Here is a 115,343-nt window from a genome sequence, read left to right on the forward strand (position 1 = left end):
TTTCAAGTCATGATAATCTACCAAAGGGAGGTAATCCGTTTCTTCATCCAAATAAAGCAACTGTTGAGGGATAGAAGAAAATATATTGACGCCGATGTTCACTTTAGCATACACCCAGCCTGGAACTAAAATAAGGTCGTAATATCCATAGATTTTGTCAACTGGAAAATATTTTTCGTGTTGGGTGCAAAAATGTACATTATTATTGTCAAGTATACAAATCCGCAAATCATGCCCTTTTGTAATAAAACTGTTTAACTCTTTAAAACTACCATCTCATACATGATTCAATTCCTCTAATGTCCGGCGAAATTGGTTGAGAAACTCTTCATGTTCCTTATACATTTCGACTTCTTCATGTTCTGCGCGCTTTTCTTTGATTTTTGTTTCTAATGCTCCTAAGTCGATAATATTGCTCGGCTGAACCAATGATACATCTAGGGCCAACTTGCGGAACATCTTCTCGAATTCTTGCTGGCTGATTCTAATATCAAAGTTCTTTTTTATTTGCTGGCGCAGTTCTTCGTTTTTATATTCTCCTGCTGATTCATATAGTTGGATGAGGATGGCTTTGTAGGGTGTTTTGAAGGTATCGATGCAGTGCATAATTCGCTCAACAAATGGCAAGTGATGGCCCACCTGATAAAAATACTCATAGACATCATGACCTAAAAGCATTTGGCTGGCAAAATAATCTGCTTTTCTCTCAGAAAGATCAAATTCTGTTGAAATTATGTGGGACGAACTTTCTTCAATCCCTTTGATTAAGTGGTAGATTTCATGCCAACAGATAAAATACTGATACACCCTCGGTTGTGCCGTGTTAATGACAAACACTTTCTTACCATTAGGCAATTCCCGGATGGCGCCACCCCAATTTTCGTCAGGTATAGGAACTTGAATAAGATAGTGTTCTTTTAGTATTTGCAGGGCCTGCTTTTCAGGTGAAAGGATGCGGATTTTTTTATATCTTGTCTCCACAACCGTAATAAGTCGTTCAATTTCCTCTTTGATTTCTTTGTTCAGCTTGACCGTCTGATCCAGATTTTCACTAGTAATTCGCATCATTTTCCCATGCCTTTCGTTTATAGATAGATGGCGGCAATATCTAATAAGTCATCAAGATCGTTTAAAATCTTTTGAATATGTTCCGGCCTGTTTTCTTCCTGTAAACGATCAGAATATTGCATAGCCGGTCTCTGCCATGATTCAGGAATGATCACAGGAGGATGCAGAAAGTAATCCTCAGGCAAATTGAAAGCTGCCGTAATTTTTTTTAGATGGGTTTCAAATGTAACTGGGCTTGAAATTTCCCCGGCAAGAATTAAATTTAATGTTGGACGAGAAATGTTTGTTAACTTAGAAAAAGATGATTTTGAAAATCCTTTTAACCTAATAAAAGTGGCAATATTCTCGCCAATTTTCTTACGATGTTGAAAGAAGTTCATTTTTCCTCCCTCCTTGTGCCGCAGTATCAACTTGTTTCAAAATATACTTGCTGTTAATAATTATACCCTAAATATCTTTTTTGCAAAAATAAATTTTACAATTTGTAAAAAAATCAATGCTACTTTAAAATAAAGGACGTTTATGTTCACCTTAACTAATTTTGGTAAAAACCACTTCAAAACATGTCATAAAAACAAAAACAGAAGCCAATACAGCTTCTGTCATTAAACTTCGAGGAGACAGGCATTTGACCAGTGTACTACTTCAGCTCATCATATTTTTTCTTTGAACCAAACGCTTTTTCAATCGGATACTTTTTTTCATTTTTCTCCATTTTATTGATGATTGCTTCTTCTAAATCAATGCCTAATTCATGTGACAATAAAAGTGCGTAAATAACAACATCAGCTAGTTCATCCTTAATATTTTCAAAATTAGCTTGAACTGCTTCTTCGCTTGTTTTCCATTGGAAATTTTCCAGCAATTCCCCCGCCTCTAACGTTAGGGAAATCGCTAAATCTTTTGGAGTATGAAACTGTCTCCAATTACGAGCATCTCGAAATGCGATTATTTTTTGCTGCAAGTCTTTCAAAAAGCTCACCACCAAACTAGATCGCTTACAAATTTTACATAAATTATAGCAAAAAAATGCTATTGGAAGCTATTTTATTCCAATTTTTAAATTAAAAAACTCATCCCTGCCTCATTGAGGCTTAAAGCAATAGGGGTTCTCATCATCAGTAATCGTTCACTATAAAAATTGTAAAACTAGCTTCAGAATAAATGGATACCTTTCTAAAACCAATAAATATAAAATTGCTATAAATTCGCAATGGACAAATATTTAGTATGTAAATTTTTGCATTTTGTTAAATTTTTAAACAAGCTCGCTAACATAGAGTCTGGATATTCACTTTCTGCTAAAGAAATAAGGTTTAATAAAATTTCCACAGTATACCTTTTGATTAATTCTTTTTCTTCTTGTGTTAATTTTTTTGTATGTGCTTTCTGGATTTCTCCTGTCTTCATAAAAACTAATTGTGCAATAAATCTATTACCATGTATAGTGTATAAGCGTTCTCTACCATTAAGTTCTTTTTCTTTTTGGGATAGCATCTCATCTACCACTCTTAATATTTGAACTTGTTTCCAAAGTTCTAAGCTATTAACGCTTGAGTTAAAAAGTATTTTATATGGTGCTCTTTCAATATCCTCCCACAGTTTACCAATCTCACGTTTAGCTTGTACAGATAGATCAACTTCTATCTGGTTACAAGCTCTTGCAATAGTCGCTTCAACAATGTCGAAGCTATCTTGATTATTTGTTATAGTATCACCTGATTTATAAATATATGTAATTCCATGTAGATTAAGTTCTTCCTTAATACGTTCTTGTTCAGGGTCTAGTGCTACAAAATCTCTTTTTTCAATTCTGTTTTGGGTATTAGTATTTCTAGTAACTTCCCTTTCAAAATTTTCTGGACTATCTTTTAATTGAATAAACCTTATTGGTACACGAGCTAATGCCACTTTTTCAGGGAAATTTCTTGCTGCTAGCGCAATTGCTCCAGCAGTTTGAGCACCATTAACAATCTTTAAATCTTCAATTTCAAATAATCCATAGTCACGGGTATTTCCACCAATTGGCTTTTTCTTTATAGTAGAGCATAAAGCAGTAATTCCATTGTTGTAATACCAAAATTTTTCAGGCTCTTCTTTTAAAGTCTTGATTATGTTATTGTTGACATCTGTATCACCTAAAAACATACGAATGTTTTGTGCAAATAACCTAGGATAATATTCTTCCCACCATAAAGCAATATCACTTGCAGCTACTTGGCCATAATATGCTTTAAATGGTTCAGAAGTATATCCCCAATTAGACAAAGCAACATCTACATTTATAGGTTCACCTTGAGCACCTTTTGCAATCATATTATAAATATTACTTTGTTTTAAAGCTTTAAAAGTAACAAATTCGGACGAATCATTTAGTTCATCAAGAAAAGAATTAATATCATCATTAACATGGGAACTTAAGTCTGCTTGACCTGTATATGTAAGTAAAACCATAAATTTGGTATTCGCATTTCTTAATGCCATCTCAATTTCATCTTTACGTTGCAGTACTTTTTCATTAAATTTTTCAAATTTCGGGATAGTAAGATCACGGATTCCTTGGAAAAATTTTTGAATATCCCCTCTTTCAACACTTCCATTTCCATCATTTTTCCATTTCGATTGAATTAGATATAGAACTTTTTCTTTTTTATGATAATATAAAGCATCGATCCCATTATCATTATAACCATCAGTAACACATTTTCCAGCTTCAACAGGACTTATTTCGCATAACATCATAAGTGAAAATGCAGCAAGTGACCTGGTCAAAAAAGCATTTTCCCTGTCTTCTTCGGATTTCCCGTCATAATCTGAAAGATCTATTAAATTGGTAAATTTCTCAGTGAGAAAGTTTCTTATAACCCCCATATGAAACATACTCATTTTTCTACACTCCGTTTCTATTGAAAATTATGAAACATCAACAATAATTTTGCACAAAAGATAGAATTGTTGGTAATAATAATTTCTATAAAACTATTGTCAACCCCCAGTTAACAACAATGTTCTAGGGGATACAAAATAATTCAAAAGTTACATATGAATTTTAAATGTTAATTACATATATATGTACATACTCATTTGATTGAACATGGGAACAGCTTCATAAAACTGTTTATAATATATTTTATTGTGCTTGCAATTGATTGAATAATATCTTTTATGATTCAAAAAATTTAACTTTTCCTTAGTTGAAATAAGAAAGTCACTACTGTTCAAACAGTCCTCGTCAAATGGTTAATTCGTACTTTTTTAAAAAAAATATTAAACAATTGTTTTTTAAGACAAAGTTTTTTTCTTCATAGAGAGTATCTAACTTTTAAGGAGATTTATATTTTATCCAAGTATATAACATAGGTCTACTATTAAATTTTTTTTATAAAATGCTTAATTGATTTACTAATTTCTTGTTTCCATACAGGTGCATGAGCATTTCTTGGAATAAGACAAGTATCTAAAAATCTTCTTAAATCTTCTGGATTAAACTTTTGAATTGAAAAATACTCCATAATATTTATAAAATCTGTTAATGTAATAGGAATAATGTTAAGAAAGTCTGGTTCATCTCCGTTATACCATACTCCAATTCTAAATGTTTCAGCAGTATTGTTATCAATTGATCTGGCTAGAAAAAGTCCATAAACTGGTTTTCCTGTTTTTTGTTTAATTCTCTCTTTTTCTTTTGCTACATGCCTTCTAACAGGTTCACCTTCTGCTGCTTCTTGACGAGAGGAACTAGTTAAAGTCACTTCTACAACTAATACATAATCATCGAATTCAAATATCATATCAGGCCCATTAGGAGGAGCAAAACCCACGGGTAGAAAATCATCATCTATTTCAAATCTTCTAGCTTCATACGGTTTATTCACTAAATGATTTATTCCCAAAAATGCACGCCAAACTGCCCACTCTAAATATGCAGGTTTCTCGTCATTACGTATGTTTATTTCAAACTCTTCGCCAATATTTTGTTTATCTAATAACTTAAGATATGCAATAATTTCTTTAATTTCTTCTTTTTGTTTTTCAGCATATTGTTGTTCCCTTAGTTCCTTATACATTTCTTCAAGTTTTATACGAATATGAGTTAATTCAGTAGCATTTGAATGTTCCGGTATTTCAGGAAGATTTTTTTCATTTATTCCGAATTGTTTTATTAGTTTAACATAATGTTTAATTTCATTTCTCGCACCAATTTCATCATCAGTGGGGAGTTCAGAACCTTTCCAAAGTCGAATCAAATATTCATTTTCATTATTTTTGTCAATTAATGGAGAAAAACCAGACAATATTGATTCTATTAAAGGAAGCTTATCTTCATTCAGAACGATCCTTTTTCCTTTAAGTGAAAATAATCCAGTAAATCTTAAATATCTGAAATTTGTATCTGCATAGTCCTTTATACTTTGTGCTCGTATTCCTGCCTCTTTTCCTTTTTGATTATATAGCTCAGAGTCAACTTTACGTTTGGCCATTAAACCATTCATTGCATTTCGTTTTGATCGGTATTTTTGAATTTCTCGTACTGCATCTTCAAACTTATCATGTTGTGTATAACTTTGTACTATTGCCATTTCTGGAATAGATAATCCTTTAGGGTTTTCCATTTCAGTAAGTTTTTTCACTACATCAAGACAAAATTTTAAAGGACTGAAACTATCTTCTTGATCCCATCTATTTTCTATAGGAGAAGGGATTTGATATGCTAAAATTGTTCTTAACATACATTCCTGCTGTTCTCTTATTGTTTCCGCTTTAATTAATCTTAATCCACTAGGAGTAATTTCATATGGGAGTCCACTCAAATTAATTGATCTTTCATTTGGAGTTTTATGGTAAATGACTTCGTTGATCTTTGGATCAACTTCTCCCTCCCTAATATTTCGTTTAAATTTGTGTGTGATTAAACCTAATTGGGTAAAAGCTGAACGCCATTTTCGTCCATATTCAGGAAGACTACTTCCTCCCGCATCAATAACTCCTGCATCAGCTAATACTCTTGCTAATTGCTCTTCACGCTCATGAACAATTAATCGGCCATATAAAGGAGATTCATAGAAAGCTTTTAACCCTTCTTTTAACCGCGCAGGATTTCTGATTGTTGTATTTCCAATAACCCAAGGTTTTTTCATTCCCATCACCTCTATTTATTTAAAAACCTTTTACATAATAATATTACAAATTTATAAAGAATTGGATCAAATAAAAATAAAATGCCAGGATGTCTCTGGCATTTAATAACCTACAAATAGGTACTCTTTAACAAGATTGTTATTATCTTTCACTTTATGCCCATGATTACCGAAAGAATATCGATAATCTATTGCAACTACATCTACATTTTCTTTGTATTTTGATATCAAAGATAGCATTTCATCTTTTGTCGGTAATGAATTAGAGGAATATGAAACTATGAGAATACTATTTTTATGCTTCCGGAATAAAATATCAAAAGCTTCATATGCCCCTTTTTGAGAACTAAATGGAGTTGGATAGCTTTTAAATTTTTTTGTTTTTGTATGCCATTGCATTTCAACCCCTTTCCAATCACAAGCTAGCCCTTCAACAAAATGGTATCTTCGCACATATTCATTATCCGAAAGAGGGCTATAATAAGGAGGGTCAATATAAACCAAATCTGCCTCTTTTCGACAATTCATTGCGTCTCCATGTCTTGCCTTATTATCTTTTCCATTATCGAAAATAGCTTGATTAATGGTCTGAACTGCTTCTATAAACTGATCTTTTAAGGAAAGAATTAAATCCCGACGTCCATCGTCATAACGAAAACCAGTATAAGTAAAAATGCCTCTTGGTCGCTTCTTTAAGCATGCTCTAGCTAAAGCAGAAATTGCAATTGCTTTTTTATATTTGTTTTTTAATCTTGATAGGTTAGATCTAATTAAATCAATAAAATTATTATCTTCATCAGAAAAATATAATTCTTTAAAAGTATTTGAAACAAAATAATCCTTTGGAGTTTCAGGATCAAATAGTATTTGCAAATCTTTATCATTTAAAGTAATTTCACTATTTTCAACCAATGCTTTTGCAAAATTTGCGCAAAAAGCCATATAATCATTGCTAAAAACCTGTTTATTTTGGGTTTTAAACATATAAGAAACGACTCCGGTACCACTAAATAAATCTAACACACTATTAAATTCAAATTGCGAAGCTACTCCCCATATATGTTCAATAAGATTTTGCTTGCTACCCATAAAACGGGTTGAAGGAAATTTTTCCATTTGTTGAGGTAATTCTATAGGTCTGGGTACCAAATAGATACGCTTTTTTGGTTCAACCTTAATTAAGACATCTTCACCAGTACGTTTAGAACCTTTACTGTTTATATTTCGTCTAGTTTTATGGACGCTAATGGAATATTTGCCATATAGTTCATGGACCAACGGATGGTTAGAATTTGTTAGTAATACATAACACCCTAGCTCATGTAAACGATGTACCTCTTCTGCCAATTCAATATGATCTTCCTCATAAAACTGTTCTTTTGTATATCTTTTAAAATCAGAATAGGTTGAAATAGGCAAATATGGAGGATCTAAATAAATAAAGTCACCTGGTTGAGCATATTCTTTTAATACTTTTTTATAGTCCCCATGGATAATTTCTACTCCTTGAAGGACAATACTTGCTGCTTTTAAATTTTGTTCATCGCAAATAGTTGGGTTTTTATAGTGACCAAAAGGGGTGTTAAATTTCCCTTGACGGTTTACTCGATAGAGCCCATTATAGCAAGTACGATTTAAGTAGATTGTTCGTGCTGCTTGTTCGACATTTGAAAGAGTTGTTGGGTCTAGCTCTCTTATTTCGTAATAGTATTTTTCATCATTTTTCATTTCTTTTAAAATTGATATTAGTTCTTCTACATTACTCGCTATTATTTTATAAAGATTAATTAATTCTGGATTTAGATCCGCAATTATCGCGTTTTTGGGTTTCAAGGCAAAAAACAAAGCTCCTCCTCCCAAAAAAGGCTCAATGTAACGATTGAAATTCTTAGGAACTTGAGGAATTAGAACATCAAGTAACTGTTGTTTTCCACCTGCCCATTTTAATACTGGTTTAACTTTTATATTATTATCTATTATCTCATTATGATGTATTTGCTTCATTTTTATCACCTGAATAGTTATTTATTTTGCTTAATAAATTTATAAAATTTATAAATAAACCTTACATATTAACTAAAACTAATTTTAAAATATTATTTCGATATAATATGTATTGCTATTTTGGAATTTAATATTACGCTAATTAAAATCTATTTTAAATTTTCATTAAACCTTTCGAAAAATAACCTCCCAATAGGGATACAATCATTATAACAAAAATTCCATTTACTAAGATTAAATTGCCTCATTTTTTTAATTTTTATTATTTTTATGCAAAACTGGTGTTATGTCAAGAAAATGGACACGTTAAACAGAGAGAAAAAGCTGAATTTATGCAGCTACTTTTCTCTGGTTAGAATAATATGCATCTTCAAATTCACATGGCGACATAGCCAAGGGCGGAATGACTTCTTTTGCGGTTGGAGAAGCATTCGATATACTCAAAAATGGTTTGTTTCGCTTCTTTTCGGGTCCGGAATCGATTCAGATAAATGCACTCTTTCTTGATGAGCTATGAAATGCCTCCATACAAGCGTTGTCGTAACAGTTTCCACGTCTCAACATGCTCACTTGAAAATGATGTTCCTATAAAAGTTGCTGATAGTCATTCGAAGCATATTGACTTCCACGATCCGAATGATGAATCACTCGTTCCGTTGGTTTTCGTTGTTTAGAGCCCGTTGTAATGCTTTGATGACTAATTCTTTCGTCATCCGTATATCGATATACCAACCTACAATCTTACGAATATATAAATCCATAATACTCGCTAAATACAGCCAGCCTTCATCAGTAGGAATATACGTAATATCTGCCATCCATATTTCCATTCGGAGCTGTTACTTGGAAGTTTTGTTCCAACAGATTCGCATACACGTTGTAAGGGTGATTATTATTCGTTGCCTTATATTTATGCACCGTAATCGATCTCAATCCTTCTTTACTCATGTACGTGCGACCGTCTTTTGGGACACACCAATCCCTTGTTTGCGTAGTTCTTACGTAATTTTTGGACTGCCGTAAATTTTCCGTAACTTGAGATACTCATTTCGAATCTGTTGGGTCAGTTGTTCTTTTTCTCTTTTTGGTTGCTTTTTGGGCGTTTCAGCCATGCATAGTACCTACTTTTGGAAATACCGAGCACTTTTACACATCTTCACAACAAGATCATTTCGGTGTTGAAAAATGAAGGCGTAAATTACTTCTGGTTTCTGGTGAAGATGCCTAATGCCTTTTTTAGGATCGCTAATTCCTCCTCCAACTCTTGATTGCGACGGCGTAAATCGATGATTTCTTGATTTTGTGGCTTGATATGTCCTGAACCCACAAAACTCGTTCCGTAACTTTCTTTATATTCTTTAACCCAACGGTGAAGAGTGTTGTAAGCCAAACCTAATTCTTTCGCCAATTGGGCGATGGGCTTGTCCCCCTCAAAGCATAATTCAACAGCTTGAATCTTGTATTCTTGATCAAATGTTCTCTTTTTCATGATTGGACACCTCGAATCGATTGTAATTAAGTTTATTTTAATCTCTCTGTTCTCTGTGTCCACTTTTTAGACTAATATCTAAACAAATTCGCTTTTAACAATTGTGTTTAGCGCTGAACGAATATTATACTTCGGAATTTCTTATACAGTAACATACTACCTCCTTTTATTATGCAAGAGACTATAATATGAATTATGTTGTATTTTTCAAAATGGAATTAACTAAACATTACAGTTCAAAATTGATTCAAAAAATAAGAGCTTCCCATCTTTTCCTTTTGGAAAGCTATGAAACTAGTATCATATGATATGGTATGTCAACACTAAACTAGACAATTTTTTGAGGTGTTTCTCTTTACTCCACTGGGCTTATATAATCAAGTGTTCAATGTATTCTAACATGATAGCTCCTCAGCTACTTTTATTGAACACATTTAATAGGTCATCAATTTTTTTCTTGTATTTGCAGAAGTTTGGGCTTTCTAAAGCCTCTCACGTTTTTCTCGTTTTGTTAACACAAACGGTTCAATATTTTTTCCAACCACTTATGTAAAAGTCTGCTCAAAAGAATTTTCTTTATTTATTCCGTTTCTTTCTCCTTTAATAACAGACTCTCTATCCTTCAAAACCCGATATTAATAACCTCATTATGATTGGTACCGTCAAGAATTTTGTGTACAGATACTTAGGGTATTCGTATTCTCAGATTTTGCTTTTTTATCAGTAGGAGGAAAGGTCATGCATCTTATTAGGAGACTGAATTATTCAGTCCCCTAAAAGGAAACAACATGTTCCTCCGTCTATGACTAAGTTGTTTTTTTTAAATTTAGAAATACATTTGATGAAATATTAATTAACAAATTCGTTTTTCCTCTTTTTGGATTAAGCCAAAAAGAAAATTGTGTTGGGTAACAAAAAAGAATAATGCAATTAGCTGACTTCTTATACTGTTCATGAAGTGTTTGAAACGAAATATTTAATTTCAACTGTTTATAGTTTTTAAAATTAATAAGCGACTGTGTTTTGTTAAATTAGTTAAATTTCCAAAATTTACAAAAAGATCCATATGAACTGAGTTTGTTCTGAGGAGTATAGAGTGTGTGGGAAAAGCAATAATTTTCTCAAATTGATTAATCAGAATGGGGATTCTTTGGGTGTAATTAGTAAAATGGATAACTGCTTGGCGCCTTCCTTCATAAGTGGAACCATTGTTTAAACAAGCTTCCTCAAATAGTTTTAATATATTTGGAGGAATAAAATTCCCCTTCCAAATCTAAAATTTTCGTTTGATATTTTACATGGGGGGTTAATTTATGTAGAAGTGCTATGGTTGTTTCGCAAACTTCATAATCTTCATAAATAACCTATGCACTCCTTACAATAAAAACCTAATGTCAATATTAATACATACATAATTATTATAATATTCTGAAATTAATTTATCAACACCTAACGATTTATTTTTTTAATTGGACTTTTTCTCCCCGTACCCGCAGTAATACACTTGGAACTGCTTTGTATGGTTGCAGGATCATCAGCATGCCCAACAGCTTTTTTCAAATGTACCGAGAGCCGGATTTTGGAGGCTGTTATTGACAATTAAAAGATGTATGAAATGGTAAATAAGTATATTCATCATTTGTTGTATAACATTTCATACATCTTGTCGCTTGACATGTGACCTCTGCGCGTATGCTTTCTGGCAAAGTGGAAAGCCTCAGGACTTTGCCAGACATACAAGCCGATCAATCTGCCACTCCATGTAAAGTGGAAAATATGCAAAAATTTATACATAAGCTTAATTGCAAAACACTACTTTCTTAATTGCTATTAACATGACGCTTTTAGCTGAATGGCTAGGGCAGAAGGCGATCAGCTGAGAACACCATGTGTTTTGGAAGTACGAAATGGAATCATAATCTGCTGAAATGTGATCGAGGAGATTTTATTATGATTAACATGAAACTGCAATTAAGAGGAAGTTAGAGCAAATACTGTTGCAAAAATATTAATCTTCCATTCCAATGTTGAATCAATTATTTGGGGTCAATTAAATATTTGTTCATCTTATATAAAAGACTTTGTCGAGATATGCCTAGTTTTCGGGCTGCAGAAGCTGCTTGTCCGTTTGATTCTTCTAAGGCCTGCACGATGAATTGCTTTTCTATTTCTTCTAATTTTTCTGGAAGGGGTTTATTCTTTTCACTTTCAATTGGAAAGCTTTCTTGAACAAGATTTTCATACCTGCTGTCTCTTATTTCTCTGGGGAAGTCTTCGATGGATAACCATTGATCACGGCATAGAACTACAGCTCTTTCAATTGCGTTTTCCAATTCTCTTACATTGCCTGGCCAATGGTATTGGGTTAAAGTTTCTATTATTTTTTTGGATATTTGGAAATTTTTATTATACCTTTTCCGCTGTCTATTCAAAAATTCTTCTGCAAGTATCGGTATATCTTCTTTCCTTTCTCGTAAAGGCGGAATATAAATATCTACAACATGCAGCCGATAATACAAGTCTTCACGAAAGCGCCCTTGTTCCACCATTTTTTTCAGATCTCGATTCGTCGCAGATATAATCCTTATATCGACATTTCTGATGGTGCTGCTTCCTAAACGCATAAAGGCTTTTTCCTGTGTGACATGGAGAAGTTTAGCCTGCAATGATGGGGAAATTTCACTTATTTCATCTAAAAAAATTGTACCGCCATTTGCGGCTTCGAATTTCCCCGGTCGGCTCGAATTGGCGCCGGTGAAAGCTCCTTTTTCATATCCAAACAATTCACTCTCTAGTAGTTGCTCCGGGATTGCTGCACAATTTATTGATACAAACGGCCCCTTGCTTCTCTCGCTAAGGTCGTGAATCAGCTTTGCAATCAAACTTTTTCCCGTTCCGCTTTCCCCCTGAATTAGAACTGTCGCATCTGTATTTGCTACCCGCTCCACAAGATGAAAAATTCTTTTCATGGCAAGACTTGTTCCGATCAATTCTGATTGTTTCTCAATATCAATTAATTTTTCCTTTAAAAGCTGATTTTCTTCCTTCATCTTTAACCATTGTGAAGCTTTTTCAATTACTACGACAATTTCATCCAATCTTACCGGCTTTACAAGGTAATCAAAAGCTCCTTCCTTCATCGCGATGACAGCGCTTGGAATATCCCCGTAAGCAGTCATGATAATATAAACTTTTTGCGGATATAAACGATTAAACTCCTGCAGCAGCTCCAACCCGTTTATATCAGGAAGCATTAAATCAAGAAATACAATTTCCGCATTCTTTTCATTAAACGTCCTTCTGGCTTCATAACCATTAGGTGCAGTGTAGACACGATATCCTTTTTTTTCTAAAGCGGAACTAATTATTTTTAAAAGCTTCACTTCGTCATCAACCAATAAGATTTTTCTCATTGCCATCACCTATTTGTTCTAATCTGGGAAGTTGGACGTACAAACTAGTACCGCTCCCTTCCACACTTTCCGCCCATATTTTTCCGTTATGCTGGACAATAATTTCGTGAGCTATAGAAAGTCCTAATCCAGTTCCTTCTCTCTTTGTAGAAAAGAAAGGATTAAAAATCCACGGAAGCTTTGACGCTGGAATTCCGACTCCGCTATCTTCTATTTGAACCATGCAATTTTTTTCGAATTTTTCGACTTTAATCAGCAAAGTTCCTCCTTGTTCCATAGCTTGCATACTGTTTATCAAAATATTTAGAAACACTTGTGTTAATCCGTTTTGGTTGGCAAGGACATATACTTTTTTCTCTGCATATTGTTTGATGACCTGAATCCCTTGATCTTTCATTTTTTTTCTTAAGTGAGATAATAACTCATCTATGACAGCAATAACGTTTATCGTTTCTTTGATGTTATCTTCCTCACCTTTCGATAGTTTTAAAAAGTTAATGAGTAATTGATTCATTCTTTGAGATGTCTCTAAAATGTCATTGGTAAGCTCGGCAATGATGCTATTTTCAAATTGCAGCTCTTTGATTTCCATAGATATTGCTTCTGCAGCTGCTTGCACGATACTTAGCGGATTCTTTATTTCATGAGCTATTCCGGCTGTCAGTTGTCCCAGGGAAGCTAATCGTTCACTTTGCCTTAAATATTCTTCTAATTTTTTTATATGACTTACATCTCTAATGACTATGATCGTCCCTACTACTTTATTACCTTCTCCATGATATAAAGAAGAATGGATTTTTACATCGTGTTTCTTTTTATTTTTATCAAAAATGTAGCTTTCTACATCATCAAACTCTTTTCCTTCCTGTAACGTTTTCCATGAAAGAAAAACATCCTTATTTTCCTTAATAGGGAGATCAATAATATTCCTTCCAATCGCTTCTTCCCTGCTAAATAATGTGAGTTCCTCAGCTCCTCTGTTAAATGTAGTAATTTTTCCATTTTTATCAGTTGTAATGATTGCGTAAGGAATTGATTCAAGAATATAAAACATCCTTCGCTCGTTTTCTTTTAACTCTCCAGCCATTTGCCCCATTGTTCTTGATAATTCTTCTATTTCATCATTGGTTTTAATAGGTTCAAAATTCTTCTGTTTATTTTGGTTGTATTCTTTTACTTGTTTCATTAATTGAATAATCGGACGAACCACCCGATTTGTCCAAAAGACCGTTAGTCCAGCGGCAATAAATAATACCGCTGTGAAGCCCTTTAGCAGCAATATTCTGACATCTATTGACGATTGCATTGCCTGCTTAATTGGTTCGCCTACGATAAGCCCGAATCCGATCATCGATAAAGGCCGATACGCTGCAATCATGTGTTGATGAAACAGCGAACCTTCCCATATGCCGAATTTTTCTTTATTTAGATAATCGCGTATGGGGTGTTCTTTTAAAGAAAAACCGATCGTCTCCAGCTCACTATGCCCGATTATTGTGCCGTTTCTGTCAATGATCGCATTGACCCCGAGTTCACCAATCTTCAATTCTTTTAGATATTCAGAAAGCATTTCCAAATTGACGAAAGCTACGACCCCGCCTTTATACATTCCATTTTCATCGATTGAAGGATATGCGATGGCAATAGACTTCCTTCCATCCTCAAGTGTAATCATATCGGAAATGTAGTAGGTTTTGCTCCAGGAAAGGTAATTGTGCAGATCTTCAAAGCTTTTAGCATCTAAAGAAACGGCATCTGGCACCTTAACCACAATCTTGCCTTCTGAATTAAAGGCTTGAATGCTCAAATAAAGAGGTTGCTGAACGACCATTCTTTCCATCTCGGACAAATAAAAGTCTCTATTTTTCTCTGTAACTTTCAAAACGTATGCGGAGGCGACCCGTAAGTCGCTCGTCATACTTTGAATAATATCACTAATACGTTTGCTCAGCGTCCTGGCAATCAATTCATCCCGATACGCAATCTGATCACTAAATGAACCTTCCATGACACGTATCGTGAGCCAATAAAGGAACGACAAAGTAAAGAAAATAACAATTAATGTTATAGATAAATACCGTTTGGTCAATTTTGAACCAAAAACGTTCATCTTTCATTCCACCTAATATATAAAAATTTCGACAGCTCGAAGTTAGAAAAATCCTGACTATAGGATTGTCCCCTAATTTTTGCCGCTTATTTTAGGTGATTCTTGAAAATTCCCTTTCTTGGCTAGAAAACGAAATCCTCTTGCCTTATATTCGGACTTCCACGAATGAATGACTTTGTTTTCGCTCTTTTGGATAAAGACGCGGCGGAGGATTAAATATATAAAATAAATCGGTCGTAAAAAACATATACTTCAGCACAGATCGATAAGCCTGTTGCTGTCAAACACATTCCTTCTCCAGTAAACGATGAAACGCTGGGACGTCCTAGACGGAATTCCATGCTCTTACAGACAGCCTCAAAAGAAAGAGAGTATATTCTTAAATCGTATCTCCCGGTTTTGTCAGAGAATAGCCGGGTGCTGGACGTCTCCAGCATACTGTTTTTTCTCGACTTTTCCATTTTGGCGGTAACAGCAGATCGTGCGATTGATTCCTAAAATCTTTTGTAATTGAATTTCCATTCTTGTTCCACATCTCGGCTTCTTCCTGCTATTCAATAAGCGAAGGTTCTTCTTCTTGTAAATTACTCCATAATACATTTCTAAACATAAATTCTTGAATTGGTCGTCCTTATCCTTCAATTTTTTACTTCTGCTGAAAGGATTTCTTTATCGCTTTTACCCATAAGCGCACGAGATTCGGGCTGAATACATCCCATCAACCCGCTAATGTTTTAATGCTTCTTTCGCTGTTTGCAGCATAAATTTCACCCTATATATCAAAAGCCCCCATCATTTGGTCACTTTGATTATGAAACAACTTTTTCAAGTGTCCAAATTCATTAGGGGGTGTCGGATTTATCAAGAGTAAAGCATAATGAAAGTTATATTCTTATATTTCAGTAGACAAGCCGTTTATAACAAAACGTTCTTCTCGATTGAATTAATTTTTCTTGGTTAAACCACCAATCGTTTTGTATAGTTTCGAAGTTTGCCACTAAAACCTCTTCTTGATTTGAAGAAGCTCCCACAGGTGAATCTAATCCGTAGATGGGATCTAACGTATACAACCCGCTTCTTCCTAAAAATTTCTTTTCAGTCCCTACAAAGTTTGAAACAATCGTGTATGCTTGGGCGCCAGCAGCGATGGCATCCCAAGTTGAAACGGAGCCTTGCGGATATTTTTTTCTCGATATGCTGCTTTTTAAATCTCTTCCAAATTCTCCTTGCCAGCTTGACGGTATAACTATCATATCAGCTCTCTTAACCGCTAATACCCCTGCAACTTCTGGAAAAACCGCATCGTACCCGATCATGATTCCGATATCACCGATAGCTTCTGAATGAAAGACCTCAATTTTATCTCCGGGGGTCGCCCAAGCTTTTTCGGCATTGTGTAAATGTGTCTTTCTGTATATTCCCATGATTTCGCCTTTCGGACCCGCAAGAATCGCCGAATTGTAGAGATGGTCGCCTTGTCTTTCCACAAACCCAAAAACCATATGAATGCCGAATTCCTTTGCGAGTTCCAATAACTTTTGCACCCAAATGCTGTCCAAAGTATCAGACAATGCAAAAATATCGTCTGCTTTTAAGTGATCCACGGTCCCAGTAAGAGAAAGCTCCGGAAGCACAACTAAATCCAATTTGCTTTTTTCTTTACTCTCAAGCGCAACATTTGAAATCATGCGTTTAATCTTGACTAAATTCGCTTCCTTATTTCCCAAAGCTGGTTCGTATTGTACAATCGCAGCCCAAATGTTTCTGGAAGCCGCCGTTTTCTTAAAATCCCATGGTGCTTTATATAACATCAAGTCTTTATAAAGTTCGGGTCTTCTTTCTGCAAATCTTTTTTTGACCGGATTATCATACTTTGCAGGGTCAATTTGACAGTAAAGAATCGTTGGGGCATCAACCGCATATTCTTTTGTTTCAACCAAATCAGCCTCTGCGAGCTTTTCCCCTTCCGGCGACCAGACCGCACTGGCCCCGATCATATGATAATCGTTCTCCGCATTTGAGCGGTTGGCGCTGATGATGTATAAACCATTTGCTTCCGCTCTGGCCTGGAGAACCGCAACGGATTGTCCAGTAGAATTCGTCAAGAATGCGAGGATATCAGCACCTTTTAGTGCGGCTAGACGAGCTGATTCAAAATAAATCATATCCATACAGATGTTTATAGAAATATTGCCTATTTCCGTATCAAATACAGGAATTTCTTCATCTCCACCAGCAGCCCAGTGTACCTCAGTTTCCCACAAATGAATTTTTCTATATTTTCCAATATATCCATCTGGTCCAATCAATGCAGCTGAGTTATAAAAAATGTCCGTTTCAGGATCGACTTCAGGCATGCCTATAACAATATACGAAAAGTATTTTTTTGCGATTTTCTCGAAACATCGGGTGGTAAAGCCAGGGATCGTATCAACGAACGGCCGTATCGCTTCCCGGTCTCGGTAAAAATAGCCAGTTGTCGCCATCTCGGGAGTTACAATGAGTTTTGCTCCGTTCCTGGCTGCCTCTGCTACGGCGTCATATAAAGCCTTAATATTTTCGTCTCTTTCGTTCAGCTTTGGATTAAATTGTACGCATGCCACTTTAAACGGTTTTTTAGGTGTTGCCATCTCCTTCCCTCCACTCTTTCTAATCCGCATGCTTCCGCAAGGACATCATGATGCCTGCACATGCTTGGTTCATCCGAGCTGTTCTCCCCTTACAGCTACCAAAAAGTTAGATACCCAACAATTGTTTTGGATTGTGTACAATCATCTGTTCTATTTCAGCTTCAGTAATTCCCGATGATAACATGTCTTCTACAAAGCTGCTTAGTGCTTTGACCGGGGGAATGTTATGCTCCTGCCCATAATCTGTAACCAGTACACACTCTTTTGCCCCCAAGCGTTTTATGTTTTCTGCCATCTCTTCTATTGAGAGATCATGAAAATCACTGCTGCAGGCCAGATAACATTTTTCTAAAATCGCTCCTTTTTTGCTCAGTTCTCTCTGAAAATCAAACGGAATGGGGGCGATTCCTAAATCAACATGCTGGATTAAAATTTTCTCCACTTTGTGCTGCCTTGCGGCTTCAACGAGAGCCATCACTTCTTCCGGATTTAAATGACCAGTTGCCAAAATGATGTTTGCTTCAGCGATTAAAGAAAGGATTTCATGAACTTCAGGAAGAATTTTGCGATTTTCATCCCAGATCTCAAGACCATTTTCAGGTTGAATCAATGGACGATCTGTATTAAAAAGACGAGTCTTCTTTCGGCCAAAGTGACAGCAATGCTCTTTCGCTGAAACGGTTGGCATCCATATAATTTTCGCACCTAAACGAATAGCGACATCGACCGCAGTTGGAGACAAACCGCCAGTAAAATGGTTGCATACCAAACCGCCGTAAACATGCAGGTGCGGTTCTTTTTCCCGTATCAAAGCAGCCCGATCAACCGTCTGAGTTTCATGGGCTTTCAAAACAACTCCGGCCATTTTAGCTCTTTTAACATCTTCAATCAATTCCCAATCCGTTTGTTTTCTTGGAAAAATGCTGGGGTAGCTATGGCAATGCAATTCTATCGCATCTTTTAATAGCGGATGATATGATGTCATGATCCCATCTCCCTTTCTTAGTAGTGCGAATACACCCAGCTGATATTCACTGGGCGTATATTTGGCTTCTTTACTTTAAATTGTTTTCAGATAATGCGGAAAAAGTTCCTATATATTTCCCGAAGAATTCCGCCACCTTTTGCAACAATTTTCTGAAAACCGGATGATCGTGATACATGAAATCATTATGTTTTCCATCGATCAAATAAAATAGTTTCGGCTCTCTTGCATTTTCATATAAGGAAATAGACTCTTCCACCGGATGGAGCAAATTGTCTTTTCCATGGGCCACAAACAGAGCAGCTGGAGAAACATCCGCCACGACTTTTTCCGCGTTCATTTGAATGATCGACTCGGTAAATTGCAATGCAGTCAGTTTGCCAAAATGAGTGAGCGGCGCCAATTCTTTATCAACGTAATCTTTTGTTGCAGGGTCTAAAGGATAATGGATAAATGCGTCTGCCAGTAATGATTGTCCCGTAGTAACCCGATGGATCCTATCTTCTTCAACCGTTTGCAAAATTCTCGCCCAGTCAACATAGGAATGGACCGTCTTAAGCCATCGTTCTCCGTTAAAAAAACCGTTCAAAGCAGCTACCGCTTTTACCCGTTTATCACTGGCCGCAACCCTTACCACGTTTGAAGCACCCATTCCCCAGCCTATTAGACCGATACGTTCAGAATCCACTTCTTCCTGAATCTGCAGGAATGAAATCGCATTTTTTATATCTTCAACTTGTTCGTCCAAGATCACTCTCCCCTTGATCCCTTCGCTGTTGGCGAATCCCCTGTAATCAAATCCTAAACAGACGTAACCAGACTCCGTAAGATTTCTCGCAAAAAGCCGGGGATAAAAAACATTAAGCCCGTTGTAACCTGAATTCGGAATAATTGCAGGTCTTTTTTCTCCCGGTTGGTAATCATCCGGAAGGTATAAAGTACCATCTAATTTATACCCTTCGCTGTAAAAGCTGATTTTCCGTTCTTTCATCGAATTCTCCTCCTAAATCAATTTAAGGGTTATGCAGCTTTATATCAGGTTAAGAAATACGTGATTTGGAAACGGTGACATTGCTTTTTGGCAATGTCTCGCACTGTAACACACTTCTTACTCTGTCCATCTCATTCCATCAATGATTGATTCATTGTGGAAACCGCTTTTTATTCATTTTCCTTGCGTAAAAGATCGGAAAAAAACGTATAAGTACGGTCTGCCATAATCGGTAAATATTCATGACCATATTCATAGTAAAAAACCATTTCTTTTTTTGACTTAATTTTGTTATAAACGGCAAACTGCGTAGACGGAGGACATTTTTGGTCTTCTAGAGCAATCCCCCATAAAACATCAGCACAAATCCGATCAGCTAAATGCTGAATATCAATATAACCCAATTTGTAAAATATTTCTTCTTCCCGTTCATGTGTGGGATCTAAATATCGAAAATAATAATGAATTTCCTCATACCCGGTATTTTTCATATCCAATTCTTGTGCCCGTCTATAGTCTGATAAAAAGGGATAGAGCACAACAGCTTTTTTTATCACCGATGGTTCCAGTGCGGCACACGCTAAAGCTAACGCTCCTCCTTGTGATTCGCCGTATACGCCAATTCGATCACGATCGACATGCTCCATAGAGCTTAAAATTCTTACCGCTTGAGCCGTATCTAAAAAAACATTTCGATAATAAAGTTGATGAGGATTTGGATCCTCAATTCCGCGAATAATATGACCCTTTAATGTCGAACCTTTCACTCGCAGATTATCCTCTGACTTTCCTCCTTGGCCGCGGCAATCCATTGCCAGCACTGTAAAACCGGATGCGGCATACGCCAGTTTATTTACCCAGTCCCCACTGTTCGAATGGTATCCGTGAAACCATACTAACCCTGGTGTTTTCTCCTTCTGCACTTTCGGTTTGACTAACTGACAGTGAATCTTCGCCCCGCCAACTCCCGTGAAATATAAATGATAGCAGTTCGCCACAGTCGTTTGAAATGCTGCCGGAATCAGCTCATAATGCAACGATTGGACCGATAATTCCTCCAACGCTTGACTCCAATAGTCAGCAAAATCAACCGGCTTCGGATTTATTCCTGTATATTTCTGTAATTGCGTTAACGGCATATCAAACATTATGAACGTCTCTCCTTCCCAAGTACCGCATCCGAATTACATAGATTTGGCAGACGGAGCCAGCAGCAACACTGGCCGCCCCAATAACTTCCTCCCCTTGTGTCTAATTCGTTTCATCAAACGTCGATTAATAAATGCAAAAATTCGTACCAACACTAATTTCCATAATCTGCTGACGGTTATTTATAAATAAACGAAAGAATAAAGGCTTTATTCAGCAAGACAGCCGTTATTGTTAAAATGTGCTGCCAAAATGTTAAACACCCTTTGGAACTGAGTCATAGGCCATCACCTTCTCATCAACTAAGTATTTTCTGATAGCCTGTTCGTTCCATTCGATGCCCAAGCCGGGCCCTTCAGGTGGTACAAGTGTACCGCGCGGAGTAACTTGCAGCGGGCTGTTAATGATTAAATCAAAATTCTTAACATCGGTGCCTATAAATTTTTCCAAAATTGCAACTTCTCTAGTGGCACATCCTAAATGTACATGAACATCCCAATGGTAATGCGGAGCAATGGTTACTCCTTGCGCACTTGCCAAAGCTGCGATCTTAAGCCATTCCGATACACCGCCGCACATGGTTGCATCAGGTTGGATATAATCTAAAGCGCCCTGCCGGATGAGCTCCTGGAATTCCCAGCGTGTAGCTCCAACTTCTCCAGTAGCAAGCGGAATGGACGTTTGTTTTCGCAGGCGTACATAGGCTTCCACCATATCGATAGGGAGCGGTTCTTCAAAAAACGTAATATCGTATTCTTCTACTCTTTTACATAATTCGATGCATTCATTGACGTCCAAATAAGCTTGGTTTGCGTCAATCATCAGTTTAACGTCTGGACCGATTAAATCCCTGACAAGTTTTACACGTTTGGCTTCTTGGACTGGATCCAACCTGCCAACCTTGATTTTCACGGCACGAAACCCTTGATCCATATACCCTTGTATTTCTTGTTCCAGTTTCGTAAAGACTTCTAAGCCTTCGTAATAGTATCCGCCAGAAGCGTAACACGGCACTTCTTCACGGTAAGCCCCAAGCAATTTATATAATGGCATCCCGGCCAATTTAGCCTGATGATCCCAAAGGGCTATATCGATTGCTGAAAGAGCATGTAAGAGGCTTCCTCTTCGCCCTGCCCGTACCGTTTGCCAGTACATTTTTTCCCATATTTTGTTGATATTGCGCGGATCTTCTCCGAGCAGCATGGGCACCAGCAAATCGTCCATTGCGGCTTTCGCTGCCCGACCGCTTATATCCTGAAGGCAAAATCCAACGCCCTCGATACCTTGATCAGATTGGATTCTCACCAGGATATGTTCACGGTGCGTCAAAGTCTTAATTGAAAATCCGACAGGTCTTTCTAAAGGTATACGAATCCACTGTGTTATCACTTTAGTAATCTTCATTGAGCAATCATCCTTTCTTTTTAAAAAAAATTGCAGCCATAGTGTATTGTCCATATGCAAATTTCTTTACGATGTAACCGCATTCGAGTAGAAACCGCCGATCGTGCAATCGATAATATTAATCAATGCTTCTTTTTTTCGAAAACGGATATTAGCTTTTTGATATCTCCCATTACACTTCCTTGAAAAAATTTTCAAAAGCTCTCTATTGAACTAATCTCGAATCATCATTTAATCAAGTTTTGGGATGTGAGCCATTCTCTGGCAACTTCCGCAACATCTTTATGTTCAACGTCCACCATGTAATTCAATTGAATCAACGTTTCAGAATTTAGACGACTCGACAATTCATTCAACTGATCAGCCAGCTCCTCATTTTTTTCCAAAGATTCTTCTCTAACGACAGGTGCTGCATTGTAAGCTGGGAAATAATGTTTATCATCTTCCAATATGATCAGGTTGAATTCTTTGATACGTCCGTCAGTAGAAGTGCCGATAGACGCATCTACTTGTCCTTCTTTTAATGCGTTAGGCAGCAGCCCGGTCTCCATTTTGATAACATTTTTTGGCTGGAATTTAAATTCATATTTTTTCTCCAATCCTCTTAACCCGTCTTGTCGTGCATAAAATTCGGCATTGGAAGCAAATTTGATCTCCTTATGATTGTTCACATAATCCGCCAGATCAGAGATCGTCTTGATTCCCAGTTCATTCGCTTTCTTTTCGAGCATCATAATCGCATAGGTATTGTTCAATTCGGCCTTGTTCAGCCAAACCAATCCTTTTTTCTGATCGATTTCTTTTACTTTCTCGTAGGCTGCATCGGGATCTGTTTCCACAGGCTGATGGTTATAGATTACTAACGCAGTACCCGTGTATTCCCAATAAAGGTCGATCTGTCCATTTTCTAAAGCTTGTCGAACAACAGTACTCCCCATGTTCGTTGCTTCTTTGACATCATAGCCTTTTTCTTTCAAGTAAATGGAGGTAATTTTCGTAAGAATGTGCTGTTCGGTAAAGTCTTTGCCTCCAACTGTAATCTTACCTTTCGATTGATTGTCGGATGTACGATTCTCATCCGTTGAAGTTTTTGAATTCGAAGTTCCACAAGCAGTCAGCATCAATATGGCAATAAGCAGGAATACGAAGCTCCTCATTCTCTTCACATTGGATTTCATGTTCATCCTCCTCGCTTTCTTATACTGCTTCCTCGTTCCGTTGAAGTCCTTTTGGGATGATAATCTTCTCTAGTTTTCCTAGCAGAAAATCTAATGTAATAGCCAAAAGGGTAACCGGTACAGCTCCCGACAGCATAATTCCAGTGTCATATAACGATATGCCGGTAAAAATTAAATCTCCTAGACCACCTCCTCCAATCAAGAATGCCAGAGCTGCCGAGCCTACGTTGATCACAATGGAAGTTCGTATGCCCGCTAAGATGGCGTATAATGCATTCGGCAGCTCGAGCTTCCATAGGATCTGCCATGAGGTCATTCCCATTCCCTTTCCCGCATCGATGATAGATGGGTTGACGCTTTTAATACCTACAACCGTATTTCGCAAAATCGGCAATAAAGAATAAAGCCAGAGGGAAAACACAGCCGTTGTATACCCGATGCCCAAATAACTCATAATAAGAGCTAGAACGGCTAGGGTGGGGATCGTTTGACCAATGTTCGCAAAATTGATTACGATCCAATCATATTTCTTGAAGCGAGGCCGCGTAATAAAGATTCCAACCGGAACGGCAAACGCCACCGCCAACATTGCAGACAAGCCTACTATTTTTACATGCTGTTGAAGCAAGATGATCAAATCGCCGGGGTTATCTTTGATAAATTGAAATGCTCCCTCAAAATAAGCCCATATAAACAGACAAATGATTAATAGCGTTATAGCTATACGAAAGGACAGCTCTAGTTTTTTTCCTCGCACTAAAATCACCCCTGATTTACGATCGGCTTTAATTTCTTCGTATGGATATCCGTAACGATCTCAAAATCATCTAAACTTAACAGTCCGATCCTGCGATCTTTTTCGTCAACTACCCAAGCATTCCCCGTCGGCGAAGACAAAACAACCGAAAGCGTCGTTCGCAAATCGGTATTCACTTTCACAACAAAATCATGATAATCATTTCTTGTCGTTCTCTTTTGAAAGTGATCAATCTTGCTTATCAAATCTTTGACAGTGAACAAAGTCAACCGTTTTAATTCCCTGTCGCTTCCTACAAAATCCCGCACAAAATCATTCTTTGGATTAGATAAAATTTCATCAGGAGTTCCATGCTGCATTAATTGACCCGATTTAAAAATCGCGATCTTATCCGCCAATCGGATCGCTTCATCAATATCGTGACTGACGAAAAGAATCGTCTTTTTCACATTTTCTTGAATGCGTAAAAACTCATTTTGTAAACGCTCTCTTATGAGCGGATCAAGTGCACCAAAAGGTTCATCCATCAGCATGACGGGCGGATCTGCCGCAAGCGCCCTCGCAACGCCGATACGTTGTTGTTGTCCTCCAGACAATTCCCAAGGAAACCTTTTTCTGTATTCTTCTGGATCAAGTCCAACCATTTCCATGAGCTCATTGTATCTTTTCTTGATCTTCGCCCGTTCCCATCCTAATAAATTTGGAACGACTGAAATGTTTTCCTCGATTGTCATATTCGGAAACAATCCGACTTGCTGAATTACATAACCAATGGAGCGCCTTAATTCAATCGGATTGAGCTTACTTATATCTTTTCCGTCAATGAATATCGAACCATTTGAAATCGGAATCAAACGATTGACCATCCGCAACAGCGTTGTTTTTCCGCATCCAGAAGGTCCAAGAAACACGCATATTTGCCCTTTTTCGATATGAAGACTGACGTTGTCTACTGCTTTTACTTGTTTGTTTCCACTTTCGTAAATCTTTGACACGTTTTTAAACTCTATCATTTTTTCACCTCTTTTTCTTAAACTTCTTTTAATCTCGTCACTTTTGGCACCTTTTGAGAAAGCTTTTTCTGAATTCTTCCTAAAACAAAATCTATTGTAATGGCTAATATGGATACCCCGATTGCACCCGCTTGAACCATCGTTTTATAGCTTGTGGAAATCCCTCTTGCGATATATTCGCCAAAACCACCTGCTCCGATATAAGCTGCTATTGTTGCTATTCCAATAATAAGAACGACAGCCATTCGCACACCAGCCATAATTACCGGAAGAGCTATGGGAATTTCTACTTTGTACAAACGTTCCCATGTAGTCATTCCCATTCCAATTGCAGCATCACGAACATTTGGATCAACATTTTTAATTGCTACATAAGTGTTTCGAATAATTGGTAATTGTGAATAAAGAAATAATGCGATAAATGCTGGTACAAACCCGATTCCTTGATTGATGATTGACAAAATCGGAATCATAATTCCGAACAAGGCTATGCTCGGAATGGTCATAATGATCCCGGCCACGGTTAATACGAGATTCGCTAAGATTTCTTTCTGGCTGATATAAATCCCGAATGGAACTCCGGTTATAATGGCTACACCTACTGACAGCCCAACCAATTCAATGTGTTCCCAAGTCATACGAACAATATCATGCCAATTTAAAAAAATGAAATCCAACAATTCCAAATAACAGCCCCCCTTTATCAATTCAATTTAAAATTATTGAATATTGCTAAATAAATGAATATTTACAATTCATCTATTTAACTATAATGCAAAATGCATGCCAACTTATTAGCAAGTAAATTTCATGGTTTTTATAAGAAAACAGTAAAAAAATTAGACACATCTGTAAAAAAATTTTTACAAAATTCCAGAGGACATTTTTTTGATTGGTTTTTATATGACAAGATCTATTGGCATAGGAGTTGCAAGACAAAATACAACCAAAGATGACTACCGTAGAGGGGGATAGTTGATTTGATATCGATGATTTTTCTTATATTAACGATTATTGGTTTTAACATTTTATATATGGCTTCAGTTACCCTTCGCACGATTCTAGTGATTAAGGGATACAGTCTCATCGCTTCTTTTTTATCTATGTTTGAAGTATTTGTATATTTAATGGGATTAACTATCGTCTTAGATAATCTGGATAATCCAATCAACGTGTTTGCTTATTGCATGGGATGGGGAATTGGAGTTTATTTTGGAAGTAGAATTGAAGAGTACATGGCTCTTGGATATGTGACGGTTCAAATAGTCGTTGATTCTTTAGAGCATGAACTGCCTTCATACCTGCGAAACCATGGCTATGGGGTTACATCTTGGTATGGAGATGGAAAAAACGGCAAGCGCCTTATCTTACAAGTGTTAACAAAACGGAATAATGAAAAAAATTTATTGTATTTGATTAATGAACTCTCTCCTCAATCATTTGTAATTTCATACGAACCGAAATACTTTAAAGGAGGGTTTTGGGTCAATAGATTGAAAGGGAATTTCGTGAGGAACAATAAAAACTAGGGAGTACTCGCACTCTTCTTATTTAAGTTAACTAGATTAGCCAATTAAGATTAAGTGTTTTTAGGTCACTCAATGTACTTTCCAGTATAGAAGAGACCAATAAACCGTTTATCCAAAAAACCATGTGCAGCGTTGTGTAGTTCCCAAATTTCGCAACAAAATTCGAAAAAAAGAAGTCGAATCGGCAAAGGTCTTCAAACTGATTTATCTCGCACAAGGAGTGGGCAAAACAAATGTTTATTCAACAAAGGCATTGCTCACGCATTGATGTCCGGATCTACAATACGTTCCTCCAACCATAAAAATAGATTAAGCACGACCGTATTGATATTGGCCGTGCTTTTTTGTTTAATATTTTTCTCAGTTAAAAATAAAAAACACGCTGGAACTATGCATTTTCGAAACAAAGTGCCTTATTTAAGTTCCTTAGTTAAGATAAAAACGGAGATCAAAGCTCGTTTAGACGAAATTGGCATTGAATAGTTTCAATTCCTCATAGTTAAGATAAAAACGGAGCTATTGAGAAAAAAAGAGGAAATTAGACGATTCTAGTTTCAATTCCTCATAGTTAAGATAAAAACAACGCTTCATCGAAGCAGGCGAAAACACACCGCCTACGTTTCAATTCCTCATAGTTAAGATAAAAACCGGATTCGCAGTCCCCTTTTTCTTACCATTAGCATAGTTTCAATTCCTCATAGTTAAGATAAAAACCCCAGAAAATGTTGTTAAATAAGCATTTCGTTTTAAATGGTTGATTGGTTATTTTCATTTTAACGAAGGAGTTATATTTTATCAATCCTTTAATTTGTGCGGGCTCAATGGAGATTTGAAAGAGTCGTCGATCCCCCAGGTTTTTTGCACGATTGGAGGTCGACGACAAATTTCATTATTTTTAAAACATAACGTTTGTTTTCAGATCGACAATTCAATTTTGTTTAAATCCGTGTTTTTTCCAGAATGCTTTTTACTGCTGCTTCTGTATCATAGACAATATTTCACCAGCTTTTTCTCGATCTCTTCTTTCTTTGGAACATTTTCATCTATTGATTTTGTAATATGGTGATTGCTTTGAATCTCAAATTGATTATACACCAGATGTAAATTTATACAAGAATTGATTGTTAAATCCAAAAATTATATGAACAATATATTTCTCAACCATTTTTTTGGTCAACTCGTCCGCTCCGGCGCATACATAGCCGGCAGCGTTAACTTCTTTACGGTTTAAACATAATCTTTTTCAACAAGTTCAGCTTTGCAACGTTTATTATCAACAAAAAAGCGTCTAGATGTTCGACGCTTCCTGCCCAGATTTCGTACTTTTTAACTTCGCATTGACAACAACCCTTCATGCATTGTGATGGTGTTACCCGAAAAACGAACCATCTGGTTGTTACCATTTCCGGCCAAACCGCTTGTTCCTCTAGCTGATTCAAGTACGCTTATGCAGCTGTCAAGAAAGGAAACACTTTATACTTTTCCAACCAGCTATCGCCCCGGATTTATGTCTGCCATTATTTCTCCGTTGTCTTTTCAAGAGCATATTTGATTGCAGCGACGGATCCGATCCCATACAAGGCATATTTTAATCCGTTTACTAAAACCTCAAATGAGAAAGCACTGGCTTCAAAAATAGAGAAAGCAACGCCAAGTACAACTGCGACAATCGGAATGTAGCGATTCGAAAGATTGGTTGCTTGACGGATTGCGTACAGTAAAACGGCTAATGCCACATATGCAGTGAACTCAATTGATAGAATAGCTTCCATTTGAACATCTCCTTTCTAATTGTCATTGCTCCAACATTAGTGTATTCAAGACCTAGGGCAAGAGAAACAGCAGAAGCATAGCAATTCAACAAATGAGTTACTTGTCTACCGCACGGTTTTTTCCGTCACTGAACACTTACTTCAATGCAGCAAAAATAATAGCTACGACTCCTCCGATCACTGACACAATAATTGCGCTTGTGATCGTTAGCCGTAGCCACTTTGTATCGTCCTAAATAGATCGAATGTCATTAAATTAATGATCGCCAAAACAATTGACATAGAACCGTAATTAAATTACATTCTTATCCTTTGAATTTCAAATGTCGATATTTAAAACTCAATCGTTTGCTCGATTCTCATTAAGAATTTTCAAAAGAAAAAATGAACTTACTAATAAAACAGGTATTCCTATCAAGATGTATAAAAAATTTTTCGGCATAATCATATCGTATACATACAAAAAGAGTTGTCCAAACAAACAGGACTATATATTTTAATATTTTTCAACTCCGCATTCATTTATCCATCGCTGCTTAACATAAAATCTCTATGAAACTGTCATTTACTGCTAATTTACATTGTATTAAAACCGATGGATAAACATAAAAAAGGTCGTGTAGTATGAATGAAAGCATTTTTATTTAGAAATCTCACAACATATTGGTTGGTATCAGTACTGATAACGATCTGTCTAATCCCTAGATTCAGGATGGAAACTCCTGATGAAATATTTCCTATATTTTTATCTGCTGGCTTCTATGTATCTTTCATTGTTTTGTTGTATGGGGTATCCGCATCAATCCTCTCTGAAATTTTAAGTAAAAGTATTATGAAAAAAGAAAATCGACTATTAGTCAAAGCAATTGTATACTGTCTTTCTATATCTATATTTGCATTACAGTCTCCTCCTGAATTACTGATTTATGCAGTTATTCGTGCAGTGTTCTATTATTCTGTGGACGAATTTATTCGAAAAATATAATAGCAATAAACAATAGCCCAAGGATTTTTCTTTTGAACCTAAATAAAAATGCTCTATCAAATACAACTTCTAAATTTTATGTCGTTGGACGAATTTTTAACGAATGTTCCGTTCTTCTAATTTCGCATATTCACCTGCTTTTTACATTTAGATGAACAAAAAACACATAGTTTTGACGGCATCTCCTTTTTTATACGATTCAGCGAGCGATTAGTCTCACGCTTTTAGAAGTCCTTACGCAATTTCCTGCTGGATTAGTTTGATGATCAAAAAAAATAAATGTGTGATTCTTTAAGGCTTGTAATTGCGATTGAAGAATATATTCATTTTTTACCATTACAGTCGTTTCCAAGAAAAAATAACGGCCTTTCCCCGGTTGAGTATCGAGAAAAGGCCGCAGCTTCATATACTCTTTTTTTAATATCTGCTTGACAGAGTTATGTGCAAGTGACTATTACAGCATTGTTGTTCGATCTCAGTCGGAAATGCCCACTTGACAGGGTTTTGCGAAAGCGCCTGACATTTTTTATATCTTACACTAATAAATCCAGCAACGCAATCAGCGCAAAAGCGACGACAGAAATAATTGTCTCCATTGCGGTCCATGTCATCAACGTTTCTTTGACGGTCATGCCGAAATACTGTTTGATCATCCAGAAGCCGGAGTCGTTGACGTGCGATAAAATGAGTGATCCCGCTCCTGTCGCTAATACAAGCAATTCAGCGTTCGTGCCAGGAATGCTGGCCGCAATTGGGGCAACGATGCCTGCCGCTGTCATCATCGATACCGTCGCAGAACCTGTCGCAATCCGAATGAGCGCGGCAATTCCCCAACCTAACAGCAGCGGAGACATTTGCGAATGTGTAGCCCAGTCTGCGATTTGGTCGCCAATGCCAGAATCAAGCAACACCTTATTGAACGCCCCGCCAGCGCCGATGACAAGCAAAATATTGGCGACAGGACCAAGGCAGTCATTGGCAAATTTTAATACTTTATCGCGATTGAATCCTCGAGCGTAGCCAAGGCTAAAGAACGAATAAATCGTCGCGATCAAAAGCGCGATGATTGGATCCCCGATAAAGCTCAGCACTTTCGATGCTTCCGACGCTTGATCCAGCGTAACATTAGCTATGGAAGCAACCAGCATTAAAATAACCGGAAGCAGAATCGTAAATAACGTGTTGCCAAAGCCAGGGAGGTCTTTCTTTTCTTTATGCTGTACAAGCTGCTCGGCGATTTCACCAGGCACTTGTTTATACATGCGCGACCCGATCCATTTTCCAAACAACGGGCCGGCGATAATGGCTGTCGGCAGCCCGACAATAAGCGAATAAAGAATTGTTGTCCCGACATCGGCTTTAAAAATGCCGACGGCAGCCATCGCAGCCGGATGCGGCGGAACAAGTCCATGCACGACAGATAATCCGGCAACTAGCGGAATACCAATTGTCACAAGTGAAATTCCTGTTTCCATTGCAATTGTAAACACAAGCGGAATTAATAGCACGAATCCTACTTGGAAAAATACTGGGATCCCCACTAAAAATGCGACGACCATCATTGCCCAATGGACGCGTTTTTGGCCAAAACGGTCAATCAATGTTTTCGCAATGCGTTCAGCGCCTCCGGACTCCGCCATCATCTTTCCAAGCATCGTTCCAAGCGCCAATACGATCGCCAAAAAGCCAAGCGTATTGCCAAGACCTGCTTTAATCGAATCAATAATTCCCGGCGTTTCCGGCGACGGTGCGATCAGCGGCATCCCCATTGCCAGCCCTACTCCAACAGATGTCAAAATCAAAGCGACAAACGGATGCATTTTCGCAACCGTGATGAGCAGCAATAACACAACAATCGCAGCAATAACAATCGCGATTCCCATTTCCATTCCTCCTCTTTTCTGTTTGATGCAAACTAAACCGATTTAGTAGCTATCCATTTCTACGCTGGAAAGAAGCAATCACATCAAACTCATCCTTTAAGCGATCATATAATCGTGTATATATATCAAATAGTTCGGAATAAATAAGCGTATTTTCTTCATTTGGCACATGGCGTGATAAAATATGAATCCACGTTTTCACCGTATCAAGCGATGGAATATCGCCAAGCGCATACAATGCCAATGCTGCAGCGCCTAGCGCAGACGCCTCGTGCGTTTCCGGTACTAACAGCTCTTTTCCCATCATATCGGCAAGCATTTGCCGCCAAAACGGAGATTTCGCAAAACCGCCAGATACGCGGATTTCCGACAGCGGCCCTGTGACATCGCGAATCGCCAGAGCGACAGAAAAGACGCTCATACATACCCCTTCCATCACCGAGCGAATAAAATGCTCCCGCTTATGACGGAGGCTGATGCCGAAAAAAGTCCCTCTTGCGTTCGCATTCCAGTACGGTGCACGTTCGCCAGACAAAAATGGAAGAAACAGCAATCCTTCTGAACCTGCTGGAACTCTTTCAGCGTACTTTGTCAGCAGTTCATATGGATCAATGCCGAGCCTTTTCGCCACTTCGCGCTCTGGGCTGCCAAATTCGTCACGCAGCCAACGCAGCAAAATACCGCCATTGTTCGTCGGCCCGCCAACGACCCAATGATTTGGTGTAAGCGCATAACAAAACGTCCGCCCTTTTTCATCTGTTTTTTGAATTGGGGAAATCGTCCGCACCGCGCCGCTTGTTCCTATCGTAATCGCCGCCTCCCCGGGCAAAATCGCTCCGACGCCGACATTAGCGAGCACCCCGTCACTAGCTCCGACAACGACAGGGACGTTCGGATCCAAGCCCATTTGCTCAGCCCATTCTTTCCTCATCCCCCGCAATATGTGCGTCGTTGGCACCAAGCTCGATAACTGCGCTCTTGTCATTCCGAGAAGTTTAAGAACATCCTCATCCCAATCAAGCGTATCTAAGCGGAACAGACCCGTTGCTGAGGCGATCGAATAGTCGACAACATATTGGCCATATAATTGATACAGCACATATTCTTTCATCGATACAAATTTGTGCGTCTGACGGAATAAATCAGGCTGTTCCTCTTTCAGCCAAAGCAATTTTGGAAGCGGGGACATCGGATGAATCGGGGTTCCAGTCCGTTTGTAAATGCTTATGCCGCTTAATTCATCCAAAAGCCGCTCCGCTTGTCCGACACTGCGGTTATCGGCCCAAATTATGCAGCGGGTAAGCGGGCGTCCTGATACATCAAGCGCCATTAATGAATGCATCGCCGCGCTGAATCCGATCGCCTTCACTTGGCTAGAAGGAATTTTTAACTTAGAAATAACAGCGTTTACAGTTTTCACAACAGCTGCGAAAATCTCCTCCGGATCCTGCTCCGCCCAGCCTGGATGCTGCTGTATTATTGGATAATCAATTGCGTGGGAGGCTAGCGTCCGCCCCTGTTCGCCAAACGCCACCGCTTTTGTGCTCGTCGTTCCGATATCGACACCAATTACAACTGGTTGTTTTGCTTCCATGTCTGCTCCCTCTTTCTATGATGTTTTTTCCTTTACCGATCCTCGTTCGATAAACGTAGGCGAAAAACGAAAAACTTGCGGTTGATGCTCGCTTTTTTTGGCGATTTGCAAAAAAAGCCGTTCTGCCGCTTTTTTCCCCATGGCAAACGTCGGCTGCGAGATCGTCGTCAACGTCGGCGTATAAACATGGGCAAACGGCACATCGTCAATGCTGATGATCGCCAATTCGTCAGGAGTATTAATATGATTTCCTTTAATAAAATACAAAACTTCCATCAATGTTAAATCATTGATCGCAAACAATGCTTCCGGCAAGCGGCCGGATTCATACAACCTTGTCAATTCTTTTTGAATACGCGGGATCTCCGTTGTGATAAAATAATCGTCAACAACTGGAAGTCCCTTTTTTACTAACGCTTGCCGAAATCCTTCAATGCGCTCCATCCTCGGAACGATATGGGAAACAAGCGGCGGAGTGACAATTCCGATGTGTTCGTAACCACGCTCAGCAAAATATTCGACCGCCAATTCAGCAGCCTTTTGATTATCAAGCAGAACTGCGTCCGCTTTAACCTCCGGAACCATCCGATCGACAAACACAAGCGGAAACCGTTCTTCAAGTAATTTTTGATATATATCAGCGTTTTTTCCTGTTGGAAAAATAATCAAACCATCGACTTGTTTTGCCCGCAGCATCTCAATATATTTCTTTTCTTTCTCCGGATCATCATCGGAATTAGAGACGATAACATGGAAACCCCGCTCTTGGCACTCTTCCTCAATCGCATGCAGCACTTGCGTCGTAAGCATATGCATAATGTTGAAGACGACCACTCCGATTGTCATCGTTGTTTTCTGTTTTAAGCTGCGGGCGATAATATTCGGTTGATATCCCAATTCCTTAATCGCCATGGCAATTCGTTTTCTCGTTTCCTCGCTCATATATTCATAGCGTTTATTTAAATATTGCGACACCGTGCTTTTCGAGACATCCGCCAACTTTGCGACGTCAGCCATCGTAACTTTCTTCAAAGGGATCCCTCTTTCATTACTAAATCGATTTAGTATTTATAAGCGTTTTCATAAACCGGTTTAGTAAAATTATAAAACAAAATGAAATCGTTTTAAAATTATTTTGTTAAAATTTTTTCTTTAAAAATCAACATATCTAGCTTCCAAACGTTGTAAATAAATTGATATTTTTGTGAACCTGTTAAATGCGGACAAATCCAATTTTAAAAAAACTGCCCGTTTATATGGATAGATTCATTAATCGCCGATAAGAAAAAAACTTCGCAAAACATTGACGGAATTACCGGCTGTACGCAACAGTGATCATAAAAATGTAATTTTCGACATCTATGACCCGGCACAAAAAATCTGCGATACTAGTTGACCCTTAACGATGAGCCGAAAACAACATGATTACCAGTAAAAATCCATCTCCTCCCCCGTTTCAAATCCAGAAGCCGGATAGTGAGAAAAGGCTGGATAGCAAAAGATTGTAATTGCTGAATAAAAACAAATCGCGTTCAACAAAGCTGAACATTTCTGACCATTGAAAGTCGTGTAACTTAACATTCTCTTGACCATTCTTGTCAAACCGTGATACGCTCGACTTACAAATTATTTTAAAAATTCTAAAAATAATGTTACAAAGGGGTGAATATGATGCACATGGCAGATGCCTTGATTTCACCAGCTGTTGGTGGAACCATGCTGGCAACTACTGCTGGAGTTGCAGCTTATTCAATCAAAAAACTCCAGAATGAGCTGGATGAAAAGAAAATTCCTTTAATGGGAGTGATGGGAGCATTTGTTTTTGCAGCACAAATGATTAATTTTTCAATACCAGGCACTGGTTCAAGCGGACACCTCGGAGGAGGAATGCTGCTGGCAATATTATTAGGTCCTTATGCGGGATTTTTAACGATGGCTTCGATTTTGTTGATACAGGCATTGTTCTTTGGTGACGGCGGATTGCTTGCTTATGGCTGCAACGTATTTAACCTTGGTTTTTATACGTGCTTTATAGCATATCCATTCATATATAAATGGTTTACACGTAAAGGGATTACTTCCAAAAGGATTTTTGCTGGTTCGATGGCTTCAGCACTGGTTGCTCTCCAATTGGGTGCTTTTAGCGTTGTCCTTGAGACTCTTTTATCAGGAAAAACCGAATTGCCCTTTGAGAAATTCGTATTGTTAATGCAGCCGATTCACCTTGCGATCGGAATAGTTGAAGGGCTGGTGACCGCAGCAATCATTACCTTCGTATGGAGGGCTAGACCTGACATTTTGGAAAAAGCAGCAAACGAGGAAGCCTTTGGCAATATATCTATGAAGAAAGTATTGACAGCCCTTTCAATCGCTGTAGTTGTGGTTGGCGGTTTGTTTTCTTGGTTTGCATCCGCTAATCCTGACGGACTGGAATGGTCTATCGAAAAAACAGCAGGTACGGCAGAATTGGAAGCTCCTGACGGCATTCATGAAACACTCTCTGAAATTCAAAGCAAAACAGCATTATTGCCTGATTATGATTTTAAAGCAAGTGAAAATGAAAAAACAGCTGGACAAGCTGAAAATGCGTGGCCTGCTGTTAATGCTGGGACAAGCGTTTCGGGTATAGTAGGAGGAGCATTGACTCTTGCATTAGCCGTATTCACAGGGTGGGTCATCATGTTGATTAAAAGGAAAAAAATAAAAACGACCGCTTGATCATTTTTATGGTGGGGCCCTCCCTTTAGTTTATTAAAAATATATAATAGGAATGGATGTAAATGTCGAACATGATAAATTCGCTGTCTAATATGAGGCTTCTGGATGATCTGGCGCGAAAAGAGACCTTTATACACAGAATTCATCCACTAATAAAGCTGTTAACCACAGTCGTCTATTTGACTGTGGTTGTATCATTTGAAAGGTATGAAACAATTGGTCTTTTTCCTTTTATTATTTATCCTATACTAATTTTTGCTTTTGCAGAGCTACCAGTTGCACCAATTTTAAAAATGATATTGCTTATTGAACCTTTCATTATCGGAATTGGAATATTAAATCCATTGTTTGATCAATCTAAAGTGCTGTTTGGTGGAATTGCCATTTCAAAAGGTTGGGTTACTTTTTTATCCATTTTAATAAAATGCAGTTTAACAGTGACAGCCAGCATTTTACTCATTGCAACCACAGGGATGGATCGGTTTGCTGCAGCTTTGCGGATGCTCAAAATACCTAAGATTTTTGTCTTACAGCTTCTATTAACATATCGATATATATCGGTGCTGATCGAAGAGGTTTCTAGGATGATAAGGGCGTATTCACTTAGGGAGCCAGGACAAAAGGGATTAAAGTGGAGCGCTTGGGGCTCTTTTGCCGGACAAATATTGCTCAGGACTTTTGAAAGAGCAGAGCGGGTATATCAAGCAATGAATTTAAGAGGCTTTACAGGAGAGTATTATACAGGAGATATTGCAAAACTAAGCTTTAAAGATCTTGCCTATTTTGCCGGATGGAGTCTATTTTTTATTATTGCAAGAATTTACAACATACCTGTATTGATAGGGTCATTGTTTACAGGAGTGATTTGATAGGATGAGTCATCATAAAATTGAAGTGAGGAATCTGCATTTTTCGTATCCGGATGGACATAAAGCAATTAAAAATATGTCTTTTTCCATTTATCATGGTGAATCAGTCGGAATCATTGGTGCAAATGGTGCTGGGAAGTCTACGCTGCTAATGCTGTTGATGGGAGTTTATTTTCCGGATGGCGGAGAAGTGCTGGTAGGAGATGTGCGTGTAACCAAAAAGACATTACCGATGATTCGCCAAAGATTGGGAATGGTTTTTCAGGACCCTGACGACCAATTGTTCATGACTACTGTTTATGAAGACGTTGCCTTTGGACCACGAAATTATAAGCTGGAAGAGGAAGACGTGGAGAGACGGGTGATGCAGGCACTGGAGAAGGTTGGAATACCTCATTTGAGAGACCGAGCCCCCTATAAACTATCAGGAGGAGAAAAACGATCTGCCGCAATTGCATCCGTTTTATCCATGCAACCTGATGTATTGATCATGGATGAGCCAACTTCTGGCCTGGATCCAAAATCAAGACGGAGAATAATTGATTTGTTAAAAAGCTTTGAACATACAAAAATAATTACCAGCCACGATTTGGACATGGTACTTGAAACCTGTAAAAGGATTATTGTGATAAAAAAAGGAGAAATAGCTGCAGATGGAACCGCAGTGGACATTTTATCCAATGAAGATCTGCTGAATAGCTGTGGCTTGGAATTACCTCTTTCACTTCAAAATTGTCCTGTTTGCGGAACTTCAAAAGACAAATTCGGATATATCCATGAGAAAATTGTAGTCGACAAAGAAGCCAAAAAAGAATTGCGATTGACCGGAGAATGAGATTGCTTTTGAAATTTGAAGAAGCTCAAATAAATTCAACTATTTCGAAGCAGTTGACCTTATGAAATAAGCACTGCCTAATCTGACGAGAACGATCAAAATATTCTCTCGTTTATTTTGATGTTCCATGCCCCCCGCTCCGACATCACTTTCACAAAAAACATCGGCTGGCTCATTGATGTTCCGAACTTAACTTATATCCGTTTCCCCGATTATAAAAATGATGAAGCACGACCGCATAGGCCGTGCTTTTTTGGTTAAAATTTTTCTTCATAGTTAAGATAAAAATAGTATTGGCAATTGATATGGACGGACAAGGGGATCGTTTCAATTCCTCGTAGTTAAGATAAAAACGTTGGATGATTTGGATGTGCGGATCATCCTACGATGTTTCAATTCCTCATAGTTAAGATAAAAACGGAAATAAAAAAACGAAAAACAAAGGAGAGATTTGTTTCAATTCCTCATAGTTAAGATAAAAACGATACAGGCTAAGATATCCGGTACGCCTTGCTTGGGTTTCAATTCCTCATAGTTAAGATAAAAACCCAAAAAATCACTGTTATATAAGTATTTAGTTTAAAATGATTTATGAGTTATTTATATTTTAGCGAAAGAGTTACATTTTATCAATCCTTTGATTTGCGTGGGCTCATTGGAGATTAGAAAGAGTCGTCGATCCCCCAGGATTTTTGCATGATTGGGGGTCGACGACAATTTTCATTTAAAACAGGCTTTCCACGTTTGCAGGCCAACAATCAAATCCGTGTTTTATCTGAAATATTTTACCTGATCCATCTGTTTTAATAGAGCAAACGGCCGAACTAGAAGTTCATGCCGTTTGTTATTTCCATTGAATGGTTAGAGAGATAGACCATCATCGTCACGGTCTCTGAACTAAACAGTATTGAAATCAATACGCTTAAGCGGCATCATCCGGTAGTGTCCATATTCCACGGATAAAACGCTGTGTTCTGGGTTTATCCTTCTCACTCATTTGCGGTGAGAGTGAGACCATCTTCAACGCATAAAACGCCGTGTTTCTGGAGCAAGGATACGGCCTACCGATGAATAACGATTAAGTAATCACTCCACTCCACCAAGATGCAATACAAACATAATCATAGCGGCAATCGCCGCGCCGGCGAAAGAAGAAGGCGTCTGAAAACCGTAAAAAACAGCAACGATGGGAACCGCAAATACCTGCAAGCAAAATATCGGTAAAATGACATCAAGCAAAATCAGAATAAAAACATCTAAGCTGTCTTCCTCCCTATCGTTTTAGCTTGTAAATTCTCTCCGGCCTTCCAACAGAGCCGTACAAAATGTCAGCTGTCACTTGAGAAATGGAAACAAGATATTCTAAATATCTTCTTGATGTCGTTCGGCTCGCGCCAATAAGTTTCCCTACTTCTTCCGCTGTAATGCCGTCTCGATATTGCTTCACTACCGCCAGCACTTTCTCCAATGTCAATCGGTGAATTCCTTTTGGCAGTTCCCCTTCTGCGTCTCCAAAGGTACGTTCCCGTCGAATTAATTGATCGATTTCCTCCTGTCCAATCAATTCTTTTTCCTTCATCAGTTCATGCATTTTATAAAAATATTCTTTGTATTTCACCAATGTTTCGGTAAAACGGTCGAGCATAATCGGCTTGATAATATAGTCAAACACTCCACCATGCATCGCTTGCTTTAATGTATCAATTTCTCTGGCAGCTGTAATCATAATAATATCGATATTTGCAAAATGCTCGCGAATCCATTTTAAAAATTGAATCCCATTCATATCAGGAAAATAAATGTCCAGCAGCACTAAATCGGGTTGCAGCACTTCTATCAGTTCTTTCCCTTCCTGTTCGTTTGTGGCAATCCCGACCACTTTATATCCTTCTACTTTTTCAACAAAGCGGCGGTTAATTTCGGCAATACGTTTATCATCTTCGACAATGAGCACTTGAATAGTGTATTCCATCATAATTCCTCCCGTTGCTTCGGAATGATAACGGTAAAAACGGTTCCTTTTTCTCGCTCTGATTGATAAGTAATGTGCCCTCCAAGCACCTTTAACGAATTTTTTACTAAATCCAGACCGTATCCTCTCTGTGCTTTCCCCTTGGTGGAAAATCCCCGTTCAAATATTTGTTCAGCAATCTCTTCCTGAATACCCGTTCCGTTATCTTCCACTTCAATGATTAGATCGTCGCCAAGATCGGTTAAAAAGACGTTGACCCGCTTTTGGTCACGCCCATTGTGCAATGCCGCCTCCATGGCATTATCAATAATATTGCCGATAATCGTAACAAGATGATCGCGGTCCAATTGTTTCGGAATATCTTTAAAGCTGCTTTGCCGATCAATATCAAATTGAATTTTCAGCTCATTAGCTCGGTTAAATTTTCCGATTAACAGCCCTCCAACAATCGGGTCAGGTACTTCTTTCATCACAAAACGAACGATATCCTGCTGCATGTTTGTTTCTTTTGTAATGAGTTCCAACGCTTCTTCATAAGATTCCAGCTGAATCAATCCAGAAATAAGATATAATTTATTGGAAAATTCATGTGTCTGCGCCCGCAGTGCTTCGGCATAGCTTTTTAGCTGGGAAAGCTCTTTTGTCAATCGGTACAGTTCCGACTTATTGCGAAATGTCGATACCGCCCCAATGACGTTTTCTTTTTTATCAACAATCGGAATGCGATTAGTAATGATCGTTTCTTCACCTAATATCATTTCGTCATCATATTCTGCTTCACCTGTTCGAATTACTTCTAACAGCCTAGAATGAGGAATAATATGTAAAATATATTTTCCTAGCACATCTTGTTCTCTTTTATACCCTAACAGCGTCATCGCCGTTTTATTGACCATTGTAATGATTCCTTCCTGATTCACAGCAACAATTCCTTCACGAATCGCTTCTAAAATCGCCTGCTTTTCTTGGTATAATAGCCCGATTTCTTTCGGTTCCAATCCATGAATCGATTTTTTTACCGTTTTGGCAATAACAACCGCTCCAATAATCCCTAGCAATAGAGCAAGGATAGAAAATAAAAAAATGTTTGAGGTATATGACCAAACGATATCCTCAATATCTTCCAGCAAAAAGCCTACCGATACGATGCCCACCACATTTCCCTGCTCATTGAAAATCGGTGCTTTTCCGCGTATCGCCGGACCGAGCGAACCAACCGCTTCAGAAATAATCGCTTTTCCTTTAAGCACCTCGTGATTATCTCCCCCGACCATCTTCTTCCCAATTCGATCTGGGAGCGGATGGGCGTAACGAATTCCTTGTCTGTTTCCCACGACAACGTACTCTGCGCCTGTTTTTCGACGAATCATTTCTGCAAACGACTGAATTTGTTGATGAGGGTTCGGCTGTTTAAAAGCGTTCCGAATGTGCGGCGTAGCGGCCACCGTTTCTGCTACATTCAGCGCCCGCATTCCGATTTGTTCTTTCAGTGTTGCCGCAAGCATGTACTGAAACAAAAAGGAAAGAAAAATAATAACAAATAAAAGCAATGAACAAATAATGATCACCAGTCGCGTTTGCAGCTTCATTTTTCTCTCTCCTTGACTAAAAATAGAGAAAGACTATCCGCCAAAAGGCAATAGTCTTTCCCTTATTACATATCTTCATTTACAATAATCGACTTCCCTTTTAATTTCATGATAAATGGCACAACAATCCATAAAAACGCTATGATCAGCAGTACAAGTGAGATTGGTTTTTCAAAAAACACCATAAAATCGCCATTCGACGCTGTAAGTGCTCTTCGCATGTTATTTTCGATCATCGGACCAAGTACCAGCCCTAATACAAGCGGAGCAAGGGGAAAGTCATGTTGTGCCAGCAAATAGCCTAAAAGGCCAAACCCAATGAGTAGAAACACATCAAATATTGTGACTTGCACCGCATAAACACCGAAAACCGAAATCGCAACAATAAGCGGCAGCAAATATTTAGTCGGGGTTTCAATAATTTTAGCAAATATTTTGACAAGAGGCATGTTTAAAATAAGCAGCATCACATTGCCGATAAACATGCTGGCAATAAGCCCCCATGCAACATCTGGATGTTCGTCGAAAAGAAGAGGACCCGGCTGGACGTTATACATAATTAACGCACCCATTAAAATCGCCGTCGTCCCAGAGCCAGGGATTCCGAGCGTCAACAGCGGAATCATCGCCCCTCCTGAAGCGGCATTGTTCGCTGATTCCGGCGCCGCCACGCCGGCAATCGTTCCCTTTCCGAATTTTTCAGGCGTTTTGCTTAATTTCTTTTCCATGATATATGAGAAAAACGAGGCGAGCGTCGCCCCTGCTCCCGGCAATACGCCGACGAAAAAGCCTAGCAGCGATCCGCGCGCAATCGGACCCACGCTTTCTTTTGCTTCTGCTTTCGACGGAAGGATGCGGCCGATTTTTGCGATTTCGCCGTCATTTTTCTCCTTATGAAGAATGGCTTTGAATACTTCTCCTAAGGCAAACAAACCGACCGCTACCGTTAAAAATTCCAAGCCCCCGTATAGAAACGAAATGTTATACGTAAACCGTGCCACACCTGATACATTATCAAGACCAATGGTCGAAAGTAATAAGCCGAAAACAGTCATCATCCACGCTTTTGTCATCGAGTTTCCCGCCAGTCCACTGACAGCAGCCAATCCGAGAAGCATTAAGGAAAAATATTCCGCTGGGCCGAATTTCAACGCTACATTGGAAAGCGGCTCTGCCAACAGCACAAGGGCAATTAAGGAAACGAGCCCGGCGACAAATGAACCGATCGCCGCAATCGCTAAAGCTGCCCCCGCCCTTCCCTGCTTTGCCATTTGATAACCGTCCAATGTCGTTACAACAGAGGAGGATTCTCCAGGCGTATTTAATAAAATCGATGTTGTCGAACCGCCGTACATCGCTCCGTAATAAACACCAGCAAGCAAAATAATCGAGCTTGTCGCCGCTTGAGCTGGGTCAAGACCGGACGTCATTGAAGCGGTTACCGGGATGAGCAGCGCTACCCCGCTCATCGGCCCAATTCCTGGCAGCACTCCTACCGCCGTTCCGATGAGCACTCCAAGAAAGGCGAAAAACAGATTGTGCGGCTGCAATGCGGTCTGAAAGCCATCAATTAAAAATGTCAATGCATCCAAACTTTTCCACCTCCTTTACTGCAACCAAATTGGCCAGCTAGGCAACGTTCCTTGCAACAGCTTGACGTATAGCCCGTATACCCCCAGAGAAAAACAAGCGGCAAACAACACCGATTTCCACAGCCCACCTTTTTCCATTGCCTGAAATCCAATAACAAGAAAGACAAAAGTGGTAATCACATAGCCGACTGTTTCTAATAAAGCGGCATAGAAAACGGCGGCAAGTAAAATGATGAAAAACTTTTTATATTGCAGCGGCAGCTTTTCGCTTTCTGAGTGCGCATATTTTGCTGTTTCGAAGAGCAGTTTAATGCTTAATAACACAAGAATAAGTCCTAGCAAAAATGGAAACACGTTTGGTCCGACGGCACTCCCATACGCACTTTTCGAGATTCGCAGACTTTCCACCATAAACAAAGCTCCAACGGCCAAAAAGGTGATGGCAGCAATGCGATCAAACGTTTTACTCACTCACATCCCTCCGTTCTTGTTATAAAGATGGGGAAGAATTCTCTCCCCCGTTCACTTACTTATGCATTCCGAGCGATTTTAGCATGTCGCTAATAAGCTGTTCTTGTTCTTGTAAAAATTGTGTAAATTCTTTGGAACCTTTGTATTCAGGCTCCCAGCCTTGTTTTGTTAACTCCTCTTTCCATTTTTCATGCTCAGACAATTTTTTGAATGTATTTTCCCAAAACTTTTTCGCATCGTCAGACATTTGTTTTGGACCAAAGACGCCGCGCCAAATTGTAAATTCCGCATCAATGCCAAGCTCTTTTAACGTCGGTGCATCTTTCAAAACACCGCCAAGACGTTCCGGCGCTGAGACAGCAAGCACCCGCACTTTTCCTGCTTTTACATATTCCCCGACAGAAGAAGCATCGGTTGCAATGACATCGGTATTTCCGCCAAGCAGCGCTGCAATTGCTTCCCCTCCGCCATCGTACGACACGTATTTCACTATTTTCGGATCGATACCGGATTTATAAATAGGAAGAATCGCAACCAAATGATCCATAGATCCTGGTGCAGATCCGCCGGCAACCGTCACCGATTTCGGATTTTGCTTAATCGCATCCAATAATTGAGACATCGACTGAAATTTCGAATCCGCTCTGACCACGATCGCTCCAAAATCTTTGGTTAGTTGGGCAAGCGGTGTTGTATCTTTATAACCATATGGACTGTTTCCTTCCGCTTTTAAGTTGTTAATAATGATCGGCGGGGAGTTGACAAACAGCTTATAATCATTGTTTTTATCTTGCGTCGCATATTCCGCCATAAACACGGTTCCTCCACCGCCCGGTTTATTCTCTACCGTCATCGTTTGCTTCACTAGATTTGTTTCATCCAATATTTTCGTAATCGCTCTTGCTGTTAAATCCCAGCCGCCCCCAGCACCTGAAGGAGCGACAAACATAATCGGTTTTGTTGGATAATTTTCTTGTTTGTTAGATGATTTTGTCGTCGCAGTACTTCCGCAAGCCGCCAGCATCACCGCGACAATCCCCATCACTAGAAAGAACCACCACTTTTTCATTTCAACAGTACCCCCTTGTTTTTTGACAGCGTTTACATTTTCAAAGGTATTATAGCAGCAATTTTCTGAATAATGTTTTTTTGCAAATAAAAATAATTATGTGCATTTTGTTCATAAAAATAGAAAAAAACCTGTCCCCGACTGATGTGGCAAAGAACAGGTTAAATTACAAAAGGATGGCCTTCTTCTCAAATAGAGCCTCGTCTACTCTGGATTTTTGAATAGTTTGTTGTAAGGTGACGGTTTACTTGTCGTTTTATAAGTAACAGAAATAACGGAGCAATTCCTTCGGTTAAACCGCATAATATTACACGGCTGATCCGATCAAATGATTATTCGTCCCAAGTTTGCGGATTGGAGAACGCAACCCGGACGACTTTGTCGGAAATGAAACATTTAAGCGTTGAAGGATTTTTGAATATGGATTCATATGCGCTCTACAGTTTTTTTCGTCTAGCATTCGATTGGCTGCAGTTTAACTTCTTTCTTCCCGTTTGGTACGATCCGGACGAGTTTCCTCGTCTTTCATGGTATTCCATTCTTTCGCTTTCTTTTACTTACGAATTTCATAGTTTTGAAGCTATCACTTTTGAATACATTTTTTATAAGATTGGCCGTTATCTTTCACAAGTCTGTGCATAATTTCCTGCTGGATTGTAGAGATGATCGCTATAAAAATAGATATGTGATTTCTTTTTCTTGAAAAAGTATGGCTTGTATATCATGAAAATACTTCAATACTGAAAGATGGATAAAAATGTTCCTGTCTACTTGACATGGGTCACTTCACATTGGCCGTGCTTTTTTGTTTAAAGTTTTTCTTCATAGTTTAAAATAAAAGCATATTTTGGGCGGAAATTGCGCCATCCACAACAGGGCTTCAATTCCTCATAGTTAAGATAAAAACGGGTCAATGGTTAGCAAAATTAATAATCGAGACATGGTATTTCAATTCCTCATAGTTAAGATAAAAACGACAGCAAATTTACGCGCTTTGCTCGATTTTTACGAATTTCAATTCCTCATAGTTAAGATAAAAACCCCAAAAATGGTTGTTAGATATGTATTTGGTTTAAAGTGGTTGATTAGTTATTTTCATTTTAGCGAAGGAGGTACATTTTATCAATCCTTTGATTTGCATGGGCTCAATGAAGATTTGAAAAAGTCGTCGATCCCCTGAGATTTTTGCACGATTGGAGATCGACGACAAATCTTATTATGTTTAAAACAGGTGTTCCACATGTACCGATCAACAATTCTATTATTTGGAACTTGATTTAACACCTCTTACTTAATTACAATTCCGGCCTCCAAATAAAGAATGGCATACTTACCGAAACCTGTCCATCCTTCATGAAATGACAGAAAAAGGTCAAACGCATGGCGATGGGATAAAAATACGAGGAAACATTCCTTATCGAATATCGATTAAAGAAAAAAGTTGGCAGATTCACCCTCTATTTTTTACATTATCTATATCTATTATAGGTTCCCTTAAAAATAGGCAAATCAACCCCTTTTTCTCCGCACAAAGGCAGAGCTTTGAATGGTTCCTCAATCATGCGGATTCTCTACTCGAATTCCAATTCGATCCCTCCCAGAAAATTTCCGAAAGTGCATCTTTTCCAATAAAATCTATCCATAAAGGCTATTAATGTAGGTTCATAAAAGTTTGTTACGAATTTTGATGGAGAATACAACGAACACTTTTCTTATTCTAAATGTTCTAACAAGAAGTATCGCCACCGGCTCTCCAAGTATCGATCGTCTTTTTCACAAAATCTTCAAGTCCGCTATTATGCAAATCAACTGACTTTTTTATGCGTATACATCCTTTTCCATAATCCAATCCGGTCAGCAACTCCTTGGAATTTTCTATTTTCTCAATATTGCCCACGTATAGACTCACATAAGATTTTTGAGCATTCAAATGGAATAATTTTGAGGGCCCGCTGCCATAACATAGCATCTTGTATTGGATGCCCTCCTCGAGTTCAGGCGCATTTTCTAATATAAATTGTCTTACAATTAGGAGCTTCTCTTTTCTCCAGTCGTCGTCTAGCAGTTCAATATATTCTTTTGGGGTTTTAGCATCGTATTGCATTGTCAATCCTCCATAAAAATCTTTTTTTTATCTTATCTTATTTTCTAGTTTTAAGCAAAACTACCGTTAATGATATGTGTCAAGATTTTCTCAGGATGGTTATCGGATCAATATTTCAGACGTCCTCATCTAGTACACCACAGCCAATGATTTTTTGGAAGTCTCAGTAATGTTTGCCATTATGGGTGACCTTCCGCAATCGTCCCGCTCCGCTTGAATTGGACTGTATACCGCTACACACCCTGATCAATGGTCGGGTTCTCTGATACAATATTGCGGACATCTTGACGGGTCTTCTCGGCTTCCTACTGCTTACGGACGCTCCTTTGTCTGCCCTTCACGTCTGATTCATGATCCCCTAGATGATTTTGACCCTAACTTCGCCACCCCTTTGTCTCCAGTACATTCTCCGTTTTTTCATCCGGTAGATAGCAGGTGGATGTGCGCTGATTGGATTCATCCCCCTCAGTCCGTGGGCTCCCTTCTGAACCTCTTCTCCCGGTCCCGCCAGTCCCAGATGTACTCCCAATTACCAAGGATATCGTTGCTCTAGTAAGTTCCTAATGCCTTCTCAACAATCTGCCCTTTAATAAACCGTTATAGTTTTTAAGCAACTCTTTGAACATTTAACAAATGTCTTGATAAGTTTTTTGTGCCATGGACATTTAACCCTACTAAAAAACTTTTAAATTAAAAAACACACGTTCGGAATTACTTCCATAACGTGTGTTTGTTGCTTTTAAAGCATCTAAAGACAAGTTTTATGACTTTTTCATCATCTCATCTAATTGTAAACACAAGTTGAGGCAATACTATCAATTAAATTTCATATAGTCTCTAGTAAACCTCCAAATTTTAAACACTTCATTGCAAATTTAAGACCTATGTTATACCTAAATGCTCACGCAAGGTACAACCCTTATATTCGCTCCTGAACAAACCTTTTTCGACCAGCATTGGAATCAGCTCATCGAAGAATAATTGCAAAGATTTTATCGAACCGCCTGGAAGAGCTATAAATCCGTCCATTGCACCGGCTTCAAACCACTCTGTAATTTCTCTCAGTGCATCCTCAGCCGTTCCGACGACCACCCAATGTGCGGATCCGACAACCTCTGGCCTTGACAACAGCTCTTCCACTGTAGGCTGCTGATGCATGATCAGCCTGCGCAACAGATCAGCGTGTGTTTGACTTCGTACTGGCTGATTCGGGTCGGGAAGCAAATCGGCAGTTACTGGCTGATCCAAAGGCAGATGGCTAATATCAATGCCTAGAATGGATTTGACGGCTGCATATCTATGTGCAATGCTCATACGTGCATGCGCCTCTCTGTGCAAATCGAGCGCTTCGTCCCGGGTCTTGCCTAAGAAAAAATACAGTCCTGGCAAAACTCGGATCGCATCCGGACGGCGCCCGTGCTTCCTCGCTCGTCTCCTCAAATCTTCACGCAATTCGATGCCTGAAGCAATGTCTGGTGTTGCGGCAAAAATAGCATCCGCTACTGAAGCGGCAAAATCTCGTCCAAAAGTCGAGGCACCTGCCTGAAATAAGGGAATCGATCCTGATTTATGGGCTGGAAGATTGAGCGGCCCTTTGACACTGAAAAAATCACCGGAATGATTAATTGGAGAAACCATCTCCCTGTCAGCATATTTACCCGAAACGCGATCAACAATCAACGCTTCATGCGGGTAGCTCTCCCAAAGCTTGAGTACGACATCAGTGAATTCAATGGCTTTTAAATACCTTTCTTCTGTTGACGGCATGGGGGAATTACTGAAATTTTCGGCTCCCTCAATAGAGGTTACAATATTCCAACCGGCACGCCCATTGCTGATCCAATGCAAAGACTGAAGCTGTCTTGCAACGACGTATGGCGGGTTGAAGGTAGTGGAAACGGTCGTAACCAGCCCGATCTGATCGGTTTCGCGGGCAATTGAGGTAAGGAGAATCGTCGGATCGAGGCTGCTAAAAGCAGGAGAATTCCCCAGCATCTCTTCTTTGAGAAAAAGTGCATCAGGCTTAAAGACAAAATCAAGCTTTGCCTTCTCTGCCATTTTCGCCAGCCTGGCATAAAAGTCGCTCGAATACAAATTTTCCACGCCGCTATCTTCTTGTCGCCAGCCATTTCCTCTCATCCAGGTTGTTGACAATGACAACCCGATGCAAAGTTGTCTATCTTTTGTCAATCGCACCACCCTTTCCTATAAGTAATTTGCGCTCGGAACATGCTCCAATCAGATGTATGGCTGCAATAGGTCGTAGTGATCTGATCTCTAATGTCTTTCGATATCGGCTGTCACTTCTCCCCAACCTGCAGGGCCCGTACTGTGTTTCTTTAAATAATGGTGGAAAATATCCGTCCAGACTTATGGAACTGACCGATGCAGCAACACTAATTTCTTTATGTTTTAGGAACGTGTCATCACGATTCGTTTCGTTTCGATTAAAACAATGTATTTCGTTTCGAAATTATTCACGTTGGTATTTCCTTGTTTTCTCCAAGACCGACTCATCACCGTCTAGTCCACCATCCAACTGCCGTCTGCAGAGTCCATCTCTCTTGTCTAAACCTACCAAATTTGCTGAAGTGATTTTTATTTTAATAAAATTGATAATCATTTTCATTATAATACTAAAAATGCCTCCGTTCCATGAACAAAATCCAGAATTTTTTTTGTACTATTTGCATTGTCATCCAAGCAGAAGCAATATTTCCATTCTACATGGACCTTGAAGTAGCTATAGAAATAAAGAGAAAAGATCTACAAGAACAAAACCATTTCTCGACAATGAGAATGGCTTTTTATCTTTATTTAGAAGTTGTTACTACCCGTTCACTTGAAGTTTTACTAAACATAAATTTTGTTGAAGCTGTTTCATGATTTTACTTGTAATTGTGCTGCCTAATTTTGCGCCAATTCGCTCACGGTGTTACCTTTCAGTTTCAATTTTTGAAGTGGATAAATAAGATTTTAACTTTGATCCTGTTAAGATTAGCCAACAAATCCTGATCCTTGTCGTCATTTGCTTCCACTTTAGCATCGCAAACAGACAAAAAGCATGGAAAAGCTTATATTATAAGAGCAATCCCGTATTTTTGACGTGATTATTATACTCCCGTTTTTTTGCAGAAAAGCCGTATTGAACACTTCCTTTACTCTCTTTCCTCAATTAATTGCACTTGATTTTTTAATGCGAAACATAAATCGTTTTTTCACAAAATTTTCTCTTCCTTAACTTTTACCAATAATCTGACAGCTTCCTTCAACCCTTCATGGCAAAAAAAATACGCCACCCCGGATCGGAATGACGCTCCATTTCGATAAAATTTCCAAGAAGCCAACATAACACGTCACTTTTTCTGTCACGAAGGCACATTTTATATGTGCAGCGCAAACTTCTAAATAATGTGTTTGTTTGTAAATTTGTTAAATAGTGTTTAAAGTAACTTCTAAACGTTTTTTGTTCTGCCCTTTACTTTTGATTTTCGAAATTTGAAAAGAGCCTATTTCTTTTGTTTCCTTTACATGTGTTCCTCCACAAGCCTGTTCATCAATGTCCCCAATAGTAACGAGGCGAACATTTTGAATAGAAGGAGGCAGCAAATTAATAACTGTTTTAATAAAACCATCAATTTTCTCAGCTTCTTCACGGCTAACGGTTCGTATTGAGACATGATGATTTTCTTGGATTAACTTGTTTGTTGCTTCTTCCACCTCATTAAATTGTTCATCTGTTAATGGTTCTTCAAATTGAAAATCTATTCTGGCCCGATCCTCAAAAATTTGATTCCCTGTCGCCAACGCCCCAAATTTGCTATAAAGATAACCGGCTAATACATGTAGCAGAGTATGGTAACGCATAAGTTTATATCGTCGATCCCAGTCTATTAGTATTTCTACAGGACCTTGCTTTAGTTTTTCAGCATTGTCTACATAATGGACAATTTGTCCGTTTTCTCTTTGAACCTTATTCACTTTAAATATTTCATTTCCTTGTTTGATCATCCCTGTATCATGAGGCTGGCCGCCGCCTGAAGGATAGAAAATTGTCTCGTCTAAAATAATTTTGTTTTCTTTAATGTCTATGACTTCCGCCTGATGCTCTTTTTTATAACTGTCTTCTAAAAAAACTTCTCTTGTCATTTGTAAATCCCCCTTTAAAAATTATGGAAATATTATGTACTCTTAATTTATTATAACAAATGGGATTTATCTGATTATGATTGACACAGAGATGGATCGAGATGAAATATAGGATTTTAAAGGAATTGCAAAATGCATACTGGAATGAAAGAACTTGACTTGAACTTTAAAATTTTTTCACTAGATTGATTGCCATTGTAATGGGGTTAGTAACAAAAAAACTAAAACAGCCTATCTCTAGATTGGATTATCGGAAAAGGAGCACATTTACAAGATCATGATGCATCTCCTAATAAAAACATCACTTTTTATGATTTCAGTTACTTGATAAATCAATGAATAGGGGGACTAAACGTGAATTTTGATCCAAATCAGCATCTCCATTTAGGGTATTATGAGAACAATGTTGATCTAGAAGCAGTCGCATATAAAATTCAGAATGAAAATAAGTGGGTAATTTTTTTAGATAATGAACAAGATACAACATTAGTTAAAAAAATATTAGATAACTATGATTTCCATACAAAATATGGTTACAAGCTTTTTACTGTTGATGCAGATGATTTATCTTATAAAGTTGGAAATAGACTTTTTGAAAAATGGTTAAAAGAAAATAATATTATATAAGAAATACGGAACATTTTTGTTTAATACAAAATAAAAATTTAGCAGCTTGCAAAATAAAAAATCATTGTTATCTCCCTCTTCCCTGCCTTCTAATTGGACAAAAAAGGCTGTTAATAGAGAAAAATGCTTGCAATAATTCAACAACATCATATCAACTATTTGTATTAAGGGATGTCTCTAATACCAACGCCAAAGAGACGGGACATAGTTTTAAAACAGTTTAAAAATATGCGAATAAAAAAGATAGGAATCTGTTTGTGAGACTTTTTATAACCAGATCGATAAAATTAAGACAAAAATGAGATAATCGACAGTTTTGCGATAGCCTTCTTTTGAAAGTTAAATAAAGTTATGTTTTGCTAGACATTCTAAGTAAAATCTAAATCCTTCATCATTTATTATTTAAAAGTAAAATAGACAATTTGCTTATGTTAAAAAAAAATCAGGACTGCTCTTTTATTATTTAAAAGTAAAATAGACAATTTGCTTATGTTAAAAAAAATCAGGACTGCTCTTTCATCGATTTTTGAACAGCCCTGTCTATTTCTGCTTGCATGTTTACTTCATAACTTTTTCAAGCAAACGGGTATTGACATTTCCGCTAACAAATTCTTCGTCCTGTAAAACTTCTTTTAAAAATGGGATTGTTGTTTTAATCCCTTCAACTGTAAATTCATCTAATGCGACAAGCATTCGTTTCATGGCATGTGTTCGATCATAACCATGGACGATAACTTTGGCGATCATGGAATCATAAAACAAAGGCACTGAATAGCCTTGGTAACAATGGGTATCAATCCGCACTCCAGGTCCTTGCGGCATTTCCCATTTTGAAATTAATCCTGGACTTGGTCGAAACCCTTCTTCCGGTGCTTCCGCATTGATTCGGCATTCGACTGCATGACCAGTAAACCGAATATCTGATTGGGTAAAGCGAAGTTTTTCACCACGTGCAATATTTATTTGTTCCTGTACTAAATCAACACCTGTAATAGCTTCAGTCACTGGGTGTTCAACTTGAATTCTTGTGTTCATTTCAAGGAAATAAAACTTTTGTTCATCTTGATCCACAATGAATTCAACCGTCCCTGCATTTTCATAGGAAATGTTTTTTGCTAGCTTCACTGCTGCTTCACGGATCTCTTGGCGAAGCTTTTCAGAAATATTAGGTGCGGGCGCTTCTTCAATTAATTTTTGATGCCGGCGTTGTGTTGAACAATCCCTTTCACCAAGATGAATAACATTTCCGTGTTGATCGCTAAGGATTTGCACTTCAATATGCCGGGCGTTAGGGATATATTTTTCAACGTACATAGTTCCATCACCGAAAGCTGCTTTCGCTTCAGCTGAGGCTGATTCAAAAACCGTTTTAATATTGGCATAATCGGTAATAATTTTCATACCGCGGCCCCCTCCTCCAGCTGCAGCCTTTAACATAATGGGTAAACCTATTTTTTCAATGGTTTGAATTACTTCCTCAAAGGATGCCACTTTTTCGGAACCGGGCAAAACAGGGACGCCGCATTGCTGTGCGATTGATCTAGCGACAAGTTTGTTTCCCATTTTCGAAATGTGCTCCGGTTTTGGACCGATAAATATGAGACCATGATCTTGACAGTTTTGTGCAAGTTCGGCTACTTCCGATAAAAATCCATACCCTGGATGTATTGCATCTGCCCCAACTGATTTCGCTGCTGTAATGATCACGGGAATGTTTAAATAACTTTTGGTTGAATTAGCTGGTCCGATGCAAACGGTTTTGTCGGCTAATCGAGCTGGCAGACTGTCTATATCAGCTTCAGAAACAGCAAGAACTGTTTCGATTCCTAAAACTTTACAAGATCTTATAATTCGAACTGCTATCTCGCCTCTATTGACAATGAAAATTTTTTTAATATTCATTTGGCCTGCACCCTCTATCTTTCATTTAATAGAAATTAAGTTTTCCAACATAAAAAGAGCAACGTAAAGAGAAGAAATCGGTATAAAACCGATCCCTCTAATTTCTGAGCTTAAAAAGCGATACCCATTTTATATTTTTCCAATACGATAAGAGGTGCTTACGTCTATTTGACTTTAACTGAAAATAACGGTTGGCCGTATTCTACTAGTTGTGCATCCTCAACATGAATATCGACAATTTCTCCTTTTACTCCCGCATGAATTGCACTGTATACCTTCATGACTTCGATTAATCCAACTGTTGTCTTTTCTTCAACTTGGTCGCCAACTTTTACATACGGAGGAGCACCTGGTTCAGATTGAGCATAAAACAAACCGGCCATTGGCGCTTTAATAATTTCAATCCCTTCTTGTATGGCAGGTATTTCTTTTAAAGTGTTTGAAGGTGCTTCCTCAATCACAGCTTGTTCTTCCGTTGCAGCTGCCTCTTGGTACTGAATTTCTTGTGTTTTTGATTCTACAGGAGTTTCAGCAGCGACTTGGACAGTTTGTTTTTCAGTCCCACTTGATTCGATCACACCATTTTTACCGATTACAATTTTATAATCTTCATTTTCAAGCTTTAAAAAGTTAAAAGAAGAAGCCTCTAATTTTTCAATAAGAGCCGTGAGGTTTTGTACATCCATTTCACTTAAAATTTCCAATCCCTTTTTGTTCATATTTTCCCCTCCTACGTTTTCTTTGACAAACCCGCGTTCTATCCGAAACTTTTTTATTTTGTTAAAACTAAAGAGCTGTTAAAACCTTGTATTTGCACATGTGTGATATCTTGCTGCTTACTAAGTTTATCTAGCAGTTGTACTAATGGAGTTGACGCTGAAAAATAGGTCTTATGAGGCCCTGCTTTACGCATCTCTTCAATTTCTTTTGTTCCTTTCATAATATAGCGAAGCAAAAACTCTTCATCCGATAAATCAGGACCGCCGAATTGCTCTCTTATTTTATGAAGAGGTACATCTCGATCTGACGGTTTTGACAACTGTTTTGCTCTCGGCAAAGATAAAATCTTATCCCGTAAATTTTGATCCATCCAAGTGTAACCAGAGTCTTCACTAAATATTCCTTGAGCGAATTGAATAATTTCATCAATTACTACTTTGTAGCGCTCGCCTGTAGCAACATTGATCGCAGCTTGACTGACAACAAATTGAGAATACGGAGTAATCATCACCGGATAGCCTAAATCTTCACGAACACGCACCGTTTCTTCCAATACTTCATCTAATCGGTTTTCAAGTTTTAATTCTTTTAATTGGTGTTTTAAGTTTGATATCACTCCGCCCGGAATTTGGTAAACATATTGGGAATAATCGTAATAGAGCGGTTGTCCGATAGGCAGATTTTCTTCTTTCGCGATTTGCATTAATTTATCTGAAGCCCGCTGGATTCTTTCTAAATCTAAGCTTGTTTGATGGCCTAAATATCCGGCATTTTTTACTGTATTGAAAACGGATGGCTGAGAAGATCCGTCCGCTAACGGCGGAATGGCAGTATGAAGGGTCCGAACGCCAAGTTTAACCGCTTCCATATACACCGCTTCGGCTAATCCCGTTGTACAATGGGAATGGAGTTCAACAGGAATGCCGCCCGCGTTTTCCAAAATCACCGGCATCAACGTTTTGATTCTATCTGGTGTTAAAAGACCTCCTTGGTCTTTTAAATAAATAACATCCGGTTTCATTGCAGCTAACTCACGGGTTTTCTCGGCATAATACTCATCCGTATGCCGTGGTGAAACAGTATAAGAAAGAGCTAGAACAACTTCTAAGTTTAAACTTCTTAAAAACGGAAGATACCATGGATAAAGTTTGTCTACATTCCCGAAAATATTTGCCATAATTTGTACCCTGTTTAATACTCCCGTTTCCACAATCCGCTTATAAAACAGTTTCACAACTTCAACAGGGGCGTTTATAATCTCAAAGGGAAAAATGGCCGGTTCCCCCATAGTACCTTTTGTTACATTTGGCATTTTTTCCGCCAACATACGAACCAATTTCCAAGGATCTTCTTTTAAATCTCTTATCATCTTTTTGAAATTAATCGGCATAACGGGTACTTCAACAACGCGAAAGCCAGCATTTCCAATATCTTCTGCAACCGCTTCCATCATTCCTGTACGCATTCCGGCTGCCCACAAACTTTGGGATCCATCGCGAAACGTTGTATCAACAAATTGCAAATTCATTTTATCCCTCCATAAATTTTTTAAAATTTCTTATAAAAGTAACATTTCTCGCTATATGAAAATTCTATGAATCTTATTAACAAATAGTCAGTATTAATATAGAAAAATTTTTTACACATTTATTTCTTGAACTAATTTCGCTTTCATTTCAAACCTTGGTAATGTTCCTTTTGGAACAAGTTGAACATCAGAGGTAAAAATCAGTTTCGAACGAAGAGTACTCTCTATCTCTTTTTTCAATGCCGATTGCTCACTTTCGGTTAACCCGTCTTCAACCTCCACTTGAATGGGTAAAGGAGGATGTACTAACGGCGGTTTTTGTTTTAACAAGATTCGAATTTCTCCCGTTACTTGTGGACGGAAGCTGCTGACCACATCTTTAATAGCTGATGGAAAAACATTGACACCTCTTACAATAAGCATGTCATCAGTTCGTCCGATGCATCTGATTCTGAAACTTTTTCTGCCGCATTTACATTCACCTGTTTTAACCCGAATTAAATCTCTCGTGCGGAAGCGAACGAGCGGACAGCATTCGCGATCGATCGCTGTATAAACGAGTTCCCCTTCTACTCCATCAGCTATTGGAATCGTTTTACCCGTTTTCGGGTCAATGATTTCGCAAATAACAAAGTCTGAGCCTATAAAATGCATTCCATCCTGTTCCGGACACTCGCTAAACAAGACAGGAGCCATATCTGCATTTCCCATTGCCTCTAAAACTTTACATCCCCAGTCTTGCTCTATTTTTCTTCTTACTTCCGGCAGACCACCTCCCGGTTCGCCTCCTACAGACATAATTTTTATGCCAAGATCTTTTGGCTCCATATGAAAATGGTCCCGTACATATTCTGCTAAATAGCTTGCATAGGAAGGGGTGCAAAATAGAACATCCGCCTGAAAATCTTGAATGCTTTGAACTACGCGTTCAGAAGCGCCGGTACCAATAGGAATAAATGTTGCACCTAATCGTTCAATACCGTCTTTCATTGAACTTCCAACGAAAAAAGTAAGTCCCATGGCAAAAACGATTCGACTGTCTCTTCCAATCCCGTGGGTCTTCAATACCCTTGCAAGAATTTCTGTCCATACATCCCAATCATGCCTTGTGATCCCAACATATGTTGGCTTCCCTGTTGTTCCTGATGAAGAATGCACCCGAATGACATCTTCTAAAGAAGCGGCCGCGTGCAACCCTAGAGGCGGCTGAATTTTTTGGCTCTCCCTTATCTCATCCTTTGTTGTAAAAGGTACTTTCTCTAAATCCCTGATCGTTTGAATATCATCAGGCGAAATTCCTGCTTGTCTAAATTTTTCTCTATAAAATGGGGAATTTTCATACACATACTTTATTTGTTTCCTCAGTTTTATTTCTTGAAAATCCTTCAATTCCACATAAGGTTCGTTGAATGCGTTTTCAAATTTCAGAATCATTTTTGTCCTCCCTAAATTATGAATATTTTGTTTTTATTGAATTTTTCGATTTGATGTTATAATAAAAAACAGTTAAATAAAAGTATACATTCCCGCTATATGACATTTATCAAAAAAATAGTTGTATAAAAATATAGATTCTCGCTATATGATAATTTCAAAAGTTTTGGAGGAAGCGTATGAATGAAACCTATTCGATTCACACAATCAAAAATGCCATGAACATTCTAAAACTATTTACGAAGGAGAATCCTGAATGGAAACTATCAGAGATTTCGAAACAGCTTCATTTAAACATTAGCACGACCAAAAGGTTATTGGTGACCCTTGAAGATTATGGCTACATCTTGCGAGATTCTCAATCAAAACGATATAGGCTAGGCTATATGTTTCTCCATTTATCTGAAATCATTACAACAACAATGGAAATTCGAAAAGAAGCCAGACCCGTTTTAGAAGAACTCGTTCAAAAATTGGATGAAGCCGTTCATCTAGGAGTCCTGGAAGGAACTGATATCGCATACTTAGACAAAATTGAGAGCAAACATCCGATCCGGTTAAATTCACACATCGGGAAAAGAAATCCATCCTATTGTACAGCCTGCGGAAAAATCATGTTAGCTTATCAAAAAGAGGAGAAAAGAGAAAAGTTAGTGAAAAAAATTGAAGAAAACGGGATTGTACGTTATGGACAAAATACCGTTACATCTGCTCACGAACTGATCACTCAATTAAAGGAAATTCAAAAACAAGGTTTTGCTATTTGTATTGATGAATTTTACCAGGGGATTAGCATCGGTGCTCCTGTTTATGATTATACAAATGAAGTCATCGCAGCGATTAGTGTTACAGGAAGAAGTAATCGGATTACCAAAGAGGATATTCCCTATTTTACCCAAGAAGTCATCCGAGCCGCCAAAAAGCTTTCGAAAATGCTCGGATATTTTAATTAATCTTTAGGCGGGAGTTGCTAAATTACATGAAAAAGAAAACTTACTCTTCTTTAGAAAATGCCTTAAGAATTCTCGATTTATTTACCATGGAAAAAAGTGAATACTCCATTAGAGAAATTTCAGATCAACTTGGAATCGCCTACAGCACTGCTCATCGGCTAGTAAAAAATCTTGAAGACGAAGGCTTTATTGTAAAAGATTCCATATTGAACAGCTACCGATTAAGTGTGTCCATTCTTTCCTTAAGTTCTGTTGTGACAGCCCACACAAAACTTATCAGCAATTCTACCTATTTACTTAAGAAATTATCTTCTCAATTTAAAGCAACGGTTCAAATTGGTGTGATGCACCGCGAACACATTTACTATATTAATAAAACAGACTACGAACATCTTATCATGGGGTATGTGACGTACATAGAAAGAAAGGTACCTTTACACTATACAAGTGCTGGAAAAATTTTATTGTCGCAACTATCTGAAGAGGAAATTATCAATTATTCCGAACAATATCTTTTAACTGCTACCGCTTTTTCAAATATTGAGGACTTTTTAGTTGAACTCAAACATGTAAAAACTAATGGATATGCAATTTCAGCGGATGAACATTATCAAGATTTCATCACTGTCGCCGCTCCTTTGAAAAACACAAGCGGTCATATTATTGCTGCTATTGAATTGATATATCCAAATGATGCAAAACTATTGCGAACGATTGAGCAAAGGGCAAAAGAATTCATGAAAGTTTGCGAGAAAATTCGGCTTAACTCGTAACGTTCAAAATGGCTCCAATCCTTTCTAGAATCATTAGTTAGATAGCGGTACTATTCAAAGGATGCTTCTTAACTGGGATAGTTGATGTCCATCTCTTTTATCGGTATGTTTTAAGCGTTTGAAAGGTATGTCCTGTCTCTTTGGTGATGACTTGCAAAGATACCCTTCATTTTATATTTGATGTGATGATGTTGAATCATATGAAACGCTGCAACATCATCAGGAATCAACACAACTGAAAAAGAAGCTGAACAACATCTAGAGACAGGCAAGTCGCAAAAAAATAAAAGAACAAGACGATTGATTTCTTTGACCAAATAAAAAGAAGGTTACGCTTAAAAAATACTAAAACAAAAACGACTAGCTAAGATCAAGGGCAATCGTCGTTTTGCAGATTTTCTTTGCGGAACTCGATAAGGACATGTTGAATTGGGAATTGTGACATTACGACATCCTGAAAACAGCAAGCATCAGCCGGGTCCAACATTGAAACTGATTCTGGCAAGGACAATGGTAGGAAGCCAGCTTTTTGTAAGAACTCATGTTTTAGGACTGTTAAGACCTTTTCTCCACATCTACTAAAGTAACACAGACATTGGCCGGAGTCTGTGCTACTACTCTTCATATGCTTTCAAGAAAAACTTGATTTCTCCATGGAAGAAAGCTGATAATTCACGATCAATTTTTACAATAGCCATATTTACAATTCGATTTATTTTAAGAATCCAAACTCCTTAATAAAGTAAGCAATTACTTTTAACTCATTTCTAAAATGGAAAAAAGCATTTTTAAATACTTTTCATTTAACACAATTTTGTTTCGTAAATTCTTCAAATCACTTTTTCATGTATGCACTAAAACACCATAAAATATGGTATTATTTTCTTGGGAGGTGTTTCATTTGAAAATAGATAATATGGTGATTTCTCAATTTCTTATAGGTTTTTCTTTGCTTCTAATATGTCTGACAACGGAACAGAGTAACGATATTCTTCAAAAATGTTCTTTATTTATTGGAATTCTGTCTATTGTTTCTGGTTCAGTTTGGGCGTTTGTAAATGGCAAAAGAAATAAAGATCCAGTCTGATAATTTATATCGGCTGCTTGTTGGCCGATTTGGACACCTCGAATCTCTGTTTCCATTTACATTTTTTGACTAGCATCAAATGTGAAAAAATTTAGTTGACGAATAAATCAAATTTACCATAACCATCGTTATCAAAAATGATTAAACGGCCTTAGTCCTGCGGATCAAGACTAGCGACTCCAATCTTAATGCAGTCGATCCCTTTATGGTCTTAGTCATTCGAAGTTTAGGATCGAGACCGCTGATTGTTTCCACGTTCTGTTTGAAAGGAAGCAGTTCATCTTGGATTAGTGTGCTTTTAAAGCTAGATAAAATTTTAATGCTGTAAAGGTTCATTTTTGTAAAAGGTTAAAAACTTTTGATCATAACCTATCGTCAAGTGAGAAATAAGATTCGTTTTAAAGTAACCATAAAATTTTTCGAAATCAACAATTTCTCTGCCAGCGGAGAATGGAATATCTTGACTTGCAACAACAAATGGAATAACGCTGGCTCGCTCATAAAATTCATAAACTAAGGACAAGTCTTCAGCCTCTGCATAACCTAATATGTATTCTGTTTTCGGAAAGGAATATTTTTCATCCAAAATGTTTTTGATTGTTACAAACTTTGGAGAAAGCTCTAAAAGGAAGTCATCGTAGTAATCAGGAATCATTGCATAGATTATTCTTTTTTGAGGAAACAATTGATTTATAATATTTTCCAATATCTCTTTCGAACGGTTTTTCTCAATGTCAAATTTATATTGTATCATAAGCAAGCACCTCTATTTTTTTGTCTCCCCATTTGGGATTAATATGATGCTTTCTAATTTTAGTTGTCCGCTTATTTCCTTCTTTATAATTTAAAACAAAAATCGTTGTCTTAGTACCAATATTTTTTTCATAATTTTATACCTTTTTACAGCTTTTCATACTTTCGTTACATGCGGTTTTGCAACTATAGTGCTCTTAGCCACTCTCTAATTGCAGCAGCAACTGAACCCTTCAAGTAGAACGTCCTAATTATGAAGAATTTAATATTTCCTCCAGTTTTGATACGGAGGCATTTGCGAACTTTCTTCTAATTTTGTTAAATCAACATCTGGAAAATCGATTCCCGTTTCTAATAAATAAATTAGAGAGGAATTTTTCATATTATGAAAAAGAAAGATAGAAGCAAATATTCTTTGGCAGATCACATCTTTGCTAAAACAGTTGTATCTTTCATGTGCTTAGCCATTATTTCTTTTCCTTTTCTTGTTTTTTATTTTGTAATGCATCTTATTTCATGGACAAACGATGTTCATATTCATGCATCGGGAACCCTATCTTCTATAAAAATTGTTCTCAAATTTTTTGTAACTACTCTCTTTATTACAGTGATCATGGATATGATATTTTCCGCCGTGTTAAACCGTGCAAAAGGAATTCTTGGTTATATTTCCGAAGCTCTTCTCATGCTCGCCTTTTTCTATTTGTATGTGTTCATTTATTCTCTTCTATCTAATGAAATTGTAATGACAGAAAAAGGTCGTCTTTATGTTTCCCTATTTTTGTTTTTCGGGTATTTATCTATTCACGCAGTATATGTTGGCGCAAAACGGCTTTCTAAATTTATAGTAAAAAATTGAGATAATTACATTTGATACGAGGTGCTGGAAAAATGATGAGAGAGGCGTTTTTTCTTTATATATTTTTACAACTATTCACTGGAGATTTGATATTAGGTCAATAAAGTAGACACAAAAATTTATAAATTTTTTTTCGCAGCTACCGCGCTATCGTTTGGTGGCCTTTTAAAAATGGCTATGTTAAAGTTTAATGTTGATTTTATATAAAAAAGCAGAACTTCCAATTATCTGGAAGTTATATATCGTAGTTTAGTCTTATTCACCTAAAGCCCCCTTTAGTTGAAGAGTAAGAGACATCTATTTAAGTAACCTCTGAACTATTTTTGTTTTCCAAATACCAAAACCTATCAAAGCACCTACCATATTAAGTATAAAATCATCAATATCAAAACTTCCTCTTCTTGTAACTAATTGTGTTACTTCAATAACAAATAACAATATAATCATCGAGAACGTAAATCCACCTACCTTGTTTATCTTTTTAATATAGTAAGGTAGGTAAATTCCCATTGGTAAAAACATAATTAAGTTACCAAAGAGGTTTTTTATAGGTATACTTATATTCAAACTTCCGTCAAACATTGCCGTAATATATGTACTAATAGTTTTAAATGGAACGAAATTTGAAGAACTCCTTAAATATTCTATTAACGATAAGTCTGTCCATATATGACCTCTAATTCCCACAAACATAACTCCTACAAATAACAGCATTACCAGTGCTAATAAATAAAATATGAAACTAATACTAAAAATTACCTTTATTACTTTTTCCATTTACAGCTCATCCTGTCTTTCTTCGTATTTTTAATGTTAGCTCTTAAACTATCCCGCCACGTTAATTGAATAAGATATAATGTTAAATCACAAATTTAGTTAATCTGTAGCTCCTTTTTCATGGAACAGTCTATATGCCAGCCGACTATTTTCCTTGAAAACAAACATAATACTAGCTAGATAAAGCCAACCTTCCGTATGCATTGACTAGTCTCTGTCCATCTCTTTCTTCAACAAGCTCTCAATATAATCGTTAAAACGTTCCGTTCCATCTTTCAAGGAATACAAAAAATACAATTTGTGAAAGCTAATCCAATAACTCTCAAAATCTTAATGATACTTCCTACGAAGGATACAAATATATACAGTTCGTCATTCCTCCAAATAAAAAGGCACCCCGAAGGATACTATTGTTTTAAATTCTATTTTAGAAATAAGATCAACACAGCACAGGCTATACCTGAATAAATCCAGATTGCTTGATCTTTGGCACATTGAAAAAACTTTTTCATTTTAAACCAACCTCCTTTTGGTCTACTCAATTCGACAAAATGTGTCGATTTCCTGCCCAAAAAAGAAAAACACCCGAAAGAGTGTTCATATTGGTATATCTATAATTTCAAATCCTGTTTTTCATTTGTTGGACTAATCATTGTGCAAAATAAAAAAAGTGTGGTCGTCCAAATGCAACCACATTTTTTTAATGCCAAAAACACAATAAACATGTTGTTATTTCAGTATTAATATTGTGTGTTCTTGTTCCCAAGAGTGTACTTTAGTGTTGATTCTGTACTTGCTTTTATTTTTGCTTTTCAAAAGAAAATCCTTATATATTTATAAATATCAATGCTTTTTATAGTTTTAACTTTCATTCCAAAAATATTGGAAGAACTAAGTAAAATTCTTCTATTATTTTTATCTTTACTAAATTTAAAGTTCTGTTTGCTTAACTGTTCCGTCCTCAAACACACGATATTCCTTGCGTTTATTGTTTTCATCAATATAATAAGTTAGAAAAATAATTTATAATTCCTTCATCTGTCCATAATATGAACAAATTCCATTCGCAAATCTCCATTTTTTAGACCTTTTTCATCCACCGTATCGAATCCCCATTTCTTGAAAATCCTTCTGTTCCCCAAAAACATAGCCTTCTTTGGTTACATAACCATGTCTCCATACTTTATGACTTTCCAAAGCACTAGTACCAATAGCTTTTGGTTCCCCTAATAAATTCTTTACTTTTTCTTGAGTCATCCCTATCTTTAAGTTATTCTTTATAAAATCGTTATCAATTTGGTTTTCAACTTTTTTAAAGGTTTCTCCTCTTGTCTTTCTTCTTTTTCACTATTTTCTTTTGTTGCTTTCTCATTTTGAACTGCATTTCTGGTTCCTTTTCTTTCTCATTCGTTTCATTAGTTACATTTTCTTTTAAAACTTCTTCCCCTTTTTCTTGATCATCACTTTCCTCAGTTACATTTTCTTTTACATCGCTTTCCGTTTAGAGTCATTTTTTTGCTTTTCACCATCATTGTTTTCAATAACCTCTTTTCCCTCTTCTTCCTCAGCTACCTTAAGAGAAGTGGATGATGATTCATCAGCATCAGCCGTTACATCCTTGTTGCTCGTACTGCATCCCCCAAGAATACTAATAAAACAACGAATAAAATGTTTTTCAATTAAAATGATCCCCTTAAAAAATTTGATTCATCACCACTTTTTGTGATTTTGGCAAAAAAGAAGAAAGCACTTTCGAAAACTTGGCAATAATGTTAGCTACCACATATTCGTCCGTCATGGCAAGGGATGAGAGTCCGAAAGCGCTCACGGATGAAATTCAAAAAAATGGTTCGCTAACCTATGACTTACATCTGTTTTCAGCGAATCAAAAAAGTTCCCACAAAGTCTTGACTGACTCTGTTTTAATCTGGTGCTTCCATACACATGCAATATGTGATATTATTACGAATATATGTTCTTGTTGGTGATTATGATGAAAAATTGAAAAAAAGAGGTGTGTTTTATGATTTTAGGAGTTCATGCTTATTTAAGAATGGATGGTAATGGGAAAGAAGCAGTGAAATTTTATGAAAATGCACTGGATGCAGAAGTTCTGGGAGTTCAAACTTACGGTGAATTGCCTGAAAACCCAGAATTCGCTCTTCCTGCTGAAGCAAAAGATCGAGTAATACATGCACAATTAAGAGTCGGAAATACGTTTCTTATGCTATCTGATACATTTCCAGGTCAACCATACCAACTTGGTTCACAAGTTGAAGTAGCGATCACTTTAAATGATGTAGAAAAATCAAAAGAAGTATTTGGAAAACTTCAGGAAGGTGGCGAAGTAATCATGCCACTTCAAGAAACTCACTGGAGTCCATCATATGGACAAGTTAGAGATAAATTCGGCATAACCTGGCAGATTTCAACAATAGTAGAATAATTTTTGTACTTTGGAAGATACATCCCCCTATTCTATTCTTTATTTTCTTACTATAAACGATTAAAGAACAATTGTTGAAATTAACTTATATTTCAAATACTTGGAAGCACCATTTAACTTATGCATAAATGGGTGCTTTTTTATTTTCAATTCTTATTTTACTCAACTAACTGCTTCTTCCTCTTTCAATTGTTTTTTAGACTTTTTACTAAACAAAAGAGTAAAAGAAGAAAAGGTACTTGTTCAAACGGTAAGATTTAAAAAGATTGTGATAATTTTACTTCAACTATCGTGTTCAATAGTTGAACAATACTGACAGAAAAGACCGATTTATTCATCTGGCCCGATCCATTAAGTCCTGGTTGACACCGATGTATTTTTAATGTTATGGCAAGCGATAAATGGTTAAATATCAACTACTCAAAATTCATGACTTGTACACCTCGATTCGCTGAGCAAAGGCAAGCTTATAAAAATGCCCTTGCTTTTAAACGATAGTACTTACTCTCGCTCTTTCCCATCTCATTATTATGATTTTTATATTATCCTAGATACCTAATATTCCCATAACCGTCGCTCGGCTTATTTCCAGAGCGTCGCTCGTTTCCTGCAAATTCCTTATCACTACAAACATCTTCCGTTCAGATCCTTGAGTTAAGCTAACCGCTACTTCTACTATCACAGATTAGGACTTTTACCCTAGCGCACAAAAAAAGGAATCGGACATCCGTCCGACTCTTTTGCCATAAAATTTCTACATTTATTTTACTAACCGCTCAACTTGATTAACAACATTTTCAACCGTAAAGCCGTATTCTTCAATGATTTTATTGCCGTTTCCGGATGCACCAAATGTGTCGATTGCCATTACGATGCCGTGGTCGCCGACATATTTTTTCCACCCGAGCGGAGAAGCCATTTCAATTGCGACTCTTGCTTTTATCGTTGTTGGTAACACTTCATTTTTATAAGTCTCATCTTGTTTTTCAAATCGATCCCAAGACGGCATACTGATCACATTAACTTCAATTCCTTTTTCTTTCAATGCTTTTTGTGCGTGGACAGCCAGCTGCACTTCAGAACCAGTCGCAATCAACAATGCATCAGGTACTTCTTTTTCTCCTTTACTTATTACGTAAGCACCGCGTTTTACCCCTTCATAAGCAAGCTCTTGCGTACCTTTCAATGTCGGCAAGTTTTGTCTTGTTAAAATTAATGCGGTTGGCTGATCTTTACTTTCAAGGGCAAGGCGCCATGCCGCTTGGACTTCGTTACCGTCTGCAGGGCGTATAACCAAAAGATTTGGAATGGAACGCAATCCGGCTAATTGTTCAATCGGTTCATGAGTCGGACCGTCTTCACCGACAGCAATGGAATCATGGGTAAACACATACGTAACCGGTACGTTCATAAGAGCTGCCAAACGAATGGCCGGTTTTAAATAGTCACTGAATACTAAGAATGTTCCTCCGTACACTTTCACCCCGCCGTGAAGTGCCATTCCATTTAATACCGCACCCATACCGAATTCGCGAACACCAAACCAAATGTTCCGTCCGGCATAATTTTCGGCAGAAAAGTCACCTTCTCCGTTTAAGTAAGTTTTGTTTGATTCTGCAAGGTCCGCACTGCCGCCAAATAGGTATGGTACGTTTTTCGCAAGGGCGTTTAACACTTTTCCGGAAGACACACGTGTTGCAAGAGTATCAAAACCTGGTGTAAATTCCGGCAATTTTTGATCCCAATCGGCCGGAAGCTCTCCGTTTATTGCTGCTTCCAATTCTGCGGCAAGTTCCGGGTACTTTTCTTTATAAGTGGTAAACAATTGATTCCAAGCATCCTCAGTAGTTTTGCCCGGCTCAACTATTTTCTTATGAAAATCTGCATAAACTTCTTCCGGCACATGGAAATCCGGATGATTCCAACCGTAAAATTTTTTCGTTAATTGTATTTCCTCTTTACCTAACGGTGCACCATGAACTTTGGACCTACCGGCTTTATTCGGCGAACCGTAACCGATCACGGTTTTTACTTCAATTAATGTCGGTTGTTCCGTATTTTCCCGGGCTTTTTTAATCGCATCATAAATCTCTTTCGTATCATTTCCGTCTTCTACTCGTAAAACTTGCCATCCGTATGCTTCAAAACGTTTTGCCGTTTGATCGGAAAAAGAGCGGTTTAAGTCACCGTCAAGGGAAATATCATTGGAATCATATAAAACAATAAGTTTGCCTAATTTTAAGTGACCGGCAAGCGACGCGGCTTCGTGAGAGATCCCTTCCATCAAGTCGCCGTCACCGACAAGGGCATATGTATTATGATCAATAACCGACAAATCTTCTTTATTATACTTACTTGTCAAAAATCTTTCTGCCATCGCCATTCCAACAGCCATCCGAATTCCTTGTCCCAATGGGCCTGTTGTTGCTTCCACGCCGTCTGTATGATGCACTTCGGGGTGACCCGGTGTTTTTGAACCGTATTGACGGAAGTTTTTCAAATCATCCATTGTTACGTTATAACCGGAAAGATGAAGTAAACTGTACAAAAGTGCCGAACCGTGACCTGCTGATAAAACAAAGCGATCTCTATTGAACCATTTTGAATTTTTCGGGATATGTTTCATAAATTCCGTCCAAAGAACGTAAGCCAACGGAGCCGCCCCCATCGGTAATCCGGGATGTCCGGAGTTGGCTTTTTCGATCATGTCAATGGACAAAGTACGAATTGTATTAATGGATAATTGTTCTATGGAAACTGTGTTGACCATTGGTGTTCCTCCTTACATTTTATAAATGCCTAAGAGCAATCGGTCAACTTCCGATTGCCCTTTTCTTTCAAATAAAATTAACCCTTTATCGGAACTTTCTTCCAATCCTCTAAAAATCGTTCAATTCCTTTATCTGTTAATGGATGTCCCCATAGTTTGGGGAATAGGTTACCCGGGATTGTTACAATATCAGCACCGACAACTGCTGCTTCTTCGACATGTTCAAGGCTACGAACACTTGCCGTAATAATTTCTGTTTTAAAATTGTAATTGGAAAGTACGACTTTTAAACTTCTAATTAATTGAAGACCATCTGTACCGATATCATCAAGTCTCCCTACGAAGGGGCTTACATAAGTGGCACCGGCTTTAGCAGCCATTAAGCCTTGGGCAACTGTGAAAATTAAAGTAACATTTGTTTTGATTCCTTCTTTCGAAAGAATATTAACCGCTTCCAATCCCGCTTCAGTCATCGGAATTTTTACAACAACATTAGGCGCCCAACCGGCCAATACACGTGCTTCCTTCACCATTTCTTTGGTAGTCAACCCGATAACTTCAGCACTAACTGGTCCGTCCACAATACTACAAATCTCTTTAATAACTTCCTTAAAATCTCTTCCTTCGCGGGCAATAATTGTCGGATTTGTCGTTACACCGTCGACTAATCCAAGACTTGCTACTCGTTTTATCTCTTCAATATTAGCTGTGTCAAGGAAAAATTTCATGTTACTACCTCCTTATACTGTTAGAGCTGCCTTTCTTGTGAAAAAATGCTCAGTTTCGGTATATCGCATTTTTTTATCTCTTCCGTTAATTAATAATGAATGAGTAATAAACTTATTTTTGTCTTGACGAATCCCTCTTATTAACATGTTGTTTGTAATACCCGTTGCAATAAAAAGACAATCATCAGCATTGACTAAATCGTTAAGGATAAGCACTTGTTCAGGATCTGATAACCCCATTTTTTTACATCTCTCATACTCCTCTTTTGTTCTCGGCAGGAGTCTAGCCTGCATATCACCGCCTAAACTTTTTATACCGACAGCTGCCAAAACTCCTTCAGGAGCACCTCCAATGCCGATAAACATATCAATATTTAAATGTTCTACACATGTGGAAATCGCAGGAATAACATCACCTTCTTCAAATAAAAGTACCTTCCCACCAAGACTACGAATACTATCTATCATTCCTTGATGGCGTTCCCTTCCTTGAATAATGACTGTTAATTCATTTACTTGCTTTCCACTTGCTTCCGCTACAGCATATAAATTATCTTCCAATGATTGATTGATATCAATTATACCTTTTGCTCTAGGTCCGGTAGCGATTTTTTCCATATACATATCCGGAGCATTGAGCAAAGCGCCCTTAGGAGTCGCGGCGATAACGGCTATAGCGTCATTTTGACCATTTATGGTTGGAGTTGTGCCATCAATTGGATCGACGGCTAAATCAATTTCAGGACCGCTTCCATTACCGACCCGTTCTCCAATATAAAGCATTGGTGCTTCATCTATTTCACCTTCACCAATCACTACTGTACCGGACATGGGGATCTGATTTAACAAGGTACGCATTGATTCTGTTGCTGCTCTGTCCGCTTCCATCTTATTCCCGCTTCCAACCCATGCAAACGAAGCCAATGCCGCTGTTTCAGTCACATTTAAAAAATCGAACATTAATCGATGCACTGACGTCCACCCCTTTTTAAATAAAACAATGACATATTTAGCAACCACATGAACCGGCAATAGCTTGTTGACCTTGTTCGGTTAAAAATTGTTTTTCTTTCTTTACAATTTTATCTATCTTCCGTTGAGAGCCGCCTTGCCATTCAACGTTTAAGTAAGCGGATACAACTTTCTTTGCCACTTCCGGTCCAATAATTTGTGCACCCATTGTAAGAATTTGCGCATCGTTACTTAACTGTGCCCTTTCAGCGGAATAGACATCATGAGCTAATGCTGCACGGATACCCGGAAATTTATTCGCAGCAATACATACACCAATTCCTGTACCGCAAATAAGAATACCGCGTTCTATCTCCCCTTTGTTGACCCCTTCTGCCACTTTAAATGCAACGTCAGGATAATCAATTGCATCTATCGAATAACAGCCGTAATCTATAACCTCATGTCCTAATTCCTCTATAAAATTTTTTATTATTTCTTTTAATTCAAAACCATTATGATCACATCCGATTCCAATTTTCATATTTGTTTCCCCTTTCAAATTCATCTTAATTTTTTTATTTTTTACTATCCATTATCATTTTATTATATTTACTTTTTATTTTCAAGTTTTATTTTCGTTTATTTTCGTTTCGATAATATAAACAAAACTTTTTATTATTTTTAAATTTTTATTTACTTGCCATATTGCAAATAATTGTTTAAACTGATATAAGTATTATTATGGTTGTTTTTATTTGTTTTTAATTACTTTTACTTATTAATGAAACGTTATTGATACAATTTATGTAGGTTAGGAGGGATAAAAAATGAATAAATTATTTGCGACAGAAAGAAGACAGTTAATTTTAAATATATTACGGGAGAAAAAAAGAGTAACTGTTAAAGACTTAGCTAAATATGTAAACGTTTCCGAGGCGACATTACGGGCTGATTTAAACATATTAGAAGAAGAGGGGCTTTTAACTCGTACACATGGCGGTGCTGTTTTGAATGAAGATCTTCCTGCAAAAAAGAGTTTCTCTGAGAGGGAAAAGAAAAACCGAGAATCCAAAATTGCCATTGCTAAAAAGGCAATTGATTTAATTTCTCATAAAGATTGTATACTTCTTGATGCGAGTACAACATCTCTTGAATTAGCTCGGCTTTTACGTGGGTCAAACAAACATATTACAGTCGTAACAAACGGCCTTTCTCAAGTATTGGAACTAAAGGAGAACCCGGTAATTAATGTTATATTAATCGGCGGTATCGCAAGAATGGGATCCATGGCAATCGAAGGACTCCTTGGTAAAAGCGTGTTGGACAAAATTAATATTGATACATTGTTTACATCAGCTAGTGGTTTTACAGTTGAAGAGGGACTTACCGATTTTAATGTGTATGAAGTTGAATTAAAAAGAGTGATGGTTGAAAAGGCAAACAAAGTTGTTGCCCTATTGGATTCATCAAAAATCGGAACAAGTTCAATTGCAACCTTTGCTACTTGTGAGGAAATTGATACATTAATTACTGATCAAAATATTTCAAGCGATTTATATAATCAGCTGATTAATTATAACATAAAAATTTTATAAAAATTTTTCAAAATAGAGGTGCATAATATTATTATTTTTGGCTGCATCTCTTTTTTATGTAAGAGTAAAATAATCCAACCTGTTTATCAGAGTAAGGATGTATTATTTGGATGTAAGGTTATTAAAAACACGACAATATAATGGGATCGTTTCTGACTATGCATGGAAGTAGCTGATCAAGGCGTCCGTATCGATCATTCTTATCTATATTTGATTTAGAAATTTCTTAAACAGATAGCAAAGATAATAAAATGGATTGAAAAATTTTCCTTCTTTGTCTTCACAATACTATAGATTCATGAGGAGATTATCTCATAATATAATCAGACCTAGAAAATGTGCAAAGTTTAACGATTACTTTTTTATTATATTTAATCAACATTTTTTGTAATTAATTAAAATTCTTATAATAAGTTGGATAGTTTAAGATACAAGCAGACCTCTCCTTCTTCATCCCTTCAAAATACAATCACAAAAAATGATGAGGAAGGAGAGGGCAGAACGTCTGTTGTTAAGTAAATCCAGCACATTCAAGAAATACAATCGAAAACGTTCTAAATTTCTGTAATATGCTCTATTTTTAATCTTATATTTGCTTCCCTAGATAAGAAATATTGGGAGATTTCACCTTTTTAATTTTCTATTATCTGGGCTACCTCATGGAATGAAGGGTATAGACTACTCCAGGAAATCATTCTATCCTAAAAAGGATTCAAAAATCGGGATCTCAGAAGAGCTTTCATTGTTTGTCTAAATCACAAAATTTAATGATAAATCTTTATTTTTTATTGTTTTTTCCTAGAATTCGAATCTTATAATAAAAAATTATGTTTTTATATATCCATTTTATCCATTTAAAAGATTTATAAAGTGAAAGGTGTATTTTCTTTTTGAAAAAGACACCTTTATTACATTTGATACAATAAAGGTGCCATTAAATAATAAGAATGGATTCATTTGTGTTGCTTTTTAACCGACTTTTTCTACCTTATTATTTACATAATTTAAGAATGTTTCTAATATAAGATAACAGGAAGTTGCTCCCGGATCTTGAACTCCAATTGAACGATCTCCTAACCGGCTAGAACGTCCTTTTTTCGATAGCAAATCTTTTGTAGATTCCATTCCTTTTTTGGCCTGATGCACAGCAGATGTAAATGCACCAACAAAGTCACCGGATTTTTTAACCTTTGCTTCAAGTTCGTTTAAAAAAGGTTCTAGCGTATCAACCATTGTTTTCTCACCAACCCGTGCACCACCGCGTTCTTGAATCCCTCTTCCAAAAGCTATCCAATATTCCGCTAAATCTTGATCATTAATCACTGTTTTCCCTTTTATGACTTTTGCACCACGTATAAAACCTGTGGCATATAAAGGACCAACAGATGATCCGACTGCATTTAAGAACGTTTTGGCGACAGTTGTATTTACTTTAGCGGGATCTTCTTCATTTGCTAATTCATTTTCTAATTTTTCGTTTACAGCTTGCCAGCCTATGGACATTGTTACACCATGGTCACCATCACCTAGTTTGCGATCTAATTCACACAGATAGTCTTTTTGTTCTTCTATTACATCTACAACTGCTTTAAAATAGCGCATGAAATCTTTTGCTGTAAATTCCATTTAGAGACCTCCTTACTTATTTCTGTACAAACATTGGTGTATTAACTGGATGATCAATCATTTTTTCCAATTCCTCATCCAATTTCATTAATGTAATTGAACAGCCACCCATTTCTAATGAAGTAATATAATTTCCAACATATGAACGATATATCTTAATCCCACGTTCACTTAATAATTTTTCAACTCGACGAAAAATAATAAAGAGTTCCATATATGGTGTAGAACCAAGGCCATTTACTAAGACAGCCACTTTATCCCCTTCTTCGATTTCGATATCTTCTAAAATTTCATTAACTAAGCGATCTGCTACTTCATCTGCCGGTTTAAGCGGACCTTTTTCTATCCCCGGTTCCCCATGGTGTCCAAGTCCAATTTCCATTTCATCATCACCAATTTCAAAACTTGGTTTACCGGTTTGAGGTAATGAACATGGTGTTAAACCAACACCCATTGATCGAATATTTTCATTTGCCTTTTTTGCAACCCGAACAACTTCGTCTAAATTATAACCAAAATCAGCTGCTGCACCCGCTGCTTTCCATACAAAGAATTCACCTGCAATCCCACGGCGTTTTCCCTTTTCTTCTTTTGGCGCAGATGCCACATCATCAGTTGTTATAGCAGTACCTACACATATATCCTCATCCAATTCAGCCATTTCAGCTGCCATACCAAAGTTCATTACATCACCTGCATAATTACCGTATAAATAGACGACCCCTGCTCCTTTATCAATTGCTTTTGTTACTGCCAAAATTGGTTCTGGAGATGGAGAGGCGAAAATATTGCCAACTGCTACACCATCTGCCATTCCCTCACCAACATAACCCATAAAGGCTGGTTCATGACCAGAACCCCCTCCGATTAATATACCTACTTTCCCTTCTCGAGTTTTACGTGTTGTAACTATTGCTCGTTTATTTTCAGGTAGTTGTTTAACATAGTCTGGATAGGCTTTTACATAGCCCTCAATCATTTCTTCTACAACATTTTTCGGATCATTTATCAGTTTCTTCACAGACGTACACTCCTTTGATTAATGATACTATTATTAATGCTAATCCTTTTCTTTTTAATAGTACTACTATTTTTAGTTTTTAAACTATTTTTTCTTTTACATTCTTAGATACTTTTTTGACCGTTTCATCAGGAAGTTTTAAAAAGTTTGTTAAAATAGCCGCTATAAAGTATAATCCAGCTAATAACCACATTAAACCTTTAACGCCAAGAGCATCATAGAATAGTGTTACTATTGCAGGGCCGACAAAAACACATAAACCAGCCCCCAAGTTTAAAATTGACATTGCAGCTCCCTTATCTCCGTCACCAACTAAAGAAGGAGTTAAAGCTGATAGTGGAACAAATCCAGCTAAACAAGCTCCCCAAAGTATACCTGCTAGACCGACTAGAAATACATTTTCTTCAAAGAAATATGGTGTGTAGAATAGCATTAATGTGAATACACCACAACCTACAGCACCAAACCATTTAACCGTTCTTCTCCACCCTAACTTATCACCAACATATCCAAAGATTAAGTTGAAAGCGATATTAGAAATAAAAATTGTTCCCCAAATATTCAACCAAACGGTTGTACTAACTCCTTGTTTTCCCAAATAAATCGGTAAAAACAACGGAAAAGCATATTGAGAAGCTTGGTTGATAACACGTACAATCCCGGCAATTCCAACTTTCGGCTCTTTTTTGACAATTAAAATACCATTTAATAGCTCTTTCAATTTATTTTCTTTCTTAGATTCATCCACTTTTTTAACATCAATTTGGTCGCGGTTCACAACTACCGCTAAAAATGCTCCAAATGCGATAAATACAAGTGCTACCCATAAAGTACCTATGTGGCCAATAACCGGTATGGCCCAACTGGAGAAATATGCCCCCAGTACACTTAATCCGCCAGTAAACACAAACCAGAACCAACCAACAGCTTTCCCTAATTGATAGCTAGGTGTCCGATAAGTAATCCATACTAAAAATGCGTAGGCAAATAATGGATAGCCAAATCCCCGAACAGCATATGTAGGGATCATCAAACCGTAATGTAATTCAGGTAACGCAATAGTTAGAAATAGTACTTGACCTATAGTATAAGTCAACACACCAAGCAACATTGTTTTTCGTGGACCTATGGCTTCTACCAATACACCCGAAAACCATGCCCCAATCGCAATCGTTACTCCATATGCGGTTGTAAGACCGGCAGCTTGTTGGACGGTAAGCCCACGATCAACGAGATAGGGACTTATCCAAGCAAGTTCTAATCCGTCACCCATCATAAAGATTAAAACTCCAACATATCCCCAAAACAGATGAGAAGGAATACCAATACGATCCAAAAACGACTGTTTTTTCGTTAAATTTGTCATTAATTTCCCCCCTTTTTCTCTGAAAGACATTACGGCACTAAAATGACTTTCAAAGATTTTTCCCCTTTTTCCATCAATTCAAATCCCTTTTCAAATTCTTCAAGCGGTAACTTATGAGTTACAACACCTTCAGTTGGGAAATCACCGTTAGCAATTCCTTCAATAACCAACGGGTAGCAATAAGGTCCTAAGTGTGATCCTAAAAGATCAAGCTCTTTACGGTCACTGATAATACTCCAGTCAACTGTTACAGGTTTGCCAAATACACTAAACTCAACAAAACGACCTAATTTTCTAATGGCAAGAAGACCTTGTTCAACGGAAGAAGGATGACCTGTAGCTTCAATGTATACATCACAACCGTAGCCGTCAGTCATATTTTTAATTTCTTGTACTACGTCAACTTTAGTCGGATTCATAACAATGTCGGCACCAAATTTTTTTGCTAACTCTAAACGATCTTCTTTTAGATCTAAAACTACTAATGTTTTGGCCCCGGATTTCTTAATTGCACCTATCATTCCTAAACCTAATGTACCGGCTCCGGAAAGTACAACGACATCTCCTAATTCAATCTGCGCACGTTGTACAGCATGTAAGCTACAAGCATATGGTTCTATTAAAATAGCTTTTTCAATTGGTAGATCTTTCGGAACCTTATGGTTAATTGCTTCTTTTGTAAACTTCATGTATTCCGCCATTCCGCCGTTTACATTGTTTTGAAATCCGTAAAGGTCATGTTTTTCACACATCCAATATTGACCACGCTTACAAAAACGGCATTCCCAGCATGGGACAATTTGTTCGGAAATTACGCGATCACCAATTTCAAAATCTGTAACAGCATCACCTTTTTGAACAATTTGTCCAATAAATTCATGTCCTGGAATCATAGGCGCTTTAATATAAGGAGGCTGTTTTTCATCTCCCCAGAAACTTGGCGCTCCATAGAATGCTTTTACATCACCGGCACAAATACCGCAAGCTTCCACTTTTACAATTATCTCTTTATCGTTTTCAATTTTGGGAGTCTCTACTTCTTCTAATCTATAATCTCCTGGTGCATAAGCAACAACTGCCTTCATTGTTTTTGGAATTTCAAAATTTTGCGATTTGTTATTAATAGCTGTTAATTTCATTATTATTTATCCCCTTTCCAAAAATTTTAATCGTCATTTAAAAGTAAATATTTACAAATAAAAGAAAAGAAAAAAATGCAATCGCTTTCATTTGGTGGTTTTATTTTATCACTTACTTTTCTTTTTTGTCAATAATATTTATTTATTTTTATTTTTTGTTTCGTTATGAAAATATACTACCTTCATTTATTGACTAATAATAAAAAATGAAATAAAATGCATAAAAAAGCGAAAATTAATATTTTTTATTTTTAATATTATAAAAAAGAAAGGATGGTATTCATGTCTTTTCAAGGATATGATAAAAACTTTAACATTAAGGATAAAATTGCAATCGTAACTGGTGGTGCTAGCGGGATCGGAAAAGCAATTTCAGAACTGTTTCTTGAAAAGGGAGCAAAGGTTGCAATTTTCGATTTAAAAGAAAATGTAAGTAATATCGCAAAAGAAATTAATGATGAAAAAGCAATCGGGATTTATTGTGATGTAACAAATAATGATAGCATGGACCAAGCAATACAAATGGCGAAAAATTACTTTGGGAAAATTGATATTCTTGTAAACTGTGCTGGCATTGCTTTACTTGATGATGCTGAAAAAATTTGCGATGATTATTGGCAAAAAACGATTGACATTAATCTAACCGGTACATTTAAAATGTCACAAAAAATCGGCAATGTGATGATTGAACAAGGTCATGGGGGAAAAATTATTAATTTAGCTTCACAGGCAGCACTCATCGCATTGGATAATCATGTTGCTTACTGTGCAAGTAAAGCCGGCGTAATTGGAATGACTAAAGTTTTAGCTTATGAATGGGCACAATTTAAAATTAATGTAAACGCTATTTCCCCGACAGTTATCTTAACTGAATTAGGTAAAAAAGCATGGAGTGGTGAAAAGGGAGAAAAGGCAAAGAAAGAAATTCCACTTGGTCGTTTCGGATATCCTGAAGAAGTAGCTGCTGTTGCACTATTTTTAGCTAGTGATGCAGCAAACTTCATTACAGGGGAGAACATTGTAATAGATGGCGGTAATACAATTAAATAGAAGCATTCCTGTTAGGAAAGTTTGGTGTTTATGCCAAGAAAACGGACACGTTAACAGAGAGAAATAGCTGAATTTATGCAGCTACTTTTCTCTGGTTAGCGTAATATGCAGCTTCAAATTCACATGGCGATACATAGCCAAGAGCAGAATGACTTCTTTTACGGTTGTAAAAGCATTCGATATACTCAAAAATGTCTTGTTTCGCTTCTTTCCGCGTGCGGAATCGATTCAGCTAAATAAACTCTTTCTTGATGAGGCTATGAAACGACTCTATACAAGCGTTGTCGTAACAGTTCCCACGTCTCGACATGCTCACTTGAAAATGATGTTCCTGTAAAAGTCGCTGATAGTCATTCGAAGCATACTGGCTTCCACGATCCGAATGATGAATCACTCGTCCCGTTGGTTTTTCGCTGTTTAGAGCCCGTTGTAACGTTTTGATGACTAATTCTTTGGTCATTCGTATATCGATATACCAACCTACGATCTTTCGTGTATATAAATCTATAGCGCTCAATAAATACAACCATCCTTCATCAGTAGGAATGTACGTAATATCGGCCATCCATACTTCATTTGGAACCGTTGCTTGGAAGTTTTGTTTCAATAGATTAGAATATACGTTGTAAGGATGGTTACTGTTCGTGTGGCTTTGAATTTACGGACAGTAATGCATCTCAAGCCTTCTTCGCTCATGATTCTAGCGACCGTCTTTTAAGACACACGAATCCCTTGTTTGCGTAGTTCTTGCGTAATTTTTGGGCTTCCGTAAATCTTTCGTGACTTGAGATACTCATTTCGAATCTGTTGAGCCAGTAGACAAGGTCAAATCTACCTGCACCAGCTCGAGGACTCGTATTCCTGTAGAACGACCTTGTCCTTTTTAAGCCTATAACCTCGGTTCCGCCGCATCCAATTTTCGAATGAGTTTTTTCAAATCCCCACATCAAGATTTATTCACTACTTGTTTTTCCTCTGTATTGATGCGTGTGAGGTATTCGTCCGTTTATTGTTGTAACTCCAGAGAATTCGTGATAATGTCCCCCTCCTGGAAGTGGAATAGCCGGTCCGGTAACGCCACTTATCTCATGCCTATGCCCATCATTGAAGGAGGTAAAGGTAAAATAACGGTGTGTATGTGGAACACCACTTGGTGCAGGTTCTGTCACACCAACAAATTTATGACTATGGCCTACATCAAAAGAAGTAACTCCGGAGAATTGGTGAACATGTACAGGCCTACCGTCCCAAGTAGTAATATACAAGTTATGCGAGTGATGCGAATCAGAATCATCAGAATGAACCAAATAGCCGCTAACGGGTATCTCCATCGTTTTTCCCCCTTCATTCATTTTCCTCGTATCATATGATGATGGGGGTGTTGATGTGTGGGCTAGTATCAGATAGACTACCTCCCATATTTGCCTGCTAAACAAACTAACAATTTTTTCAACATTTTCATTCTTCTTTCTAAAAACGTAACCTCAAAACTCAACCGTCACTTTCATCGGAACTTCTTTTGCAAGATATGGAGTTAACTATGCCATAAAAAAATTCGGAAAAAAAGCAGTCCAATTTGGTAAAGAGACATAGTTACGGAAAAGTATTGTCTTCTGTCTCAAAATTAGATAAAAATAAAATTCATTACATTATGCAATCAAAACACAACTGGCATAAGGTAACGAAAAACAACTGGAATGAGGTTTCAAAAGTAATTTCACATGTGATGCGCTATGGGAAAGAATCTTCGTATAAGTCTGTAAGAAAGAAAACTTTAAAAATGAATGGCCATACTGTTACTGTTACCTTTACACGAATTCGTGGGCAAATAAAAATAAGTGATGCGTGGGTGAATAAGTAATGATAAAAAATTTAGATAGTCTTATACTTTCGAATAATTTTGAAGATGCCAAAAGATTAGTTGAATCAATAGATTTTAAGACATTTTCTAAAGAAATTCTTTATAATGCGTATAATAATTGTAGTATTATTTATTATAGTTTCTTAAATTACTTATTAATTGAAAATGAGACTAGTAAAATACATGACCTTGCATTCTCCCTATTAGTAAATCCATTAATCCATTTGGAAGGTGCATATAATTCAGCACTATATCATGCATTGAGATCTGTTGAGTTAACAAATAGAAAAGATGTGGGAAGTTTAGAAAATTTACTATTTTTAAATACCATACCAGATAAACTTATTAGTGACGAAGAAGCAATTAAAATTTGTAAGGAAATTTTAAAGCTCGATAATAAAAATGAATTGGCTAAAGAATCCCTAAGTGAATTATTACAAAATTAAGGAATATTTTAAAAATTTATTTTATGGACTGCCCCTTTTCTTTCGGTGAAATATCAAAAATAATGTTTAAAAGTATAATGCTCCCATAAGGTGAGACACATGAGCGTGATAAATAAGTTATAATGATACCATGAAAAAAAGAAACCGATATACCGCAGATTTTAAAGCTAAGGTGATTCTTGAGGTGTTGCGTGAAGAGCAAACCGTCAATGAAATAGCCGCCAAATATGAATTAAGCCCAGTCATGGTCAGTCGTTGAACGATCCTCGATGGTCTTTGAAAAAGGCTCAAGCGAAGTGGATAAAATCCGTAAAGAATATGAGGCCAAACAAGAAAATTTAGAGAAATTGGTAGGTCAGTTAATGGTTGAAGTTGACTGTCTGAAAAAAATCTGGACTCAAATAAGTCTGTTGACGAACGAAAGGCTATGTTCGAATTAATCACCCATCGATCAAAATCAAGCGTAGGTATCCATCGTACTAGCGTGTATCGCCAATCAAAGGGGCAAACAGAAAGCTCAGAAAACATCATGCTCATGCACGAAATGGATATGCTTTATACAGCTCATCCCTACTTTGGCTACAGGCGCATGACTGCGAAACTTCGTGAGAAAGGATTTGATGCGAATCGTAAACGCGTACACCGTCTCATGCGTCTTATGGGTATACAAGCTATTTACCCTAAACCCAACCTTAGTAAGAGGCTACATGCCAAGTACTGCCGACCTTACCTGCTCCGTGGATGGGAGATCACTCATCCGAACCATGTGTGGGGAGTGGATATCACCTACCTTCGTATGGGACGGGGCTTTATGTACCTGTTTACCATTATCGACTGGTTCAGCCGCAAAGTGATCGATTACGAGTTATCTAGTTAACTAGCACGCTGGAGAAAGGATTTGTCATCAACTGTCTGAAGCGGGCATTACGTCATGGTAAGCCGGCCATCATCAATAGTGACCGTTTAACTGAGCACCTCAATATGATCTATTTCGTCTTCGTATATACAAATAGCAATAGGTTGATCTGATAATTCAATGGACAAACTATCCTGTTCTTCTTCAAAATCTTCCTTGTCATTATAAGTAGCAAAGCCTTTGATCGATTCGCCATCTTTCGTATAAACAATCACACTTTTTCCACTATATTCCCATAATTTCATGTTCATCTCTTCTTTCAATAGGCATGACATGAGTTTCTGATTTAGAATCGTGTTTTTAAACGGTTACTTGGCGTTTAAGTCCTATTAAACAATGAAATATGTACGTCTATATCCCGTCAGCCTAAACAACTTCTTTATGGTTCCAATTCCTTTGCGATCAAATTCAAGAGTCCTCGTACCAGCTACTGATGGATTAGTTTCTGTTAGACAACTTCCCCTAACAATCCTTTCGCTCGATTTTTTTTAGTTTCTTATAAAACGTTTATAGACTTTTAAATATTCTTATAACTTTTTTCTTACTTGGTTATATTTACTAATTAAGAATATCATGTTTAATTTCATTTTCAAAGTTACTTATTTTTCATTGCATCGCTTTACTTATTTTCTTTATTTATTATGCATAGTAAAATAAACCCATATGGAGGTGAACAAATGGATGACTTAGGAAAAATAATTGCTCTAGCTATTTCGATCCTGACGCTTCGTTAACTCTGGCTCACCAACCGAAAGACGAAATTAGAGATCGAAAAACTAGAGTAAGAAATTAGAAGACAGAGAAGAGAAGATTAATCCTCCCTTCTCGATCCTAAGTATACCATAAAAATTATGGATATATTACTAATATTAATTATTGTTATATGGGTGTTCATTGTTTTATTAGGCGTCCGTTATTTATTTCTTAGAAAGAAACGGGAACACTTGAAAAAAGTGAGGAATAAATTAAATGCCGAAAAAACAAACCGAGGCGAATAAAAAATGACAGCAAAAAAAGAATACGCCAAATATTTAAGCAATCGTTCAAGGGCCAGAAGTTTTATTAGAAGACAGGCTACTTTGAATGATTTAGAGGAGTTGAAGCAATTAATAAAAGAACGTGAGGAACTTTTGAAATCTTCCCCCGATTAAATTGACATGACCGCAAAGGCCATGTTTTTTTGAACAATTTTTAAACAGGGGGGCTAACACTATTGATGATGAGCTATAACATTTATCATACATTGATGTACTTTTCTAATATTTCCATCTGCTTTTTTAATTTTTTTCAAAGTCACAGTCAATTTCTTTTAATAAAATTTCACCTTTGTTCATAAAAAGCACCCTGTTTATTATTTTAAATCAGAATGTTCTGAATAATCAATTTTTAACAAACAAATAGACCCGCTCGTATGAGTGGAGTTTTTATTTTGAGACAATCTGATCGGCCTCTATTACCTAATTAAGAAAATAATCTAAAAATTTTTCAGTAGTTTTTTCCTAAAATTCCCTTTTTTATTTCTATTTGGTTCACCACCAAAAGATGTACTTGATTTTTACATTAAAATGTGATAAAGATCTCTATACGGATACGCAAAGTAAAACGTTGGATATTTCTGTATCCATATCCTCGACGTTTAATCTGTTTTCTGCAAGAAAAATTTACAGAGTATTGCAGTATATCTTTATCAAAATTTTGTATAAATATACATACATGTGATCTATCCATCAAGTGCTTGACGTGGATCCTCTGTAGCCATGATTCTTTAGCCAAGCGCCAGCTTCAACAGTTTTGGCAAAACCAAAAAGGTTATCATGGCTCCTCCTCCATGTAAAGCCCTATTGCATATCACTGCATAAGGATTTTGCAATTCTCTGCACTTTTATTTTGCAAAAAACACAAATGGGACAGCGCAGCCTCCCAACAATTTCAAGCACGGCATCACCTCCAAATAATTCATTCCACTAAAATAAAAAAGCCCTGCCAAACGGCAAGGTTATAGCTTGTTGACAAAATGGGCTAACTGAAAAGAACCTATATGCTCTTTAAAGATGGTGTTGATTAAACCATCAATTGATCATTTATTAAGTTTGCAAATCGAGGAACGTGGATTCAAATGATGAGACAAAGATTTTTAGTTATCGTTTTTTAGAAAACCCGCCGTCTTCCAAATCTTAAGAGAAAAAGAGCAGCGATTAAGAAAAATGGGATAAATCTTCTTCTAAAGCCGGTGCGAATAAACATTCCTCCTCGTACTGGATCGACCTATTCTATTACTCCTCTATGAACCCATCCATTACGATCGATAACCTCAACTGGCTCTCCCTGATATCTCCTTAAATGTTCCACTTTATCCCTCCTTTCTGACAAGGAGATTTTTGAATATTGGTGGACGGCTAATTGCGATCCCTGCTTTTAAGTTATGTTTTTAAAAAAGAGTTAGATTGGACAAACTCATCAACTATAAGAAAATTCCACAAATTATCTAATAAATAATACGATACCATTTAATTATATTTCCAATTTATGCAAAATGGTGTGTTACATTAAAAGAGCTCAGATCTAAACCAGATCTGAGCCCAGCTTGTCAGCATTTGACCAAATTAACAACTATAACAGCTTCTCTTTAATTTCTTTTATTGTTAGCCCTTCTTCTTCTTTCAACCTTTTTATTTCTTTCAATCGTTCAAGTGCTTTCACACGAGGATATCTTCTCATCAATCTGGTATCTTCCTGTTCAAAAGGAACGAGTCCCTCCTCGGTATAAAATTTAATGGTACTGTAACGAACACCAGAAAGTCGAACTAATTCACTAATACTTACAAACTCTGATTTCTTGATTTTCTCTAAACTTCTCCGTTTTGCCATTTACTTTCACCTTTTATGTTGCAGCAGATGCACTGGTAGTAATTGCAGCATCCATATTTCGAATTGCTTTATCAATAGATTGAATGGTTTCAAATACCTTTTCTGTTTTAAGTTGCTCTATTTTTCGTTTCAATTCTTTGCGCTCGAAATCAGAAAAATAATCATTTAACATTTTCTTCGCATTTAAGAACAATACTAATACAACGGTATGCTCTTCCACATTACCTTCTTCTAATAATTCAGCACGGATTTTTTCAACAATGTAATTGCGAGTGCTTGCAACATCTACATATTTTTTCTTTGGTAAGACAAACAAGATTTCGGTATTTTCCACTTTTAGAACATCTTTTTCTACAAGGCTTTCTACCACTAATTTATAAATTTCACGTTGCTTATACCAATGCTGATAAAAATAAGATGCCCAATTTTTAACTTTTTTCGGTTTTTTCGAAGTCATGATTTCTAATAAACGGTCAATGGCCTTATCTCCAGTAGGAGTAGAATCCAAGATAGTTACTGTATTATCGTCTTCAAATTGTACCTTTCCTTTTAGAGATAACTCGACTAGACAGGCCATGACTGTATAGAGTGCGATATGCTGCCGGAAAATCGATTTTAGTTTATTTGTTTCACGGTCTAAAGCTAATAATACAAATTCTTGAGGAATAGTTAAATCTTTTAACAATTGACTTACCTCCTTAAAAATGTATTTACGATTTTCCTACTTATCACTTACTACTTATTACTTACTACTTACTATATGTGATTAAGCAAAAAAATGCAACCCCAATATTTATGATCCAGGAAGAAAACCTCAACCAAAAATACTGAAGAATGATCAAATGCTTATATAAATCGATTAGAATAATCCGGTTCAGTTATGTAAAAGTTTCAGCCATCGACGTACCATGGAATGACTTATTCCCAATTCTTTTGCCACCGCTTTGTATCCCATACCCTCTTTCAAATATAAATCCACCGCTTTCTTTTTAAACTTTGCATCATATCATAGAAAAATCCCCTCCATAGTAGACTGGACTGACCCACCTATTTGAGACACAGAAAAAACACCTATGCTGCCTGTTTCCTGAACTCAATAGGAGACAGGTAGTTTAATTTGGCCTGAATTCGAATTTGATTATAATAATAGATGTAATTCTGAACCATTTGTTTTACAATAGAGTTAGTGAGATTTTGTTTTTCTTGTGAATAGAATGTTTCAGACTTTAATGAAGAATGAAACGATTCTATTACGGCATGATCATGGCAGTTTCCTTTGCGGGACATGCTCGTGGTAATGCCTTTTTCTTTGGCTAAATGTTGAAAAGCATAAGACGTATGTTTTTTGCAAGCAAAAAGTGCAGAGTATTGCAGCGAAAAATACATAGGCTTGCAGCTTTATTTTTTTACATTAATTACCATTCAATTTCACAGAAGAAAGAGCATTTTTCAGCCGGTAACTTTCACCTGTGAATGCGATGATATGGGCATGGTGTACCAAGCGATCCACTAAAGCGGAAGTTAAGCGGTTATCTCCAAACACTCGATTCCATTGGCCAAACTCTAAATTCGATGTGACAATCACACTTTTATGTTCATAACAGTCGGCTATGATATGAAACAATAATTCCGATCCTTGTTTTTGGAAAGGAACATATCCCAGTTCGTCTAGTATAAGTAAATCGCACTTATCGATTTGACGTTTTACTCGTTGTAAAGTACCTTCTTTTAACGCCTCCTCTAATTGTCCTACCAAATCTGCGACACGAAAGAAACGAACCTCAAACCCTTTTTCGCAGGCTTTTAATCCAAGAGCTGTCGCTAAATGGGTTTTGCCTGTTCCTGGTGAGCCAAGAAGCAATAAATTTTGTTTCCCATGTAAGAAACGAAGGTCACAAATCTCTTCTTTTGTCGTGGTAGCTGGCAGATGCAACTGGTCGTTCCATTCATAATCTTTCAACCATTTCAGTTCTCTAAATTTGGCTTTTTTTATTAGTCTCGATACCTTGGCAGCTTGTCTTGATGAGACTTCGGCCAGTAATACATCACATAAAAACTGTTCTTTATTCTCAAAGACAATGTCTTCATACTGATCAGCTATATAAGCAAGGTGCAGGGTTTTACAGACTTCTTTCAGATCACGAGCGATCATCAGTTATCCCTCCCTTCTAAGGTCGGACATAGCCTCTGATCATACATGCTTAAATCCGTTTCATAATCTAGTAATACAGAAGGGGTATGGGGTTCTGACAATTTTTCCGGATAAGTTGCTTTCTGAGCTTCCAATAAGGAACCCAATTCGTGCGGCTCTTTTTCAATACGTTGCTCCATTTCCAAACATTTATGGATGTCTTGTAAGGCATGAACCTCCAGCAGTTTTTTTAAGCCTGCCACCCGTTTCTTAATCTCATCAGGTTTTATCGTAAGATAAGTTTGTACTCTTTCGGGCAGGTATTTAAAGAAACGAGAATACTTAACAGCACGTGGCTTTTTCTCCCAGTCGGCCAAGATGTTGTCCCATGGTATAGGCCTTGTGGTCATCATATAGGGACGTGAGTCTTGATAGATCATTTCACCGTCATTCGAAAAGCAAGTGAATTTGTCCCATTCCTTTTTAATAACTAGTGTCTGTTTGATCCTCGCTTTATGAATAAGGAATTTTTCTCTATCGACTAGAATCTCGCCATATTTATTTACAGTAGCCGAGTCGATTGAAAAGATTGGAAGATCACTGATTGGCAAAGCTTTTAATTGCTTCTGATCCTCAGCCCACAATTCTTCTATCGGAACTCCTTTTTCGTAGTGAGGGCGTTTTCGATCGGTTACCATTTTCTCTTCTAGCCAGTGGGCCAGTTGTGAAAAATCCTCCATTACTGGGGCTGTTACAAAAAAGTTATTTCTTGTATAGCCTACCTTTTTCTCTACATTCCCTTTTTCATGTCCACTACCGGGATTGCATGGTTGTACTTCAAATCCATAATAGGACTGGAAGCGTAAGAAAGAGTCCGTATAGCTTCTCTTGTCTCCCTTGCCTACCGTTACAACCGCTGCCGACAGGTTATCAATTCGTAAATATGTCGGGACACCCCCAGCCTGGTGAAATAACTGTTTCAAGCCCTCTAGAAAACACTCCGAGTTTTCTGCCGGCAGGGGATAAGAAAAGGCGGCATTACTATATGGAAAACTGAGAATAAGAGTTTTGATGTCTTTATATGCGCCGTCTTTTACAGCCGTCATATTTCCAAAATCCACTTGGGCTTCGCCCGGAGGGTGCTCCAGACGTTCGTATCTTGTGGTTTTTTCTTCTTTTATTTGTGGTCTGCGATGCTGAATGTACTCACAAACGGTTCGATAAGAACCTTTAAACCCGTGCTCTTCTTTAAGTTGTTCAAACATCTTCTTGTTTGTTCGTCTTTCTTTTTTCTTAAGCTTCATGTCCTCCTCAAGCCAACAATCTACGATTTCTCCGTACTCTTCCTCGTACATCATTCCCCTTCGACGGAAGGGAAGAGATTCTACTGGTACTTCACCGTCAGCGTATTTTTTTGCTGTTCTCCAATTTTTACCTGTCTTTTTAGCGATCTCAGAGATTGACATATCTTCGACTTCTCTTAAATGTTTGATATAATTAACTTCAGGCATTGCTAGCATCCTTTCTTATCCTCCTACTGTTAAGTTCTGCTCAATCTCAACAGTAGAGGTTATTGGGTGAGCTGGCAAGCCTTTTTTTATGCAGCTATTCTGCACAAATTTCTTGCAAAACTATGTACTTTTATTTTGCAATAAACAGACGTATAGACCGCCCCTTGATCGCTATGGAATAACACTTGTTTTGGTTGTCGCTCTTTTACGGCCATTTCTAGTGTCTTTAACACTAGCTGAACATCCTGTCGGTCGCTGATTTGATAGGCAATAATCTCATGATTGTATAAATCCATAATGGTTGACAAGTAAAGCATCGAAGTACCAAACGGCAAATAAGTGATATCCGTTACCCACTTTTCATTTGGTTGAGAAGCCGTAAAATCACGGTTTAAACGATTCGGTACGATGATTTTACTTTCTCCATTGATCCAATTTTGACGTTTTTTCTTCACACGGCATTGAAGATTCCGTTTTTGCATGATTTTTTGTACGGTTTTGCGATTCAACTTGATTCCATATTTAAGCCGTAGGACTTCTCTTACCTTGCGATGACCATAACGATAATGATTCTTTACACAAATTTCTTGAATCAACCGTTCTAACTCTGATTCCATCATGAACTCTTCCCATTTCTTTTCCCATCGATAATAGGTCGATCTTGGAATTCCTAAACAAGAACAGATAAGGGTAACAGGATATCTGTCTTTTAACTCTCTTACAACTTGGACCACTACTTCTGGCACCATCTCCTCTCGAGTTCCTTGTACTTTTTTAAGATTTCCAATTTTGCTTCTAGCTGACGGTTTTGCATTTTGAGCTGTTCCATTTCATTTAATTCCTGTGCCCCTTTCCCCCATACATATTGCTTCCCTACAGGCTGAGAAAACCGATGAGTTTCGCCATGTTTATACCATCTCATCCATGTCTTGATCTGCGTCTTATTTTTAATCCCTAACGTCTCCATAATTTCTCGGTTGGTATACCCTGCTTGTTTCATCTCGATAGCTTTCCACTTGATCTCCTCTGGATAATGAACTCTTGTCCCCATAAGTAAAACACCTCCACAAATCGAAGTAAGTTATACATTCGATTCAGGAGGTGTTTTTTCCTTGTCCCATTTTACTGGGTCACTTCATAGACAGATTAATGGGCTTTCTTTTTTCTGTCTACTATAAGGGGATCATATCAAAAGGCCGTGCTTTTTGTTTAAAGCTTTTCTTCATAATTTAAGATGAAAACTCCTCATAGTTAAGATAAAAACGTCAAATTCATCTGGAATTTCATTTAGCATTTCTTCGTTTCAATTCCTCATAGTTAAGATAAAAACTGATCCTGATGTTCCCCATGTCTCCTTTTGCGAGGAGTTTCAATTCCTCATAGTTAAGATAAAAACATTTTTACAACCCGTTTCAGGTGATCATCTTCAACGAAGTTTCAATTCCTCATAGTTAAGATAAAAACGGCTTGCCAACCTGATGTCCGATCTTGAACAAGCATAGTTTCAATTCCTCATAGTTAAGATAAAAACGTTCTTCCACTTCCATTTTTACCTTCTGTCCTTGCTGGTTTCAATTCCTCATAGTTAAGATAAAAACCCCAAAAAATGTTGTTAAATAAGCATTTCATTTTTAATGCTTGACTGGTTATTTTTATTTTAGCGAAAAGGGGAATTTTTATCAAATCTTTGATTTGCTTAGGCTCAATGAAGATTTGAAAGAGTCGTCGATCCCCGGGGATTTTTGCACGATTGGGGGTCGACGACTCTTTTTTATTTCCGTTTAAAACAGATTTCAAAGTTTGCCTGCCGACAATGAAATCCATGTTGTATCAACCATTTTACATGATCCATCTGTTTTAATAAAGTAAACATCCGGCTCATTCCCTTCTCATTCAATTGAAGGAAGAGTGAGACCATATTTAACATTTCATTCAGGAAAATTGGTTTAGGTCTATTCGATCGGTTCCTACGATCTAAAATAAGAACATGATCTGAAAAATGATTGGTAGTTTTTACTTAAAATTCCTTTTTTCTGTTTGAGGTGTTTCTCTTTGTACTCCAACGGGCTTAAATACCCAAGTGTTCCATGGATTCTAATATATTAAACCAATGAACATAATCATCTAATTTCAGTTTCAATTGGTCTAAATTTTCGAAATATCTACCCTTAACAAATTCTGTTTTGATAATTTTAAAGGTTGCTTCAGCTACTGCGTTGTCATAGGGACAACCCTTCATGCTTAACGACCGATTAATCTAAAAAATATCTAGAGCTTCATCAATTGTCTTTTTCTTGAATTCATTGCCTCTGTCTATGTGGAATAATTGAATTTGCCGTAAATCTGCTTTCACTTTTGATCAAGATTCGATGCGTAAATATGAAGAATACACCTCATCAATTATGGAGTAATTTTTTTTCAATTTTTGTGGGTGCTTTTTATTGAAAGTTAGATTTATTGTTTTCACCCACAAATATAAAACCCCTCCAACGCTTGAGCGTCAAGGGGTTTCGGGATTAATATTGAGTGATGTATTGTTCGCGCTCCCATGGGTGCACTTGAGTTCTAAACATATCCCATTCGATCTCTTTTGCTTCGACGAAATGTTCGAATAAATGGGATCCTAAAGCACTGACAATGACTTCGTTTTGTTTTAAGTTTTCAAGTGCCTCATATAATGTTGCTGGAAGGTCGACAATGCCGTTTTCGATGCGTTCTTCTTTTGTCATCACATAAATGTTGCGATCTACTGGTTTTGGCGGAGTTAATTTGTTTTTAATGCCATCGAGACCAGCTTTCAAGAGTACAGCCATGGCAAGGTATGGGTTTGCAGATGGGTCAACGCTGCGCACTTCAATACGAGTGCTCATGCCGCGAGATGCAGGAATCCGGATTAACGGGCTTCTGTTGCGGCCGGACCATGCAACATAGCAAGGAGCTTCGTAGCCAGGCACTAAACGTTTGTAAGAGTTGACAGTTGGGTTTGTCACAGCTGTAAAGCTTGTTGCATGTTTGATAACACCTGCAATGAATTGTAGAGCTGTTTCGCTTAATCCATCTTCTGTATTTGGATCGTAGAATGCATTTTCACCATTGCGGAATAAAGAAAGGTTGCAGTGCATGCCTGAACCGTTGACGCCGAACAATGGTTTTGGCATGAATGTTGCGTGCAAGCCGTGTTTACGGGCAATGGTTTTCACAACAAGCTTAAATGTTTGAATGTCATCACAAGCTTTGATGGCATCTGCATATTTAAAGTCAATTTCATGCTGACCAGGTGCTACTTCGTGGTGGGAAGCTTCGATTTCAAATCCCATTTCCTCAAGCTCCAACACAATGTCGCGGCGGCAGTTCTCGCCTAAATCAGTCGGCGCAAGGTCAAAATATCCGCCATTATCATTCAATTCTAATGTTGGTTCACCCTTTTCATCCAGTTTGAATAAGAAAAATTCCGGCTCAGCACCTAAATTAAATGCTGTAAATCCGAGCTCTTCCATTTCCTTCAGCACTCGTTTTAAGTTGTTGCGCGGATCTCCTTCAAAAGGCGTTCCATCAGGATTGTAAATATCGCAAATTAAGCGGGCAACTTTCCCTTTTTCCGCTGTCCATGGGAAAATGACAAACGTATCTAAATCAGGATACAGATACATATCAGATTCCTCAATGCGGACAAATCCTTCAATAGATGATCCGTCAAACATCATTTTGTTATCCAACGCTTTTTCTAATTGGGAAACAGGGATTTCAACGTTTTTAATCGTTCCCAAAATGTCAGTGAACTGCAGGCGGATAAATTTTACGTTTTCTTCTTGGACTAAACGAATAATATCTTCTTTTGTGTACTTTGGCATATTATTTCTCCTCTCATATATAAAAAATAAATTTATATAGCGATATTATCAATGAAAGAACCGTGAAAGGTCTCCTTGTCTTAATGTTGCACGGTTCATTCTTCCAGCATGGAGAAGTTCTTCCTTTAATAGTTTGCGAAGTTCGGCATCAGATAAATCTGATTTTTCTTTTGCCAATGAGGATCTTTCGAAAGTTTGTCTTTCTTGTTCGTTTTCTTTATACGCAAATATTTGCTTAATACCTGCCATATTGACACCCTGCTCAATCAACGATTTAATTTCAAGCAATCTATCGACATCATTGAAGGAAAATAACCGGCGATTGCCTTCCGTTCTCGCAGGGGAAATAAGACCATGTTCTTCATAATATCTTATTTGTCTGGCAGATAGTTCCGTCAGCTGTTTTACGATGCTGATTGGAAACAACGGCATGGAACGGCGGTCTTGATCATTCATGCTCTTTTAGCCCCTCCTTCCTTTTGCTTATCTACATTATAGATGAATGTAAGATATCATGTCAATATAATGTCACAAAATTTAACATGGTTTTTTACAAGGAAAACTTTATCGTTTGACAGCCCATTTAACGAATCGAGAATTGGCAAATATGATCGGAACTACCCTAGAAACCGTAAGCAGAACGCTGAACCAGATGAAATGTTTTTTTATAGTTCGACTAATCGTTTTTCTATTAATTCATTGACGGCATGGAAAATAGCGATTTTGACATGTTCAAACGTCAAGCCTCCCTGCACATATGCCACATATGGAGGACGAATCGGTCCATCCGCTGAAAGCTCAATGCTGGAGCCTTGGACAAAAGTCCCGGCCGCCATGATGACTTGATCGCTATAACCCGGCATTTCATTTGGAACCGGTGTTACATGCGAGTTTATGGGCGATGCAGATTGAATCGCTTGGCAAAACGCAATCATCATATCTGCATTATCAAACTGAACGGACTGAACTAGATCTGATCTTTTCTCATTCCAGCTAGGATTGACTCGCAACCCGATTTCTTCCAGCATTGCAGCGGTAAAAATCGCTCCTTTTAGCGCTTGTCCAACAACATGCGGAGCGAGAAAAATACCTTGAAACATCTCATGAAGACTGTAAAGCATTGCACCGGCTTCCCTTCCGATACCAGGCGAAGTGAGCCGGTACGCGCAAGCTTCCACGAGTTCTTCTTTTCCAACGATGTATCCTCCCGTTTTCACAAGCCCTCCTCCAGGATTTTTTATAAGAGAGCCTGCAATAAGATCAGCACCTGCATGTCCCGGCTCCTGATCTTCGGTAAACTCACCGTAGCAATTATCGACAAAAACAACAATTTTTTCATTGATTGATTTGATGAAAGAAACCATTTCCTTAATTTCCTGAATGGAAAATGACGGTCTGACATCATATCCTCTAGAACGCTGAATTCCGATCATTTTTGTTTTATCACTGATTGCCGCTTTTACTCGGTCAAAATCAACTCGTCCTTCAGGAGTCAGATCAATTGTTTGATAAGAAATGCCAAATTCTTTTAAAGAGCCTGTCCCCTTTCCGCGGATACCGACAATTTCTTCAAGCGTATCATACGGCTTTCCGGTAATATAGATGAGTTCATCACCGGGCCTTAATACGCCGAAGAGAGCCGTTGAAATGGCGTGTGTACCAGAAATGATTTGCGGCCGGACAAGTCCTTTTTCACATCCAAAAATATCAGCATAAACATCTTCCAATGTATCCCTGCCGATATCATCATATCCGTATCCTGTTGAGGGAATAAAGTGGGAATCGCTCACCCGATGCTTTTGAAAGCTTCTGAGCACGCGAAGCTGATTTACTTCCACTACTTTGTCAATTTCTTCGTGAAATGGTTTTATTTTTTTTTCTACTTTTTGAGCTATGTCCATAATTTTTTTTCCATGTGTAAAATATTGAAACATCTGTAAAACCCTTTCTACTTATTCTTCATAATTTGATCATATACTGGATGGTCGCGAAACACTAGACCAGAAACGATATAGTGCTGATTTTGTTCGTCAAATTGCAAGGTTGAAACGAGCGTATTTGCTTTTAACAACGATAGACGTTTCCCATCACCTGTTGGAACGGAGACAACGTAAGGATGCATTTTTTTCTTTAATTTTTCTTCAATAGCTGTTTTTAACCGTTCTATATCTTCGTCACAAAAAGCAGAAATGACAATATAGTCTTCCTTTAAAGAAGGAAAGAAATGCTCTAGTTGTTGATCTTTTTTATTGTACACTGTTAAAACAGGCAATCCGTCCGTTCCTAATTCTTTTAATAATTCATTCACAGTGTTTTCATGCTGAATATAGTCAGGATGAGAGCTGTCGACGATATGTAAAAGCAAATCTGCTTCCTTTATTTCTTCTAACGTAGAACGAAAAGCAGCGATAAGGCTTGTTGGCAGCTGCTGGATAAAGCCGACAGTATCAGTCATGAGCACCTTCATGCCGGATGGGAGAAACATTTTCCTTGTCATAGGATCCAATGTGGCAAACACCATATCCTCCTGAAATGAATCAGCAGCTGTCAGCTTATTGAACAGCGTTGACTTTCCTGCGTTGGTATAGCCAACAAGAGCGATTTGAGTTTGATGATTTCTCTTTCTTTGCGAACGATAACGCTCGCGATGGGAAACAATATGGGACAGCTGTTGTTTTATATCGTGAATGCGATTTCGGATGTGCCTTTGATCCGTTTCAAGCTTCGTTTCTCCCGGACCTCTTGTCCCGATTCCTCCTCCTTGCCGAGATAGATTCAATCCATGTCCCGAAAGTCTCGGAAGCAAATATTCAAGCTGTGCCAGCTCAACTTGAAGTTTCCCTTCTCTTGACTTCGCCCTTTTTGAAAAAATATCCAAAATTAGCTGAGTCCGATCGATCACTTTTACCTCTAACAGACGAGCTAAATTTCGCAGCTGGCTGGGCGACAGCTCATTATTGAAAATAACGGTATTTGCCTCTGTCGTTTCGATAAGCTGTTTAATCTCATCAACTTTTCCTTTTCCAATATATGTAGATGGTTCTGCCCTCAGTCGATTTTGTGTGCAAACAGCTGCGACTTGGCCGCCCGCAGCAGCCGTGAGCGATTTCAGCTCTTTCATTAAATAAAAAAACTGTTCTTCATCGGTTTCCATGAACTTGACGCCAACGAGAATCACCTGTTCTTTCTCTTCCACTCGTCTTCTTCCTCCAATTATGCTGCAAATTTATAAGCTATGCGTTATGAATTAAACCTTCGATAAACGGTTCAATGGTAAGGTTATCAAATTTAAATCATCTTTAGTGCACTTTAAGACAAAAGAAACGTATTGAATTCAAAAGTAAGATGATCAAACTCAATTCATCTTCAGCACATTTCAAAACAAAACGTACTGAGTTCAAATTCAAATCATCTTCAGCACACTTTAACACTAGAAACGTTTCTAAGTTCAAAATTAGGATACAAACTCCAATCATCCTTAGCGCACTTCAAGACTAGAAACGCTGCTAAGTTCAATGTTAGGACTCAACTAAATCATCTTCAGTATGCTTTAAAAACAGAAACGTATTGAGTCAAAATAAAGATTATCAAACTTAAATCATCAATGCACTTCAACACTAGAAAAACTTATTGAGTCAACGTTAAGAGTATCAAATTCTAATCGTTTCAGCCAATTAAAATGGCTGCCGTCATTCTTTTCTAAACTATGTGAGAAAAATAAACGAATTTGTGTAAATTATGTGCAGCAATGAAACAGGAGCTTTCTTCAAAGCCCATTTAAATAAAGATTTATCAATCAATTCTTTTCAATAATCAAGCAAAGCAGCCTAGGGGCTGCTTATACGTTTAATATTAAATCTTCTTCTTTTACAAGAAGCAAATCTTCCTTGCCAAACTTATCAGAAAGCAGGAGCCTCATTGCCTGTGCCCGTATAGATTTTTCGATAATGTTGCGAACATATCTTCCATTTGAAAAGTTCGTTGGGTGAGTCGCATATTTCACTTTTAGCAAATGCTCTTTCAATTTGCATTCAGCTTCATGGCTAAATCGATACTCTTTGTCCTTCATCATTAATTTTGCTATTTCCATCAGCTCATCGACTGAATAGTCTGGGAAATCAACTACGATCGGAAAACGGGATTCGAGTCCGGGATTTAAAGATAAAAAACGATCCATTTCCCTTGGATATCCGGCTAAAATTAACACAAAATCATGCTGTCTGTCTTCCATATGTTTGACAAGGGTATCAATTGCTTCTTTTCCGAAATCTTTTTCTCCTCCGCGGGCTAAACTGTATGCTTCATCAATAAAAAGAATTCCGCCAAGTGATTTTTTGATCAAATCGCGCGTTTTTTGTGCTGTATGGCCGATATATTCACCTACTAAATCAGCCCGCTCCGCTTCAATTAAGTGCCCTTTCGATAAAACATTCATTTGGAAAAAAAGCTTTCCAATCAATCGCGCGATCGTTGTTTTTCCTGTTCCGGGATTCCCTTTAAACAGCATATGAAGCGCTTGCCTTCCGGTTTTTAACCCCTGTTCTTCTCTTTTTTTATTCACAAAAATCCATGCATATATTTCCTTTAATAATCTTTTCACTTCTTCCATTCCAACTAATGCGCCCATCTCCTGTTCAATCTCTTTTAATACACTGTGTTCGACAGCCGCTTTGGAAATGGAAAGATCATATGTCGCGATTTTTTCCTTTTTACCTTCAAGTTCAGTTTTGCTTTGTCCTAAGACAATATTCATTTGGCCGTTATTTTTGAAGGTGACCGCTCGCTCCACAGGCTTCACCTCATTTTTATATTTATCTTCTAAATTACATCTACTTTGTTTAAAGGAACATGTCATGGAAAAAGGTTGTTATTATTAATATTTATGCTGAAAACCAAGTAGTACAAACCTTCTTTTCATCTATGTCTTAATAAAAACTAAGCAGTATTTTTCTGAAGCCTGGGTGGCTTGCGGCCTGGACAAGTACAGATTCTAGGACAGGTCAGTTAAATATTAGCGAAGGGCAAAAATAACGACCATTCAAATTATCTGCGTTTAGCCGATAATTAGGAAAACATGGATTGAAGATAGAAAAATACCTGACATATCGGAACCGCTGCCACGAAACCTTTCCTTCTCATGAAAAAACCGGAGATCATCTCCGGTTTTTTCGTCATGCTTCAATGTCAATTTGTACATTTCTTTGCGGTGCAAATGTTGAGATCGCATGCTTGTAAATGAGCTGCTGTTTGCCCTCTGATTCGATGAGGACCGTAAAATTATCAAATGCTTTTACTTGTCCTCTAATTTGGAAACCGTTTAATAAAAACACGGTCACGTAAGTGCCATCTTTTCGTAACTGATTTAACACTTGATCTTGAATGTTTATCGGTTGCTTCATCATTCGTCCTCCTCATATCCTCTATATTTATTATTTCTTCTCAGAAAGAAGCTTTCCTGCTATATAATGAAAAATTTCATTAACTTTTTCTTCCATCGAGACAGGCGGAGTCATATCAAACCATTTGACATTCATTTTGTTTCGAAACCATGTTAGTTGCCTTTTCGCATATCTTCTTGTGTTTTTTTTCAACGTTTCAATTGCTTCTGCAAGAGAAGCCTTGCCATCAAAAAAATCGTATAATTCTTTATATCCAATCGCCTGCGCAGATTGTACACCGCGAACTCCAGAATCATACAGCGATTTTGCTTCTTCAATCAAACCTTCCTCAATCATTTCGTCAACTCTTTTATCAATGCGTTGATACAATACATCGCGGTCCATCGTAAGGCCGATAATGGCGGTATGATAGCGCTCATTTGCTTCATGCGTCTTTATATGCTCGCTCATTTTTTTTCCTGTTTTATAGAAAATTTCTAAAGCACGGATGACTCTCCTAGCATTGTTTGGATGAATTCGTTCCGCACTGTCAGGGTCGATTTCCTGTAAACGCTCGTGTAATGCTAAATTCCCATGTTCATGCAAAAAATTTTCCAGTTCTTTTCTTATTTCAGGGTCAGATTGAATATCGGAAAATTGGTAATCATCATATAGAACCGCTTGAATGTACAAGCCTGTTCCCCCAACAATCATCGGCATTTTTCCGCGCTTTGTTATCGAGGCAATTGCTTTTCTCGCAAGCTTTTGAAACTCGGCAACGGAGAATTCTTCCGAAGGATTCTTTAAGTCAATTAAATGATGGGGGATTCCTTCCATTTCATGCTCTTTTATCTTTGCTGTTCCGATATCCATTCCTTTATAAATCTGCATGGAATCGCCGCTGATAATTTCGCCGTTTAATTTTTTGGCTAATTCAATGCTTAGTTTCGTCTTTCCGACAGCAGTTGGGCCAATTAAAACAACAAGTCTATCCTTTTCTTCTTCCATATTGACCACACTTTCAAAAAATACTCACTGTTTCATCGTATCATGATTTTTAAGAAAACACCAATGTATTATACCCTTTTTCATCATAGAGTATACTCTTTTCAATTGATTTCATATTCTCTTTATACTGCTCTAATCCGAAAAAAACAACTTTTGTCCAATCATTGCTCCCATCTCCATTTACCTCATAACTTGACAACGATCTTTTACATGCAGCAGAAAACTATTACATAACCCTCTTAAACATTTTTTCGAGCTCATAGGTGGAAAAATGAATGATGATCGGCCGGCCATGAGGGCAAGTAAATGGATCTGACGCTTTTCTTAGCGATTCTAGCAACGCGAATATTTCTTCATTGTTTAAATATTGATTCGCTTTAATTGATCCTTTGCAGCTCATCATGATGGCTGCATCTTCTCTAAGCTTGTGGATATCCGTCTTTTTTTCATTAAGCACCTGCTGGATCAGCTCTTCAATAATTTCTTTTTCTTCACCTTGCGGAAACCATGTTGGATGAGATCGAATGATATAGGTGTTCGGTCCAAAATTCTCCAAAAACACTCCGACCTCAGCCAGCTCTTCTTTATGCTCTTCGATCACCATGACTTCATCAGAGGAAAAGCTCAGTGTTAGGGGAACAAGCATTTCCTGCACTTCGCTCGCCACTTCCCCAACTTTTTCGCGAAAATATTCATATTTGATTCTTTCTTGGGCAGCATGCTGATCGATTATATATAATCCTTTTTCATTTTGCGCCAAAATGTAAGTGCCGTGCATCTGTCCAATTGGATACATTGGAGGAACTCGGCTTTCATCCAACCTATTATTGTCCGAAACCTTCTCTTCATGTTCTTCGTTGTTATTTGGCAAATGCTCTTGTACTTCAGTTTCTCCATTGACAACTGGAGGTTCAGCTATTTTTTCAGAGGAAAAGGATTGTTGCTGCTCTTCATCCGCTCCTCTATGATCAATCGAATACAAATCATCTTCGTTCCATTGATTACCAGCCGTTTTTGGTTGAAACGTCCATACTGGATCCTGTTTTTCCTTATTGATCAGATGTTCAAATTGGATCTCCTGCTGCACGTTTACCGGGTGCTCTTTTTTCTTTTTGACTGTATCAGAGGTTGGGATAAGCTCTTTTTTCTTAAATGCATCCTGGATGCCTTTTGCGATGACTTCAAATAATTCCGCTTCTTTGCTGATTCTGACCTCCAGTTTGGCAGGATGAACATTTACGTCCACTAAGATCGGATCCATTTCAATATGAAGATAGACGACCGGAAAACGCCCTATAGGCAGGAGCGTATGGTACCCTTCTTCCACCGCCTTCGTAATGGAATGATTTTTAATAAATCTCCCGTTGATCATCGTAGAAATATAGTTTTTGGATGCTCTTGTCACTTCCGGCAACGATAAATAGCCGCGTATGTCAAAATCAAGCGAACGGAAATGGACCGGAAACATTTTTTTCGCAATGGGAACCCCGTAAATCGCTGCAAGAACTTGCCGTACATCTCCTTTGCCGTTCGTATATAGAAGCCGTCGGCCGTTATGCGTAAATTTAAACGATATGTTTGGATAGCTCAGCGCAAGACGATTGACTATGTCGGTTATTCTCCCAAGCTCCGTATTCAAGCTTTTCATATACTTCAATCGCGCCGGCGTATTGAAAAACAGGTTCGTGACCGTAATGTCCGTTCCTTTTCGACTTGATGCTGTCTCTTTTGCTGTTACCTTCCCGCCGATTAAAGTAATTTTCGTCCCGGGTTTATCCCCAGTGCTAGTTTTCATTTCCAGATGAGAAACGGCGGCAATCGAAGGCAGCGCTTCGCCTCGGAAGCCGAGAGTTCGGATGCGGAATAAATCCGCTTCATCTTTAATTTTGCTTGTTGCATGCCGCTTAAACGCCTTTTCGCAATCATCTGGCTCCATTCCGTCCCCATTGTCCACGACGCGAATTTTGCTCAAACCGCCTTCTTCCGCCTCAATTTCAATCACTGTGCTGTTTGCATCAATCGCATTTTCGACTAGTTCTTTCACAACAGAAGCCGGCCGCTCCACGACTTCCCCAGCGGCAATTTTGTTGGATAAACTAGCATCCATAAGGATGATTTTTCCCATCATCATCACCTATTTCAATTTCTTTTGGATGTCATACAGTGTGTTTAATGCTTCAAGAGGCGTCATATCCAATAGATCTAAGGAAGAAATGATGGAGAGCACCTCTTTTTCCTTTGATGAAAGCTTTTTCCCTGCCGGCTCTTTTTTCTTCTCTGCTATTTCATCGCCGAATAAAGAAAGCTGGCTTGGCTCCGCAGAATATTCGATGCTCGGTTCCACCGAATGCTCGATGACGGATGGTGTATATTTCTCTTTCTGATTGTCTCCTTCGAGCTTGCTCAATATTTCTTTTGCCCTTTGGATAAGAATTTCAGGAAGCTCCGCAAGCTCAGCAACATGAATTCCGTAGCTTTGATCAGCCGCCCCTTCATCCACTTTATGGAGAAAAACAACCTTTCCGTTTTCCTCTATTGCCTTAACATGGACGTTCTGCACATTTTGCAATTCATCTCCGAGCACGGTTAATTCGTGATAATGGGTCGAGAACAATGTTTTGGCTCCGATGTGGTCGTGAATGTATTCGATTATCGCTTGAGCAAGCGCCATGCCGTCATATGTCGATGTCCCGCGCCCGATTTCATCAAATAAAATCAAGCTTTGATTCGTGGCATGTACAATCGCATTTTTGGCTTCCAGCATTTCCACCATAAACGTACTTTGCCCTGATACTAAATCGTCAGCCGCTCCAATTCTAGTAAAAATTTGGTCAAAGATCGGCAGAACCGCTTCGCTGGCAGGGACAAAGCAGCCGATTTGCGCCAAAACAGCCGTTAAAGCAATTTGCCGCATGTACGTACTTTTTCCTGACATGTTTGGACCGGTGATTAAAAGAATGTTTCTTCCTTCTTTCATCCAGCAATCATTCGGAACATAGTTTTCGGATTCCATCACTTTTTCTACGACTGGATGACGACCGTCTTTTATGTAAAGCTCGGAGTCGGAAAAGGACGGTTTCGTATAATGTCGTTCTTCGCTGATTACAGCAAAGCATTGCAGGCAGTCAAGCTCGGCAATCTTTTTAGCCAAGAGCTGCAATCTAGGAATATATTGCTTTACTTCGTCGCGAATTTGCACGAACAATTCATACTCAAGATCAACGATTTTTTCTTCCGCTTCTAAAATCAACGCTTCTTTCTCTTTCAGCTCTGGTGTCACATAACGTTCGGCATTGGCCAGCGTCTGTTTCCGTTCATATCTTCCTTCATCCAAAAGATGAAGATTCGCTTTCGTTACTTCAATATAATATCCAAACACTTTGTTGTAGCCGATTTTAAGCGATTTAATTCCTGTCAGCTCTCTTTCTCTTTTTTCCAGCTCTGCTATCCACGTTTTTCCGTTTCTCGCTGCATCTCTGTAGCGATCCAATTCTTCGTTAAATCCGTCCTTAATGATGTTCCCCTCTTTGACTGAAATCGGCGGGTTTTCGATGATCGCTTTTTGAAGCAACTCCTTCAAGCTTTCACAAGGATCAATTTCTTTTTTTATTTGCTCCGAATCAGCAATTCCTAACGAAGCAACGATTGAGCGGATCTCAGGAATTTTTTCAAGCGACTTTTTCAATTGAATCAGATCTCTTGCATTTGCATTTCCGAACGCAATTTTTCCCGACAGTCTTTCTAAGTCGTATACTTCCTTCAGCAATTCCCTTAGTTCTTCTCTTTCGATATAGCGGTCGATCAACATTCCAACGATATTTTGCCGCTTTTCAATTTCTTTTTTGTCAATAAGCGGACGGTCAATCCATTGCTTCAGCAGACGCGCGCCCATAGCTGTTTTCGTCTCATCTAACAGCCAAAGAAGGGAGCCTTTTTTTCCTTTCGATCGAATCGTCTCGGTCAGCTCCAAATTTCTTTTAGAGTACATATCAATTTTTAAATATTGATTTAATTGATAAAACTCCACCTTTTGCAAATGCTCAAGCGTCCGTTTTTGCGTCCGTTCTAAATAGTTGTATAGCCTTGCAAACGTTATTTTCAGCCGCTGATCTTGCAAATGTCCTGCAATGCTGTCTAATTTTTCAAGATAAGCTGCGTCTTTTTCAATCGAAAATGTCACAGGCTGTCTTTCTAATATCATTTTTTTCAGTTTCTCAGGAAAATCATCTGCCACTACAATCTCTTTCACTTGGCGGGAATAAAGCTCGCCCAAGCAGTCCTCCATTGTGGAGAGAAGGGTGACATATGATTCCCCTGTCGTAATATCTGTCAAAGCTAAGCCGAAAAGCGCTTCAAAGACCGTAACGGAAGCAATATATTGGTTGTCTTTCTCGCCTAGCCCTTTTCCTTCCATTAATGTTCCTGGTGTAATGAGCTGAACGACTTCCCGCTTCACAACACCTTTTGCTTGTTTCGGATCTTCTGTTTGTTCACAAATCGCTACCTTATAGCCCTTTTCAATGAGCTGTTCGATGTAGCTTGAGGCTGAGTGATACGGCACCCCGCACATTGGGATTCTTTCCTCGCCCCCGCCATCACGGCTTGTTAACGTAATTTCCAATTCTTGTGAAGCCTTGATGGCATCCTCAAAAAACATTTCATAAAAATCGCCTAAACGAAAAAATAAAAAGGCATCCTGATAGTCTGCCTTGATGTTTAAATATTGCTGTATCATTGGCGTGTATTGTGCCATGTTCATCCCCCGACTGTATGTAAAAGTTAACATCTTTTATTATAGCACAAACTCTTTATTCCGAAAAAAACTTATTCGCTCAAATAACCTATGACAAAACAATAAAACTAAAAAGCACGAACATGATTATTCGCTAATTTGTTTATTGCGTCAACCTTTGACATAAATGTTCATGATTAATGGCGGATTTGTTTATTCCTTTAAACTTTTGACATAAAAAATTAAGAAGCAGGTGCGCGATTATCGCAAATTAGTTTATTCCGCCAAACCTTTGACATAAAAAACAGGAAGCAAGGGCACGATTATTCGCAGATTGTTTATTCCGTCAAACATTTGCCGAAAAAACAAGGAAACCAGCGAGCGATTATCGCAAATTAGTTTTTCCCGTCAAATCTTTGACATAAAAAACAGGAAGCATGTACACGATTATTCACAGATTTGTTTATTCCGCCAAACCTTTGACATAAAAAAACTAGGAAGCAGCCCTCCTAGTTTTTCATTATTCTTCTGGTTCACCTTCTAAAAGCTCTGGCGTTAAATCTTCTATTTCATCCTCTAAATCCTCTTCCCAATCATCCCATTCCTCATCGGATTCAGACAAGTTGTTAGGATGGACGGAGACGACCACTTTCGTTTCTCCGATGACCTCTGCTAAAAATTCTCTTTCTACTTGAACCACAATGTTTTCGCCGTTTGGAGAAATGGTGACTTCCAGACAATTCGGCTGCTGCAAAACACGGGCAACCACTTCGTTCTCGTCATCTAAATAGTTGTCATCTTTATATCGTAATTTTAACACATCTGTATACTTGACACGCTCTGTAACTACTTCTGTTTTCGTATTTTCATCAAATGAATACCAAACGTTAATATCATATGTTCCCTCGATTTCAACTGTTTTCCCCCGTTTTTGCGCATCATATTTATGGTTAATAATCCAACCACCCAAAATACTTGCTGGTTTCTTCTCAGGACTAATCGTATGTGTTGCTTGAGTAAACTTTCGACCTTTTGCTACTACCGCTTTCGTTATGATTTCCCTATATTCTGCCATTTGCCAAACCCTCCTCAAAACGATCGTAAAAAGATTTTCGCTAGGACAAGCTCGATATTTTCATAAATCCTTCTAGTTCATTCTATGCATGAGCCAGAAAATATGTACCAAAAATTAAAAAAGACGCTGACGCGTCTTTAAACAAAATGAGGGAGGATTGGCCGAAATCATAGAAATACCGATTGTTCATAAGCTCAAACGGTTTTTATTTTTTCAAAAATAGCCTGAAAACCTTAATACGATTAATGGCAAGATCCATGTTTATTCCGAATTTGGGCGCCTGTTTCACCCGTTAACAGATTGCCGCCAGTTGAGCGAATAATTTCATTTGTCACATGGTTTGAAATTGTATTCGCTACTAATTGAAGAAGATCGTTAACTTCAATTTGCGATTCTTTAAATTGCTGGACGATCGGAATTTGATCTAATTCTTCATACAGGCTGTCAATTTTCTCCTCCACTTGTTTGAGAGCTTCATGCTTTCCGAAATGCTGAAAATTGACGGCTTGTTTTTGCAGGCTTTTAATGCTGGCAATCATTTCCCGAACTTTTTGATTTTCGTTAATTTGTTCTTCCGCTTTTTTAAAGAAGTCAACTTGCTCTGTTTCGGCTATCATTTGCGCCAGTTCTTTTGCCTTTTCTAAAATATCGTCTTTCGTATACGCCATTACAATGTCACCCCAATTTGCTCTTCCACCATTTCTCCATCAAGAGTCCAGGTTTTGGCTTTTGTAATTTTTACTTTTACAAGCTGACCAATCGCCGATTTCGGACCTTTAAAGTTAACTAGTTTATTTTTTCTCGTATACCCTGCCAAAATGTCAGGATTGTTTTTGCTCTCGCCTTCAACTAATACCTCAACGACTTTGCCTTCATATTCTTTCATTTTTTGGGCGGAAATTTCGTTGACTAATGCATTTAATCGCTGCAGTCGTTCTTTTTTCACTTCCATCGGGACATTATCTTTCATTTTAGCAGCAGGCGTTCCTTCCCGAGGCGAATAAATGAACGTATAGGCACTGTCAAAGCCGACTTCGCGATAGAGGGAGAGTGTTTCTTCAAACTGCTCATCCGTCTCATTTGGAAAGCCGACAATGATATCAGTCGTTAACGAAACGTTTGGAATCGCCTTTTTAATTTTTTGCACTAATTCTAAATACTGTTCGCGCGTATATTTGCGTGCCATCAATTTCAATATTTCCGAGCTGCCTGACTGCACCGGAAGATGGATATGATCGACAAGGTTGCCGCCTTTGGCCAAAACTTCAATTAAACGGTCGTCAAAATCTTTCGGGTGACTTGTGGTAAAACGAATTCTGGCGATATCGATTTTTCGAAGCTCGTCCATTAAATCGCCTAGGCCGTATTTGATATCGTCAAAATCTTTCCCGTAGGCATTTACGTTTTGACCAAGTAACGTGATTTCTTTATACCCTTGCGCTGCAAGGTGGCGAACTTCTTGAATAATATCCTCCGGTCTGCGGCTCCGTTCTTTGCCTCGAGTGTACGGAACAATGCAATACGTGCAAAATTTGTCGCAGCCGTACATAATATTGACCCAAGCTTTAATATTTCCTTTCCGGACTTTCGGAAGGTTTTCAATCACATCGCCTTCTTTTGACCAAACCTCCACGACCATTTCCTTCGACATGTACGCTTCATTCAACAAATGCGGAAGGCGGTGAATGTTGTGTGTTCCAAAAATTAAATCAACATATTGGTACTGCTTTAAAATTTTGTTGACAACAGATTCTTCTTGGGACATGCAGCCGCAAACACCTAAGATAAGATCCGGCTTTTCCATTTTGAGCGGCTTCAAATGCCCAATTTCCCCAAATACTTTGTTTTCAGCGTTTTCCCTGATCGCACATGTGTTTAACAAAATAACATCAGCATCTTCTGTGCTGTCAGTCGGCTTATATCCGAGCTGCATAAAAATACCGGCCATCACTTCCGTATCATGTTCATTCATTTGACATCCGTATGTGCGAATATAAAACTTTCTGCCTTCTCCCATTCCTTTTAAATGGTCAGGAATGACAAAATCTTTATGGTATTTCACTTCTTCTTTTCCGCGCTTTTTCGCATCTTTTAAAGAAGGCGGAATGTAAACACGCTCGAAATACTTACTGTAATCCTTCTCGGATTTTTTGTCCGAAGGATTAACCAGCGTGGTTGCTAATCGTTGTTTTTCATTCATGGCGCATTACTCCTTCATGTTTAAAAGTGTACACTGTTTTATAGTATATCGTGTTAAGTAGCAGAACACAATATTGCACCATTATTTTATAATAAAGACACTTTTTTTAAAAATTTTCGATACAAGATTTCTAGAAATAAGCTAAAAGTAGATTTCTTCCTTTAACAATTGAAATCAAAAAAAGAGAGAGGGGAACCCCTCTCCTACATAAACTCTGCTACTAATTCGTCAAATTTTTCTTTGCTAAGTTTCAGTTCAGCTTTTGCAAGCGGCACTTCGCCGAATCCTGGAACAAGCTCTTCATATGGTTTTTGTTCTTTATTTTGATAAATAAGACCTGTTACAAGACCGTTATATTCCATTAACGTTTGCATCGCAAGTTTTTTGTCAGAAGGATCATATCCTTCAATATCTTTCAGCTTTGTTAAATTCTCTTTAAACCAGTCGTATGTGTTCACTTTGTTATAAGTAACGCAAGGACTGAACACGTTGATAAAGGAAAAGCCTTTATGCTGAATTGCTTGTTCGATCAAGGAAGTTAAATCTTTTAAATCTGTCGAAAAGCTTTGCGCAACAAACGTAGCACCTGCTGTTAACGCCAATTCCATTACGGACAGCGGAGATTCAATTGAACCTTGCGGGGTGCTTTTTGTTTTAAAACCGACATCACTTCTTGGAGACGTTTGTCCTTTTGTTAACCCGTAAATTTGGTTGTCCATCACAATATACGTAATGTCGATATTTCTTCTCATCGAATGAATGGTATGCGCCGTACCAATAGCAAACCCATCGCCGTCACCGCCAGCTGCTATGACCGTTAAATCTTGGTTCGCCATTTTTACACCTTGTGCGATCGGAAGCGCACGACCGTGAATTCCATGGAAGCCGTAAGAATATATATAACCTGAAATCCTTCCTGAGCATCCAATTCCGGAAATGACTGCAAGCTGATGCGGTTCCAAACCGACATTAGCCGCTGCCCTCTGTATAGCTGCTTGAACCGAGAAATCGCCGCAACCCGGACACCAATTCGGTTTGACATTGTTGCGAAAATCTTTAAAAGTGGCCATTTAGAACAACACTCCTTGTTTTGTGAACTCCTTGCTTTGCGTATAAATTTCATTCGGCAGGAACGGGTTTCCGTCATATTTTAATAGAGATTGAATTTTGTCAGCAAATCCGACATTCATTTTTATAAGATTTGCTAATTGTCCTGTTGCATTATGCTCCACAACGATGACTTGTTTAGCCTTTTCAATGAGCGGGCGAATTTCCTCTTTCGGGAATGGATGAATGAGACGGATATGCGCATGGTTCACTTTCACTCCGTCTTCTTCTAGACGTTCCATCGCTTCCTCAATGGCCCCTCTTGTCGAAATGTAGCCGATGAACAAAATATCCGGCTCTTCATGCTTGTCATTTTTATGAACTTTATTGTTGAACTCTATTTGTTCTAATTTGCGAAGCCGTTTTTCCATTTGCGCCTTTCTGTTTGCGGCAGCTTCCGAAGGTTTTCCGGTTTCATCGTGCTCAACACCTGTCACATGGTGGATGCCGTTTTTCATTCCAGGAATCACTCGCGGCGATATACCGTCTTCTGTTATTTCATAGCGTTTGAAATACCCTTGATTACCTGCTTCCGGAACTAATTCTTCATTTAATAGTTTTCCGCGCCGAATTTGGATAGATTCATAGGAAAGAGGTTCAACCGTTTGCTTACCAAGAGAAAGCTGCAAATCAGAAAGTACAATCACAGGGCATTGGTACTCTTCCGCTAAGTTAAACGCCTCAACCGTATCATAAAATGCTTCTTCCACCGTGCTCGGTGCAATAACAATTTTTGGTATCTCTCCATGTGTTCCGTAAATCATAGCCATTAAATCCGATTGCTCCTGCTTAGTTGGAAGTCCAGTGCTCGGACCACCGCGCTGTGTATCAACTATGACTAGCGGAGTTTCCGTCATGCCTGACAGACCGATCGATTCCATCATTAATGATAAACCAGGACCAGCAGAGGAAGTAAATGCCCTAGCGCCAGCATAGTTGGCTCCAATCGCCATTGTGGCTGCAGCGATTTCGTCTTCCGTCTGAATGACAGCTCCTCCTAAATCTGGAAGCTTTTTAATCAAATATTCCATAATTTCCGAAGCGGGAGTAATCGGATAGGCAGCCATAAAGCGTGCACCAGCGGCAATCGCACCTAGAGCGATGGCGTCGTTTCCAATCATGAACATCCGCTTTTGACCATCAGCTTTTTCCAAATAAAGATCTGAACGGTCAAACCCTAATTCTTCTTTTAAATATTGGGCGCCTTTTCTAATCGCCTCCATGTTGTTTAAGACGACTTGTTCGCCTTTTCTTCCGTAAGTGTCTTGTACAACTTCCTGAAATAATGACGGGTCAAGATTCAAAATTGCGCTTGTTGCACCGATTGCAACCATGTTCTTCATTAAAGATGTTCCCAGCTCTGAAGCGATTTCCGTAAAAGGTACTGAATATAAGGAAACATTGCTTCCTTCAGGGATTTTCGGTCCAAACTTTGCATCGGCAAGAATAACTCCGCCGTCCCGCAATTCATGAAAATTAAAATCGATCGTTTCTTGGTCAAAAGCAACAAGAATATCTAAATCATCGCTTATCGTTCGAACTTTCTTCGTGCTGACACGAATTTTATTGTTTGTATGTCCCCCTTTAATTCGTGAAGAAAAGTGGCGGTATCCATATAGGTAATAACCAAGCCGGTTGAGCGTAATTGCAAAGACTTCTCCTGTACTTTCGATTCCTTCTCCTTGCTGCCCACCGACTTTCCATGAGAGTTGGTTTACCATTTCTATGTTACACTCCTTTGGATCTAAAATATCTTTATCATTTCCGGTATTTTAGAGGCCCACTGCCCTGTCGAAAAGTCTATGATGATGAATTATGCTATTTTTAGCCATAATAACCTTGTTCTGGCAGCAAAACCACCATACCTTAAAATTTTTGGGATAATCCTAAACGATTTCAATTTTATCCCTAAATAATCAAAATTACAAGTTTAAATGCTTGTAATGACAAAAAATTTTAAATATTCACCATTCTTTATTTCTGTATAATGAAATTATAATAAAACCGATAAATATTATCAACATTTTAAGCAAAAAACAGTCTGCAACCGAAAAGGAGTGCAGACTGTTTAGCTAATTTATTTAAACATGTTATCTCGGCTCAACAATCAATTTAATGGCTGTTCGTTCTTCACCGTCTATTTGAATATCTGTAAATGCCGGAATACAAATTAAGTCAACACCGCTCGGAGCTACAAATCCTCTTGCTATCGCTACCGCTTTTACAGCTTGATTCAATGCTCCAGCTCCAATCGCTTGAATTTCGGCGGCTCCACGCTCCCTCAGCACCCCTGCTAGCGCTCCGGCGACAGAATTCGGATTAGATTTTGCTGAAACTTTTAATATTTCCATTTCCTAGTTCCCCCTTCATTTTTTACAATGGTTCGTGAAAATTTATTGGAACAAATGCTGTTAGATGCATTGTTCAAAAGACCCATCACCTCTTGAACAATTGGTTCCATCCCATAGTTACTATATTCCCTAAAGTTTGGCAGTATTCCTGCTTATTTTTAATTTTTTTTTTTCATTTAATTTAATCAAAATAAACGTGATCATCATTGATTAATATTCGTTTGATCGATTTTGCTTTGCCGGTTCCTTCCTCAATTTCCACTAATACGGCATTCAATTGTCCTCTGCCTTCATTGATTTCAAACCGAACAGGGAGATTCGTTAAAAATTTTTTTAATACTGCTTCCCTGTCAACTCCTAAAATACCGTCATATGGTCCTGTCATCCCGACATCGGTAATAAATGCCGTTCCTTTATCTAAAATTCTTTCATCGGCAGTTTGAACGTGTGTATGAGTGCCAACCACTGCGGAAACTTTCCCATCCAAATACCAGCCCATCGCTTGTTTTTCGCTTGTTGCTTCCGCATGAAAATCAACAAAAATATATGGAGTTCTTTTCTTCGCTTCTTGAATCAATTCATCCGCTTTCCGAAAAGGGCAATCGATTGCCGGCAAAAATGTTCTTCCCTGGAGGTTTATGACTGCAAGCTCTTTTCCATCCGCTTCCACGTACACGATTCCTTTTCCTGGTGTGCCTTCAGGAAAGTTAGCCGGTCGAACCAACGCTTTTGCTTCATCGATAAATTCAAAAATTTCTTTTTTATCCCAAGTATGGTTGCCCATTGTCACTGCCTGAACTCCCAATGAAAGAAGCTTCTGGTAAATTTTCATAGTTATTCCTTTGCCATGTGCAGAATTTTCACCATTGACAATTGTTACTTCAGGATTATATTTTTTCTTCAGCTTCGGCAAATATTGTTCAACCATTTCTCTCCCTTTTGCTCCTACCACATCGCCTACAAATAAAACTTTCATGATGAATTCCTTTCTAAATGTTTATTATATAGTTTTGCATAAATTGAAAAAAAAATAAAGCGGCACATTTTCATGTACCACTTTATTTGGCATATTCAACCGCACGAGTTTCCCTAATGACGGTCACTTTAATATGTCCAGGGTAGTCAAGCTCTTCTTCGATCCGCTTGCGAATATCTCTTGCTAATCGATGAGCTTCTAAATCATCTATTGCATCCGGTTTTACCATGATGCGAACTTCGCGGCCTGCTTGAATGGCGTACGATTTTTCCACACCTTCAAACGACTCGGAAATTTCCTCCAATTTTTCAAGCCTGCGAATATAATTTTCAAGCGTTTCACTGCGGGCACCCGGCCGTGCTGCCGATAAAGCATCAGCCGCTGCAACTAAAACCGCAATTACCGATGTCGGTTCTTCATCCCCATGATGGGAAGCAATGCTGTTGATGACAACCGGGTGTTCTTTATACTTCGTTGCCAGCTCCACGCCGATTTCAACATGGCTTCCTTCTACTTCGTGGTCAATGGCTTTTCCGATGTCGTGCAGAAGCCCTGCACGTCTTGCAAGGATTTGATCCTCACCTAATTCGGCAGCCATCAATCCGGTTAAAAAGGCAACCTCTATTGAATGCTTCAGCACGTTCTGGCCATAGCTCGTTCGAAATTTCAATCTGCCTAAAATTTTGATCAAATCCGGATGAAGACCGTGAACGCCAACTTCAAATGTCGTTTGTTCTCCGATTTCCCTAATATGCTCGTCCACTTCCCGCCGCGATTTTTCCACCATTTCTTCAATTCGCGCTGGATGAATGCGCCCGTCTTGAACAAGCTTGTCAAGCGCAATTCTTGCTGTTTCACGGCGAATCGGATCAAATCCTGATAAAATAACCGCTTCCGGTGTATCGTCGATGATGAGGTCGATCCCTGTCAATGTTTCAAGAGTGCGGATATTTCTTCCTTCTCTGCCGATAATTCTGCCTTTCATTTCGTCATTTGGCAAATTCACAACAGAAACGGTCGTTTCAGCCACATGATCTGCTGCACAGCGCTGTATAGCAAGGGAAAGAATTGCCTTTGCTTTTTTATCTGCTTCTTCTTTCGCCTTTGTTTCTGCTTCTTTCACCATTACAGCAATATCATGAGAAAGTTCCTTTTCCACTCGTTCAAGGATGATTTGTTTCGCCTCTTCACGCGATAAACCCGAAATGCGTTCAAGCTCTATTTGTCCTTCTTGCACCATCTTTTCCACTTTGCTTTCCATCTCTTCAATATGCTGTTGTCTTTCATTTAGAGAATCTTCTTTTTTATCTAGCATCGCCTCACGCTTATCTAATGATTCATCTTTTCGATCGAGATTCTCCTCTTTTTGCATTAAACGGTTTTCTTGTTTTTGAAGTTCATTTCTTCTTTCGCGAATTTCTTTTTCTACTTCCAAACGAAGCTTATGAATTTCATCCTTTGCTTCCAGAAGCGCTTCTTTTTTCGTTGCTTCAGCTTCACGCTTAGCATCTTCAAGAATTTGTTCCGCGGCGTTTTTTGCACCCGCTATTTTCGCTTCAGCAATGGATTTTCGAACAAAATAACCAACAACTGCACCGACGATTAGGCCAAGCAAAATGGAGATGATTTCAATGAGTTCCATTCTTTCACCTCCTCTTGCTATGAACTTGTCACAAAGAAAGTGTCGGCATTACACATTTACTCTCCCGATAACATTTTCCAAAAAAATATGTTAAATATATTGCAAAAATGAAAAAATATACATATCCATTTTAAATGTGGGAATAACCCTTGTCAAGTTTTCATCTTGTCGAACAAAGGATGGGGCTTTTTTTGATCAAAAAAATAAGACCGGCTACTCCGCCAGCCTTACGCTAAGATGTGCGTACATTATTCATCCAAAAGCTCGAACGTTTCCTGCCCCTCTTGCACAGGTTCATTCGTTTCAAGGCCATATGCCTTGCGAATTTCTTGCTGAATGGCATCGCGAATATCCGGATTTTCGCGCAAAAATTGCTTTGCATTTTCTCTTCCCTGTCCTAAACGCTCCTCTTGGTAAGAATACCACGAACCGCTTTTTTGTATAATATCCAATTCCGTTCCCAGGTCGATGATTTCTCCTTCTTTTGAAATCCCTTCCCCGTACATGATATCAACTTCTGCCGTTCTAAAAGGAGGCGCTACTTTATTCTTGACAACTTTAATTTTCGTTTTGTTTCCTACCATATCATTTCCTTGTTTCAGCTGTTCAGCTCTGCGCACTTCAAGGCGGACAGATGAGTAAAATTTCAGCGCGCGTCCCCCTGGAGTTGTCTCGGGATTTCCGAACATGACGCCCACTTTTTCCCTTATTTGATTAATAAAAATCGCAATGGTTTTCGACTTGCTGATGGCTCCTGAAAGCTTCCGAAGCGCTTGCGACATAAGACGCGCCTGCAATCCGACATGCGCATCGCCCATTTCGCCTTCAATTTCCGCTTTTGGGACGAGTGCTGCGACCGAGTCAATGACAATGATGTCGACTGCACCGCTGCGAACGAGAGCTTCTGCAATCTCAAGAGCCTGCTCGCCGGTATCGGGCTGCGACAAAAGCAGTTCATCAATATTAACACCTAAATTTTGCGCATAGACAGGGTCGAGCGCATGTTCCGCATCGATAAACGCTGCTTGCCCGCCTAGAGCTTGAACTTCAGCAATGGCATGAAGGGCCACTGTCGTTTTACCGGAGCTTTCCGGTCCATATATTTCAATAATCCGACCTCGAGGATATCCGCCGACGCCAAGAGCTGCATCCAATGCCAGCGATCCGCTTGGAACTGTTGAAACTTTTCGCTCAGCTTGTTCTCCAAGCTTCATTATCGAACCTTTTCCGAATTGTTTTTCAATCTGTTTTAACGCCATTTCCAAGGCAGCTTGACGATCATGATTCAATACAATTTCCTCCTTAAAAAATTGATAGCTTCAAAATAAATATACCGTGTTTTTTCCTGTTTGCCAAGAAAAAAGGGAACATTTATTCGTTTTTTAATTTTCATTATATAAAAATTAAAAAACCGGATGAAGACGCTCATAACCGGTTTTCCATTTCCTTTATTACATTCATTACATAGTAGCATCCATAATTTGCCGTTCTGTGCCTGATCCCTTCCCGAGTACCGGAAAGATGAAGCTCAAAGACTGCTGTCGGCCGATCGTCGAATTGAATGCCGATATAGACAGTCCCAACTTCTTTTCCTTCAGAAGGATCAGGTCCTGCCACTCCCGTAAAGCTGATGCCGATATTGCTGCCGGTCAATTTTTTTATATTTTCCGCCATTTCTTTCGCACATTCAGAGCTAACGGCTCCTTTTGTTTTCAACGTTTCTTCCGACACGCCAAGAACATGCTGCTTCACTTCGTTTGTATAGCAGACAATTCCTCCAAGCACAATATTCGAAGCGCCTGGAAAATGGGTCAGCTGTTCGGAAAAAAGACCGCCCGTCAAACTTTCTGCAGCCGAAATAGTATATTGCTTTTCTTTTAGAAGCTTCATAAGCTGCTCTTGGATCGAAGTTTCACCGTGTCCATAAAAATATCGGCCAACACGGCTTAAAATCTTTTTTTCTGTTTCGTCAATCAGCTTCAGCGCAGTCGACTCATCTTCATGTTTTGCTGTCAGGCGCAATGTTACTTCGCCGTCTTTTGCCAGCGGCGCGATGGTCGGATTTGTTTGCTGATCAATCAGATCCTCTATATCTGTTTCAAGCTGAGATTCGCCGATGCCAAAGAAACGAAGCACACGCGAGATGATTTTTTCTTTTAACCCGTAATGATATTGCAAAAACGGCACACCGTAGTTGATAAACATCGGCTTCATTTCTTTCGGAACGCCCGGCATTAGCAAATATGTAATTCCGTTCACCTCTAACGCCATTCCTGGCGCCATTCCGTAATGATTTGGCAAAACAGTAGAACCTTCCAAAACTAATGCTTGTTTCCGATTGTTTTCCGACATTGTCCGTTTCGTCCGTTTAAAAAAATCCTCAATGTTTTTCATCGCCGCCTCGTCGATCACGAGACGTTTATTCAAAATACGTGCAATCGTTTCTTTCGTCAAATCATCTTTTGTCGGGCCGAGCCCGCCGGTAAAAATGATGCAATTCGACCGTTTTTTTGCCGTTTCGATCGTATGCTTGAGCCTCTCAGCATTGTCTCCAACGACCGTATGATAAAAAACATTAACACCTATTTCAGCAAGCTTTTTTGATATAAATTGGGCGTTTGTGTTGGCGATCTGTCCAAGCAACAGTTCTGAACCGACAGCAATAATTTCAGCATTCACATTCATACAATATCCTCCACATGGTTATTTCGAATTGACAAACGCGTGTTTATTTTTCATGAAATAGTCCCATCCAGATAAAATGGTAAAAAAGAGCGCAACCCACAAAGCAATGTCTGCAAATGGAAACGAAATCCATTCAAAAGGTATATTATGTAAAAGCAAAGCGGAAATAGCCATGATCTGCGTCCATGTTTTTATTTTGCCGAGCATGTTAGCTGCTACGACTTCTCCTTCACCAGCCAGAACTAAACGCAATCCGGTTACGGCAAATTCACGGCTGATGATCAGAATGACAATCCAAGACGGAGCAGCACCTATTTCCACCAATATGATGAGAGCTGAAGAAACGAGCAATTTATCGGCAAGAGGATCTAAAAACTTTCCTAAATTTGTCACAAGTCCAAGCTTGCGTGCATAATATCCATCAATCCAATCGGTCGTCGAAGCTAAAATAAAAATGAGGGCGCCAACGACATGTTTGACAGGGATGACTTCTTCACCGACCGACCAATTTCCCCAGTTAAAATCGCCCAGCATCACAATCATAAATATTGGAATTAGCATAATTCTTGATACAGTAATTCGATTTGGCAAATTCATTTTGTACCTCCACTAGCATAAAGTAAGAAAGAATAAGCCATCTCATACGATGACTTATTCATTCTTGTTATTTAAAATGATAATATCCTGCCGAACCATTTTATTCGGGTCCGTTTCATAAGAAACGGCTTCTCCATTCACTTGAATGGTCGTAAATCGAGCATCGCCTACAACGATTTTTGCTTCTTCTTCCGCTGTTACATCAACCGTTTTCTGCTCATTTTGTCGCATCATTCCTGCAAAAAACGATTTTCCTTTTCCGTTCTTCACTTCTATCCACGAATTCCCATTGGTTGAAATATCGATCACCAATTTGTCCGCATTGGACAATTCATATATGGTTTCTTTCCCTCTTACTTCTTTTACCGTCAATGTTTGCTTCGTTTCATTTTCGGCGTTCTCTTCTTTTTTCTCCTCTTGTTCTGTTTCTTCAACCGAACGGTCTTTTTCATCGACAATATTATTTTGCTCTTTTTTCTCAGGCTCCACGCCAGAGGTTTCTATTTTGACGGATTTTGTATCGTCCTCCGTCTGAACGCCTTCATCTGTGCTTCCACGCTGGGAAAGCACCCAAACGATAATCGCCACCAAAATAATAACAGCGATGACGGCAAGCTTCGGCAACAGCTCTAAAAATTTGGAAGCCGGCTTTGGAAGCTCTTTATGAGTTTGAACGCGGGACAATTTCTCAGGTATCTCATCATATGTACTTGGTATTTCATTTTTATACTGTTCAAATAAAACATCCGGATCAAGGTCAACCGCTTCCGCGTATTGTTTAATAAACGCACGCACATAAAAATTCCCCGGCATGATCGAGTAGTTTCCTTCCTCAATGCCGATTAAATAGCGCTTTTGAATTTTAGTTATTTCCTGCAAGTCATCGAGTGAGATGTTTTTTTCCAGCCTAGCTTGTCTCAGATGGTTACCTAACTCGCTCAAAACGTACCCACCTTTCTAAAAATCAAATCCATTATAAATTGAGTGGCCAAACGGCTGATGATTATTTTCTACAACGTCATACGTAATTTCTTCATCAGGGTGATGTCTAAGTTCAATAATGTAGTCGAAATCATCCAAAGTATATTCGGAGCTCTGAACGAAAATATCTGGATGCTCCACGACTTTCGTTGCCGGAAGCTGCATCACTTCCCGAACTAATTGCAAATGCTGTTCAGAGCCTCTTTTCATCGTGACGATTCCATCTAAAATAAACACGTTATCTGTCCGGTACTCATCAGCAATCAGCCTTTCCCGGACAGTTTGCTTCAGCATGGTTGAAGAGAGAAAAAGCCATCTTTTATTCGCACAGACGCTCGCCGCTACGATTGATTCTGTTTTTCCGACACGCGGCATTCCACGTATGCCGATTAATTTATGACCGTCTTGTTTAAAGAGCTCGGCCATAAAATCAACAAGAATACCAAGTTCATCGCGAAC

The 115,343-nt window shown here is 38.1% G+C and carries 90 protein-coding genes, 5 pseudogenes and 3 CRISPR repeat arrays (2 of these 98 only partly in view); of the genes and pseudogenes, 17 read left to right on the forward strand and 78 right to left on the reverse strand.

Going from position 1 to position 115,343, the window contains the following annotated elements; translation table 11 throughout:
* From NSQ84_RS09570 to NSQ84_RS09660, 19 genes and pseudogenes are all read right to left on the reverse strand, one after another.
* Positions 1-228: the 5' portion of a hypothetical protein gene (locus NSQ84_RS09570; RefSeq protein ID WP_327874068.1), read on the reverse strand. Its footprint begins 564 nt before the window's first position; the window shows 228 of its 792 coding nt (coding positions 1-228); it begins with the start codon at positions 226-228; its stop codon lies off the left edge, out of view.
* A 48-nt stretch (positions 229-276) separates the two neighbouring features.
* The gene (locus tag NSQ84_RS09575) at positions 277-1,068 is read right to left on the reverse strand and encodes a hypothetical protein (RefSeq protein ID WP_066247508.1); all 792 of its coding nucleotides are present in this window, start codon (positions 1,066-1,068) and stop codon (positions 277-279) included.
* 17 nt (positions 1,069-1,085) lie between these two features.
* Positions 1,086-1,448, reverse strand: a complete 363-nt coding sequence (locus NSQ84_RS09580; protein WP_066247507.1) for a helix-turn-helix transcriptional regulator — start codon at positions 1,446-1,448, stop codon at positions 1,086-1,088.
* Positions 1,449-1,708: 260 nt separating this feature from the next.
* Positions 1,709-2,041: a nucleotide pyrophosphohydrolase gene (locus NSQ84_RS09585; RefSeq protein ID WP_044894221.1), complete on the reverse strand. Its 333-nt coding sequence runs from the start codon at positions 2,039-2,041 to the stop codon at positions 1,709-1,711.
* A gap of 227 nt (positions 2,042-2,268) precedes the next feature.
* Positions 2,269-3,954: an AIPR family protein gene (locus tag NSQ84_RS09590; protein ID WP_066247506.1), complete on the reverse strand. Its 1,686-nt coding sequence runs from the start codon at positions 3,952-3,954 to the stop codon at positions 2,269-2,271.
* A gap of 482 nt (positions 3,955-4,436) precedes the next feature.
* Positions 4,437-6,206, reverse strand: coding sequence for an AlwI family type II restriction endonuclease (locus NSQ84_RS09595; RefSeq protein ID WP_066247505.1), 1,770 nt, complete (start codon positions 6,204-6,206; stop codon positions 4,437-4,439).
* A 102-nt stretch (positions 6,207-6,308) separates the two neighbouring features.
* Positions 6,309-8,210: a Dam family site-specific DNA-(adenine-N6)-methyltransferase gene (locus tag NSQ84_RS09600; protein ID WP_066247503.1), complete on the reverse strand. Its 1,902-nt coding sequence runs from the start codon at positions 8,208-8,210 to the stop codon at positions 6,309-6,311.
* A 330-nt stretch (positions 8,211-8,540) separates the two neighbouring features.
* A pseudogene (locus NSQ84_RS09605) lies at positions 8,541-9,699 on the reverse strand (IS3 family transposase).
* A gap of 2,036 nt (positions 9,700-11,735) precedes the next feature.
* Positions 11,736-13,112 carry a sigma-54 dependent transcriptional regulator gene (locus tag NSQ84_RS09610; RefSeq protein ID WP_130157822.1) on the reverse strand — a complete coding sequence of 459 codons (1,377 nt, stop codon included), beginning with the start codon at positions 13,110-13,112 and terminating at the stop codon, positions 11,736-11,738.
* Positions 13,090-15,222: a PAS domain-containing sensor histidine kinase gene (locus tag NSQ84_RS09615; RefSeq protein ID WP_130157824.1), complete on the reverse strand. Its 2,133-nt coding sequence runs from the start codon at positions 15,220-15,222 to the stop codon at positions 13,090-13,092. The genes NSQ84_RS09610 and NSQ84_RS09615 overlap by 23 nt, the downstream gene beginning before the upstream one ends.
* 899 nt (positions 15,223-16,121) lie before the next feature.
* Positions 16,122-17,852 (reverse strand): nitrilase-related carbon-nitrogen hydrolase, encoded by a 1,731-nt coding sequence (locus NSQ84_RS09620; protein WP_327859284.1) that lies wholly within the window; start codon positions 17,850-17,852, stop codon positions 16,122-16,124.
* Between the two features lie 106 nt (positions 17,853-17,958).
* The gene (locus NSQ84_RS09625) at positions 17,959-18,837 is read right to left on the reverse strand and encodes a DUF6282 family protein (RefSeq protein ID WP_261308720.1); all 879 of its coding nucleotides are present in this window, start codon (positions 18,835-18,837) and stop codon (positions 17,959-17,961) included.
* Between the two features lie 70 nt (positions 18,838-18,907).
* On the reverse strand, positions 18,908-19,828 hold the full coding sequence (locus NSQ84_RS09630) for an alpha/beta fold hydrolase (protein WP_066247493.1): 921 nt from the start codon (positions 19,826-19,828) through the stop codon (positions 18,908-18,910).
* Positions 19,829-19,998: 170 nt separating this feature from the next.
* Positions 19,999-20,979: an alpha/beta fold hydrolase gene (locus tag NSQ84_RS09635; protein ID WP_327859288.1), complete on the reverse strand. Its 981-nt coding sequence runs from the start codon at positions 20,977-20,979 to the stop codon at positions 19,999-20,001.
* A 253-nt stretch (positions 20,980-21,232) separates the two neighbouring features.
* Entirely contained in the window at positions 21,233-22,381 is a 1,149-nt protein-coding gene (locus tag NSQ84_RS09640; RefSeq protein ID WP_327859285.1) for a mandelate racemase/muconate lactonizing enzyme family protein, read from the reverse strand.
* Between the two features lie 227 nt (positions 22,382-22,608).
* Positions 22,609-23,559 carry a glycine betaine ABC transporter substrate-binding protein gene (locus NSQ84_RS09645; protein WP_242513820.1) on the reverse strand — a complete coding sequence of 317 codons (951 nt, stop codon included), beginning with the start codon at positions 23,557-23,559 and terminating at the stop codon, positions 22,609-22,611.
* A gap of 19 nt (positions 23,560-23,578) precedes the next feature.
* Positions 23,579-24,316 carry an ABC transporter permease gene (locus NSQ84_RS09650; RefSeq protein WP_066247487.1) on the reverse strand — a complete coding sequence of 246 codons (738 nt, stop codon included), beginning with the start codon at positions 24,314-24,316 and terminating at the stop codon, positions 23,579-23,581.
* 5 nt (positions 24,317-24,321) lie between these two features.
* Positions 24,322-25,329, reverse strand: coding sequence for an ABC transporter ATP-binding protein (locus NSQ84_RS09655; RefSeq protein WP_066247484.1), 1,008 nt, complete (start codon positions 25,327-25,329; stop codon positions 24,322-24,324).
* Positions 25,330-25,346: 17 nt separating this feature from the next.
* Positions 25,347-26,015 carry an ABC transporter permease gene (locus NSQ84_RS09660; protein ID WP_066247481.1) on the reverse strand — a complete coding sequence of 223 codons (669 nt, stop codon included), beginning with the start codon at positions 26,013-26,015 and terminating at the stop codon, positions 25,347-25,349.
* 303 nt (positions 26,016-26,318) lie between these two features.
* Here NSQ84_RS09660 and NSQ84_RS09665 point away from each other — a divergent pair, with 303 nt between their 5' ends.
* The gene (locus NSQ84_RS09665; protein WP_066247531.1) at positions 26,319-26,858 is read left to right on the forward strand and encodes a DUF2179 domain-containing protein; all 540 of its coding nucleotides are present in this window, start codon (positions 26,319-26,321) and stop codon (positions 26,856-26,858) included.
* Between the two features lie 413 nt (positions 26,859-27,271).
* Positions 27,272-27,572: direct repeats of the CRISPR family, unit length 30 nt; unit sequence GTTTCAATTCCTCATAGTTAAGATAAAAAC.
* 803 nt (positions 27,573-28,375) lie between these two features.
* Here NSQ84_RS09665 and NSQ84_RS09670 read toward each other — a convergent pair.
* The 4 genes from NSQ84_RS09670 to NSQ84_RS09685 all read right to left on the reverse strand — a co-directional run bounded on the left by NSQ84_RS09670 (position 28,376) and on the right by NSQ84_RS09685 (position 34,124).
* Positions 28,376-28,630 carry a hypothetical protein gene (locus NSQ84_RS09670; RefSeq protein WP_063388730.1) on the reverse strand — a complete coding sequence of 85 codons (255 nt, stop codon included), beginning with the start codon at positions 28,628-28,630 and terminating at the stop codon, positions 28,376-28,378.
* A gap of 1,518 nt (positions 28,631-30,148) precedes the next feature.
* A complete protein-coding gene (locus NSQ84_RS09675) occupies positions 30,149-31,498 on the reverse strand; it encodes a GntP family permease (RefSeq protein WP_339211858.1) in 1,350 nt (449 codons plus the stop codon).
* Between the two features lie 49 nt (positions 31,499-31,547).
* Positions 31,548-33,092, reverse strand: a complete 1,545-nt coding sequence (gene gntK / locus NSQ84_RS09680) for a gluconokinase (protein WP_063388182.1) — start codon at positions 33,090-33,092, stop codon at positions 31,548-31,550.
* Positions 33,093-33,107: 15 nt separating this feature from the next.
* A complete protein-coding gene (locus NSQ84_RS09685; RefSeq protein WP_063388183.1) occupies positions 33,108-34,124 on the reverse strand; it encodes a LacI family DNA-binding transcriptional regulator in 1,017 nt (338 codons plus the stop codon).
* 639 nt (positions 34,125-34,763) lie between these two features.
* Between NSQ84_RS09685 and NSQ84_RS09690 the strand changes: the two genes are divergently transcribed.
* The 3 genes from NSQ84_RS09690 (at position 34,764) to NSQ84_RS09700 (ending at position 37,514) form a co-directional block, all read left to right on the forward strand.
* A complete protein-coding gene (locus tag NSQ84_RS09690; protein WP_066247476.1) occupies positions 34,764-35,810 on the forward strand; it encodes an energy-coupling factor ABC transporter permease in 1,047 nt (348 codons plus the stop codon).
* 62 nt (positions 35,811-35,872) lie between these two features.
* A complete protein-coding gene (gene cbiQ, locus NSQ84_RS09695; RefSeq protein ID WP_066247474.1) occupies positions 35,873-36,679 on the forward strand; it encodes a cobalt ECF transporter T component CbiQ in 807 nt (268 codons plus the stop codon).
* Between the two features lie 4 nt (positions 36,680-36,683).
* Positions 36,684-37,514 carry an ABC transporter ATP-binding protein gene (locus NSQ84_RS09700; protein ID WP_261308718.1) on the forward strand — a complete coding sequence of 277 codons (831 nt, stop codon included), beginning with the start codon at positions 36,684-36,686 and terminating at the stop codon, positions 37,512-37,514.
* Positions 37,515-37,773: 259 nt separating this feature from the next.
* Positions 37,774-38,063: direct repeats of the CRISPR family, unit length 30 nt; unit sequence GTTTCAATTCCTCATAGTTAAGATAAAAAC.
* A gap of 724 nt (positions 38,064-38,787) precedes the next feature.
* On the opposite strand, the gene NSQ84_RS09705 is transcribed toward NSQ84_RS09700, so the two are convergent.
* The 8 genes from NSQ84_RS09705 to NSQ84_RS09740 all read right to left on the reverse strand — a co-directional run bounded on the left by NSQ84_RS09705 (position 38,788) and on the right by NSQ84_RS09740 (position 50,460).
* Positions 38,788-39,486: a response regulator gene (locus tag NSQ84_RS09705; protein WP_082829387.1), complete on the reverse strand. Its 699-nt coding sequence runs from the start codon at positions 39,484-39,486 to the stop codon at positions 38,788-38,790.
* Positions 39,486-41,075, reverse strand: coding sequence for a sensor histidine kinase (locus NSQ84_RS09710; protein ID WP_327873727.1), 1,590 nt, complete (start codon positions 41,073-41,075; stop codon positions 39,486-39,488). Before NSQ84_RS09710 ends, NSQ84_RS09705 begins: the two co-directional genes overlap by 1 nt.
* 65 nt (positions 41,076-41,140) lie before the next feature.
* Positions 41,141-42,667 carry a tripartite tricarboxylate transporter permease gene (locus NSQ84_RS09715; RefSeq protein WP_063388192.1) on the reverse strand — a complete coding sequence of 509 codons (1,527 nt, stop codon included), beginning with the start codon at positions 42,665-42,667 and terminating at the stop codon, positions 41,141-41,143.
* Positions 42,668-42,682: 15 nt separating this feature from the next.
* The gene (locus NSQ84_RS09720; RefSeq protein WP_063388193.1) at positions 42,683-43,138 is read right to left on the reverse strand and encodes a tripartite tricarboxylate transporter TctB family protein; all 456 of its coding nucleotides are present in this window, start codon (positions 43,136-43,138) and stop codon (positions 42,683-42,685) included.
* A 55-nt stretch (positions 43,139-43,193) separates the two neighbouring features.
* A complete protein-coding gene (locus NSQ84_RS09725) occupies positions 43,194-44,207 on the reverse strand; it encodes a tripartite tricarboxylate transporter substrate binding protein (RefSeq protein ID WP_066247464.1) in 1,014 nt (337 codons plus the stop codon).
* A gap of 1,726 nt (positions 44,208-45,933) precedes the next feature.
* Entirely contained in the window at positions 45,934-46,311 is a 378-nt protein-coding gene (locus NSQ84_RS09730; protein WP_063388196.1) for a DUF1801 domain-containing protein, read from the reverse strand.
* Between the two features lie 882 nt (positions 46,312-47,193).
* Positions 47,194-48,501 (reverse strand): NtaA/DmoA family FMN-dependent monooxygenase, encoded by a 1,308-nt coding sequence (locus NSQ84_RS09735; protein ID WP_066247455.1) that lies wholly within the window; start codon positions 48,499-48,501, stop codon positions 47,194-47,196.
* Positions 48,502-49,743: 1,242 nt separating this feature from the next.
* Positions 49,744-50,460, reverse strand: a complete 717-nt coding sequence (locus tag NSQ84_RS09740; protein WP_066247449.1) for an alanyl-tRNA editing protein — start codon at positions 50,458-50,460, stop codon at positions 49,744-49,746.
* Positions 50,461-50,814: 354 nt separating this feature from the next.
* Here NSQ84_RS09740 and NSQ84_RS09745 point away from each other — a divergent pair, with 354 nt between their 5' ends.
* Entirely contained in the window at positions 50,815-51,087 is a 273-nt protein-coding gene (locus NSQ84_RS09745; protein ID WP_063388199.1) for a DUF3986 family protein, read from the forward strand.
* A gap of 558 nt (positions 51,088-51,645) precedes the next feature.
* Here the strand turns inward: NSQ84_RS09745 and accC are convergent.
* The 4 genes from accC to NSQ84_RS09765 all read right to left on the reverse strand — a co-directional run bounded on the left by accC (position 51,646) and on the right by NSQ84_RS09765 (position 56,671).
* Positions 51,646-52,989: an acetyl-CoA carboxylase biotin carboxylase subunit gene (accC, locus tag NSQ84_RS09750; RefSeq protein WP_066247445.1), complete on the reverse strand. Its 1,344-nt coding sequence runs from the start codon at positions 52,987-52,989 to the stop codon at positions 51,646-51,648.
* A gap of 164 nt (positions 52,990-53,153) precedes the next feature.
* A complete protein-coding gene (locus NSQ84_RS09755) occupies positions 53,154-53,708 on the reverse strand; it encodes a biotin/lipoyl-containing protein (protein ID WP_082829386.1) in 555 nt (184 codons plus the stop codon).
* A gap of 53 nt (positions 53,709-53,761) precedes the next feature.
* Positions 53,762-55,237: a hypothetical protein gene (locus NSQ84_RS09760; protein WP_066247442.1), complete on the reverse strand. Its 1,476-nt coding sequence runs from the start codon at positions 55,235-55,237 to the stop codon at positions 53,762-53,764.
* Between the two features lie 111 nt (positions 55,238-55,348).
* Complete coding sequence (locus NSQ84_RS09765; RefSeq protein ID WP_082829385.1) at positions 55,349-56,671, reverse strand: AMP-binding protein; 1,323 nt, start codon at positions 56,669-56,671, stop codon at positions 55,349-55,351.
* A gap of 179 nt (positions 56,672-56,850) precedes the next feature.
* On the opposite strand from NSQ84_RS09765, the gene NSQ84_RS09770 reads away from it, so the two are divergent.
* From NSQ84_RS09770 to NSQ84_RS09780, 3 genes are all read left to right on the forward strand, one after another.
* On the forward strand, positions 56,851-57,624 hold the full coding sequence (locus NSQ84_RS09770) for an IclR family transcriptional regulator (RefSeq protein WP_066247440.1): 774 nt from the start codon (positions 56,851-56,853) through the stop codon (positions 57,622-57,624).
* A gap of 26 nt (positions 57,625-57,650) precedes the next feature.
* The gene (locus NSQ84_RS09775) at positions 57,651-58,397 is read left to right on the forward strand and encodes an IclR family transcriptional regulator (protein WP_339211864.1); all 747 of its coding nucleotides are present in this window, start codon (positions 57,651-57,653) and stop codon (positions 58,395-58,397) included.
* Between the two features lie 901 nt (positions 58,398-59,298).
* Complete coding sequence (locus tag NSQ84_RS09780; RefSeq protein ID WP_063388204.1) at positions 59,299-59,484, forward strand: hypothetical protein; 186 nt, start codon at positions 59,299-59,301, stop codon at positions 59,482-59,484.
* A 316-nt stretch (positions 59,485-59,800) separates the two neighbouring features.
* Here the strand turns inward: NSQ84_RS09780 and NSQ84_RS09785 are convergent, their stop codons facing one another.
* Complete coding sequence (locus NSQ84_RS09785) at positions 59,801-60,238, reverse strand: hypothetical protein (protein ID WP_130157897.1); 438 nt, start codon at positions 60,236-60,238, stop codon at positions 59,801-59,803.
* A 384-nt stretch (positions 60,239-60,622) separates the two neighbouring features.
* On the opposite strand from NSQ84_RS09785, the gene NSQ84_RS09790 reads away from it, so the two are divergent.
* Positions 60,623-61,096: a hypothetical protein gene (locus NSQ84_RS09790; RefSeq protein WP_339211867.1), complete on the forward strand. Its 474-nt coding sequence runs from the start codon at positions 60,623-60,625 to the stop codon at positions 61,094-61,096.
* A 297-nt stretch (positions 61,097-61,393) separates the two neighbouring features.
* Here NSQ84_RS09790 and NSQ84_RS09795 read toward each other — a convergent pair whose 3' ends face one another.
* Entirely contained in the window at positions 61,394-61,873 is a 480-nt protein-coding gene (locus NSQ84_RS09795) for a VanZ family protein (protein WP_339211869.1), read from the reverse strand.
* Between the two features lie 2,023 nt (positions 61,874-63,896).
* On the opposite strand from NSQ84_RS09795, the gene NSQ84_RS09800 reads away from it, so the two are divergent.
* Complete coding sequence (locus tag NSQ84_RS09800; RefSeq protein ID WP_063388747.1) at positions 63,897-64,319, forward strand: VOC family protein; 423 nt, start codon at positions 63,897-63,899, stop codon at positions 64,317-64,319.
* Positions 64,320-65,079: 760 nt separating this feature from the next.
* Here NSQ84_RS09800 and tkt read toward each other — a convergent pair.
* The 4 genes from tkt to rpiB all read right to left on the reverse strand — a co-directional run bounded on the left by tkt (position 65,080) and on the right by rpiB (position 69,312).
* The gene (gene tkt / locus NSQ84_RS09805; RefSeq protein ID WP_339211871.1) at positions 65,080-67,089 is read right to left on the reverse strand and encodes a transketolase; all 2,010 of its coding nucleotides are present in this window, start codon (positions 67,087-67,089) and stop codon (positions 65,080-65,082) included.
* Between the two features lie 77 nt (positions 67,090-67,166).
* Positions 67,167-67,817 carry a fructose-6-phosphate aldolase gene (gene fsa / locus NSQ84_RS09810; RefSeq protein ID WP_327856319.1) on the reverse strand — a complete coding sequence of 217 codons (651 nt, stop codon included), beginning with the start codon at positions 67,815-67,817 and terminating at the stop codon, positions 67,167-67,169.
* A 12-nt stretch (positions 67,818-67,829) separates the two neighbouring features.
* On the reverse strand, positions 67,830-68,777 hold the full coding sequence (gene glpX / locus NSQ84_RS09815) for a class II fructose-bisphosphatase (RefSeq protein WP_339212772.1): 948 nt from the start codon (positions 68,775-68,777) through the stop codon (positions 67,830-67,832).
* A gap of 49 nt (positions 68,778-68,826) precedes the next feature.
* Positions 68,827-69,312 (reverse strand): ribose 5-phosphate isomerase B, encoded by a 486-nt coding sequence (rpiB, locus tag NSQ84_RS09820; protein ID WP_063388750.1) that lies wholly within the window; start codon positions 69,310-69,312, stop codon positions 68,827-68,829.
* A 286-nt stretch (positions 69,313-69,598) separates the two neighbouring features.
* Here rpiB and NSQ84_RS09825 point away from each other — a divergent pair, with 286 nt between their 5' ends.
* Positions 69,599-70,366 (forward strand): DeoR/GlpR family DNA-binding transcription regulator, encoded by a 768-nt coding sequence (locus NSQ84_RS09825; RefSeq protein ID WP_063388751.1) that lies wholly within the window; start codon positions 69,599-69,601, stop codon positions 70,364-70,366.
* A gap of 969 nt (positions 70,367-71,335) precedes the next feature.
* On the opposite strand, the gene dhaL is transcribed toward NSQ84_RS09825, so the two are convergent.
* The 4 genes from dhaL to NSQ84_RS09845 all read right to left on the reverse strand — a co-directional run bounded on the left by dhaL (position 71,336) and on the right by NSQ84_RS09845 (position 75,518).
* Positions 71,336-71,992 (reverse strand): dihydroxyacetone kinase subunit DhaL, encoded by a 657-nt coding sequence (dhaL, locus tag NSQ84_RS09830; RefSeq protein ID WP_063388759.1) that lies wholly within the window; start codon positions 71,990-71,992, stop codon positions 71,336-71,338.
* Between the two features lie 16 nt (positions 71,993-72,008).
* Positions 72,009-73,013 carry a dihydroxyacetone kinase subunit DhaK gene (gene dhaK, locus NSQ84_RS09835; RefSeq protein ID WP_063388758.1) on the reverse strand — a complete coding sequence of 335 codons (1,005 nt, stop codon included), beginning with the start codon at positions 73,011-73,013 and terminating at the stop codon, positions 72,009-72,011.
* A gap of 79 nt (positions 73,014-73,092) precedes the next feature.
* Positions 73,093-74,379, reverse strand: a complete 1,287-nt coding sequence (locus tag NSQ84_RS09840) for an MFS transporter (protein ID WP_063388757.1) — start codon at positions 74,377-74,379, stop codon at positions 73,093-73,095.
* Between the two features lie 29 nt (positions 74,380-74,408).
* Positions 74,409-75,518 (reverse strand): alcohol dehydrogenase catalytic domain-containing protein, encoded by a 1,110-nt coding sequence (locus NSQ84_RS09845; RefSeq protein WP_311066205.1) that lies wholly within the window; start codon positions 75,516-75,518, stop codon positions 74,409-74,411.
* A 282-nt stretch (positions 75,519-75,800) separates the two neighbouring features.
* Between NSQ84_RS09845 and NSQ84_RS09850 the strand changes: the two genes are divergently transcribed.
* Complete coding sequence (locus NSQ84_RS09850) at positions 75,801-76,568, forward strand: SDR family oxidoreductase (protein WP_339211875.1); 768 nt, start codon at positions 75,801-75,803, stop codon at positions 76,566-76,568.
* A 953-nt stretch (positions 76,569-77,521) separates the two neighbouring features.
* On the opposite strand, the gene NSQ84_RS09855 is transcribed toward NSQ84_RS09850, so the two are convergent.
* Complete coding sequence (locus NSQ84_RS09855; protein ID WP_063388754.1) at positions 77,522-77,899, reverse strand: YmaF family protein; 378 nt, start codon at positions 77,897-77,899, stop codon at positions 77,522-77,524.
* Positions 77,900-78,083: 184 nt separating this feature from the next.
* Here NSQ84_RS09855 and NSQ84_RS09860 point away from each other — a divergent pair.
* The 3 genes and pseudogenes from NSQ84_RS09860 to NSQ84_RS09870 all read left to right on the forward strand — a co-directional run.
* Positions 78,084-78,429 (forward strand): annotated as a pseudogene (locus tag NSQ84_RS09860) (polymorphic toxin type 35 domain-containing protein); the annotation flags it as partial.
* Complete coding sequence (locus NSQ84_RS09865; RefSeq protein ID WP_339211877.1) at positions 78,429-78,875, forward strand: hypothetical protein; 447 nt, start codon at positions 78,429-78,431, stop codon at positions 78,873-78,875. The pseudogene NSQ84_RS09860 and the gene NSQ84_RS09865, both read left to right, overlap by 1 nt.
* 427 nt (positions 78,876-79,302) lie before the next feature.
* Positions 79,303-79,752, forward strand: a complete 450-nt coding sequence (locus NSQ84_RS09870; protein ID WP_339211879.1) for an IS3 family transposase — start codon at positions 79,303-79,305, stop codon at positions 79,750-79,752.
* A gap of 86 nt (positions 79,753-79,838) precedes the next feature.
* Here NSQ84_RS09870 and NSQ84_RS09875 read toward each other — a convergent pair whose 3' ends face one another.
* Positions 79,839-80,036 carry a hypothetical protein gene (locus NSQ84_RS09875; protein ID WP_063386748.1) on the reverse strand — a complete coding sequence of 66 codons (198 nt, stop codon included), beginning with the start codon at positions 80,034-80,036 and terminating at the stop codon, positions 79,839-79,841.
* A gap of 756 nt (positions 80,037-80,792) precedes the next feature.
* On the opposite strand from NSQ84_RS09875, the gene NSQ84_RS09880 reads away from it, so the two are divergent.
* Positions 80,793-80,942: a hypothetical protein gene (locus NSQ84_RS09880; protein ID WP_186439339.1), complete on the forward strand. Its 150-nt coding sequence runs from the start codon at positions 80,793-80,795 to the stop codon at positions 80,940-80,942.
* A 1,459-nt stretch (positions 80,943-82,401) separates the two neighbouring features.
* On the opposite strand, the gene NSQ84_RS09885 is transcribed toward NSQ84_RS09880, so the two are convergent.
* The 11 genes and pseudogenes from NSQ84_RS09885 to NSQ84_RS09935 form a co-directional block, all read right to left on the reverse strand.
* Positions 82,402-82,659: a helix-turn-helix domain-containing protein gene (locus NSQ84_RS09885; protein WP_063386746.1), complete on the reverse strand. Its 258-nt coding sequence runs from the start codon at positions 82,657-82,659 to the stop codon at positions 82,402-82,404.
* A gap of 13 nt (positions 82,660-82,672) precedes the next feature.
* A complete protein-coding gene (locus NSQ84_RS09890; RefSeq protein ID WP_339211882.1) occupies positions 82,673-83,344 on the reverse strand; it encodes a GPP34 family phosphoprotein in 672 nt (223 codons plus the stop codon).
* A 189-nt stretch (positions 83,345-83,533) separates the two neighbouring features.
* Positions 83,534-83,614 carry a helix-turn-helix domain-containing protein gene (locus tag NSQ84_RS09895; RefSeq protein ID WP_339212776.1) on the reverse strand — a complete coding sequence of 27 codons (81 nt, stop codon included), beginning with the start codon at positions 83,612-83,614 and terminating at the stop codon, positions 83,534-83,536.
* A gap of 116 nt (positions 83,615-83,730) precedes the next feature.
* A pseudogene (locus NSQ84_RS09900) lies at positions 83,731-83,985 on the reverse strand (IS3 family transposase); the annotation flags it as partial.
* A gap of 85 nt (positions 83,986-84,070) precedes the next feature.
* Positions 84,071-84,808, reverse strand: a complete 738-nt coding sequence (istB, locus tag NSQ84_RS09905) for an IS21-like element helper ATPase IstB (RefSeq protein WP_327848832.1) — start codon at positions 84,806-84,808, stop codon at positions 84,071-84,073.
* A gap of 2 nt (positions 84,809-84,810) precedes the next feature.
* Positions 84,811-86,310, reverse strand: a complete 1,500-nt coding sequence (gene istA / locus NSQ84_RS09910; protein WP_327848831.1) for an IS21 family transposase — start codon at positions 86,308-86,310, stop codon at positions 84,811-84,813.
* Between the two features lie 77 nt (positions 86,311-86,387).
* Positions 86,388-87,047 carry an IS3 family transposase gene (locus NSQ84_RS09915; protein ID WP_339211884.1) on the reverse strand — a complete coding sequence of 220 codons (660 nt, stop codon included), beginning with the start codon at positions 87,045-87,047 and terminating at the stop codon, positions 86,388-86,390.
* Positions 87,035-87,352 carry a transposase gene (locus NSQ84_RS09920; RefSeq protein ID WP_066246422.1) on the reverse strand — a complete coding sequence of 106 codons (318 nt, stop codon included), beginning with the start codon at positions 87,350-87,352 and terminating at the stop codon, positions 87,035-87,037. Before NSQ84_RS09920 ends, NSQ84_RS09915 begins: the two co-directional genes overlap by 13 nt.
* Positions 87,353-87,535: 183 nt before the next feature.
* Positions 87,536-87,899: direct repeats of the CRISPR family, unit length 30 nt; unit sequence GTTTCAATTCCTCATAGTTAAGATAAAAAC.
* 441 nt (positions 87,900-88,340) lie between these two features.
* Positions 88,341-88,654, reverse strand: a pseudogene (locus NSQ84_RS09925) (IS3 family transposase); the annotation flags it as partial.
* 163 nt (positions 88,655-88,817) lie between these two features.
* Positions 88,818-90,152, reverse strand: a complete 1,335-nt coding sequence (gene glnA, locus NSQ84_RS09930) for a type I glutamate--ammonia ligase (protein WP_063386744.1) — start codon at positions 90,150-90,152, stop codon at positions 88,818-88,820.
* Between the two features lie 48 nt (positions 90,153-90,200).
* A complete protein-coding gene (locus NSQ84_RS09935) occupies positions 90,201-90,608 on the reverse strand; it encodes a MerR family transcriptional regulator (protein WP_063386743.1) in 408 nt (135 codons plus the stop codon).
* Positions 90,609-90,679: 71 nt separating this feature from the next.
* On the opposite strand from NSQ84_RS09935, the pseudogene NSQ84_RS09940 reads away from it, so the two are divergent.
* Positions 90,680-90,810 (forward strand): annotated as a pseudogene (locus NSQ84_RS09940) (helix-turn-helix domain-containing protein); the annotation flags it as partial.
* Positions 90,811-90,817: 7 nt separating this feature from the next.
* Here NSQ84_RS09940 and NSQ84_RS09945 read toward each other — a convergent pair.
* The 20 genes from NSQ84_RS09945 to NSQ84_RS10040 all read right to left on the reverse strand — a co-directional run.
* On the reverse strand, positions 90,818-92,086 hold the full coding sequence (locus tag NSQ84_RS09945; RefSeq protein ID WP_063386742.1) for a methionine gamma-lyase family protein: 1,269 nt from the start codon (positions 92,084-92,086) through the stop codon (positions 90,818-90,820).
* Between the two features lie 14 nt (positions 92,087-92,100).
* Positions 92,101-93,306 (reverse strand): GTPase HflX, encoded by a 1,206-nt coding sequence (gene hflX / locus NSQ84_RS09950; protein WP_339212778.1) that lies wholly within the window; start codon positions 93,304-93,306, stop codon positions 92,101-92,103.
* Between the two features lie 684 nt (positions 93,307-93,990).
* On the reverse strand, positions 93,991-94,905 hold the full coding sequence (gene spoVK, locus NSQ84_RS09955; RefSeq protein WP_261308695.1) for a stage V sporulation protein K: 915 nt from the start codon (positions 94,903-94,905) through the stop codon (positions 93,991-93,993).
* Positions 94,906-95,323: 418 nt separating this feature from the next.
* Positions 95,324-95,551: an RNA chaperone Hfq gene (hfq, locus tag NSQ84_RS09960; protein ID WP_066246428.1), complete on the reverse strand. Its 228-nt coding sequence runs from the start codon at positions 95,549-95,551 to the stop codon at positions 95,324-95,326.
* A 30-nt stretch (positions 95,552-95,581) separates the two neighbouring features.
* The gene (gene miaA / locus NSQ84_RS09965) at positions 95,582-96,538 is read right to left on the reverse strand and encodes a tRNA (adenosine(37)-N6)-dimethylallyltransferase MiaA (protein ID WP_327873681.1); all 957 of its coding nucleotides are present in this window, start codon (positions 96,536-96,538) and stop codon (positions 95,582-95,584) included.
* Between the two features lie 226 nt (positions 96,539-96,764).
* Positions 96,765-98,663: a DNA mismatch repair endonuclease MutL gene (gene mutL / locus NSQ84_RS09970; protein ID WP_327873680.1), complete on the reverse strand. Its 1,899-nt coding sequence runs from the start codon at positions 98,661-98,663 to the stop codon at positions 96,765-96,767.
* A gap of 9 nt (positions 98,664-98,672) precedes the next feature.
* Positions 98,673-101,291, reverse strand: coding sequence for a DNA mismatch repair protein MutS (mutS, locus tag NSQ84_RS09975; RefSeq protein ID WP_327862727.1), 2,619 nt, complete (start codon positions 101,289-101,291; stop codon positions 98,673-98,675).
* A gap of 499 nt (positions 101,292-101,790) precedes the next feature.
* Positions 101,791-102,345 carry an outer spore coat protein CotE gene (gene cotE / locus NSQ84_RS09980; protein ID WP_063386736.1) on the reverse strand — a complete coding sequence of 185 codons (555 nt, stop codon included), beginning with the start codon at positions 102,343-102,345 and terminating at the stop codon, positions 101,791-101,793.
* Positions 102,346-102,587: 242 nt separating this feature from the next.
* A complete protein-coding gene (locus NSQ84_RS09985; protein WP_063386735.1) occupies positions 102,588-103,013 on the reverse strand; it encodes a RicAFT regulatory complex protein RicA family protein in 426 nt (141 codons plus the stop codon).
* Positions 103,013-104,545, reverse strand: a complete 1,533-nt coding sequence (gene miaB / locus NSQ84_RS09990) for a tRNA (N6-isopentenyl adenosine(37)-C2)-methylthiotransferase MiaB (protein ID WP_130158314.1) — start codon at positions 104,543-104,545, stop codon at positions 103,013-103,015. Before miaB ends, NSQ84_RS09985 begins: the two co-directional genes overlap by 1 nt.
* A gap of 203 nt (positions 104,546-104,748) precedes the next feature.
* Entirely contained in the window at positions 104,749-105,615 is an 867-nt protein-coding gene (locus tag NSQ84_RS09995) for a 2-oxoacid:ferredoxin oxidoreductase subunit beta (protein WP_063386733.1), read from the reverse strand.
* Complete coding sequence (locus tag NSQ84_RS10000) at positions 105,616-107,373, reverse strand: 2-oxoacid:acceptor oxidoreductase subunit alpha (RefSeq protein WP_063386732.1); 1,758 nt, start codon at positions 107,371-107,373, stop codon at positions 105,616-105,618.
* A gap of 369 nt (positions 107,374-107,742) precedes the next feature.
* A complete protein-coding gene (gene spoVS / locus NSQ84_RS10005; protein ID WP_003181955.1) occupies positions 107,743-108,003 on the reverse strand; it encodes a stage V sporulation protein SpoVS in 261 nt (86 codons plus the stop codon).
* Positions 108,004-108,184: 181 nt separating this feature from the next.
* On the reverse strand, positions 108,185-108,979 hold the full coding sequence (locus NSQ84_RS10010; protein ID WP_066246434.1) for a TIGR00282 family metallophosphoesterase: 795 nt from the start codon (positions 108,977-108,979) through the stop codon (positions 108,185-108,187).
* 82 nt (positions 108,980-109,061) lie between these two features.
* Positions 109,062-110,621 (reverse strand): ribonuclease Y, encoded by a 1,560-nt coding sequence (gene rny, locus NSQ84_RS10015; protein ID WP_063386730.1) that lies wholly within the window; start codon positions 110,619-110,621, stop codon positions 109,062-109,064.
* Between the two features lie 248 nt (positions 110,622-110,869).
* Complete coding sequence (gene recA / locus NSQ84_RS10020) at positions 110,870-111,880, reverse strand: recombinase RecA (protein ID WP_063386751.1); 1,011 nt, start codon at positions 111,878-111,880, stop codon at positions 110,870-110,872.
* 166 nt (positions 111,881-112,046) lie between these two features.
* A complete protein-coding gene (locus tag NSQ84_RS10025) occupies positions 112,047-113,300 on the reverse strand; it encodes a competence/damage-inducible protein A (RefSeq protein WP_327873529.1) in 1,254 nt (417 codons plus the stop codon).
* Between the two features lie 24 nt (positions 113,301-113,324).
* Positions 113,325-113,903, reverse strand: coding sequence for a CDP-diacylglycerol--glycerol-3-phosphate 3-phosphatidyltransferase (gene pgsA, locus NSQ84_RS10030; RefSeq protein WP_066246436.1), 579 nt, complete (start codon positions 113,901-113,903; stop codon positions 113,325-113,327).
* A 54-nt stretch (positions 113,904-113,957) separates the two neighbouring features.
* Positions 113,958-114,845, reverse strand: a complete 888-nt coding sequence (locus NSQ84_RS10035; RefSeq protein WP_066246440.1) for a RodZ domain-containing protein — start codon at positions 114,843-114,845, stop codon at positions 113,958-113,960.
* A 15-nt stretch (positions 114,846-114,860) separates the two neighbouring features.
* A protein-coding gene (locus tag NSQ84_RS10040) for a YmfK family protein (RefSeq protein ID WP_066246441.1) crosses the window boundary here: on the reverse strand, positions 114,861-115,343 show its 3' portion. 312 nt of this gene lie beyond the right edge of the window; 483 of the gene's 795 nt are visible here — the last part of the coding sequence; its start codon lies beyond the right edge, outside the window; it ends in the stop codon at positions 114,861-114,863.

Source organism: Aeribacillus sp. FSL K6-3256 (assembly GCF_037965805.1).
In the GTDB taxonomy this organism is placed as follows: Bacteria; Bacillota; Bacilli; order Bacillales; family Aeribacillaceae; genus Aeribacillus; species Aeribacillus composti.

Bases quoted from the DNA above. Each gene is read 5' to 3' on its own strand.
- NSQ84_RS09775 (WP_339211864.1), top strand. From the start codon at position 57,651: ATGAAAAAGAAAACTTACTCTTCTTTAGAAAATGCCTTAAGAATTCTC.
- glpX (WP_339212772.1), bottom strand. From the start codon at position 68,777: ATGTTCGATTTTTTAAATGTGACTGAAACAGCGGCATTGGCTTCGTTT.
- NSQ84_RS09995 (WP_063386733.1), bottom strand. From the start codon at position 105,615: ATGGCCACTTTTAAAGATTTTCGCAACAATGTCAAACCGAATTGGTGT.
- NSQ84_RS09575 (WP_066247508.1), bottom strand. From the start codon at position 1,068: ATGATGCGAATTACTAGTGAAAATCTGGATCAGACGGTCAAGCTGAAC.
- NSQ84_RS09595 (WP_066247505.1), bottom strand. From the start codon at position 6,206: ATGAAAAAACCTTGGGTTATTGGAAATACAACAATCAGAAATCCTGCG.
- NSQ84_RS09690 (WP_066247476.1), top strand. From the start codon at position 34,764: ATGCACATGGCAGATGCCTTGATTTCACCAGCTGTTGGTGGAACCATG.
- NSQ84_RS09855 (WP_063388754.1), bottom strand. From the start codon at position 77,899: ATGGAGATACCCGTTAGCGGCTATTTGGTTCATTCTGATGATTCTGAT.
- NSQ84_RS09620 (WP_327859284.1), bottom strand. From the start codon at position 17,852: ATGGCAACACCTAAAAAACCGTTTAAAGTGGCATGCGTACAATTTAAT.
- spoVS (WP_003181955.1), bottom strand. From the start codon at position 108,003: ATGGAAATATTAAAAGTTTCAGCAAAATCTAATCCGAATTCTGTCGCC.
- NSQ84_RS09670 (WP_063388730.1), bottom strand. From the start codon at position 28,630: ATGGAAGCTATTCTATCAATTGAGTTCACTGCATATGTGGCATTAGCC.
- NSQ84_RS09665 (WP_066247531.1), top strand. From the start codon at position 26,319: ATGATTTTTCTTATATTAACGATTATTGGTTTTAACATTTTATATATG.
- NSQ84_RS09630 (WP_066247493.1), bottom strand. From the start codon at position 19,828: ATGAAAGAACGGAAAATCAGCTTTTACAGCGAAGGGTATAAATTAGAT.
- mutS (WP_327862727.1), bottom strand. From the start codon at position 101,291: ATGGCACAATACACGCCAATGATACAGCAATATTTAAACATCAAGGCA.
- NSQ84_RS09705 (WP_082829387.1), bottom strand. From the start codon at position 39,486: ATGGAATACACTATTCAAGTGCTCATTGTCGAAGATGATAAACGTATT.
- istA (WP_327848831.1), bottom strand. From the start codon at position 86,310: ATGCTAGCAATGCCTGAAGTTAATTATATCAAACATTTAAGAGAAGTC.
- glnA (WP_063386744.1), bottom strand. From the start codon at position 90,152: ATGCCAAAGTACACAAAAGAAGATATTATTCGTTTAGTCCAAGAAGAA.
- NSQ84_RS09985 (WP_063386735.1), bottom strand. From the start codon at position 103,013: ATGGCGTATACGAAAGACGATATTTTAGAAAAGGCAAAAGAACTGGCG.
- NSQ84_RS09795 (WP_339211869.1), bottom strand. From the start codon at position 61,873: ATGGAAAAAGTAATAAAGGTAATTTTTAGTATTAGTTTCATATTTTAT.
- mutL (WP_327873680.1), bottom strand. From the start codon at position 98,663: ATGGGAAAAATCATCCTTATGGATGCTAGTTTATCCAACAAAATTGCC.
- hflX (WP_339212778.1), bottom strand. From the start codon at position 93,306: ATGGAAACCGATGAAGAACAGTTTTTTTATTTAATGAAAGAGCTGAAA.
- NSQ84_RS09895 (WP_339212776.1), bottom strand. From the start codon at position 83,614: ATGGGATACAAAGCGGTGGCAAAAGAATTGGGAATAAGTCATTCCATG.
- NSQ84_RS09785 (WP_130157897.1), bottom strand. From the start codon at position 60,238: ATGATACAATATAAATTTGACATTGAGAAAAACCGTTCGAAAGAGATA.
- spoVK (WP_261308695.1), bottom strand. From the start codon at position 94,905: ATGAATATTGTCTTAGGACAAAGCAAAACTGAACTTGAAGGTAAAAAG.
- NSQ84_RS09760 (WP_066247442.1), bottom strand. From the start codon at position 55,237: ATGAATTTGCAATTTGTTGATACAACGTTTCGCGATGGATCCCAAAGT.
- NSQ84_RS09615 (WP_130157824.1), bottom strand. From the start codon at position 15,222: ATGAACGTTTTTGGTTCAAAATTGACCAAACGGTATTTATCTATAACA.
- pgsA (WP_066246436.1), bottom strand. From the start codon at position 113,903: ATGAATTTGCCAAATCGAATTACTGTATCAAGAATTATGCTAATTCCA.
- NSQ84_RS09920 (WP_066246422.1), bottom strand. From the start codon at position 87,352: ATGGGGACAAGAGTTCATTATCCAGAGGAGATCAAGTGGAAAGCTATC.
- NSQ84_RS09770 (WP_066247440.1), top strand. From the start codon at position 56,851: ATGAATGAAACCTATTCGATTCACACAATCAAAAATGCCATGAACATT.
- NSQ84_RS09935 (WP_063386743.1), bottom strand. From the start codon at position 90,608: ATGAATGATCAAGACCGCCGTTCCATGCCGTTGTTTCCAATCAGCATC.
- NSQ84_RS10010 (WP_066246434.1), bottom strand. From the start codon at position 108,979: ATGAAAGTTTTATTTGTAGGCGATGTGGTAGGAGCAAAAGGGAGAGAA.
- NSQ84_RS09740 (WP_066247449.1), bottom strand. From the start codon at position 50,460: ATGACAAGAGAAGTTTTTTTAGAAGACAGTTATAAAAAAGAGCATCAG.
- NSQ84_RS09640 (WP_327859285.1), bottom strand. From the start codon at position 22,381: ATGAAGATTACTAAAGTGATAACACAGTGGATTCGTATACCTTTAGAA.
- NSQ84_RS09870 (WP_339211879.1), top strand. From the start codon at position 79,303: ATGTTCGAATTAATCACCCATCGATCAAAATCAAGCGTAGGTATCCAT.
- NSQ84_RS09625 (WP_261308720.1), bottom strand. From the start codon at position 18,837: ATGACATCATATCATCCGCTATTAAAAGATGCGATAGAATTGCATTGC.
- NSQ84_RS09885 (WP_063386746.1), bottom strand. From the start codon at position 82,659: ATGGCAAAACGGAGAAGTTTAGAGAAAATCAAGAAATCAGAGTTTGTA.
- NSQ84_RS09790 (WP_339211867.1), top strand. From the start codon at position 60,623: ATGAAAAAGAAAGATAGAAGCAAATATTCTTTGGCAGATCACATCTTT.
- NSQ84_RS09840 (WP_063388757.1), bottom strand. From the start codon at position 74,379: ATGACAAATTTAACGAAAAAACAGTCGTTTTTGGATCGTATTGGTATT.
- NSQ84_RS09700 (WP_261308718.1), top strand. From the start codon at position 36,684: ATGAGTCATCATAAAATTGAAGTGAGGAATCTGCATTTTTCGTATCCG.
- accC (WP_066247445.1), bottom strand. From the start codon at position 52,989: ATGAATATTAAAAAAATTTTCATTGTCAATAGAGGCGAGATAGCAGTT.
- NSQ84_RS09600 (WP_066247503.1), bottom strand. From the start codon at position 8,210: ATGAAGCAAATACATCATAATGAGATAATAGATAATAATATAAAAGTT.
- fsa (WP_327856319.1), bottom strand. From the start codon at position 67,817: ATGAAATTTTTCCTTGACACAGCTAATATTGAAGAGATAAAACGAGTA.
- miaB (WP_130158314.1), bottom strand. From the start codon at position 104,545: ATGAATGAAAAACAACGATTAGCAACCACGCTGGTTAATCCTTCGGAC.
- NSQ84_RS09865 (WP_339211877.1), top strand. From the start codon at position 78,429: ATGATAAAAAATTTAGATAGTCTTATACTTTCGAATAATTTTGAAGAT.
- NSQ84_RS09730 (WP_063388196.1), bottom strand. From the start codon at position 46,311: ATGCAATACGATGCTAAAACCCCAAAAGAATATATTGAACTGCTAGAC.
- cbiQ (WP_066247474.1), top strand. From the start codon at position 35,873: ATGTCGAACATGATAAATTCGCTGTCTAATATGAGGCTTCTGGATGAT.
- NSQ84_RS09590 (WP_066247506.1), bottom strand. From the start codon at position 3,954: ATGAGTATGTTTCATATGGGGGTTATAAGAAACTTTCTCACTGAGAAA.
- NSQ84_RS09845 (WP_311066205.1), bottom strand. From the start codon at position 75,518: ATGAAATTAACAGCTATTAATAACAAATCGCAAAATTTTGAAATTCCA.
- tkt (WP_339211871.1), bottom strand. From the start codon at position 67,089: ATGGTCAACACAGTTTCCATAGAACAATTATCCATTAATACAATTCGT.
- NSQ84_RS09765 (WP_082829385.1), bottom strand. From the start codon at position 56,671: ATGATTCTGAAATTTGAAAACGCATTCAACGAACCTTATGTGGAATTG.
- NSQ84_RS09710 (WP_327873727.1), bottom strand. From the start codon at position 41,075: ATGAAGCTGCAAACGCGACTGGTGATCATTATTTGTTCATTGCTTTTA.
- miaA (WP_327873681.1), bottom strand. From the start codon at position 96,538: ATGGAAGAAGAAAAGGATAGACTTGTTGTTTTAATTGGCCCAACTGCT.
- NSQ84_RS10000 (WP_063386732.1), bottom strand. From the start codon at position 107,373: ATGGTAAACCAACTCTCATGGAAAGTCGGTGGGCAGCAAGGAGAAGGA.
- NSQ84_RS09655 (WP_066247484.1), bottom strand. From the start codon at position 25,329: ATGATAGAGTTTAAAAACGTGTCAAAGATTTACGAAAGTGGAAACAAA.
- rny (WP_063386730.1), bottom strand. From the start codon at position 110,621: ATGGAACTCATTGAAATCATCTCCATTTTGCTTGGCCTAATCGTCGGT.
- NSQ84_RS09850 (WP_339211875.1), top strand. From the start codon at position 75,801: ATGTCTTTTCAAGGATATGATAAAAACTTTAACATTAAGGATAAAATT.
- NSQ84_RS09675 (WP_339211858.1), bottom strand. From the start codon at position 31,498: ATGGGAATCGCGATTGTTATTGCTGCGATTGTTGTGTTATTGCTGCTC.
- NSQ84_RS09800 (WP_063388747.1), top strand. From the start codon at position 63,897: ATGATTTTAGGAGTTCATGCTTATTTAAGAATGGATGGTAATGGGAAA.
- NSQ84_RS09610 (WP_130157822.1), bottom strand. From the start codon at position 13,112: ATGAGAAAAATCTTATTGGTTGATGACGAAGTGAAGCTTTTAAAAATA.
- gntK (WP_063388182.1), bottom strand. From the start codon at position 33,092: ATGGAAGCAAAACAACCAGTTGTAATTGGTGTCGATATCGGAACGACG.
- dhaL (WP_063388759.1), bottom strand. From the start codon at position 71,992: ATGGAATTTACAGCAAAAGATTTCATGCGCTATTTTAAAGCAGTTGTA.
- NSQ84_RS09755 (WP_082829386.1), bottom strand. From the start codon at position 53,708: ATGAACAAAAAGGGATTGGAAATTTTAAGTGAAATGGATGTACAAAAC.
- NSQ84_RS09725 (WP_066247464.1), bottom strand. From the start codon at position 44,207: ATGAAAAAGTGGTGGTTCTTTCTAGTGATGGGGATTGTCGCGGTGATG.
- NSQ84_RS09880 (WP_186439339.1), top strand. From the start codon at position 80,793: ATGACAGCAAAAAAAGAATACGCCAAATATTTAAGCAATCGTTCAAGG.
- hfq (WP_066246428.1), bottom strand. From the start codon at position 95,551: ATGAAGCAACCGATAAACATTCAAGATCAAGTGTTAAATCAGTTACGA.
- NSQ84_RS09645 (WP_242513820.1), bottom strand. From the start codon at position 23,559: ATGAAATCCAATGTGAAGAGAATGAGGAGCTTCGTATTCCTGCTTATT.
- NSQ84_RS09580 (WP_066247507.1), bottom strand. From the start codon at position 1,448: ATGAACTTCTTTCAACATCGTAAGAAAATTGGCGAGAATATTGCCACT.
- recA (WP_063386751.1), bottom strand. From the start codon at position 111,880: ATGGCGTTAAAACAGATTGAAAAACAATTCGGAAAAGGTTCGATAATG.
- NSQ84_RS09875 (WP_063386748.1), bottom strand. From the start codon at position 80,036: ATGAAATTATGGGAATATAGTGGAAAAAGTGTGATTGTTTATACGAAA.
- rpiB (WP_063388750.1), bottom strand. From the start codon at position 69,312: ATGAAAATTGGAATCGGATGTGATCATAATGGTTTTGAATTAAAAGAA.
- cotE (WP_063386736.1), bottom strand. From the start codon at position 102,345: ATGGCAGAATATAGGGAAATCATAACGAAAGCGGTAGTAGCAAAAGGT.
- NSQ84_RS09825 (WP_063388751.1), top strand. From the start codon at position 69,599: ATGAATAAATTATTTGCGACAGAAAGAAGACAGTTAATTTTAAATATA.
- NSQ84_RS09945 (WP_063386742.1), bottom strand. From the start codon at position 92,086: ATGTTTCAATATTTTACACATGGAAAAAAAATTATGGACATAGCTCAA.